At 72.1% G+C, this 114135-nt stretch carries 100 protein-coding genes, 1 tRNA gene, 1 pseudogene and 1 riboswitch (1 of these 103 only partly in view); of the genes and pseudogenes, 59 read left to right on the top strand and 43 right to left on the bottom strand.

Translation table 11 applies throughout. From position 1 onward, the window contains the following. A protein-coding gene (locus ACFYMP_RS20495; protein WP_388859331.1) for an NADPH-dependent FMN reductase crosses the window boundary here: on the top strand, positions 1 to 22 show its end. It extends 536 nt beyond the left edge of the window; the window shows 22 of its 558 coding nt (coding positions 537-558); its start codon lies off the left edge, out of view; its stop codon occupies positions 20 to 22. A 406-nt stretch (positions 23 to 428) separates the two neighbouring features. Here ACFYMP_RS20495 and ACFYMP_RS20490 read toward each other — a convergent pair whose 3' ends face one another. From ACFYMP_RS20490 to ACFYMP_RS20450, 9 genes are all read right to left on the bottom strand, one after another. Further along, positions 429 to 1643, bottom strand: coding sequence for an FAD-dependent oxidoreductase (locus ACFYMP_RS20490; protein WP_388859328.1), 1215 nt, complete (start codon positions 1641 to 1643; stop codon positions 429 to 431). Then, positions 1640 to 3052, bottom strand: coding sequence for an FAD-dependent oxidoreductase (locus ACFYMP_RS20485; protein ID WP_388859325.1), 1413 nt, complete (start codon positions 3050 to 3052; stop codon positions 1640 to 1642). The genes ACFYMP_RS20490 and ACFYMP_RS20485 overlap by 4 nt, the downstream gene beginning before the upstream one ends. Further along, complete coding sequence (locus ACFYMP_RS20480) at positions 3049 to 5163, bottom strand: molybdopterin oxidoreductase family protein (protein ID WP_388859322.1); 2115 nt, start codon at positions 5161 to 5163, stop codon at positions 3049 to 3051. Before ACFYMP_RS20480 ends, ACFYMP_RS20485 begins: the two co-directional genes overlap by 4 nt. Then, positions 5153 to 6532, bottom strand: a complete 1380-nt coding sequence (locus ACFYMP_RS20475) for an MFS transporter (protein WP_388859319.1) — start codon at positions 6530 to 6532, stop codon at positions 5153 to 5155. Before ACFYMP_RS20475 ends, ACFYMP_RS20480 begins: the two co-directional genes overlap by 11 nt. A 73-nt stretch (positions 6533 to 6605) precedes the next feature. After that, entirely contained in the window at positions 6606 to 8006 is a 1401-nt protein-coding gene (pcaB, locus tag ACFYMP_RS20470; protein WP_388859316.1) for a 3-carboxy-cis,cis-muconate cycloisomerase, read from the bottom strand. Next, on the bottom strand, positions 8003 to 9973 hold the full coding sequence (locus ACFYMP_RS20465) for an FAD/NAD(P)-binding protein (RefSeq protein ID WP_388859313.1): 1971 nt from the start codon (positions 9971 to 9973) through the stop codon (positions 8003 to 8005). Before ACFYMP_RS20465 ends, pcaB begins: the two co-directional genes overlap by 4 nt. A gap of 134 nt (positions 9974 to 10107) precedes the next feature. Continuing rightward, positions 10108 to 11676: a class I adenylate-forming enzyme family protein gene (locus tag ACFYMP_RS20460; RefSeq protein ID WP_388859310.1), complete on the bottom strand. Its 1569-nt coding sequence runs from the start codon at positions 11674 to 11676 to the stop codon at positions 10108 to 10110. Positions 11677 to 11788: 112 nt separating this feature from the next. Continuing rightward, complete coding sequence (locus ACFYMP_RS20455) at positions 11789 to 12343, bottom strand: SRPBCC family protein (RefSeq protein ID WP_388859307.1); 555 nt, start codon at positions 12341 to 12343, stop codon at positions 11789 to 11791. Positions 12344 to 12625: 282 nt separating this feature from the next. After that, entirely contained in the window at positions 12626 to 13603 is a 978-nt protein-coding gene (locus ACFYMP_RS20450) for an NADPH:quinone reductase (protein ID WP_388859304.1), read from the bottom strand. Positions 13604 to 13777: 174 nt separating this feature from the next. On the opposite strand from ACFYMP_RS20450, the gene ACFYMP_RS20445 reads away from it, so the two are divergent. From ACFYMP_RS20445 to ACFYMP_RS20435, 3 genes are all read left to right on the top strand, one after another. Continuing rightward, positions 13778 to 14374: a GNAT family N-acetyltransferase gene (locus ACFYMP_RS20445; protein ID WP_388859302.1), complete on the top strand. Its 597-nt coding sequence runs from the start codon at positions 13778 to 13780 to the stop codon at positions 14372 to 14374. A 138-nt stretch (positions 14375 to 14512) separates the two neighbouring features. Further along, positions 14513 to 14872, top strand: coding sequence for a hypothetical protein (locus ACFYMP_RS20440; RefSeq protein ID WP_388859299.1), 360 nt, complete (start codon positions 14513 to 14515; stop codon positions 14870 to 14872). Further along, complete coding sequence (locus ACFYMP_RS20435) at positions 14859 to 15491, top strand: disulfide bond formation protein DsbA (RefSeq protein WP_388859297.1); 633 nt, start codon at positions 14859 to 14861, stop codon at positions 15489 to 15491. Before ACFYMP_RS20440 ends, ACFYMP_RS20435 begins: the two co-directional genes overlap by 14 nt. A 137-nt stretch (positions 15492 to 15628) precedes the next feature. Here the strand turns inward: ACFYMP_RS20435 and ACFYMP_RS20430 are convergent, their stop codons facing one another. From ACFYMP_RS20430 to ACFYMP_RS20415, 4 genes are all read right to left on the bottom strand, one after another. Beyond that, complete coding sequence (locus ACFYMP_RS20430) at positions 15629 to 16885, bottom strand: MFS transporter (RefSeq protein ID WP_388859294.1); 1257 nt, start codon at positions 16883 to 16885, stop codon at positions 15629 to 15631. Continuing rightward, the gene (locus ACFYMP_RS20425) at positions 16878 to 18173 is read right to left on the bottom strand and encodes an acetyl-CoA carboxylase biotin carboxylase subunit family protein (RefSeq protein WP_388859291.1); all 1296 of its coding nucleotides are present in this window, start codon (positions 18171 to 18173) and stop codon (positions 16878 to 16880) included. The genes ACFYMP_RS20430 and ACFYMP_RS20425 overlap by 8 nt, the downstream gene beginning before the upstream one ends. Positions 18174 to 18287: 114 nt before the next feature. Then, positions 18288 to 18821, bottom strand: coding sequence for an NADPH-dependent FMN reductase (locus ACFYMP_RS20420; RefSeq protein WP_388859288.1), 534 nt, complete (start codon positions 18819 to 18821; stop codon positions 18288 to 18290). A 2-nt stretch (positions 18822 to 18823) separates the two neighbouring features. Continuing rightward, positions 18824 to 22204, bottom strand: coding sequence for an acetyl-CoA carboxylase biotin carboxylase subunit family protein (locus tag ACFYMP_RS20415; RefSeq protein WP_388859285.1), 3381 nt, complete (start codon positions 22202 to 22204; stop codon positions 18824 to 18826). Positions 22205 to 22581: 377 nt separating this feature from the next. Here ACFYMP_RS20415 and ACFYMP_RS20410 point away from each other — a divergent pair, with 377 nt between their 5' ends. Genes ACFYMP_RS20410 through trxB form a run of 9 tightly spaced genes read left to right on the top strand, consistent with a single transcriptional unit; the run spans position 22582 to position 32119 of the window. Then, a complete protein-coding gene (locus tag ACFYMP_RS20410; RefSeq protein WP_388859282.1) occupies positions 22582 to 24501 on the top strand; it encodes a repetative protein in 1920 nt (639 codons plus the stop codon). Continuing rightward, positions 24498 to 25130 carry a GTP cyclohydrolase II RibA gene (gene ribA, locus ACFYMP_RS20405; protein ID WP_388859279.1) on the top strand — a complete coding sequence of 211 codons (633 nt, stop codon included), beginning with the start codon at positions 24498 to 24500 and terminating at the stop codon, positions 25128 to 25130. Before ACFYMP_RS20410 ends, ribA begins: the two co-directional genes overlap by 4 nt. Further along, positions 25127 to 26092, top strand: a complete 966-nt coding sequence (locus ACFYMP_RS20400) for a formylglycine-generating enzyme family protein (protein WP_388859276.1) — start codon at positions 25127 to 25129, stop codon at positions 26090 to 26092. Before ribA ends, ACFYMP_RS20400 begins: the two co-directional genes overlap by 4 nt. Further along, entirely contained in the window at positions 26089 to 27183 is a 1095-nt protein-coding gene (locus ACFYMP_RS20395) for a pyridoxal-phosphate dependent enzyme (protein ID WP_388859273.1), read from the top strand. Before ACFYMP_RS20400 ends, ACFYMP_RS20395 begins: the two co-directional genes overlap by 4 nt. After that, entirely contained in the window at positions 27167 to 27913 is a 747-nt protein-coding gene (locus ACFYMP_RS20390; protein ID WP_388859270.1) for an SAM-dependent methyltransferase, read from the top strand. The genes ACFYMP_RS20395 and ACFYMP_RS20390 overlap by 17 nt, the downstream gene beginning before the upstream one ends. Before the next feature lie 28 nt (positions 27914 to 27941). Beyond that, positions 27942 to 28886, top strand: coding sequence for an isopenicillin N synthase family dioxygenase (locus ACFYMP_RS20385; RefSeq protein WP_388859267.1), 945 nt, complete (start codon positions 27942 to 27944; stop codon positions 28884 to 28886). Beyond that, on the top strand, positions 28883 to 29596 hold the full coding sequence (epsC, locus tag ACFYMP_RS20380) for a serine O-acetyltransferase EpsC (RefSeq protein ID WP_388859264.1): 714 nt from the start codon (positions 28883 to 28885) through the stop codon (positions 29594 to 29596). Before ACFYMP_RS20385 ends, epsC begins: the two co-directional genes overlap by 4 nt. Before the next feature lie 5 nt (positions 29597 to 29601). Next, a complete protein-coding gene (locus tag ACFYMP_RS20375; protein WP_388859261.1) occupies positions 29602 to 31125 on the top strand; it encodes an FAD-binding oxidoreductase in 1524 nt (507 codons plus the stop codon). A 31-nt stretch (positions 31126 to 31156) separates the two neighbouring features. Then, positions 31157 to 32119, top strand: coding sequence for a thioredoxin-disulfide reductase (trxB, locus tag ACFYMP_RS20370; protein ID WP_388859258.1), 963 nt, complete (start codon positions 31157 to 31159; stop codon positions 32117 to 32119). A 201-nt stretch (positions 32120 to 32320) separates the two neighbouring features. On the opposite strand, the gene ACFYMP_RS20365 is transcribed toward trxB, so the two are convergent. After that, complete coding sequence (locus ACFYMP_RS20365; protein WP_388859255.1) at positions 32321 to 32827, bottom strand: cupin domain-containing protein; 507 nt, start codon at positions 32825 to 32827, stop codon at positions 32321 to 32323. A 467-nt stretch (positions 32828 to 33294) separates the two neighbouring features. Here ACFYMP_RS20365 and ACFYMP_RS20360 point away from each other — a divergent pair, with 467 nt between their 5' ends. Beyond that, positions 33295 to 34635, top strand: a complete 1341-nt coding sequence (locus ACFYMP_RS20360; protein ID WP_388859252.1) for an LLM class flavin-dependent oxidoreductase — start codon at positions 33295 to 33297, stop codon at positions 34633 to 34635. Between the two features lie 296 nt (positions 34636 to 34931). Then, the gene (locus tag ACFYMP_RS20355) at positions 34932 to 35438 is read left to right on the top strand and encodes a DoxX family protein (RefSeq protein ID WP_388859250.1); all 507 of its coding nucleotides are present in this window, start codon (positions 34932 to 34934) and stop codon (positions 35436 to 35438) included. 205 nt (positions 35439 to 35643) lie between these two features. Here the strand turns inward: ACFYMP_RS20355 and ACFYMP_RS20350 are convergent, their stop codons facing one another. Beyond that, the gene (locus ACFYMP_RS20350; RefSeq protein WP_388859247.1) at positions 35644 to 36021 is read right to left on the bottom strand and encodes a MerR family transcriptional regulator; all 378 of its coding nucleotides are present in this window, start codon (positions 36019 to 36021) and stop codon (positions 35644 to 35646) included. A 170-nt stretch (positions 36022 to 36191) separates the two neighbouring features. On the opposite strand from ACFYMP_RS20350, the gene ACFYMP_RS20345 reads away from it, so the two are divergent. Then, positions 36192 to 37265 carry an alkene reductase gene (locus tag ACFYMP_RS20345; RefSeq protein WP_388859244.1) on the top strand — a complete coding sequence of 358 codons (1074 nt, stop codon included), beginning with the start codon at positions 36192 to 36194 and terminating at the stop codon, positions 37263 to 37265. 39 nt (positions 37266 to 37304) lie between these two features. Here the strand turns inward: ACFYMP_RS20345 and ACFYMP_RS20340 are convergent, their stop codons facing one another. The 4 genes from ACFYMP_RS20340 to ACFYMP_RS20325 all read right to left on the bottom strand — a co-directional run bounded on the left by ACFYMP_RS20340 (position 37305) and on the right by ACFYMP_RS20325 (position 40813). Further along, positions 37305 to 37715, bottom strand: a complete 411-nt coding sequence (locus ACFYMP_RS20340; protein ID WP_388859241.1) for a RidA family protein — start codon at positions 37713 to 37715, stop codon at positions 37305 to 37307. Positions 37716 to 37847: 132 nt separating this feature from the next. After that, a complete protein-coding gene (gene thiE / locus ACFYMP_RS20335; RefSeq protein ID WP_388859238.1) occupies positions 37848 to 38552 on the bottom strand; it encodes a thiamine phosphate synthase in 705 nt (234 codons plus the stop codon). Beyond that, entirely contained in the window at positions 38549 to 39361 is an 813-nt protein-coding gene (thiM, locus tag ACFYMP_RS20330; RefSeq protein ID WP_388859235.1) for a hydroxyethylthiazole kinase, read from the bottom strand. The genes thiE and thiM overlap by 4 nt, the downstream gene beginning before the upstream one ends. A 30-nt stretch (positions 39362 to 39391) precedes the next feature. Beyond that, complete coding sequence (locus ACFYMP_RS20325; RefSeq protein ID WP_388859232.1) at positions 39392 to 40813, bottom strand: purine-cytosine permease family protein; 1422 nt, start codon at positions 40811 to 40813, stop codon at positions 39392 to 39394. Then, positions 40805 to 40899: riboswitch (TPP riboswitch) on the bottom strand. (Overlaps the previous gene by 9 nt.) A gap of 497 nt (positions 40900 to 41396) precedes the next feature. Between ACFYMP_RS20325 and ACFYMP_RS20320 the strand changes: the two genes are divergently transcribed. Then, positions 41397 to 42497: a glutamate--cysteine ligase gene (locus ACFYMP_RS20320; protein ID WP_388859230.1), complete on the top strand. Its 1101-nt coding sequence runs from the start codon at positions 41397 to 41399 to the stop codon at positions 42495 to 42497. Positions 42498 to 42662: 165 nt separating this feature from the next. Here ACFYMP_RS20320 and ACFYMP_RS20315 read toward each other — a convergent pair whose 3' ends face one another. After that, on the bottom strand, positions 42663 to 44696 hold the full coding sequence (locus ACFYMP_RS20315) for a M4 family metallopeptidase (RefSeq protein WP_388859227.1): 2034 nt from the start codon (positions 44694 to 44696) through the stop codon (positions 42663 to 42665). Positions 44697 to 45746: 1050 nt separating this feature from the next. Beyond that, positions 45747 to 46058: a DEAD/DEAH box helicase gene (locus tag ACFYMP_RS20310; RefSeq protein WP_388859224.1), complete on the bottom strand. Its 312-nt coding sequence runs from the start codon at positions 46056 to 46058 to the stop codon at positions 45747 to 45749. Positions 46059 to 46360: 302 nt separating this feature from the next. Between ACFYMP_RS20310 and ACFYMP_RS20305 the strand changes: the two genes are divergently transcribed. From ACFYMP_RS20305 to ACFYMP_RS20285, 5 genes are all read left to right on the top strand, one after another. After that, complete coding sequence (locus ACFYMP_RS20305; protein WP_388859221.1) at positions 46361 to 46663, top strand: hypothetical protein; 303 nt, start codon at positions 46361 to 46363, stop codon at positions 46661 to 46663. 138 nt (positions 46664 to 46801) lie between these two features. Then, positions 46802 to 47527 carry a TetR family transcriptional regulator gene (locus ACFYMP_RS20300; RefSeq protein WP_388859218.1) on the top strand — a complete coding sequence of 242 codons (726 nt, stop codon included), beginning with the start codon at positions 46802 to 46804 and terminating at the stop codon, positions 47525 to 47527. Between the two features lie 311 nt (positions 47528 to 47838). Beyond that, positions 47839 to 49497 carry an MDR family MFS transporter gene (locus ACFYMP_RS20295; RefSeq protein ID WP_388859670.1) on the top strand — a complete coding sequence of 553 codons (1659 nt, stop codon included), beginning with the start codon at positions 47839 to 47841 and terminating at the stop codon, positions 49495 to 49497. Between the two features lie 156 nt (positions 49498 to 49653). Next, positions 49654 to 50055, top strand: coding sequence for a hypothetical protein (locus ACFYMP_RS20290; RefSeq protein ID WP_388859215.1), 402 nt, complete (start codon positions 49654 to 49656; stop codon positions 50053 to 50055). Positions 50056 to 50059: 4 nt separating this feature from the next. Then, complete coding sequence (locus ACFYMP_RS20285; protein WP_388859212.1) at positions 50060 to 50947, top strand: cobalt-precorrin-6A reductase; 888 nt, start codon at positions 50060 to 50062, stop codon at positions 50945 to 50947. 53 nt (positions 50948 to 51000) lie between these two features. On the opposite strand, the gene ACFYMP_RS20280 is transcribed toward ACFYMP_RS20285, so the two are convergent. From ACFYMP_RS20280 to ACFYMP_RS20270, 3 genes are all read right to left on the bottom strand, one after another. Continuing rightward, positions 51001 to 53103: an MDR family MFS transporter gene (locus ACFYMP_RS20280; RefSeq protein ID WP_388859667.1), complete on the bottom strand. Its 2103-nt coding sequence runs from the start codon at positions 53101 to 53103 to the stop codon at positions 51001 to 51003. A 110-nt stretch (positions 53104 to 53213) separates the two neighbouring features. Then, a complete protein-coding gene (gene cobF / locus ACFYMP_RS20275) occupies positions 53214 to 53990 on the bottom strand; it encodes a precorrin-6A synthase (deacetylating) (RefSeq protein ID WP_388859210.1) in 777 nt (258 codons plus the stop codon). 52 nt (positions 53991 to 54042) lie between these two features. Next, entirely contained in the window at positions 54043 to 54573 is a 531-nt protein-coding gene (locus ACFYMP_RS20270; protein WP_388859207.1) for a DUF309 domain-containing protein, read from the bottom strand. 99 nt (positions 54574 to 54672) lie between these two features. On the opposite strand from ACFYMP_RS20270, the gene ACFYMP_RS20265 reads away from it, so the two are divergent. Beyond that, positions 54673 to 54746 (top strand) — tRNA-Pro (locus ACFYMP_RS20265). Between the two features lie 251 nt (positions 54747 to 54997). Here the strand turns inward: ACFYMP_RS20265 and ACFYMP_RS20260 are convergent. Continuing rightward, complete coding sequence (locus ACFYMP_RS20260; protein ID WP_388859205.1) at positions 54998 to 55474, bottom strand: hypothetical protein; 477 nt, start codon at positions 55472 to 55474, stop codon at positions 54998 to 55000. Positions 55475 to 55668: 194 nt separating this feature from the next. On the opposite strand from ACFYMP_RS20260, the gene ACFYMP_RS20255 reads away from it, so the two are divergent. From ACFYMP_RS20255 to ACFYMP_RS20245, 3 genes are all read left to right on the top strand, one after another. Continuing rightward, the gene (locus ACFYMP_RS20255; protein WP_388859202.1) at positions 55669 to 56247 is read left to right on the top strand and encodes a CGNR zinc finger domain-containing protein; all 579 of its coding nucleotides are present in this window, start codon (positions 55669 to 55671) and stop codon (positions 56245 to 56247) included. Between the two features lie 453 nt (positions 56248 to 56700). Beyond that, positions 56701 to 56931: a helix-turn-helix domain-containing protein gene (locus ACFYMP_RS20250; protein ID WP_388859199.1), complete on the top strand. Its 231-nt coding sequence runs from the start codon at positions 56701 to 56703 to the stop codon at positions 56929 to 56931. Positions 56932 to 57218: 287 nt separating this feature from the next. Continuing rightward, complete coding sequence (locus ACFYMP_RS20245; protein ID WP_388859196.1) at positions 57219 to 57575, top strand: DUF1330 domain-containing protein; 357 nt, start codon at positions 57219 to 57221, stop codon at positions 57573 to 57575. Between the two features lie 838 nt (positions 57576 to 58413). Here the strand turns inward: ACFYMP_RS20245 and ACFYMP_RS20240 are convergent. Next, a complete protein-coding gene (locus ACFYMP_RS20240; RefSeq protein ID WP_388859193.1) occupies positions 58414 to 58995 on the bottom strand; it encodes a TetR/AcrR family transcriptional regulator in 582 nt (193 codons plus the stop codon). Between the two features lie 172 nt (positions 58996 to 59167). Between ACFYMP_RS20240 and ACFYMP_RS20235 the strand changes: the two genes are divergently transcribed. Further along, positions 59168 to 60004, top strand: coding sequence for an alpha/beta fold hydrolase (locus tag ACFYMP_RS20235; protein ID WP_388859190.1), 837 nt, complete (start codon positions 59168 to 59170; stop codon positions 60002 to 60004). A gap of 582 nt (positions 60005 to 60586) precedes the next feature. After that, positions 60587 to 61240 (top strand): HD domain-containing protein, encoded by a 654-nt coding sequence (locus ACFYMP_RS20230; protein WP_388859187.1) that lies wholly within the window; start codon positions 60587 to 60589, stop codon positions 61238 to 61240. 787 nt (positions 61241 to 62027) lie between these two features. Here the strand turns inward: ACFYMP_RS20230 and ACFYMP_RS20225 are convergent. Beyond that, a complete protein-coding gene (locus ACFYMP_RS20225) occupies positions 62028 to 62657 on the bottom strand; it encodes a TetR/AcrR family transcriptional regulator (protein WP_388859184.1) in 630 nt (209 codons plus the stop codon). A 269-nt stretch (positions 62658 to 62926) separates the two neighbouring features. Further along, entirely contained in the window at positions 62927 to 63769 is an 843-nt protein-coding gene (locus tag ACFYMP_RS20220; RefSeq protein WP_388859181.1) for an alpha/beta fold hydrolase, read from the bottom strand. Between the two features lie 1283 nt (positions 63770 to 65052). Here ACFYMP_RS20220 and ACFYMP_RS20215 point away from each other — a divergent pair. Next, positions 65053 to 65844, top strand: coding sequence for an SDR family NAD(P)-dependent oxidoreductase (locus ACFYMP_RS20215; RefSeq protein WP_388859178.1), 792 nt, complete (start codon positions 65053 to 65055; stop codon positions 65842 to 65844). A gap of 590 nt (positions 65845 to 66434) precedes the next feature. Here ACFYMP_RS20215 and ACFYMP_RS20210 read toward each other — a convergent pair. Continuing rightward, positions 66435 to 67325: a ScbA/BarX family gamma-butyrolactone biosynthesis protein gene (locus ACFYMP_RS20210; RefSeq protein ID WP_388859175.1), complete on the bottom strand. Its 891-nt coding sequence runs from the start codon at positions 67323 to 67325 to the stop codon at positions 66435 to 66437. Positions 67326 to 67647: 322 nt separating this feature from the next. On the opposite strand from ACFYMP_RS20210, the gene ACFYMP_RS20205 reads away from it, so the two are divergent. The 4 genes from ACFYMP_RS20205 to ACFYMP_RS20190 all read left to right on the top strand — a co-directional run bounded on the left by ACFYMP_RS20205 (position 67648) and on the right by ACFYMP_RS20190 (position 70997). Continuing rightward, entirely contained in the window at positions 67648 to 68301 is a 654-nt protein-coding gene (locus tag ACFYMP_RS20205) for a ScbR family autoregulator-binding transcription factor (RefSeq protein WP_388859172.1), read from the top strand. Positions 68302 to 68432: 131 nt separating this feature from the next. Then, on the top strand, positions 68433 to 69125 hold the full coding sequence (locus ACFYMP_RS20200; RefSeq protein WP_388859169.1) for an HAD family phosphatase: 693 nt from the start codon (positions 68433 to 68435) through the stop codon (positions 69123 to 69125). Positions 69126 to 69436: 311 nt separating this feature from the next. Continuing rightward, positions 69437 to 70021 (top strand): TetR family transcriptional regulator, encoded by a 585-nt coding sequence (locus tag ACFYMP_RS20195; protein WP_388859166.1) that lies wholly within the window; start codon positions 69437 to 69439, stop codon positions 70019 to 70021. Between the two features lie 109 nt (positions 70022 to 70130). Next, positions 70131 to 70997, top strand: coding sequence for a transketolase (locus tag ACFYMP_RS20190; protein WP_388859163.1), 867 nt, complete (start codon positions 70131 to 70133; stop codon positions 70995 to 70997). A gap of 53 nt (positions 70998 to 71050) precedes the next feature. Here ACFYMP_RS20190 and ACFYMP_RS20185 read toward each other — a convergent pair whose 3' ends face one another. After that, positions 71051 to 72016 carry a LuxR C-terminal-related transcriptional regulator gene (locus ACFYMP_RS20185; RefSeq protein WP_388859160.1) on the bottom strand — a complete coding sequence of 322 codons (966 nt, stop codon included), beginning with the start codon at positions 72014 to 72016 and terminating at the stop codon, positions 71051 to 71053. Between the two features lie 316 nt (positions 72017 to 72332). Between ACFYMP_RS20185 and ACFYMP_RS20180 the strand changes: the two genes are divergently transcribed. The 20 genes from ACFYMP_RS20180 to ACFYMP_RS20085 all read left to right on the top strand — a co-directional run bounded on the left by ACFYMP_RS20180 (position 72333) and on the right by ACFYMP_RS20085 (position 96738). Next, positions 72333 to 73673 carry a sugar phosphate nucleotidyltransferase gene (locus ACFYMP_RS20180; protein WP_388859157.1) on the top strand — a complete coding sequence of 447 codons (1341 nt, stop codon included), beginning with the start codon at positions 72333 to 72335 and terminating at the stop codon, positions 73671 to 73673. A 23-nt stretch (positions 73674 to 73696) separates the two neighbouring features. Then, on the top strand, positions 73697 to 74398 hold the full coding sequence (locus tag ACFYMP_RS20175; RefSeq protein ID WP_388859154.1) for an SDR family oxidoreductase: 702 nt from the start codon (positions 73697 to 73699) through the stop codon (positions 74396 to 74398). Between the two features lie 223 nt (positions 74399 to 74621). Then, entirely contained in the window at positions 74622 to 75974 is a 1353-nt protein-coding gene (locus ACFYMP_RS20170) for an IS701 family transposase (RefSeq protein WP_388859151.1), read from the top strand. Further along, positions 75971 to 77461 (top strand): phosphotransferase, encoded by a 1491-nt coding sequence (locus ACFYMP_RS20165; RefSeq protein ID WP_388859148.1) that lies wholly within the window; start codon positions 75971 to 75973, stop codon positions 77459 to 77461. The genes ACFYMP_RS20170 and ACFYMP_RS20165 overlap by 4 nt, the downstream gene beginning before the upstream one ends. An 826-nt stretch (positions 77462 to 78287) precedes the next feature. Further along, a complete protein-coding gene (locus tag ACFYMP_RS20160; RefSeq protein ID WP_388859146.1) occupies positions 78288 to 78992 on the top strand; it encodes an EthD domain-containing protein in 705 nt (234 codons plus the stop codon). Positions 78993 to 79078: 86 nt separating this feature from the next. After that, on the top strand, positions 79079 to 79915 hold the full coding sequence (locus tag ACFYMP_RS20155) for a type 1 glutamine amidotransferase domain-containing protein (protein ID WP_388859143.1): 837 nt from the start codon (positions 79079 to 79081) through the stop codon (positions 79913 to 79915). 37 nt (positions 79916 to 79952) lie between these two features. Further along, a complete protein-coding gene (locus tag ACFYMP_RS20150) occupies positions 79953 to 81599 on the top strand; it encodes a thiamine pyrophosphate-binding protein (RefSeq protein ID WP_388859141.1) in 1647 nt (548 codons plus the stop codon). Beyond that, positions 81592 to 82191 (top strand): DJ-1/PfpI family protein, encoded by a 600-nt coding sequence (locus ACFYMP_RS20145; RefSeq protein WP_388859138.1) that lies wholly within the window; start codon positions 81592 to 81594, stop codon positions 82189 to 82191. The genes ACFYMP_RS20150 and ACFYMP_RS20145 overlap by 8 nt, the downstream gene beginning before the upstream one ends. Positions 82192 to 82196: 5 nt before the next feature. Next, positions 82197 to 84053 (top strand): AGE family epimerase/isomerase, encoded by a 1857-nt coding sequence (locus tag ACFYMP_RS20140; RefSeq protein WP_388859135.1) that lies wholly within the window; start codon positions 82197 to 82199, stop codon positions 84051 to 84053. Beyond that, positions 84050 to 84391, top strand: a complete 342-nt coding sequence (locus tag ACFYMP_RS20135) for an STAS domain-containing protein (protein WP_388859132.1) — start codon at positions 84050 to 84052, stop codon at positions 84389 to 84391. Before ACFYMP_RS20140 ends, ACFYMP_RS20135 begins: the two co-directional genes overlap by 4 nt. Further along, the gene (glgX, locus tag ACFYMP_RS20130; protein WP_388859129.1) at positions 84388 to 86526 is read left to right on the top strand and encodes a glycogen debranching protein GlgX; all 2139 of its coding nucleotides are present in this window, start codon (positions 84388 to 84390) and stop codon (positions 86524 to 86526) included. Before ACFYMP_RS20135 ends, glgX begins: the two co-directional genes overlap by 4 nt. A gap of 17 nt (positions 86527 to 86543) precedes the next feature. Beyond that, positions 86544 to 86855: an anti-sigma factor antagonist gene (locus tag ACFYMP_RS20125; protein WP_388859126.1), complete on the top strand. Its 312-nt coding sequence runs from the start codon at positions 86544 to 86546 to the stop codon at positions 86853 to 86855. A 14-nt stretch (positions 86856 to 86869) separates the two neighbouring features. After that, the gene (locus ACFYMP_RS20120) at positions 86870 to 87358 is read left to right on the top strand and encodes an ATP-binding protein (RefSeq protein ID WP_388859123.1); all 489 of its coding nucleotides are present in this window, start codon (positions 86870 to 86872) and stop codon (positions 87356 to 87358) included. An 11-nt stretch (positions 87359 to 87369) separates the two neighbouring features. Continuing rightward, positions 87370 to 88620 (top strand): PP2C family protein-serine/threonine phosphatase, encoded by a 1251-nt coding sequence (locus tag ACFYMP_RS20115; RefSeq protein WP_388859119.1) that lies wholly within the window; start codon positions 87370 to 87372, stop codon positions 88618 to 88620. A gap of 48 nt (positions 88621 to 88668) precedes the next feature. Continuing rightward, entirely contained in the window at positions 88669 to 89436 is a 768-nt protein-coding gene (locus ACFYMP_RS20110; protein WP_388859116.1) for a MinD/ParA family protein, read from the top strand. Positions 89437 to 89490: 54 nt separating this feature from the next. After that, positions 89491 to 91554 (top strand): maltotransferase domain-containing protein, encoded by a 2064-nt coding sequence (locus tag ACFYMP_RS20105; RefSeq protein WP_388859113.1) that lies wholly within the window; start codon positions 89491 to 89493, stop codon positions 91552 to 91554. Next, positions 91551 to 93734 (top strand): 1,4-alpha-glucan branching protein GlgB, encoded by a 2184-nt coding sequence (gene glgB / locus ACFYMP_RS20100; protein ID WP_388859110.1) that lies wholly within the window; start codon positions 91551 to 91553, stop codon positions 93732 to 93734. The genes ACFYMP_RS20105 and glgB overlap by 4 nt, the downstream gene beginning before the upstream one ends. Positions 93735 to 93760: 26 nt before the next feature. Then, positions 93761 to 94246 carry a cation:proton antiporter regulatory subunit gene (locus tag ACFYMP_RS20095; RefSeq protein ID WP_388859107.1) on the top strand — a complete coding sequence of 162 codons (486 nt, stop codon included), beginning with the start codon at positions 93761 to 93763 and terminating at the stop codon, positions 94244 to 94246. Positions 94247 to 94250: 4 nt separating this feature from the next. Beyond that, a complete protein-coding gene (locus ACFYMP_RS20090) occupies positions 94251 to 95498 on the top strand; it encodes a cation:proton antiporter (protein ID WP_388859105.1) in 1248 nt (415 codons plus the stop codon). A 250-nt stretch (positions 95499 to 95748) separates the two neighbouring features. Further along, positions 95749 to 96738 carry a superoxide dismutase gene (locus ACFYMP_RS20085; protein ID WP_388859102.1) on the top strand — a complete coding sequence of 330 codons (990 nt, stop codon included), beginning with the start codon at positions 95749 to 95751 and terminating at the stop codon, positions 96736 to 96738. Positions 96739 to 96809: 71 nt separating this feature from the next. On the opposite strand, the gene ACFYMP_RS20080 is transcribed toward ACFYMP_RS20085, so the two are convergent. The 10 genes from ACFYMP_RS20080 to ACFYMP_RS20035 all read right to left on the bottom strand — a co-directional run bounded on the left by ACFYMP_RS20080 (position 96810) and on the right by ACFYMP_RS20035 (position 105171). Continuing rightward, positions 96810 to 98066: an MFS transporter gene (locus ACFYMP_RS20080; RefSeq protein WP_388859099.1), complete on the bottom strand. Its 1257-nt coding sequence runs from the start codon at positions 98064 to 98066 to the stop codon at positions 96810 to 96812. A 48-nt stretch (positions 98067 to 98114) separates the two neighbouring features. Then, positions 98115 to 98609, bottom strand: a complete 495-nt coding sequence (locus tag ACFYMP_RS20075) for a nuclear transport factor 2 family protein (protein ID WP_388859096.1) — start codon at positions 98607 to 98609, stop codon at positions 98115 to 98117. Between the two features lie 382 nt (positions 98610 to 98991). Continuing rightward, the gene (locus ACFYMP_RS20070) at positions 98992 to 99687 is read right to left on the bottom strand and encodes an SDR family NAD(P)-dependent oxidoreductase (RefSeq protein ID WP_388859093.1); all 696 of its coding nucleotides are present in this window, start codon (positions 99685 to 99687) and stop codon (positions 98992 to 98994) included. Between the two features lie 22 nt (positions 99688 to 99709). Next, the gene (locus ACFYMP_RS20065; RefSeq protein WP_388859090.1) at positions 99710 to 100018 is read right to left on the bottom strand and encodes a muconolactone Delta-isomerase; all 309 of its coding nucleotides are present in this window, start codon (positions 100016 to 100018) and stop codon (positions 99710 to 99712) included. A gap of 51 nt (positions 100019 to 100069) precedes the next feature. Next, positions 100070 to 101104 carry an ankyrin repeat domain-containing protein gene (locus tag ACFYMP_RS20060; protein WP_388859087.1) on the bottom strand — a complete coding sequence of 345 codons (1035 nt, stop codon included), beginning with the start codon at positions 101102 to 101104 and terminating at the stop codon, positions 100070 to 100072. Continuing rightward, positions 101104 to 101550 carry a nuclear transport factor 2 family protein gene (locus ACFYMP_RS20055; RefSeq protein WP_388859084.1) on the bottom strand — a complete coding sequence of 149 codons (447 nt, stop codon included), beginning with the start codon at positions 101548 to 101550 and terminating at the stop codon, positions 101104 to 101106. The genes ACFYMP_RS20060 and ACFYMP_RS20055 overlap by 1 nt, the downstream gene beginning before the upstream one ends. A 99-nt stretch (positions 101551 to 101649) precedes the next feature. Further along, positions 101650 to 102114, bottom strand: coding sequence for a nuclear transport factor 2 family protein (locus ACFYMP_RS20050; RefSeq protein WP_388859082.1), 465 nt, complete (start codon positions 102112 to 102114; stop codon positions 101650 to 101652). Positions 102115 to 102128: 14 nt separating this feature from the next. Further along, positions 102129 to 103376 carry a low temperature requirement protein A gene (locus tag ACFYMP_RS20045; protein ID WP_388859079.1) on the bottom strand — a complete coding sequence of 416 codons (1248 nt, stop codon included), beginning with the start codon at positions 103374 to 103376 and terminating at the stop codon, positions 102129 to 102131. A gap of 87 nt (positions 103377 to 103463) precedes the next feature. Further along, positions 103464 to 104648: a glycogen synthase gene (gene glgA, locus ACFYMP_RS20040; protein ID WP_388859664.1), complete on the bottom strand. Its 1185-nt coding sequence runs from the start codon at positions 104646 to 104648 to the stop codon at positions 103464 to 103466. A gap of 100 nt (positions 104649 to 104748) precedes the next feature. Then, complete coding sequence (locus tag ACFYMP_RS20035) at positions 104749 to 105171, bottom strand: hypothetical protein (RefSeq protein ID WP_388859076.1); 423 nt, start codon at positions 105169 to 105171, stop codon at positions 104749 to 104751. A 261-nt stretch (positions 105172 to 105432) separates the two neighbouring features. Here ACFYMP_RS20035 and ACFYMP_RS20030 point away from each other — a divergent pair, with 261 nt between their 5' ends. Continuing rightward, positions 105433 to 106776 carry a helix-turn-helix domain-containing protein gene (locus tag ACFYMP_RS20030; RefSeq protein ID WP_388859073.1) on the top strand — a complete coding sequence of 448 codons (1344 nt, stop codon included), beginning with the start codon at positions 105433 to 105435 and terminating at the stop codon, positions 106774 to 106776. A 199-nt stretch (positions 106777 to 106975) separates the two neighbouring features. Here the strand turns inward: ACFYMP_RS20030 and ACFYMP_RS20025 are convergent, their stop codons facing one another. From ACFYMP_RS20025 to ACFYMP_RS20015, 3 genes are read right to left on the bottom strand one after another with little or no spacing between them, the layout of a single operon-like run. Then, positions 106976 to 107524 carry a hypothetical protein gene (locus ACFYMP_RS20025; protein ID WP_388859070.1) on the bottom strand — a complete coding sequence of 183 codons (549 nt, stop codon included), beginning with the start codon at positions 107522 to 107524 and terminating at the stop codon, positions 106976 to 106978. Positions 107525 to 107552: 28 nt separating this feature from the next. Continuing rightward, positions 107553 to 108494, bottom strand: a complete 942-nt coding sequence (locus ACFYMP_RS20020; protein ID WP_388859067.1) for a TIGR03619 family F420-dependent LLM class oxidoreductase — start codon at positions 108492 to 108494, stop codon at positions 107553 to 107555. Between the two features lie 35 nt (positions 108495 to 108529). Then, positions 108530 to 108988 (bottom strand): nuclear transport factor 2 family protein, encoded by a 459-nt coding sequence (locus ACFYMP_RS20015; protein ID WP_388859064.1) that lies wholly within the window; start codon positions 108986 to 108988, stop codon positions 108530 to 108532. 168 nt (positions 108989 to 109156) lie between these two features. Here ACFYMP_RS20015 and ACFYMP_RS20010 point away from each other — a divergent pair, with 168 nt between their 5' ends. The 5 genes and pseudogenes from ACFYMP_RS20010 to ACFYMP_RS19990 form a co-directional block, all read left to right on the top strand. Further along, positions 109157 to 110065, top strand: a complete 909-nt coding sequence (locus ACFYMP_RS20010) for an alpha/beta hydrolase (RefSeq protein WP_388859061.1) — start codon at positions 109157 to 109159, stop codon at positions 110063 to 110065. Then, entirely contained in the window at positions 110062 to 111543 is a 1482-nt protein-coding gene (locus ACFYMP_RS20005; protein ID WP_388859058.1) for an MFS transporter, read from the top strand. The genes ACFYMP_RS20010 and ACFYMP_RS20005 overlap by 4 nt, the downstream gene beginning before the upstream one ends. Before the next feature lie 80 nt (positions 111544 to 111623). Next, entirely contained in the window at positions 111624 to 111911 is a 288-nt protein-coding gene (locus tag ACFYMP_RS20000; RefSeq protein WP_388859661.1) for a muconolactone Delta-isomerase family protein, read from the top strand. 84 nt (positions 111912 to 111995) lie between these two features. Beyond that, complete coding sequence (locus tag ACFYMP_RS19995) at positions 111996 to 113273, top strand: cation:proton antiporter (RefSeq protein WP_388859055.1); 1278 nt, start codon at positions 111996 to 111998, stop codon at positions 113271 to 113273. 269 nt (positions 113274 to 113542) lie between these two features. Further along, a pseudogene (locus ACFYMP_RS19990) lies at positions 113543 to 114046 on the top strand (zinc-binding dehydrogenase); the annotation flags it as partial. Positions 114047 to 114135 lie beyond the last annotated feature (89 nt).

The raw sequence follows: 114135 nt of genomic DNA, 5'->3' as shown, positions 1-114135 counted from the left end.
CCTGCGCCCGTACGACAACTGACCCACCCGCCCGTACCCGGGCCGCCCGCGCGCCGCACCCACCACCCCCCGGATGCCGGCCCGCCCGTGCCCACGACGCCCACCGTCCCGCGCCCCATCCCCGGCGCGGGCCGGCGGAAGACCCGACCACCCCGGACCGCGGACGCGCACACCCCCCGCGCGGCCCGCGAAGGACCTGACCGGCCCGCCCCTCACCTCCCCGGGCGCCCGGCAGGGGCCGGGGCGGCACCACCCGCGCCACGGGCACCGGCACACCGGACGAGGGCTCGTGCGCCGGAGTACGGCGGCGCGCGGCCCCGGCAGGACGGTGACGGTCCGCCGGGCCGCGAACGCCACACCCACGGCCGGACGGGCCACGCCAGAACGGCGAAGGCCCGCCCGGCCGCAGGCGTGTCACGGCTTCCCCGTCAGGACCTCCCTGTCAGCAGATCCTCGACCGAGGACGGGAGTTCCCGCCCGACCAGGGAGCGCAGCCCCGCGTAGGCGCCCGTGTCGCCGGCCAGGACGCCGCCGCGCACGGTACGCCCGTCCGCGGCGAACACCACCTTGGCGTACGTGCCGGTGCGCCGGTCCTCGCGCACGTACTCCACCGCCCCCGGCGTCCGCGCGTGCGCGTCGCCGAAGCCGGCCACCTCCACACCCAGCAGCTTGAGCTTCGCGGAGGCGTCCGCCCCGGCGAACGGGGCGTCCGCCGCGCCGAGCAACTGCCCGGCCACCGTCTCGGCCATCCGGAAACCGGGGGCCGCCAGCCCGTGACAGCGGCCCTCGACGGCCGCGCACTCCCCGACGGCCCACACCCGCTCGTCGGCGGTACGGCACCACGCGTCGACCAGGAAACCGCCGCGTTCGCCGCGCTCCAGGCCCATCGGTCCCGCCAGTTCGTCGCGCGGCCGCACCCCCGCGGCGAAGACGACGACGCCCGCCGCGAGGACCGTGCCCCCGGCCAGCTCGACCCGGTCCACCCGGCCGTCGGTCCCCGCGCCGACCGCGCGCAGCGCCGCGGCACAGTGGACCCGTACGCCGAGCCGGCCGAGCGCCCCGGCCAGGACCCGGCCGCCTCCCTCGTCGATCTGCTGCGCCATCAGCCACGGCGCCATCTCGACCACCTGCGGCCGCATCCCCAGCGACCGCAGACCGCCCGCCGCCTCCAGACCGAGCAGCCCGCCGCCGACCACCACCGCGTCCCGTCCGGGAACGGCCGCCGCGCGCAGGGCGGCGATGTCCTCGACCGTCCGGTACACGAAGCACCCGGGCAGGTCGTGCCCGGGTACCGGCGGCACGAACGGCCGCGAACCGGTCGCGAGCACCAGCGCGTCGTAGCCGATCTCGGTGCCGTCGTGACAGGTCACCGTCCGCGCCGCCCGGTCGACGCCCGTCACCGTCGTGGACAGCCGCAGCAGCAGCCGCCGGTCGGCCAGCACCTCCCGTCCGGTCAGGGCCAGATCGCCGGGTGCGGCGCCGTCGAGCAGCGAGGACAGCGCGACCCGGTCGTAGGCGGGCCGCGGCTCCTCACCGAGTACGACGACCCGCCACCGCTCCTCCCGGTCACGGCGCAGGACCTCCTCGACCAGCCGGCCCCCCACCATGCCGTGCCCCGCCACCACCAGTGTCCGTGCGTTCACCGTGTCCCTCCCTCGGCCGGGGCGGGGCCGGACACCGCCTCGCGGGCCAGGGCCGCGCACAGCTGTCGCACGACGGGGGCGCAGCTGCCGCACCCTGTCGTCGCCCGCGTCGCGCGGCCCAGCGCGCCCGTGTCTCGTGCCCCGGCCCGCCAGGCGTCCTTGAGCGCCTTCCTGGTGACGTTGTTGCAGTGGCAGACCACGGCGTCCTCCGGCGGCTCGCCCGCGCCCGCGTACGTCCCGTCCGCGCCCGTCAGCAGCGCCAGCAGATCGGACGGGACGGGGGCGTCACCGCCGTACAGCCGGCTCACGGCGGCCACCGCCCGCGCGGAGCCGATGACGAGGCCGTGCCGCAGACGCGCGCCGCGCAGGACCAGCCGGGCGTAACGGCCGCCCGCCGGGTCCCGCAGGGTGACCGTCTCGTCTCCGTCTTCGTCCCCGCCCGCGTCCGGTGGCAGGACCACGAGGTTCATGCCGGGCGTGCGCGGGCGCAGCACCTGGCGACCGTCGCGGTACAGCAGGTCCTTGCCGGTGAGGATCCGGGCCAGCGCGTCGGCCTGCTCCCAGGCCCCGAGCACGGTTGCCCCGGGCAGGTCCGCGCGCTGGGCGCAGTCGCCGAGGGCGTGCACGCGCGGATCGGCGCTTCGCAGCCGGGAGTCGACCACGACGCCCTCGCGCACCGGGAGACCGGCCGAGCGGGCCAGGCCGGTGTCCGGCACGCTGCCCGCGCACAGCAGTACCGTGCCGGCCGCCAGGACCCGGCCGTCGTCGAGAACCACCTTGCCCCGCGCGTACTCGGCTACCCGCACGCCCAGGTGCAGGGCGACGCCTCGGCTCCTCAGCCACTCGGCGAGGACCGCGCCACCGGCCGCGTCGAGGTGCCGGGACAGCGGACGGTCGCCGGGATGGACGAGCGCGACCTCGTGCCCGGCCCGCCGCAGCGCCGCCGCCGTCTCCACGCCGCGCAGACCGCCACCGAGCACGACGGCGGGCCCCTCGGACAGCGGACGGCAGTCGGCGGCGGTGCGCACCGTACGCACCCCCTCCGCGAGCCGGCCCGCGCCGTCGGTCAGCCCCGGCACCGGGGGTGTGCGGGGGCGTGCCCCGGTGGCCAGGACCAGGGTGTCGTAGCCGAACTCGCGGCCGTCGCCGGTGCGCACGGTGCGCGCCGCCCGGTCGACGCCGGTCACCCGTGTCCCGGTCAGTACCCGTACGTCGGACGGAAGTCCGGGAAGCGTCAGCCGCCCGGCGTCGAGGGTGCCGTCCAGTACCGAGCCGAGCAGGGCCCGGTTGTAGGGGGCGCGCGGCTCGGCGCCGACCACGGTCACCGCGCCTTCGTACCCGTACCGCCGAAGACGCTCGGCCAGCCGGTGCGCGGCCGGGCCGCCGCCCACGACGAGGACCCCGCTCACGGCCCCTCACCCACCGGTGTCACGCGCACCGCGCCGACCTTGAACTCGGGCATCCGGCTGCGCGGGTCGAGCGCGTCACCGGTGAACAGATTGGCGCGGGCGGCACCCGCGTAGTGGAACGGCACGAACACGGTGTCGGCCCGGATCGAGCGGGTCAGCCGCACCCGTACCCGGGCCGCCCCGTACGCCGAGGCGACCTCGGCGAGCGCGCCGTCGGTCAGCCCGTGGCGCCGGGCGGTCTCCGGGTGCACCTCGACGAACGCCTCCGGCGCGGCCTCGACCAGTTCGGCCACGCGCCGGGTCTGCGCGCCCGACTGGTACTGGGCCAGCACCCGGCCCGTCGTCCCGTACAGCGGGAACTCCTCGTCCGGCTCGCGGGCCGGCGGCCGGTGGTCGACCGCCGCGAACCGGGCCAGACCGTCCGGGTGCGCGAACCGGTCCAGGAACGGCCTCGGCGTCCCCGGGTGGTCGCCGCCGGCCCCGTCGCCCCCGGCCGGGCACGGCCAGTGCAGCGCCTCGCCGGCGTCCAGCCGCCCGTAGCTGATGCCCGAGTAGTCCGCGCGCCCGCCCGCGGAGGCGAGACGCAGTTCCTCGAAGACCTCCCGGGGCCGCACCGGGAACCCGGCCGCGGGCCGGCCGAGCCGCACGGCGAGATCCCCCAGTACCTCCAGGTCGGTACGCACCCCCGGCGGCGGACGCAGATGGGCGCGCCGCCGCAGCACCCTGCCCTCCAGGCTGGTGAGGGTGCCCTCCTCCTCGGCCCACTGGGCGACCGGCAGGACGACGTCCGCGAGCGCCGCCGTCTCCGAGGGCACGAAGTCCGCCACCACCAGCAGGTCCAGGGCGGCGAGCCGGTCACCGACCCGGTCGGCGCGGGGCGCCGAGACCACCGGGTTCGACCCGAACACCAGCAGCGCCCGCGGCCCCCGCGGCGTGCCCAGGGAGTCCAGCAGCTCGTACGCGCTGCGGCCGGGGCCGGGCAGCGTCCCGGGGTCCACGCCCCACACGGACGCCACATGCGCCCGCGCGGCCGGATCGGTCAGCGAACGGTAGCCGGGCAACTGGTCCGCCTTCTGGCCCATTTCGCGGCCACCCTGCCCGTTGCCCTGACCGGTCAGCGTCCCGAACCCGCTGCCCGCCCGGCCCGGCAGCCCCAGCGCCAGTGCCAGGTCGATGTAGGCGGCGACCGTGTCGGTGCCCTTGCTGTGCTGCTCCGCGCCCCGGCCGGTCAGGACGTGCGCGCGGCGCGCCCCGGCGAGCATGCGGACCGCCCGGCGCATGTCGTCCACCGGTACGCCCGTCACCTCCTCGACGCGCTCCGGCCACCAGGCGACACAACTCGCCCAGGCCGTCTCGAAGCCGGTGGTGCGCGTGTCGACGTACTCCTTGTCGACCAGCCCTTCGGTGACCGCCAGGTGCAACAGGCCCAGCGCCAGGGCGAGATCGGAGCCGGGGACGGGTTGCAGGTGCAGCGCGGCGCGCTCCGCGGTCCGGGTGCGGCGCGGGTCGACGACCACGAGCCGGGCGCCCTCCAGGTGCCGCATCAGCGGCGGCATCGTCTCCGCCGGGTTCGCCCCCGCCAGCAGCACCACACCGGAGTCGTCCAGATCGGTGACCGGGAAGGGCAGGCCCCGGTCGAGACCGAAGGCGGCCTGGGCCGCGACGGCGGCCGAGGACATGCAGAACCGGCCGTTGTAGTCGATCTGGCTCGTGCCCAGGGCCACCCGGGCGAACTTGCCGAGCGTGTACGCCTTCTCGTTGGTCAGCCCGCCCCCGCCGAACACCGCGACGGAGTCGGCGCCGTGGCTCTCCCGCAGCGCCCGCAGCCGTCCGGCCACCAGCCCGAGCGCGGCGTCCCAGGTGGCCGGCGCGAGCACGCCGTCCGCCCCGCGCACCAGCGGGGTGAGCAGCCGCCCCGGCGTGTCGAGCAGGGCGGGCGCGGTCCACCCCTTCTGGCACAGGCCGCCCCGGTTGACGGGGAAGTCCGGCGTGGGACGCACCTCCACCGCGCCCGGACCGCCCGACAGCCGCGTCGAGCACTGCAACGCGCAGTACGGGCAGTGGGTCGTCGTCCCCGCCCCGGCCGGCGGCCCCGCGTCGTCAGCCGACACGGGAGGACCTCACCCGGACCGGCTCGGGCACGACGGCGGCCGTGCGCTCACCGCGCAGGTACACCAGGCCGATGACCACCGCGCACAGCGCGTAGAACCCGAGGAACGCGTAGAACGCCGGCTCGCCGGAGCCCAGTTCGCCGTAGGAGGTGCGGAAGGCCAGGTTGATGGCGACCCCGCCGAGCGCGCCCGCCGCCCCGGCGATGCCGATGACCGCCCCCGACACCCGGCGGGCGCGGGCGAAGGCCGCCGAGGCGTCGTGGCCGGAGGTGACGGCGCTCTCCGCCTGCCGGGCGAAGACCGCGGGGATCATCTTGTACGTCGAGCCGTTGCCGGCGCCGCTCATCACGAACAGCACCGTGAACCCGGTCACGAACAGCGGGAACGACCCGCTCCGGGTGGCCGCGAGCAGGACGAGGATGCCCGCCGCCATCCCCGCGAAGGCCCACAGCGTCACCCGCGCACCTCCCCACCGGTCGGCGATCCTGCCGCCGAGCGGACGGGCCACGGAGCCGAGCAGGGGCCCGAGGAAGGTGAACGAGGCGGCCTCGAAGGGGGTAGAGGAGAACTGGCTCTGCAGCACCAGCCCGAACGCGAACCCGAAGCCGATGAAGGAGCCGAAGGTCCCGACGTACAGCAGCGAGATCCACCACGTGTGCGGTTCGGCCGCGGCCTGCCGCTGGGCGCCGCGCTCGGCGCGCACCACGGACACGTTGTCCATGCGCAGCGCGGCCAGCACCGACACCAGGGCGATCAACGGCAGATAGCAGGCGGCGACGTACGCGGGGTGGGTGTCCCCGAAGACGGAGATCACCAGCAGGCCGAGCAACTGCACGGCGGCGACGCCCAGGTTGCCCCCGCCCGCGTTCAGGCCCAGGGCCCAGCCCTGCTGGCGCTGCGGGTAGAAGGCGGTGATGTTCGTCATCGAGGAGGCGAAGTTGCCGCCGCCCGCCCCGGCCAGCGCGCCGATCACCAGGAACACCCACAGCGGGGTGCCGGGTCGCTGCACGAAGTACACCGTCAGCCCGGTCGGCACCAGCAGGACAAGCGAGGCGAACACGGTCCAGTTGCGGCCCCCGAACCGGGTCACCGCGCTGCTGTAGGGCAGCCGCAGCACCGCGCCGACCAGGGTGGGCACCACCACCAGCAGGAACTTGTCGTCCGGGGCGAAGTCCAGGCCGATGCCCGGCGACATGAACAGCACGAGCACCGACCACATGCTCCACACCGAGAAACCGATGTGCTCGGAGGCCACCGACAGGACCAGATTGCGACGGGCGACGCGCCGGCCGCCCCGCTCCCACTGCCGCTCGTCCTCGGGGTCCCAGTTCTCGATCCACCGCCCTCGGGCGGCTCCTGAACGGGTCATGTTCTCCTCGGCTTTCCAGTACGTCGAGCCGTGGCCCGCAGGACCGGGCCACGGCTGGGGGAGTCGTCGGGGGTCAGGACTTCAGGGCCTCGTCCACCAGGAGGGCCGCGGCGCCGGTGTAACCGGCCGGATCGCACAGGCTTGCCAGCTCGTCCGCGATCCGCGGCGGCAGCCCCGGCAGGGCGCCGAGCACCTCGGCCAGCGGACGGCCCGAGGCGTCGGCCTCCTGCGCGGCCTCGGTCAGCAGTGCGCGGGCAGGGGCCTTGCCGAGTACCGGGGCGAGCCGCGCGGCCACCCGTTCCGACACCACCTGACTGCCCGTCATGTCCAGGTTCGAGCGCATCCGTTCCGGCCTGACCTCGAGCCCTTCGGCGAGTTCCGCCGCCGCGTGGGCCGCGCCGCCCGACAGCCGCAGACACTCGCGCAGCAACTGCCACTCCGCGTGCCAGGCCCCGGCGGAACGCTCGTCCTCGCTCATCAGGCACTGGGTGAGGGCGCCGGCGAGCGCGGGCACCTGGAGGGCCGCGCTCCGTACCAGGGTGGCGAGCACCGGGTTGCGCTTGTGCGGCATGGCCGAGGAGCCGCCGCGGCCCGGCCCCCCGGGTTCGGCGACCTCGCCGACCTCGGTCCGGGCGAGCGACTGCACGTCGAGCGCGATCTTGCCGAGCGCCCCCGCCGTGAAGGCGAGCGCCGCCGCGAGGTCGGCGACGGGCGTGCGCAGCGCGTGCCAGGGCAGCACCGGGCGGGCCAGGCCCGTCTCGGCCGCGTAGGCGTCGGTCAGCCGGCCGGCGTACCCCTCGGGGCCGGGACCCTCCCCGACCCCCTCGACGGCCGCGTACTCCAGGTACCCGGCCAGCGTGCCGGCCGCTCCGCCCAGGGAGACGGGCAGTCCGCCCTCGTGGACCCGGGCCAGCCGCGCCTCGGCGTCCAGGACCAGCGCCCGCCAGCCCGCCGCCTTCAGCCCGAAGGTCGTCGGGACCGCGTGCAGGGACAGCGTGCGGGCGACGGCGAGCGTGTCCCGGTGCCGTACGGCGAGGACGGCCAGCGCCCGCGCCGTACGGAGGAGGTCGGCCCTCACAAGGGCGAGCGCCCGGCCGGCCACCAGCATGGCGCCCGTGTCCAGGACGTCCTGGCTCGTGGACCCCCGGTGCACGTACTCCGCGGCCCGCGGGTCCTCCTCGGCCACCACCGCGGTGAACGCCTTCACCAGCCCCACCACCGGGTTGGCGGTCTCCCGGGCGGCGAGCGCCAGGGCCCGCAGGTCGAGCCGGTCGGCCTCGGCCGCGCGGGAGATGACCGCCGCGGCCTCCTTCGGCACAGTCCCCAGGGACGCCTGCGCCCGCGCCAGGGCGGCCTCGGCGTCGAGCATGGCCTGTAGCCACGCCCGGTCGCCGGTGGCCGCCTCCACGGGCGTACCGGCCCGCACCGGTGACAGCAGTCCCGCGTCCGCGAAGGGGGCGTGGGACCAGATCACACGATCACCCCGGACAGATCGTTGTCCGCGTCCACCGGGCGGACCCCGTCGGGCACCTGGGCCACCGGGGGCAGCGCCAGCACGGTGCGCGCGATGGCGTCCGAGTCGCCGAGGGTCACCGAGTCCACCCCGGGCCGGATACCGGCCGCGGTCACCCAGTGCACCGACTCGGTGGGCACCCCGTAAGCGAACCGCCTCGGGTGCGCCCGGCCGCGGCCGTCGAGCAGCCGGTAGGGGCGTTCGGTGACGGCCAGTCCGCCCGTCTCGTACCCGGCGCCGCCCGCGCCCGCGATCCGGTACGGCGCCGCCTGGTCGGTGTCGAGCAGGTGCCGCAGCAGCGGGTCGTCGGTGCGGCGCAGGTCGGGCTCGGGCAGCCGGGCCTCGACGAGGGCGGTGGCCCGCACCGGCTCGCCGGGCACCGTCGCCGAGTGCGCCACGTACGTCTGCGCCGTGGTGTCGATCCTGACCTGCGTGCCCGGTCCGGTCACGGTCAGCACACCCGCCTCGATCAGGGCGACCATCTCCTCGATCCGGGAGGCCGGCGGGCCGATCGACAGGAACGCGTTGAGCGGCGTGTACCAGCCCTCCAGGTCGTCGCGGTGCGAGGCGCCCTCCAGACCGCCGTGGTCGACGGCGAGCCGGATCTCGTTGCGCAGATCGCGCAGCACGTCCAGCGCGGCCTTCAGCGGACCGCTGACATTGCCCCGGCGGGACTCGGCGACGTCCTGACGCAGGTAGTCGAGCAGCCAGGCCGTGAAGTCCGCGCGGTCGGTGAAGACCCGGTCGCCGTACGGGCGGGACAGGCGCTCCCAGTCCCAGCGCTCCTCGACCCGCACACCGTAGCCGTCGAGCAGCTCCGCCGCGTCGCCGTCCGCCGCCAGGAAGCGGCCGGCCAGCTCCTCGCCGCGCTCGCTCTCGCCCCGCGCGGTCAGCAGCGCCCGGTAGTAGACGCTCTCCACCTCACGGGAGATCAGCGGCCACAGGTCGGCGCCGAAGTTGACCGGTCGGCCGGCGGCGGAACGCTCCCGCAGGGTCGCGATGTACTCGGCCGTCAGCAGCCGCGGGAAGTAGCGGCCGGTGGAGCCCTTCTCGTTCTCGCCGCGCGCGTGGTAGGGGATGCCGCGCCGGGAGAAGGCGAACAGCTTCGGCTCGCTGCCCGAGCGCCGGTAGACGAGCCGGTCCTCGACCCGCTCGAACCGGCCGCCGCGACCCAGCGTGAACAGCGCCATGTGGTCGAAGAAGTTCAGGCCCAGGCCGCGCAGCAGCACGTTGTGGCCCGGCTCGATCGCGCTGAGGTCGAGGTCGGCCGGGTTGGCCGGGGCGACGTACGTGAGGTGGTGGATGCGCGAGAGGCTCGCGGTACGCGCCTCGCGCGCCGACAGCCGCGCCGGGACGTGTCCCTGCGCCATGATGATGGCGTCCAGGTCGTGGAGGCGCGTGCCGTTCTCCAGGCGGATACCCTGCGGGCCGCCGGGCACCCCGTGGGTGTCGGCCGCGGCGACCGCACGCGAGCGGTGCACCAGGACCTCGACGTGGTCGGGCGCCGACGCGGTGATGCGCTCGAAGCAGTCCTTCAGGTAGCGGCCGTAGAAGGCGCGCGTGGGGTAGGAGTCGGGGCCCAGCCGCTTCGCCTCGGTCAGCACGGCGGTGTCCAACTGCTCCGGGTCGCCCAGCAGGGCCAGGGACTGCGACCACTCGTACAGGCTCGGGCCCGGCTCGATCGGGCCCTCGATGGCGGCGCTGTCGTCGGTGAAGACGGTGATCTGCGAGGCCACGGTGTTCATCAGCAGGTGCTGCGACTGCTCGGGGCGCCACACGGTGCCCGCGCCCGGTGCCGAGGGGTCGATCACGTGCACCGTGACCTTGCTGTGGGCGGGGGCGCGGCGCTCGTTGGCCAGCAGCCGCTCCAGTACCGACAGCCCGCGGGGGCCGGCACCGATGATGCAGACCTCAAGGGTCCTGTTCATTGCGGAGACTCCGTTTCTGGGCAGGGGGGACCGGCGGCCGGGCCGGGAACCGGCCGCCGGACCCCCCTGAGGGGAGGGGAGACGTGCGGTGAGGTGAGGGACCGCGGCCGGCGCGAGGGGCGGGCCGCCGTGCGTCAGTCGGTGGGCGCGGCCGCGATCAGACGGGCCAGCTCCAGGCGCTTGATCTTCGTGGTGGCGGTCTGGGGCAGGTCCTGGAGCCGCCACTGGACGGGCGCGCCGAGGGCCGGCAGGTCCACCACGGCCGTCTTCCAGGCCATCTCGTCCAGCGGGGTGTCGTCCTGCGTGCACACCACCGGCACCGCGCGGCCGTCGGGGCCGGGGATGATGATGACCTCGACCAGTTCGGGCAGCCGGGTGAACAGCTTGTCCTCGATCGCCAGGGTGGACTGGACCCCGGGGATCTCGTCGACCTCGCGGTCCAGCAGGTGCAGGCAGCCGAACCGGGTCCGGTAGCCGAGGTCGCCCATGCGCCACCAGCCGTCGTTGACCTGCTTCTGCCAGCGCTGGTGCTCGTCCAGATAGGTGACGATGCGGCCGTCGCTGCGCACCTCGATGAAGCCCGGGTTCTCCTTGGAGACGGGGGAGCCGTTGCGGCTGACGACCCGTACCCCGGTCATGCCGGGGAAGGGCACGCCGACGCAGCGGCCGTTGAAGTCGGCGCCGTCCTTGAGCGAGTAGGTACGCGCCGCGATCGGGCCGACCTCGCTCTGGCCGTAGGCCTGGGCGAACCGCCGGCCCTTGCGGCGCGAGCCCTTGAGGAGGGTGTGGACGGTGCGCGGGTGGATGGCGTCGAAGGTGCTGGAGAAGTACTTCACGTTGGCCAGCGGCCCGCGCGGGTCGTCGGCCAGCACCTCCCAGCGCAGGAAGGTGTTGGGGTGGGCCTCGATGAAGCCCGGCGGCACCTGCGCGAACAGGTCGCCCACCGTCTGCGGGTCGTCGTCCCGCAGGATGATCAGCGGATGCCCCTGGAGGATCGAGATGGGCATCGCCGTGAACATCCGCGAGTGCACGAACGACACGTGCACCGCGATGGGTTCGCTGCGCCGCACCGCGCTCTTCACGACGGTGGCCTGCGGGCGGTAGCGGGCCTGGAAGCTCATGCCGGTGTGCACGGCCAGCTTCGGGGTGCCGGTGGTGCCGGAGGTGTGGGTGATGAGGGTGGGGTGGTCGATGGGCATCGCCACCGCGGGCACCCGCTCCACGCCGGCCAGCGAGGCGAAGGAGGTGGCCCCCTCGTGCTCGCCGGAGGCCAGGAGCACCTCGCGGGAGAGGTCGAAGACCTCGGCGGGCAGGTGGTGGTCGAGCTTGTCCTGATCGGTGACCAGGAACGGCCGGCCGACCCTGCGCAGCAGCTCGGCGACGGTCTCGCCGTCGAGCTTCGGGGAGAGCAGGACCGGGATGGCGCCGGTGCGGGCGATGGCACAGGCGAGGAGGGAGATGTCGAAGCCGTCGCTCTTGTGAACCACGACGTGGTCGCCGGGGCGGACCTTGACCGACCACAGCCTGGAGGCGAAGTCGTCCACGAGATCGGCCAGTTCGGTCAGGGTCGCGCGCCGGCCGAGGTCCGGGGCGATGTCGAGGTCGTGGTCGAGGATCACGAAGTTCGCCGGGTGCCTGGCGGCCGCCCGGTCGAAAAGCGTGCCGAGCCGAATTCCCTTGCTTCCTATTCGCTGGAGAAACATGTAACCGATCTCTCGTCCATGGCTGCGGAATCCTGGGGGAGGTGCCTGGGGGTGCGGTGGTGCGGGGACTTCACGGGCTGGCGCGGCGGGCGGGCGGCCCGCGGGCCCCGGCTCAGTCGTTCTCGACGACGTCCTTGATGCGGGCCAGCGTGTCGTCGAGATCCTGTCCGAGCTTGGTCGTCCAGTCCTGGACGAAGCGCTTGCGCGCGTCCTCGTCGAGGTCCTCGACGATCTTGTGGATACCGGCGGTGGCCTTGCCCATCCGGAAGTGGTGGATGAGCCAGGAGGTGCCGTCGCCCGCGTCCTCGATGTCGAAGCCCCAGATCGACTCCTGGTCCTCCTGGGCGTGCGTGAGCATCATCCAGCGGAAGGTGCTGCCGGGATCGGCCGCCACCACGCGGGCCTCGGTGTACCAGGTGCCGCGCACCAGCGGGGCCCAGCCGACGACGTCCTCGCTGCGCAGGTTCTCCCCCCGGAAGACCGAGCCGACGGCCGAGGGCTCGCCCGCGATCCACTCGCCGCCCATGCACTCCGGGCTCCACTCCTTGCTGCGGGCCAGGTCGCTGACCACGGAGTAGATCTTCGCCGGGGACGCCGAGACGCGAATGCGGGCATCGAGTTCGAAGAGCGGGGAATTGTCGATGATGGTTCCTGTGTTCGCTGTCATGGCGGCAATACTGCCGACGCGCCAGGAAGCCGGGCAATCAAGCCGTTCGGGGTACGTCAAGTTCAATTTCCGCCCCGCGTAAGGAAGTTGGCGGAGGTATTCCAGAGGGGAGCGCGACGGTCGCGGAAAGTCGTGAGGGCACCGCGATACGGCGATCGCGGTGCCCTCGGCGGTGGTGGACGGGGCCCGGGAGGTGGTGACCGGGAAGCGGCGGCGGCTTCGGCCGCGGCGACCGGCGAGGCGGAGTCCTCCGCCGCGGTGACCGGGGAGGCGGGCGCGCGCTCAGTCGCGCACGCGCAGCACGAGCTTGCCGCTCACCTTGCCCTCCTCCAGCCGGCGGTGCGCCTCGCCCGCCTCGCTCAGCGGCAGTACCTCGGTGGCGCGGGGACGCAGCCGACCCGATGCGAGCAGCCCGTTGATGCCCCGGGCCACGTCGGCGAGCTGCGCGGTGTCCGCGTGCGAGATCGCGAACCCGCGCACCGAGCGGTCCCGCAGGTACAGGGCGCCGACGGGCAGTACGGGACGGGTGCGCAGACCGGCCAGCACCACGAGCCGTCCCCGGCCGGCCAGCAGGTCCACCGCGGTCTCCAGGTCGTTGCGGCCCGCGGTGTCCACGTGGACGTCCACCCCCTGCGGGGCGGCCGCGCGGATCTGTCCGGCGACGTCCTTCGAGCGGTAGTCCACGACGTGGTCGGCGCCGAGGCCGCGGACGTACTCCGCGTCCCGGGCGGAGGCGACGGCGATCACCCGGGCACCGGCCCGGGAGGCCATGACCACCAGGGCGCTGCCCACGTTGCCGCCCGCGCCGAGCACGGCGACCGTCTCGCCCGCCCGCAGACAGCCGTGCGTGAACAGCGCGAGGTGCGCGGTCGCGGCGGGGTGGGCGAGCGCCACCGCCTCGGCCGGGGCGACACCCGCGGGCAGGTGGTAGAGCCGGTCCACGGGGACGACCGCCTGTTCGGCGGCGGCGCCCTGGCGGCCGTCGTGGCCGAGGCTGTTGCACCAGACCCGGTCGCCGACGCGGAAACCGGTGGCGGCGGCACCGGCCGCGGCCACCGTCCCGACCAGATCACGGCCGATGACGAAGGGGAACTCGACGGGGGTGCGCCAGGCGCCCGACCGCACGAAGGTGTCGACATGGTTGACGGCGCTCACCTCGATGTCGACCAGCACGTCGTGCGGGCCTGGCTCGGGTGGCGGCAGCTCCCCGTACCGGATGAGGTCGGGAGAGCCGAGCTGGGTGATGTAAGCGGCACGCATGGTCGTCGAGTCTGGCACCCGCCGGGCCGTACGGCCGGATCGGCGGCGAACGCGGGCCCCGATACGTCAGGTCGGCCCGCCCGTGTGTCAACTCGGGCCGCGCACCGGCGCCTCGGGCCACGAGTCCGTCACCTCCGGCCCGCGTACGGGCCGTGTCGGCATACGCTGCCGTCCATGTCCCACACGCCCACCGAGGCCGCCACCACGACCGGCACCGCGCGGACCGAGCCGACGCGCGCCGCCACCACCGAGCAGACCGGGACCGCGCACGCCGGTCCGGCCTCCGCCGGGAGCGGGCCGGCCGCGACCGCGTCCACCGGGAGCGAGCCGGTCGGCCTCACGACGACCGACGTACCGCCCGGCGACCGCCGCATGTCCGCCCACGTGCGCCCGCTGATACGCGCCCTGCGGCCCGCGCTCACCGACGCGGAGTTCGACCGGTTCGCCGCCGAGGCGCACGCGCAGGGCCTGGTGTTCACCGCCGTCCACGACGAGCACGGGCACTGCCTGGCCGTGGCCACCCACCGCGTCCTGGCCACCAGCCGCGGCCGGGTCCTCTTCGTCGACGATCTGGTCACCGACCCCGCTCGTCGCTCCGGCGGGGTCGGCGCCCGGCTGCTCGCCCACCTCACCGAACGGGCGCGGGCCGCGCACTGCCACCGGGTGGAACTCGACTCCGGCGTCACCAACCAGGCCGCGCACCGCTTCTACCACGCCCGCCGGATGGGCGTCACGGCCCTGCACTTCGCCCTGGACGTCACCGGCGACTGAACGTCGCCCGGCCCGCCTTGGCCGAGCCTTGACCAGTCCTCGACCAGCCGCGTCGATCTTGAGGAACGACCCACCGCGCGTCGGCCGTTCGCCGCGCCCGCGCGGTCCGGCACGACGAGGAAGCGGAAACGACCTCATATGACCGACACGCACACCGCCCCGCCCGCCGAGAGCCTCGCCGCGCTCACGGACAGCCTGGCCGGGGACCTCACCGACGGCACCTGGCGGCCCGTCCCCCTCGAACGCCGGCTCGCGCGGCTCCTGCTCGTCGGGGCGGCGGGGGACGGCGAACTGACCGCGGAGCGAATCCGCGCCGTGGCCTGGGAGGGACACGTCGCCCTGACCCAGGTCGGCGAGGGCCGTCTGGCGAGGCTGCTCACGCGGCTGCTCGCCGAGGCCCGGGAACCCGCGACCGGGGAGGCCCCGCCCGGGAACGCCGCCCGCGCCCTGCTCGAACGCCTCGCGGAGGAAGGACCCGACGACCGTGTCCGCAGCTGAGCGCATCCCCGTCGATCTCTGGTTCGACCCCGTCTGCCCGTGGGCGTGGATGACGTCCCGCTGGCTGCTGGAGGTCGCCGAGGTCCGTCGCCTCGACATCCGCTGGCACGTCATGAGCCTGGCGGTGCTGAACGAGGGCCGCGAGGACCTGCCCGAGCGCTACCGGCGCCTGCTCACCGAGGGGTGGGCACCGGTGCGCCTGGTCGTCGCCGCGCGGCACAAGTACGGCGAGGACGTCGTCGGACCGCTCTACACCGCGCTGGGCGAGCGCATCCACCGCCAGGGGCTCGGGCCGGGCCGCGAGGCCCTCGCCGGGGCGCTCGCGGAGGCCGGGCTGCCCGGGGACCTGCTCGACGAGACAGGTCAGGACACCTGGGACGACGCGGTGCGCGCCAGTCACCAGGAGGGCATCGACCTCGTCGGTGAGCAGGTCGGCACCCCGGTGCTCGCGCTGCCGGGGCCCGAGGGCGACCGCAGGGCCTTCTTCGGCCCCGTCGTCACCCCGGCGCCCAAGGGCGAAGCGGCCACGAGGCTGTGGGACGGCCTGTTGCTTCTGGCCGCCACGCCGGGCTTCCACGAGCTCAAGCGGACCCGCACACAGGGCCCGGTCTTCGACTGACCTCGATTCCTCCCGGCCCGCGCCGCCCCGACCCCGTACTGGACGGCGCGGGCCACCCCGACGCACCCCGGCCTCCACAACCGGGGCACGCGCTCAGGGCCGGCGGGGGTGCGCTCTCCCGCCGCCGGCCGCCCTGTTCAGCCCGCGACCGCCGCCGGGGCCGTCGCGGGCTCGTCTCCTGCCGGCTGCCGCGCGGGCGCCCGCGGGGCCGGGACGCGCAGGGCGATCAGGCCGAGCACGGCGAAGAACAGGGCCCAGCCCGTCCAGCCCGCCCAGGCCCAGTCCACCCCCGCGCCGATGAGCGAGGGGCCCACCACCGTCGTCACGGCGAACCCCATGTTGAAGGCCGCGAGATGGCCGGTCTCCTGCCCCTTCGGGATGTGCAGCAGCGCCGCCCCGGTGCAGCCGGCGACGATCAGCAGTTCGCCCAGCGACAGCAGGACCGCCGCCGCGACCACGACCGCGAGGTCCGGCCATCCGCCGCCCAGCGCCGTCAGCGGAACGGCCGCCGCGCCCAGAGCAGCCAGCAGCCCGCCCCGGAACATCAGCGTCCGCGCTCTGGGCATCAGCTCCGAGCCCCGGCTCAGGCGCACCTGGAGCGCCACCACCAGCACCGTGTTCAGCAACTGGACCACGGTCACGCTCCACGTGGGAGCCTGCGTGTGCTGCACGATCCACAGCGGCATCCCGATCCCGAGCAGCAGCGCCGACAGCGTGAACGCCCCGTACAGGGCGGTGACGGAGAGGAAGGCCCGGTTGCGCAGGATGCCGGCCCGCCGGGGGCCCGCCTTCCCCGCCGGGGCCACCGCGTCGGCGGGGAAACCGCGGCAGATCACCGCGCAGCACAGGAACAGCACCGCCGAGGCCAGCAGCACCGAGCGGTACGCCCACCCCTCCCCGCTCGCGATCGCGGCGCCCGCGGGCACCGCGCCGGCCGCCAACCCGGCGTTGCGCAGGGTCCGCATCCGGGCCAGGGCGCCCACGGCCCGTCCGTCCGGTACCCGGCTGATCAGTCCCGACTCGATCAGCGGGCCGATGCCCCGGCTGAGCAGCCCGGCGACCGCGGCGGCCAGCAGCGCCTGCCCGAAGGACCCGACGGCCGACAAGCCCAGGAAGGCGGCGCAGCGGACCGCGAACAGCACGGTCAGCACGGTGCGCACCCCGTACCGTTCGGCGGCCCGCGCGATGGGCATCGCACCCAGCAGCGAGGTCACCCCCGAGGTGCCGAGCACCACGCCGACCTGATGGTTGGAGAGCCCGGCCGCCTGGTCGAGGAAGAGCACCGACAGCGAGAGGTACATGCCGAGCCCGACCGCGTCGGAGAGCCCCACCGCGTAGAACCGGCGGCCCGGCCCGGTCACCGGTGCCGCGGGCGGGGCGGCGGCGTCAGTCACGGTCCGCTCCTGTCGGCGCGTCGAAGCCCGGCACCAGCCGGATGTCCAGGGCCTGTTCCACCCGCCGGGTGACCGCACGGGCCGTGCCGACGTCCGAGGCCCGCACCAGGAAGCTGGCCAGGTGCAGGGTGCCCTGCCTGCTCACCCGCTGCCCCGGCGCGAACCTCGGTGAGACGTAGACGAGTTCGGGGAAGGCGCGCAGCACCTGCTCGACGGGTGTCTGCCCGGCCACCCGCCACACCCCCTGCGGGATCGGCAGGAAACGCAGCAGGGCGACGCCGCTGAACTCCGGCAGCGCGGACGGCCGCAGCCCGAGTGCGGCACGGCCGATCTGGGCGGCGTAGTCGTAACCGGCGGCGGCCTTGAACATCACCGGCAGCGGACCGCCCGCCCGCGCGTTGACCTCGATGATCTTCGGCCCGTCCGCGGTCAGCGCCACCTCGGTGTGCACCGCGCCCGAGGTCAGCCCGATCGCCCGGATCGCCCGGTCGGCGGCCTCGGTCACGGCGGCCGCCGTCGCGGGGGCCAGCCGGCTGGGCAGGGCCACACCCTCCTCGGCGTAACCGTGCTCCAGGGGAAGCCGGTCGGAGAGCGCCAGGTGGTGTGCCGTCCCGGACACCAGCAGGGACTCCACGCTGCAGTAGGAGGCGTATCCGCTGTCGCCGTCCGCCTCCAGCTCCATCCGCTCCTCCAGCAGATACGCCTCGTCGTACTGGAGGAAGGGGGTCTTCTCGGCCCGCGCCGCCGTGAAGGCGCGGATCAGTTCGGCGTACGTCGACACCAGCCGGACGCTCTGGCTGCCCGCGCCCAGCGAGGGCTTGAACACTCCGGGCAGCCCCACCCGGGCCGCCGCCGCCGGCAGGTCCCGCTCGCTGGTGATCACCTCGAAGTCGGGGGAGGGGACGCCGTGTTCGGCGAAGACCAGACGCTGACGCGCCTTGGACTGGGCGACGGCCACCGCCTCGGGCGAGTTGCCCGGCAGGCCCAGCGCGGCGGCGATCTCCGCCTGCGGACGCAACAGCAGCTCGGAGTAGGTCACCACGCCGTCCAGCGGCAGCCGCTCGTGCAGGGCGGCCGCGACCTCGACGGCGGCCCCCAGGTCGGCGGCCTCCAGGAACTCACCGCGCAGACCGCGCTTCTGCCACGCGGCCCGCAGGAGGTCCGGAGGCCGCCAGGCGGAGACGTACACGACGCTGACCGTGTCGGTCAGCGTGGACAGCGAGGCGAGGGCCTCGTCGGGGGCGTGGCCGCCGATCCCGGCGAGAAGCAGCAGGTGGGAGGAGACCATGGGAGGACCTTTCCGGAAGGAGGACGACGGAAGGAGGACGACGGAAGCGGGACAGGGGCGCGGGGCCGGCGGACGCGGGTCGGGCGGAGCGGCGGCGGCCCGACGGGGCGCGGGTCACGGGGTGCCCCGGGAGCGGGTGGGGAAGGACATGAGTTCGGCGCTCAGATCGGCCAGCCGCCGGTCGAGGAAGTCCAGGGCCGGGCCGGGCACCAGATCCGCGGCGGTGGTGGCGACGTGGGTGGGCGCGGCCCATCCGCCCAGCGCCCGCACCACGGTGCGCAACTGGTCGCAGGCCGTGCCAGCGCCGCGCGGACCGCCGCCCGCGGCGATCAGCCCGACCGGGCGCCCGGCCAGCGCGTCCCCCTTGAGATGGTCCAGGGCGTTCTTCAGCAGCGCGCTGTAGGAACCGTGGTAGACGGGGGTGGCCAGGACCGCCGCGTCGGCGCGCGCGGCAAGGGACCGCAGCAGCGCCGTCTGACTGCCGGGCGGCGGGTCCTCGTACTCCTGGAGCCGGTGCGGCTCGGGGAACTCCACCGCCAGGTCGACCAGTTCGAAGCGCGCCCCGAGGGCGCCGAGTCGCTCCCCGGCCCGCAGCAGGATCTCCCGGGTCACCGAGTCCTTGCCCGCGCTGCCGAGAAAGCCGAGCACCCTCACCGCGCCTCCCCGTCCGCCGGGCCCGTCACGATCCGCACCTCGCGCTCGGCGCGGTCCACCAGCGCCGAGACCTCCCCGGGCGCCTCGTGGACGAAGACGTGCGTGCTGACCCCCGTACCGGAGAACGTCGAGGCGGGGACGAGGTCACCGACCCGGGCCCGCACCGTGCGGGTGTACGCGAGCGGCGCCACCGACGCGTCGTCGTACTCCAGCAGCCGCCCGCCCCCGCAGTAGTGGACGGTCCACCCCGCGTACGGGCCGACCGGTTCGCGGCGGCCCGTGAGGGGGTTCTCGCCCGCGTCGGCGAGGATCTTCGCGTGCCGCAGGTCCACGCCCTCCGTGGCCCGGAACGCGTCGACGACCCCGCCGCCGCCGGGCCGGGCCGCCACCTCGCAGAACGTCAGCTCCCCCTCGGTGAGGAAGGCCTCCAGGTGCAGCACCCCGGAACGCAGCCGCCAGGCGTCCACGACCCGCCCCAGCAGCCGCCCGGCCGCCGCGCGCACCACGGGGTCGGCCACGGTCGCCGAGGACAGCGGCCGGCCGCGCCGCAGCGCCATGGTGTCGCGGACGTAGGCCGAGACGTGCCACACCGGTTCGCCCCCGTGCACGACGGCGTCGATGTGGCACATCGGGGCGTCGACGAACTCCTCGCACAGGTACGCGCCGGGGACGAACTCCTCGCGCAGCCAGCGCTCCACGTCCTGCCGCGCGGACAGGACCGCCACCCCCTGGGAGCCGGACGCGGCCCGCGGCTTGACGACCACCCGGCCGTGCCGGCGGAAGGCGGCCGTCACGTCGTCGGCGCTCTGCGCGAGGAGCCCGGCGGCGTGGCGGATGCCCGCGCGGTGGGCGAGACGCTTCATCACGGCCTTGTCGACGAAACGCCGCACCTCCTGCGGGCCCTCACCGGGCGTGCCCAGCGCGCGCCGCAGCCGGGCCGCGGGCTCCAGCAGCCGCTCCGACAGGGCGGCCACCCGGTGCACGGGGTGCGCCGCGTGGACGGCTCGGGCCAGCCGCTCCACCGCGAAGTCGTCGTAGACGTCGGTGCGCACGGCGAGATCGGCGGGGCCGCGGGCGACCTCGCCCGAGGTCAGGACGCTCAGCCGGAAGCGGTCGGCGGGCAGCACGGGAGAGAGGCCGTCCGGGAGCGTCCAGACGTCGGCGCCGAGCCGGTCGAGCAGCAGGACGTGGGTGCGGTCCTGCGGCGTCGTGCGCAGCACGACCGAGTCCGCCAGCCGGCCGGCGGCGGCCCGCGCCCCCGCCCGGTCGGCGGCGACCGCCGTGCAGCGCAGCCACACCTCCGGCCCGAAGCCGTCGACGACGTCCCCGGCGCCCGCGAACACCTGCGCCCGGAACACCTCGGGCCGGGCGTTCAGTTCGGCGGCGTCGGTGGCCTCCACCACGCGCAGTGGTCCGCCGGGCAGCGGCAGCTCCCGCTGGACGGCGACCACGGGACGGGCCCTGCCGCGCGGCGCGCGACCGAGCGCCGCCTCGGCGGTCGCGGCGGCGAGGCCGCGGGTGTACACGGCGTCGTACAGGTCGACGGTCGCCGTGTCGAGACCGGGCAACAGCCGGGGGGCGGCGGCGCGCGGCGCGTCGGACGGGAAGAAGCAGCGCACCACTCCTTCGGCCCGCGCCGCGCGCACCGCCTCCACGGCCCGCTCGGCCAGACGCGCGACCCGCTCACCGTCCAGCGCCGAGGGGCACAGGCGGGTGCCGGCCTCCTCGTCGAGTACGGCGAGTGACCGCACCTCGCCGCGCCGGGCCGTCACCACGACCGTGTGCCCGGACACCGCGGGTACGGCCTGCGCCTCGGACAAGTCCTCACCTCCCGAGCGCAGTTGCCGGGCGAAGGAGGCCGGGGAGAAGGTCAGGACACCGCGCACCGGCTGGACGGCGTGCACGAGGCGGGCGGCGGCCCGGACGGCCGCCGCCCCGGTGGCGCGGTGCCACTGCCCGAGGCAGTGCCGCGCCCACAGCTCCCGCGCCCCGGCCTCACCGTCGGGCCCCGAGGTCCACACCACACTGACCCGCGAGGTCACCGCGCCCACGCCCGTCAGCAGCCGCTCCACCGGGTCCTGAGCGCCCAGCAGCAGGAGCAGGTGCTCGCCGCCGGGGGAGTCGTCCGGGGCCGCGGCGTCCCGCGTCGCGGTCTCGGGCTCCAGCTCCAGGGAGGCGAGGAGCCGTTCGGCCGCCGCCGCGGCGGTGCGCGCGGCGGCCGCGCCCGTGGCGCCACGCGCCAGTACGTAACCGAACCGGTCGTGGTTGGTGCGCAGCGCCCGCACCCGGTCGCCGGTGGCGACGGCGAGGCGGGACTCGATGACGTCCGGGCCGAGCACCTCGGCCGGTTTGACACCCCGCACCACCGCCGGCACGGGGCTGTGGAGCTGGTGCAGCGCGACGACCGTCTCGGGTGGCGCGGCCTCCTCCACCGCGCGGCCGACCGCGAGGTCCACGAGATCGCGGGTGAGGGAGCGCCCCAGGGCGAGCGACATCTGCTGGGTCACCACATGCCCGGCGACCCGCCCGTTCACCTCGATCAGCTCGGGCCCGGCCGGGGTCAGCAGCAGCTCGGCGTGGACGGCGCAGGCGCGCAGGCCGAGCGCGCGCACGGTGTCCAGCACGAAGGCGCGGGCCGCGCCCTCCTGGTCGAGGCGGGCCGGGAAGTGGCCGCCCAGCTCGGCGGCCTGGCCGGGCGGCGCCGCGAGGCGCTCCGCGAAACCCAGCAGCACCACGCGTTCGCCCTGCACCAGCAGCTCGGCGCTGACGTGCCGGCCCACCGCGTACTCCTCGACCAGCGCGCGCGGCGGCGCCGCGTCACGGCCGGCCGGACCGCTCAGCAACCGCGACAGCGCGTGCGCCGCCTGCTCCCGGGTCCAGGCGACGGTCACCCCGACCGACCAGCCGCCCGCGGTGGGCTTGACCACGACGGGCAGCCCGATCTCCTCGACCGCCGCGCGCCCCTCGGCCTCGGTGGTGGCCACCCGCCAGCGCAGCGAGCCGACCCCGTGTTCGGTCAGGCGGGCGCGTACGGCCCCCTTGTCGCTGAGGACGCGCGCCGCCGCCACCGACTCGTGGGGCAGACCCAGGTCGCGGGCGAGTTCGGCGACGGCGAAGGGGTACACCTCGTCGCGGCCGATCACCCCGTCGGGCCGGCGGGGGCCGAGCCTGCCGCGCAGCCGCTCGGCGAGACGCCCGGCGCCCGGGGAGTCCACCTCGACGATGCGCGCGGCGCGCGAGGACAGCTCGAATCCGGGCTTTCCCCGATAGGCGTCCAGGTTCCCGGTGACAAAGCTCACCTCGATACCCGAGTCCGCCATCTCCGCGACCATGTCGAATCCGCGGACGGACGTGGTCTCCACCAGAACTATGTGCACGTCGTTCACTCCCCGGCCGGGTCGGTCTGTCGTCCGCGTCAGCGTCCGCCCGGCGGCCGGACACCTCAAGGAGACCCGACGAAATGGGTCAAGTAGCCACCAGCGCAAGGCAGTCGGGGTTCCTATCCGGTCGGCGTCAAGCCCTTGGCCGGTAATTCCACGAGTTGCCAGATTGCTGCCTCGCGCTCGCCTCCCGGACCGCCGTCCGCCTAATTTCGGCGCACACCCAGCCGGTTGGCCCAAGACCGACTGAAGAGGAACGAAGACCGAGACCGAAGAACGGCGCCGAGGACCGAAGAGCGAAGAACGACGACCGAGCAGGAAACCGCAGGCAGAAGTCCGCGGACTTCGTCAGCACGAGAAAAGGACGAGACGGCGTGCGAACCATCGACCTCCCGGCCTGGGGCCCAGGCCACTCAGCTCCCCTCACCCACGTGGGCCTCAGGCCCGACGGACAGCGTCTGGCCAGCTGCTCGTACGACGGCACGGTGATCATCTGGGACACCGGCACACCGGCCCGTCCCGTGCCGCTCGCCCGGCTGCGCCACCGCCGCCTGGTCAACGCCTCCGCCTGGAACCCGGCCGACCCCGAGGTGCTGGCCACCGCGTCCGCGGACAAGACGGTGGCGATCTGGCGGGTGACCGAGAGGGGCCGCACCCACCTGCACACCGTGCTCGCCCGGCACACCGACGACATCAACTCGGTGGCCTGGCTGCCCGACGGCGAACGCCTGATCTGCGTGTCCGAGGACGGACGCGCCACCCTGTGGTCGGCCGTCGACGGCACCTTCCTCGCCGAGATCGGCGCGCACGAGGCGCACTGCATGATGGTGTCGGTCGGCGCCCACGGCCTGGTCGCCACCGTCGGCGAGGACGGACTGGTCGCCGTCACCGACCCCGACGGTTCGAGAGCGCCCGTCACCCGGCACTACGACTCCTCCATCGAGGGCTGTGCCTGGTCGCACTCCGGCCGGCTCCTCGCCGTCGCCCGGGACGACGGAGCCGTCGACCTGCTCACCGCCGGTCTCGAGGTCGTCCGCACCGTCCCCGTCTCCACCTCCGCGGCGCGCGCGGTGGCCTGGGCCGAGGACGACTCCTCCTTCGTCGTCGGCGCCTACGACGGCGGCCTGCACTGGTTCGACGTGCTCGGCACCCGCCTGCACCGCGTCGAGGACCGCCGCGTGTGGCCCCGTTCGGTCTCCGTCGCCCAGGGGCTCGTCGCCGCGGGCAGCTTCTGGAACGGCCCGCACCTGTACGACCTGACCACCGCCCGTCCCCTCGCCGCGCCCGAGCGGGCCACCCACGGACCCAACGCGCTGGTCGAGCACCGCGGCGAACTCCTCGTCGGCACCGACTCGGGCCTCGTCGTCACCGTCCCCGGCGGCGCGGACAGCTCCGGCCCCGCCCCCGTCCGTCCCCCGCTCCCCTTGACCGACGGACCGATCCTGTCCCTGGCGAGCGACGGGGACACCCTCTACGCCGGGACCTACTCCGGTCAGGTGCTGCGCCACGACGGCCGCACGCTGACCACCAGCGCGACCCTCGGCGCCCCCGTGCCCTCCCTCGCGGTCCACGACGGCGCCCTCGTCGCCGGCACGTACAACGGCGAGTTCCTCGTCCTCGACCCGCGCACCCTGAAGGAGCGGGAGCGGATCGCGGCCCACGACGGTTCGGTGAAGTCACTCTCCACCGTCACCGGGGGCTTCCTGTCGGCCGCCACCGACCGCACCGTACGGGCCGGCGGGACACACGCCCGGAACACGCTGTGGGAGCACGGCAACCTCGTCAACGCCGTCGCCGCGCTCGGCACCGGGGCCGCCGCCAGCGCCTCGCGCGACCACACCGTCAAGGCCGGGCGGCTCACCCGCCTGCCCGACGGCACCTGGCGCGCCGAGGACGTGCAGACCCTCCTCGGCCCCGACGAGTCCGTCAAGTGCGTGGCCCTGCTGGGCAGCGCCGAGGGCCCCGTCGTCCTGGCCGGTTCCTACGACTTCGGCCTCTACGCCTGGCAGGTCGACTGGGACGACTCCGCCGCCACCCTCGCCTCGGGCCGGCTGCTCGACGAGTTCGCCCAGGGCCTGTCCTGCATGATCGGCCTCGCCGACGGCACGGTCGCCGTCGCCGGCTGGGACGGCCGCCTCCTCCAGGTCGGCCTCGACGCCGCGGAACGGCCCGTCGTACGGCGCTCCTGGCACCTGGCCGACCTGACCGCGGCCCCCTCGGCGGACCCCTCGCCCGCCGCCCCCACGGCGACCGTCCCGGCCGCCGCCGCCACGACGGAAAGCAGGGCCGCATGACCACCATCGCCGCACCGCAGCGCACCGCCTCCGTCCGGGCCCGCGTCCCCGTCACCCTGGACCGGGCCGGCGGGCGCACCGCCGAACTCGTCACCTTCCACGACCTGCCCGACGCCCAGGAACACCTCGCCTGCGTCCTGCCGCACGCCCCGCAGATCGTGCCCCTGGTACGGCTGCACAGCGAGTGCATGACCGGCGACGTGTTCGGCTCCGCCCGCTGCGACTGCGGTCCGCAGCTCGACGAGGCGCTCACCACCATGGCCGAACAGGGCGGCGTCCTGCTCTACCTCCGTCAGGAGGGCCGTGGCATCGGCCTGTTCAACAAGCTCGACACCTACGTTCTCCAGGACCAGGACATCGACACCTTCCGCGCCAACCGGATCATCGGCCGCGGCGAGGACGAGCGCGACTACCGGGCCGCCGCCGCGATGCTGCGGGCCCTCGGCCTGACCCGCATCCGGCTGCTCACCAACAACCCCGACAAGGTCGCCCAGTTGCGCGGCCTCGGCATCCGGGTCGACACCGTCGTGCCCACCGCGGTCCACCTCACCGAGCACAACGCCCGCTACCTGGCCGCCAAGGCGGGCAGCGGCCACACCCTGACCCTGCAGAGGGAGACGACCGCATGAACCTCGAAGACGTCGCCCACTCCCCGCACTTCAGGGAACAGGCCGGCCTCACCGACCCCGTCCGGGTGCACCGGGCACCGGGACCGCAGCCCGTGACCGCCGACCGGCTCCGGCTGGCCGCCGTGGTCGAGGACCCGGCGCTGCCGCTGGCCGAACGGCTCGCCGCCGGCGGCATGCTGGCCCTGCTCGGCGACCCGCGCCTGACGACCGTGCCCGCCACCTGCTTCGTGCCCGGCGCCACGGTCCCCGTCGGCCTGCCCGCAGAAGAGGTCGCCCAGGTCACCCGCTACTGGGCCGACAAGGGCGTCGAGGAGTCCTGGATCGCCAAGGAGGCGCCCGAACACCCCGTGCGCGTCGAGGACTTCTGGATCGCCCGCTACCCGGTCACCAACGGCGAGTGGCGCGACTTCCTCGCCGACACCGGCCTTGAGGACCGGCCGACGACTTGGTACCTCGGGGCCTACCCCTGGGACCGCTCCAACCACCCCGTCGCCGGCGTCCGCGCCGAGCACGCCGACCACTACGCGCGCTGGCTCAGCGACCGCACCGGCCACCCCTGGCGGCTGCCCACCGAGGCGGAGTGGGAGTACGCCGCCAAGGGCCCGGAGGGCCGCCCCTACCCGTGGGCGGGCGGTTTCGACCCGGAGGCCGCCAACACCCGGGAGTCCGGCGTGCACACCACCACCCCGGTGGGCGCCTTCCCCGGCGGGCAGTCCCCGTTCGGCGTCCACGACATGGGAGGCAACGTGGAGGAGTTCACCGCCGACGACTACGCCCCCTACCCGGGCGGGATCGCCGTGGACGACCACCTCACCCAGACGATGGGCGGCTACCGCGTCGCCCGCGGTGGCAGCTTCGCCCGCTTCGGCGACCTCACCCGCACCCGCCGCCGCCACGGTCCCTTCCCCGGACCGCTCTACCCCGTGGGCCTGCGCCTGACCACCAGCGAGCGTCCGTCATGACGGCCGCGCCCGCCGTCCTCGCCCCGGCGCCGGCCGCCGACACCGCCGCGTCCGCCCACCCGCTGCCGCACATCGAACGGGCGATGGCGGCCCGCCGGCCCGGACGCGAGGCCATCGACGCGCCGTTCGCCCCGCTGGAACGGATCGCCCACACCCTGCTGCCCGGCCTCGCCACCCTGCGGCCTGCCCTCGGCGACACCCCGCTGGTGCCGGTGCCCAGCCGCGCCGGTCGCGGCACCGTATGGCTCAAGGCCGAGGCCGCCAACCTCACCGGCACCGTCAAGGCCCGTACCGCCTACGCCCTGATCTGCGCCGCGGTGGCGCGGGCCGGCACCGCGCGCGTCCGGCTCGTGGAGTACTCGGGCGGCTCGCTGGCCGTCGCACTCGCTCACCTGTGCGCGCACCTCGGACTCGACCTGCACCTCGCGGTCCCGCACGGCGCGCCCGAACGGCTCGTGACCGCCTTGCGCCGCGACGGGGCCCGCGTGTCCCGGGGACGCGAGGGCACCGGTTTCCTCGGCGCGATGGACGAGGCCGCCCGGATCGCCGAGGACGAGGACCGGTACCTGCTGCTCCAGCACTGCGCCCCCGAGGCCGTCTCCGTCCACCGCGAACGCACCGGCGTGGAGATCACCACCCGCCTCGCCCGCGAACACATACGGCCGCACGTCTTCGCCGCCTCGGTCGGCTCCGCCGGAACCCTCGTCGGCGTCGCCCAGACCCTGCGCCTGCGCCGGCCCGACTGCGCGGCCTTCGCCGTCTTCCCGGCCGAGGCCCCCTACGGCGACCCCGAGGCACCTACCGGCGCCCCCCGGATGAACGGCACCGGCGGACTCGGCCACGGCCTGCGGCAACCGCTGCTCGCCCCCTACGAGGCCGACTTCGCCTTCGCCGACGTGACCTACCCGCAGGCCCTGGACGCCATGCGGCTGCTGCGCCGCACCCAGCGGGTCGCGATCTCCAGCAGCGCCGCCGGCGCCTGGCTGACCGCCTCCCGCGCTCTCGACGAGGGCCCGCGCGGCCGCCACGCCGTGGCTGTCGCCGCGGGCCGCGGAACCACGGAGGAGTGGGCCGATGCCGCCAACCGCTGACACCACCACCGCCACCACCGCCGACACCGCCACCACCGCCGACACTGCCACCGGCGACTACACCGCCACCGGCGACTACACCGCCTACCGGAGCGTGGTCGCCGACTCCTTCCGCATCTGGTACGCCGGGGGACGCGACTCCTGGACCGGGGCCGGCACCAACGACCGCGTGAGCGCCTTCGTGTGCGCGCAGGCCCCGGCGGCGGTCCCCGGCGCACGCCGCCGCCTCCTGGACGTCGGCTGCGGAAGAGGACACCAGACCAGCGCCCTCGCCGAGCGGCTCGACGCCGAGGCCACCGGCCTCGATCTGGTCGACGTGTGGGACGCCCCGCCGCCCGCCCGGGGCAGCGCCCGGCTGCTGCGCACCGATTTCCTGGAGTACGGCACCCCCGGCTCCGGCGGCCCACCGGTGGACCTCCTGGTGGACAACGGCTGTCTGCACCACCAGCGCCGTGCCGACTGGCCCGCCTGGGCGGCCCACGGCGCGCGGCTGCTGCGCCCCGGCGGAGTCCTCGTCGTCAGCGTGTTCCTCAGCCCGGACGGCGCGATCACCGACATCCCCCTGGAGGACGGCCGGCTGAACTGGTGGCTCACCGAGCACGCCGTCACCGGCCTGTACACCGACGCGGGGCTCGTTTCGGGCGAGCGCCTGGTGATCGACCGGGACTTCGAGTACCGGGGACACCGGCTCTCCTATCTGGCGCTCTCCTTCCGCAAGACCGACGGATGAGTCGCCGTCACCCGTGAAGGGACCACTCATGTTCAAGGACATCGACCTGGACCGCCCCGGCAGCCACGCACACCTGCGGGCCGCACTGCACGACGGGTTCTTCCTCGTCCGCAACACCGTGCCCGAGAGCCTGCTCGACGAGGCGTACGGGTTCCTGCGCACCTTCTTCGCGCTGGACGACGAGGCCAAGCGGGCGTGCCGCGTGCCGGGCAGCAACGGGCAGTCCGGCTACACCCCGCCGCTGGTGGAGCACGCCGAGAAGGGTGCCGTCCCCGACTGGAAGGAACTCTTCCACTGGGGTGCCCCGCTGCCCGCCCACCATCCGCTGCGCCGGCGCTACCCCGCCCGCTACCCCGACCCCAGTTTCCCCGACCATCTGGTGCCCGGCATCGGATCGGCCCTGCGCGAACTGCACGCCCGCATGCTGCGCTTCCAGCACGACGTCGTGGGCACGCTCGCCGACGCCATCGGCGTCCACCCCGACTACTTCACCGACGTGCTGGAGGACGGCCCCGTCGTCAACCGGGCCACTTGGTACCCGCCGATGGACCAGGCCCCCTCCGAGCGCCACGTGTGGGCCGTGGAGCACCAGGACTTCGACCTCATCACCGCCCTGCCCCGCGCGACGGCCGGCGGTCTGGAGGTGCTGGTCGACGGGGAGTGGGTGGCCGTCGAGGCCCCGCCCGGACATGCCGTCGTCAACGTCGGCATGGTGCTGGACCGGCTCACCAACGGCCTGGCACGGGCGGCCGTGCACCGCGTGGTGGCCGGCCCCGACCAGCGCGAAGGGCGCCTGTCCATCGTCCAGTTCTGCCACCCGGCGCCCTGGACCACCCTCACGCCGCTCCGGGTGCCCGGGGCCGAGGAGGGCCCGCAGCGCTTCGCGACCCTGACCGCCGACGAACTGTTCCAGCGCACCATGTACCGCATCCGCCGCCTGGACGCCCCGCCGACCCCGGTCCCGGCGCGATGAACGGCTACGAGACGCGGCCCACGCCCGTCCGGGCGCCCCGGGCGGCCACCCGCACCAGCCGTCCCGGGCACGCGCCGCGTCCGGCGGCGCGCGCACAGGAGGCACCGCCGGCCCCCGCCGGGCCGGTCGCCCAGCCGCCCGTAGCGGGCACCGCCCCGTCGCTGCGGCGCCTGGTACGGGAGGACCTGCACGCCGTCCTCGACCGCGACCCCTCCTGCTCCGGCCGCGGGGAGGCGCTGCTGCACGCCGGCTGGCAGGGGCTGGCCCTGTACCGGTTCGCCCACCGCCACCACACGCGCGGACACCGGCTGTGGGCCGCCGTCCTCACCCGCGTGGCCCGTCTGCTGACCGGTATGGAGATCCACGCCGGCGCCCGCATCGGCCGGCGCGCCTTCATCGACCACGGTTTCGGCGTCGTCATCGGCGAGACCGCGGTGATCGGCGACGACGTGACGCTCTACCACGGGGTCACCCTCGGCTCCCGGGGCTGGCTGCGCGACGGCGCCGACGGCACGCGCAGACACCCCGTCCTCGGCGACCGGGTCCAGATCGGCACCGGCGCCTCCGTCCTCGGGCCGGTCACCGTCGGCGACGGCTGCCGCGTCCCCGCCCACTCCCTCGTCCTGCGCGATATGGCGGCCCCCCAGCCCGCCGCCGCGACGGACCTCACCCGCCACCTCCCCTCGATCCTTCCCACCACGGAGAGTTGACCGACATGCTCAGCAGACGCTCGCTGATACGCGCCACGGCCGCGACCGGTGCCGCGGCCGCCCTGACCGCCACAGCCGGCGGCCTCGTCGCCGCCGCGCCGGCCACCGTCCCCTGGGGCACCCTCGGCGACGGACTCACCGGCCGCCTCGTCCTGCCCACCGACCCGGGCTACGACACCGCCCGGCAGCTCCAGCTCGCCCAGTTCGACGCCGTCCACCCCCAGGCCGTCGCCTACTGCGCCACCGAGAGCGACGTCGCCGCCTGCGTCCGCTTCGCCCAGGACAACGGCCTGGCCACCGCGGTCCGCAGCGGCGGCCACAGCGCCGCCGGCTACTCCACCACCCCGGGCCTGGTCATCGACGTCTCCCGGCTGGCGGCCGTCCGCACCGACGGCGCCACCGTCCACCTCGGCCCCGGCACCCAGGGCGTCGACGCCGTGAACGCCCTGGCCGCGCAGGGGATTCAGATAGCCGGCGGTACCTGTCCCACCGTGGCCATGGGCGGCTGGGTCCAGGGCGGTGGCTTCGGCTACTCCGCCCGCAAGTACGGCATGGGCTCCGACCGCCTCGTCTCCGCCCGGGTCGTCCTCGCCGACGGCAGCACCGTCCGTGCGAGCGCCACCGAGCACCCCGACCTGTTCTGGGCGCTGCGCGGCGGGGGCGGCGGCAACTTCGGCGTCGTCACCGCCTACGAGGTCACCCCGGTGAGCATCCCGCGCCTGACCCTCTTCAACCTCAACTTCCGCTACGGCGACGCCCGGCAGCTGATCCTCGCCTGGCAGGACTGGATCGCCTCCGCACCGCGCGAACTCGGCTGCGAGCTGATGTTCCTGCACTCGACCGACGCCCCCGCCGGTACCGAGCCCACCGTCGTCCTCACCGGCGCCTACCAGGGGACGAAGGCCGACTGCGACCGGCTCCTGGACCGCCTCACCAGCGCCGTCGGCCACCCGGGCACCAGTCGCAGCAGCAGCGAACTCCCCTACGCCCAGGCCATGCAGCAGGTCTACGGCTGCGGCGACCTGACCGTCAGCGAGTGCCACCGCATCGGCTTCACCCCCGAGGCCCAGCTGCCGCGCGACGCCCACACCACCCAGCGCAACCTGTACTTCTCCCGGCCCTGGACGCCCGCCGCCGTCCAGAGCGCCCTGGACGCACTCACCGCCGATCCCCGCCCCGGCCAGTTCCGCTTTTTCGGGCTCTTCCCGTACGGCGGCCGGATCAACGAGGTGGCCCCCACCGACACCGCCTTCGTCCACCGTGACGCGGTGTTCAACGCGGGCTACTCCGTCACCCTGCCCACGGCCGACCCCGCCGCGCAGGACCGCGACCGCGCCCGCGCCTGGGTCGACGCCGCCCACACCACCATGGACGCCCACTCCAGCCACGAGTCGTACCAGAACTACATGGACCCGGCCCTGGCCGACTGGCGCCGGGCGTACTACGGCAGGAACCTCCGTCGCCTGCGGGCGGTCAAACGCGCCTACGACCCGTCCCGCTTCTTCCGTTTCGCCCAGTCCGTCGACTGACCCGCGCCCTCACCGACCCGAAGGACCCACAGTGACCCGCACCGGCGACCACGTGCACGACGTCATCGTCATCGGCTCCGGCCCGGCCGGCTACACCGCCGCCCTCTACACCGCCCGCGCCCAGCTCTCCCCGCTGGTCTTCGCCGGCTCCCTCCTGGTCGGCGGCGCCCTGACCACCACCACCGAGGTCGAGAACTTCCCCGGCTTCCCCGAAGGCGTACTCGGACCCGACCTGATGGACCGCATGCGGGAACAGGCCGAGCGGTTCGGTGCCGAGATCCTCGACGACGACGTCACCGCGGTCGACCTGACCGGCGACGTCAAGACCGTCACCGACACCACCGGCGCCGTCCACCGGGCCCGCGCCGTGATCGTCGCCACCGGCTCGCAGCACCGCAAGCTGCACCTGCCCGGCGAGGACGAACTCAGTGGCCGGGGCGTCTCCTCCTGCGCCACCTGTGACGGGTTCTTCTTCAAGGACCGGGACATCGCGGTCGTCGGCGGCGGCGACACCGCGATGGAGGAGGCCACCTTCCTCACGCGGTTCGCCCGCTCGGTCACGGTCGTCCACCGCCGGGGCGGTCTGCGCGCCTCCAAGGTCATGCAGGAACGCGCCGCGGGCAATCCCAAGATCTCCTTCGCCTGGCACAGCGAGGTCGCCGAGATCCACGGGGAGGACCGGCTGAGCGGCCTGACCCTCCGCGACACCCGAACCGGCCGACTGCGCCCGCTGGAGGTCACCGGCCTGTTCGTCGCGATCGGCCACGATCCGCGCACCGAGCTGGTCAAGGGCCAACTCGACCTGGACGACGCCGGTTACATCAAGGTCGCCGCCCCCACCACCCGTACCGGTGTGCCCGGGGTCTTCGCGGCCGGCGACGCCGTCGACCACACCTACCGCCAGGCCGTCACCGCCGCGGCCAGCGGCTGCGCGGCGGCCCTCGACGCCGAACGCCACCTGGCCGCACACCCCTTGGAGAGTGCCGGGCGCTGAGCCCCCGGGGGGGGGGGGGGGGGGCGGCGCGCGGGCCCCCCGGCCCCCCCCGCCCGCCCCCCGCGCGCCCCCCGCCCCCCGCCGCCCCGCCCGCCGGGGGGCGCGGGCGGCGGGGCCCCCCCGGGGGGGGCGCGGCGGGGGGGCGCCCCCCCCCCGGGCCCGGCCCCGCGCGGCCGGGGGCCCCCCCCCCCCGCCGGAGGGTCAGCCCTCGTCGGCCGGCAGGGCGTACAGCTCCGGCAGGTTGACCACGATCGCCTCCTGGGTGCTGCGGCCGATCACCACGACGGCCTCCTCGTCGGCGCGCGGGTTCTCCTCGCGGTGCGGTACGAAGGGCGGGACGAAGACGTAGTCACCGGGGGAGGTGCGCAGGCGGATCTCCTCGGGCGTCTCCCCGGAGTCGTCCAGGAAGACGAACTCGGGGTGCCCGCTCACCACGTAGATGGCGGTCTCGGACGCGCCGTGGTGGTGGTCCGAGGAGGAGGTCAGCGGGGCGACGTGGGTCTGGCCCATCCACAGTTTCCTGGAGCCCACCGTCCTGCCGCTGATCGCGGCGAACCGGCGCATGCCGCCGGTCTGCGCCGTGTCGCCGTCCAGCGCGCCGGAGCGGACGTGGTGCAGACGGTTGCGCAGCGGCACCTCCGTACCGGCCGCAGCGCCGTGGAGGTGGGGGTGGAAGCCCTCGCCGGGCGTCGTCGACTGCTCGCTCATGACGGCGACGCTAGGCCGGTCCCGGAAAAGGTGTCAAGAGGTGTCCTTTCTGGTTCACCTGCGGCAATGTTCCCGCAACGAAGGCCCCCGCACAGGCGCCCCCCACGGATAGGACACTGAAGGGTGTCCATTGACAGGTCTTCTTCCCGGCCCCAGGATGTGCCCATGCTCACGACGCCTCCCGCAGTGGTGTGCCCCCACGCCGGCCCGCGGCGCACCGCCGGCACCCGCTGTCGCTGACCCGGCTGACTCGCCGACCCGAACGGCGCTCCGCCGAGGTGGGGTGGTGAGCGCCGAGCCCGGTCGTGCCCCGGCCGCCCGTGCGACACCTGCCGTCCGGCGCGGACCCGCCGCCCGCCGCTCCTCCCCGTCCCCCCGCACTCCGGAACGCGCCGGTTCCCAGGGGTGCGGGAAGCCGAAGTGGTGGCGCCGCCCCTTGCTTTGAACCTGTCGCCGAGAGGACTCCCATGCCCCGTAAGCTCCACCTCGCCCTGCACCCGTACGGTGTCGGCGGCCCCGGCCAGCACGGACTCTGGAAGGACCCGCGGGTCGCGAAGAACGCCAGCGTCGACATCCACTACTACATCGGTCAGGCGCAGGCAGCCGAACAGGCCCTGTTCGACGCCTTCTTCATCGTCGACAGTCAGTTCATCAACGCCACCTACCCGGCCCACTACCTCAACCGCCTCGAACCCCTCACCCTGTTGTCCGCGGTCGCCACCCACACGCGCCGTATCGGCCTGGTGGGCACGGCCAGTTCGACCTACAACTCGCCCTTCAACCTCGCCCGCCGCCTCGCCTCCCTCGACCACATCAGCGCGGGCCGGGCCGGCTGGAACGTCGTCACCAGCTTCGACACCGGAACGGCCCGGAACTTCGGTCTGGACGAACACCTCGACTACGCCACCCGCTACGGCCGCGCCCTCGAATTCGTCGAGGTGGCGAAAGGGCTGTGGGACTCCTACGAGGACGACGCGTTCCCCGCCGACGTCGAGCGCGACGTCTTCCTCGACCCCGGCAAACTGCACACCCTCGACCACGCCGGCGAGCACTTCCGCGTGGCGGGCCCGCTCAACCTCGCGCGCTCCCCGCAGGGCCGGCCCGTGATCTTCCAGGCCGGGGTCTCCGAGGAGGGGCGCGACCTCGCCGCCCGGGTCGCCGAGGGTGTCTACGCCCCCGGAGGCTCCCTGGAGCAGGCGCGCGAGTACTACGCCGACGTCAAGCGCCGCACCGCGTCCCACGGCCGCGATCCCGAACACATCAAGATCTTCGTCCACGCCGACCCCGTCGTCCGGGCGACCGACGAGAAGGCGGGACGTCGCGAACAAGAGATCCGGGAGGAGGACCGGGACTTCGCGCGCAACCTCGCGCTCCTCGGCCGGTCCTTCGGTGCCTACGACTTCAGCGGGCACGATCTGGACGCCCCCTTCCCCGACATCGGGCACCTGGCCGAGAAGGGGGGCAGGACCGGAGCCGCCAGAATCATCCAACGGGCCCGTGCGGAGAATCTGACGCTCCGTCAAGTCGTCGAGTCGGTGGGCGAGTCCCGTCGATCGCCGTTCGTCGGGGCGCCGGAGACCGTGGCCGACGAGATCGGGCGCTGGTTCGTCGCCGGCGCCTTCGACGGCCTCAACCTCGCCTTCCGCAACGACGAGGACCTCGGCCGCTTCGTCGACGGTGTCGTGCCGCTCCTGCAAAAGCGTGGGCTCTTCCGTACCGAGTACGAGGCGGACACCCTGCGCGGCCACCTCGGCCTGCCCTTTCCCGTCAACAGGCACAGCGCGCGGGCCGGTACCCCGCGGGGCTGAGACCGCGAAGGGCGGCGGACGCCCGGAGGCCCGGGGCGGAGCGTTCACATGATCCGGCCGAAAAGGCTGGGTGACCCGGACGTTGCGCGCCGCGTCTCCCGCGTCCCTCCGCCGCCGGGCCCGGGAGGCGCGGGGCGGGGCGGTGGTCAGGAGGGTCCCGGCCCGCGCGCGGCGGGGAGACGCGGACGCGGGGGCCGGGGGGGTGTATCCAATGGCTGAATGTTGAACTTGCAAGCATTATTTAGGCGTGCCTAAGTTGTGATCTCCATTCGGTCCCCACCCGGAGGAGCACCCCCATGCCCCCGTATCTGCTGCACCGCGCCCAGCCCTACGTCCTCGGGCTGTTCAGGATCGTCGTCGGCCTCCTCTTCGCCTTCCACGGAAGCGCCTCGCTGTTCGGATTCCCCGGCGGCCGGGGCGGGACCGTCCCGGCGGGAGAATGGCCCGGCTGGTACGCGGCCGTGATCCAGCTCGTCGGCGGTCTGCTGGTGCTGGCCGGTCCGGGCACCCGGACCGCCGCGTTCATAGCCTCCGGCTCCATGGCCTTCGCTTACTTCCACGTGCACCAGCCGCAGGCCCTGCTGCCGCTCCAGAACGGGGGAGAGCCCTCGGTGCTGTTCTGCTGGGCGCTGCTCCTGCTGGTGTTCACCGGCCCCGGGGCGCTGTCCCTGGGACAGCTGTGGGCCCCTCGCGCCACGCGGGCCGGTGCGTCGCCCGTCGTCGAGGCTCCGGTCACCGCCGAAGGCGGCACCGCTTACGGCCGGCCCGGCGGTGTCACCTCGCCCGCCCCGCTCGGCAAATGACCTCGGGAGGCGGTGCCGGGCGTCCACCGGCGCCGCCTCCCGTGCGGGCCGCCCCGGCCGCACCCCTCTTCGCGGACGAGCGGGCCGGCCGTTCCCGGCCGGCCCCCCGGCCCCCTGCCCCGGGGGACCCGCCCGCGCACGAACTCCACGCGCGGGGCCGGGAGCTGGGCCCTCGCGCGGAATTGGCCACCGGGCGGCGGGGGCGTCAGCGGGGCGTGGACGGGAGCAGTCGCTCGCGGTGGGCGCGCGAGATCGCCACCACCTCGTCCAGGGCGTCCCGCGTACGGGTCAGCTCCTCGATGTGCCGCGAGAGCCGCTCACGCTCCTGGGCCATCCGCTCCAGCGCCGCGTCCGAGTTCGCCGCGCTCGGTGAGTCCACGCAGGGCAGCAGCTCCGTGATCGTACGGCTGGAGAGCCCGGCCGCGTACAGGCGCTGGATGAAGCGCACCCGCTCGACGTGGTCGAGCGTGTAGTGCCGCTGGCCGCCGGAACTGCGCGTGCTGGTGAGCAGCCCCTGCTCCTCGTAGTAGCGCAGCGAGCGCACGCTGACGTCCGCGCGCGCCGCGAGCTCCCCGATCCGCATGACGACCTCCTGTTGTGTGCGTGTGTGCGTGTGTGCGTGTGTGTGGGTCCCCGCCCCTGACCGAGCCGGTTGTGAAGCGCGCCACACGACTTGCCTCTGACGTCAATGTCAGGTTCTAGCGTAAGGGCGTGTCCCGGAACCAGGGCACGGCGTTAACGAGGAGAACCGACATGACCACCCTTTTCGACCGTTATCAGCTGGGCCGCCTGACCCTGCCCAACCGTGTGGTGATGGCCCCGATGAGCCGTGTCCGGGCCGCCGCGGGCGGGCTCGCGACCTCGTCCATGGCCACCTACTACGCCCAGCGCGCCACGGCGGGACTGATCGTGACCGAGGGCGTCCAGCCCAGCGTGGTGGGCCAGTCGAATCCCGGGACGCCCGGACTGCACACCGACGAGCAGACCGCCTCGTGGCGCACGGTCACCGACGCCGTGCACATCAACGGCGGCCGGATATTCGCCCAGATCATGCACGGCGGACGCGTCTCGCACCCGGACACCACCGGTCACGTGCCCGTCGGCCCGTCCGCCGTCCCCGCGGCCGGCAACGTCTTCACGCCGAGCGGCCCGCAGCCCGCGCCCGTCCCTCGTGCCCTGGAGACCGCCGAGGTGCCCGAGCACGCCGAGTCCTACGCCTCGGCGGCCCGCCGCGCGGTGGAGGCCGGCTTCGACGGGGTGGAGCTGCACGGCGCCAACGGCTACCTGATCTCACAGTTCCTGTCCTCGAACGCGAACCTGCGCACCGACCGCTACGGCGGCTCCGTGGCCGGCCGCATCCGGTTCGCGGTCGAGGCGGTGACCGCGACCGTCGAGGCCGTCGGCGCGGACCGCACCGGTGTCCGGCTCTCGCCGGGCGGCGGCTTCTGGGGCGTCGAGGAGACCGAGGTCACCGAGGTGTACACCGCGCTCCTCACGGAGCTGGCGCGCCTCGGCCTGGCCTACGTCCACCTGGAGGCGACCGCGGACGAGGCGGTGCTGTCGCGGCTGCGCCACGTGTGGCCGGGCACGCTCGTCATGAACCCGGTGCTGCCGATGGGGCCGAAGCAGACGGGTCGCGAGGACGCCGACCGCTGGCTCGGTCTCGGCGCGGACCTCATCAGCTTCGGTCGCGGCTTCATCGCCAACCCCGACCTCGTCGAGCGACTGCGCGCCGGTCTGCCGCTCGCGCCCGTCGACGAGGCCACCTACTACCAGGGCGGGGACGCCGGGTACCTGACGTATCCGGCGTACCCGTACGGCGCCTGAGGGCGGGGCGCTGGTACGGGGCGGCCCGCCCTCCTCGTCTCAGTCCGGCAGCGCGACCGTCAGGTCCACCTCGACGAGCTGGCCGGTGAAGCCGAGCTGGGCGACGCCGAGGAGCGTACTGGCACTGGTGAACGCCGGCCCCAGCGCCGAACCGGTGAGCCGGCGCCACGCGGTGCCCAGCACCCCGCTGCTGTCGCTCCGGACGTAGACGACCGAGCGCACCACCTGATCCGGCCGCGCGCTCACCGCCGCGAGGGCGGTGAGCGCGTTCGCCACCACCTGATCGATCTGGAGGTCCAGCGCTCCGGGGCCGACCAGGCGGCCGTCCAGGTCCAGAGGGCACTGGCCCGCCAGATGGGCCGTGCGCCCGCTCTCCACCACGGTGACGTGGTGATAACCGGGGGTGGCGTGCGACTGCTCAGGATTGATGCGGCTGATCCTTGGTGTCATACCGGTCAGCCTGGCCCCACGCGGGCCGGCCTGTCACTCGCTTTACGTGAGACCGCGCAGACAAGCGGGTTCCCGGAGCCTTCCCCCGGAGACCCGGGCCCCGCGGGTGCGCCGGGCCGGGCCCCGGTGCAGTCACCGGACCGGGGCCGCCCCGCGCGCCCAGGCCCGCGCGTACTGTTCGGCGGCGGCGCGCGGGTCGGCGGCCGCGCAGATCCCCGAGACCACCGCCGCGCCCGCCGCTCCGGCCGCCCGCAGCGGCGGCAGATCGGCCGGGAGGACGCCGCCGATGGCCACGGCGGGCGGTACGCCGAGTGCCACGAGCCGGGCGAAGCCCTCGTGTCCGAGGGCGGGCGGGGCGTCCGCCTTCGTGGCGGTCACGCGCAGTGCCCCGATGCCCACATGGCCGACGCCGGCCGGACTCGCGGCGGCGGACCGCAGCTGCGCCGGGGTCGCCGCGCTCAGTCCGAGCACGGCGTCCTCACCCACCAGCGCCCGTACCGACTCCGGCGGCAGGTCCGACTGGCCGACGTGCACGCCGGTGACCCGGGCGCCCGCCGCGCGCGCCGCGAGGAACACGTCGACGCGGTCGTTGACGATCAGCGCGACCCGCTCCGGCAGGACGGCCGCGACCTCCAGCACCGTGTCGAGGAACGCGCGCCCCGACGCGTCCTTCTCGCGGACCTGCACCGCCGTCACCCCGCCCGCCACGGCGAGCGCCACGGTCGCGGCGACGCTCCGGCCTCGCGCCGCGCACTGCGCAGCGTCCGTCACGAGGTACACCGAGAGGTCCACCGGCGGCCGCCCCACCGCGCCCGCGCTCTCCTCGGGCCCGGTCACGACAGCCGCGCCCGCCGGTCGAGGTCCGCCCCGGTCAGCCCCGCGAGGGCGTCGAGGAAGGACACCGCGAAGGAGCCCGGCCCCGCCGACCGGGGCACCGCGAGCTCGGCGGCCACCGTGTACGCGGCGACCGCCGCGACCGTCGTGGCGAAACGGTCCCCGTCCACCGACGCGTACGCGGCCAGCACCGCGCCGAGCGCGCAGCCGCCCCCGGTCACCCGGGTCAGCAGCGGGTCGCCGTTGGCCACCCGGGCGGTGCGCTCCCCGTCGGTGACGAGGTCCACCGGCCCGGACACCGCGACGACGGCGCCCGAGGAAAGGGCCAGTTCACGGGCCGCTTCCGCCGCCGCCTCGACGTCCTGCGCCGCGTCCACGCCGCGCCCGCCGCCGCCCGCGCCGGCCAGCGCCATGATCTCCGAGGCGTTGCCCCGCACCACGGCCGGCCCCAGGGCCAGCAACTCGTGCGCGAGCGCCGTACGCACCGGCAGGGCGCCGATCGCGACCGGGTCCAGGACCCACGGCGTCCCCGCCTCGCCCGCCGCCCGTGCCGCCTCGGTCATCGCGGTGCGCTGCTCCGCGTGCACCGTGCCGAGATTGACGAGGACCCCGGAGGCGACCCGCGCGAAGGCCCCCGCCTCCACCGGGATGTCCACCATCGCGGGCGCCGCGCCGAGCGCCAGCAGCGCGTTGGCGGTGAAGTTGGTGACGACCGTGTTGGTCAGGCACTGCACGAGCGGTTCCCGGGCGCGTACCCGGTCGAGGGCCGCGCGGCTGAAGGGGAGCAGGTCGGAGCGGTTCGCGGAAGGCATGGGGTCTCTCCGGTCGTTCGGTGGTCCGGGCTACGCACCACCGCGGCGGCGCGAACGCAGCCGTAGCGGTACGTAGGCGAGCAGGGCGACGAGGAAGGCCACGTAGTACGCGAGGTCCGCGCCGTGCAGCGCCTCGGCGACGGGGCCGACGTACAGCGAGGTGTTCATGAAGGGGACGGCGGCGGCGAAGGCCACGAGGAAGGCCAGCGGGGCGGGCCACCAGGGTTGCGGACGCGCCGCCTCGGCCGACAGGTCCACCGGGGCGCCGCCGCGCTCCCGCGCCCGCACGAGCCAGTCGACGGCCACGACGGCGACGAAGCCGGGAATCCAGTACCCGACGAACAGCAGGACGTTCTGGAAGCGGGCCGCCGTGTCCGCCGCGTGCATCCACAGCACCAGCGGGAAACCGAGCGCCGCCGCGAGGACCGCCGCGAACGGGCGGGGCACACGCACCCCCACCGTCTGGAGCGCGAGCGAACCGCTGTAGTCGTTCATCGCGTTGCTGCACAGCGCGGCGAGCGCCACCGCGAGCAGCCCGAAAGCGCTCAGCGCGCCGCCGCCGAGCAGTTCGTCCACGCCCTTCGCGGTCTGGTCGGTGAACACCGAGGCACCCCACAGCCCGAGCGACTGCACCGCGACGAAGGACAGCCCGATTCCGAGCAGCGTGTACCAGAACATGCGCGGCCGGGAGGTCTCGCGCGGAAGGTAGCGGCTGAAGTCGCTCGCGTACGGCGCCCAGGACAGGGACAGGCTCAGCGCGACCGTCGAGGTGAGCACGATCGCGCCGAAGCGGTCCAGCCCGTGCACGCCGCTCGTGGTGACCGGTTCGGCCCCGTCGAGCAGCTTCACCGCGAGCACCGCGAAAGCCACCGCCAGCGCGAAGGACATGACCTTCTGGAGGCGGTGGATCGCCTCGTACCCGAGCGCGCCGACCAGCCCCTGGCCCGCCATCATGACGAGCACCCCGATCCAGAACGGCCAGCCCAGCAGCCGCGCCAGCGCGTCACCGCCGAACAGCCCGATCAGGGCGTCCCAGGCCACCGAGGACAGCCACTGGAGTATCCCGGGCAGGGCGACCGCCTTGCCGAAGGCCAGTGTCGACAAGGGGAGTTGACCGGCTCCGGTCCGGCTGCCCCAGGTCCCGAGCCAGGCCGCCGGCACCGCGCCGAGCAGGGTGCCGAACACGACGGCGGCCAGCGCCGTGGCGAAGTCCAGTCCGAGCACCGCGCCCAGCGTGCCGGTGAACACCCCGGTCATCGTCAGATTGGGCGCGAACCACACGGTGAACAGCCGGCCGGGACCGCCGTAGCGGTGCGACTCGGGGACGGGAGTGATCCCGCGCGCCTCCATCCGCAGATCGCCCGGCGCCGAGGGCATCCGGCCGTCGAAGACGGAGCGTTCCGTGGTGGTGTGCTGTTGCGAGGAGCCGTCGAAGACGTGCGGCAACGACATGAGAGACATCCCTCCGCCAGTACGAGCTGGTTCAGGTTCGACGGGTGTGATCTCAGCCCCCGAGTGGGGCACCCCGTGTCCGGTACGCCGGCAAGGGTAACGCCTGACCCGCCACCGCCGGTGGGACGGGTGGGGCGGCCGGGGCGTCGCGACCACCCGGAACCGGGCTCCCGACCCGCACCGCTACGCGGTTTCCGGTCGTGCGCCCGGTGTCCGGAGGCGAGCGTTCCGTGCGCCGGGGCGCCCGGAATGCGCTCTCGACCACGCGCACGGCGCGCAGGACAGTGGAAGGCACCGTCCGCGCCCTTTGGGCCCCCACCCCTCAAGCCCTGAGGCCCCGGCGGTACGGGGACCCGCCCCAGGCACCGGCACGAGACCGCCGCCCCGCACCGTTCCCGTGTACGCCCGCCCGCACCGTTCCCGTGTACGCCCGCCCGCACCGCCGTCCCGTTCAGCGACCGCAGCACCGCCCGCCGCCCCGGCGCCCGCACGTCCGGGGCCCGTCCACCCGCTCCCCACCCGGAGGACCACGCATGATCAGTGACGAAGTGTTCATGCTCCACCGCGACCCGGGCGGCCCGCGATGAGCGCCCCGGCCGACGCGCCGCCCACCCTGGGGGCCGAGGAGGAGTTCCTCCTCGTGGACCCGGACAGCCTCGTCCCGGTCGAAGGCGCCGCCGACCTCCTCACCGCCCACCGCAGGCTGCACCCCGACGAGGCGGCCACCGCCCCGCAGCGCGAACTGCTCACCAGCATGATCGAGACGACCACCCCGGTCTGCGCGGATCTCGCCTCGCTGGGCGCCGAGACCGCCGCGGCCCGTGCGCGCCTCGTGGAGGCCGCCGAGAAGGCCGGGGCCCGCGTGCTGGCCAACGGCACCTCCCCGCGCCCCGCCCCGCCGCGCCCGGAGAGCGAGGCGCCGCACTACCGCAACGTCGCCGACCTGTACCGGTTGCTGGCCCGGGGGACCGAGACCTGCGGTTGCCACGTCCACGTCGGCGTCGCGGACCGCTCCGCCGCCGTCACCGCGCTCAACCACCTGCGCCCCTGGCTGCCCGTCCTGCTCGCGCTGTCCGCCAACTCGCCGTACGAACACGGCGTCGACACGGGCTTCGCGAGCTGGCGCACGATGGTCCTCTCGCGCTGGCCGACCACCCAGATCCCGCCCTACTTCGAGTCCGCGCAGCACTACGACGTGACGTACGCGACGCTCTACGGCACCGGGGTGCTGCCCGTCCGCGCGACCAACGCCTACTGGCTGGCCCGGCCCTCCTCGCACGTGCCGACCCTGGAGATCCGGGTCGCCGACGTCATGCCGACCGTCGAGGAGGTCGTCCTCCAGGCGGGCCTCAGCCGCGCCCTGGTGACGACCGCCCTGCGGGCCGACGCCGCCGGGGCGCGGGCGCCCCGGGTCCCCGACCACGAGGTGGCGGCCTCCCTGTGGACCGCCGCCCGCTACGGCCTGGGCGGACCGCTGGTCCACCCGGTGAGCGGCACCCCCGTCCCCGCCGCCGAAGCGGTGCGCGCCCTGCTCGACCACGTGGGCGCCGCCCTGGAGTCGGCGGGCGACCGGGAGCGGGTCACGGCGACGGCCGAGGACCTGCTCACCCGGGGCAGCCCCGCCGAACGGCAGCGCGCGGTCACCAAGGAACCGGGCGAGATCGGGGAACTCGGCCTGCTGTGAGCCGGGCACGCGCGCCGGCTCCCGCCGCCGGCTGCGCTACGAGGGCTCCCGCCGCCGCCTCCCGCGCGGCGGTCCGCGCCCCGGCGGGCGCACGGCGAGGCCGCCCCCGCCCGCGGCACTCGCCGCGGGCGGGGGCGGCCTCGTGGGGCTCGCCGCGCTGAGGGTTTACGGGAAGGTCAGTGACCAGCCGTTGATCGTGCCCTTGTCGCCCGAGTAGACGTCCTGGACCTTGAGCTTCCAGGTGCCGTTCGCCGCGACCGCCGAGGCGTTCACGGTGTACGTGTCGGTGACGTTGTCGGCCGAGTCCGAGGAACTGGAGTTCTTCAGCCGGTAGCTCGTGCCGCTCGGCGCGACCAGATCGACCACGAGGTCACCCCGGTAGGTGTGCGAGATGTCCACCGCCACCTTGAGGTTCGAGGGAGCGTTGCCGGTGCGTCCGGTGACCGCTATCGAGGAGGTGACCGCCGCGCCCGCGTCCGGCACCGCGACCTTCGTGGTGCTGGAGAACACCGTGCCGGTGCCGCCGCCGCCACCGCCGGAGCGGGCCCCGACGTTGATGCCCGCCCAGGCGTCCTGGACGGCCTTGTACTCGGCCGAGGTCGCCCCGTAGAGCGAGGAGGCCGCCGCGAGCGTCCCGGTGCGCGCCGAGGCGTAGTTGGTGGTCGAGGTGAACTGCGTGGTCAGCGCCTTGTACCAGATCTGGAGCGCCTTGTCGCGGCCGATCCCGGTGACCGGGAGCCCGTCGGAGGTCGGCGAGTTGTAGCTGACCCCGTTGACCACCTTCGCGCCGCTGCCCTCGGACAGCAGGTAGAAGAAGTGGTTGGCCGGACCGGAGGAGTAGTGCACGTCCAGCCCGCCGAGGGAGGAGGACCAGTAGTCCTTGGACGCGCCGTCCTTGCTCGGCTTGTCCTGGTAGCGCAGCGGCGTACCGTCGCCGTTGATGTTGATCTTCTCACCGATCAGGTAGTCACCCGGGTCGGTGGCGGTGTTGGAGTAGAACTCCACGCCGGTGCCGAAGATGTCGGACGTGGCCTCGTTCAGGCCCCCGGACTCCCCGCTGTAGTTGAGCCCGGCGGTCTCGGAGGTGACGCCGTGGCTCATCTCGTGCCCGGCCACGTCCAGGGCCGTCAGCGGCGCGGCGTTGCCCGCGCCGTCGCCGTACGTCATGCAGAAGCAGCTGTCGTCCCAGAACGCGTTGACGTAGTTGTTGCCGTAGTGCACCCGCGAGTACGCGGCCACCCCGTCGCCGCGGATACCGCTGCGCCCGAAGGTGTTCTTGTAGAAGTCCCAGGTCTCCTGGGCGCCGTAGGCCGCGTCGGCGGCCGCGGTCTCCACGTTGGTGCCGACGCCGTTGCCCCAGACGTCGTCCGGCCCCGAGAACAGGGTCCCGGTGCCCGAGGTCTTGTTGGCCAGGTTGTACGTCTTGTGGTTGCCGCGCGAGGCGTCCGTCAGGTTGTACGTCGAGCCCGACTTCGTCGTCGTGAGCGTCACCGTGCCGCTGTACTGCGTGTTGCCGGTGCCGTTCTCGATGGCCTGGTACTCCCAGAGCTTCTTGCCGGTCGCGGCGTCCGTCACGACGTGCAGCTCGTTGGGGGTGCCGTCCTCCTGGAGGCCGCCGACGACCGTCTCGTAGGCCAGGGTCGGGGTGCCCCCGGCCAGCCAGACGACCTTGCGCGGGGCCTGGTCGGTGACCGCCTTCTCGGCGCCCTTCGACGCGGCGGCGCTCAGCGCCTGCTTCTGCGCGGTGGCCGGCTTCACCTCGGCCTTGGTGTTCACCCCGGTCAGCCGGGCACGCGAGGCGCGGCTGACGGCCTCCGTCTTCCCGGCCGGGGAGGTGGCCACCACGAGGTCGCCGCCGAGCACCGGCAGACCGTCGTAGGTGCGCTCGTAGCGGGTGTGCAGCGTCCCGTCGCGGTCCTTGACCACGTCACGGACGACGAGTTTCTCCTTGGCGCCGAGGCCCAGTCCGTCGGCGGCCTGTGCCGTCTTCGCACTTGCCTCACGCAGCAGTTGGGCCCGCTGGGCGGGCGTCAGCTGCGCGGGAAGCGCGCCGGGGTGGACCTTGCCCGCCACCGGCTGCGCGGCAGGCGCGGGGGCCGCCGAGGCGACCCCCGTCTGCACGGCGGCGGTGAGCAGGGCGGAGACGGCGAGCAGGGCGCCACCGGTGGCGGCGGCGCGTCTCGGGGAGGTTCGTCTCAAGGGAAGGACTCCTTCTACGGGCCGCGGGCAAGCGGCCGGCGGGGGATGACCAGACCGCGAACGGGGGCGGTGGGACGAAGGCCCTCGTCGTGGCCGAGGGAAGAGTGGCAGTCCGCCGGGGTACTTGTCAGGGGCGCTTCAGGAGGTTGGCGGATTCCGTTCGTCTCCCGGACTCCGGCCACCGCTATACGGACCCGTGCCGGGAAAAGACTTGGGAAAGAGTCCACGCCACCCGGCGCCCGAAGTGCCCGGCTTGGGAGGTCATGACATGAACCTGCAATGCGGCCGCGACAAAAAAGGCCCCCACTTGCCCCGCTGTTCCGCTTCGTCCGTGTGGGGCAGCGCGCTACGCGCATAGACCGGAGGTTTGAGCCCCGCCCGGCCGGATATCGACCTCTCCGCCCGCAGGGGGAGAACCGGCCCGGATGCGCGTCCGGAGGACACGCCGGGAATCCAGGGCGTGCCCTCCGCGATCGGGCGCCTCACCTGCGTGTGGCGAGTGAGGCGCCGTATGCGGCACGCGATCCGGGAGGCGCGAGTGACCTCGCTCGCCCGGCTCATCGGTACGCCTGAGTCCGGAGCGGCGCAAGGGAGAGGTGAGGTGCTGGAACGAGAGGCGCGCACCGCGTCGGTGCGGCGAGGGACGGGCGAGGGAGCGCGGTGGACGGGCCGTGGCCCCGCCGGGTGGAGGTGGAGCGGGTGTGCGGGCGCGGGAGAGCGGCGCCTCGACGCGGGACCTGTCGGCAGGGGAGGGGCCCGGTGTCCGCGGCCGGCCGCGCTCCGCCCGCCCGGGACCGTTGCCGGGCTACCGCGACACCCCACCGGGCCCGGCGCCGACAGCCCTCGCGCATCGCTGTACTGGCGCCCCCGGGAGTCACCCTCACGTGCCTTCCGGGGTCGCCCTCAAGGGAAGGCGCCGCCTGGCGAAGCCGCCGTCAGGCTCACCCTCGGCCGGAGGGCGGCGGCATCGACGGCGCGACCCGGCGGCCCGGGACACGACGGAGCCGTGCGGTGCGCTTCGTGCGCCGCACGGCTCCCGGGCCCGCCCGTCTACTCGTCGTAGTGCGTGGGCGGGTAGGGCGAACGGTCCTTGCGGGCCTGGAGCTGGTCGGGCGTCAGCTCGCCCTGCCTGACCTCCTTGTCCACCTCCGTCTTCTCCTCGCGGTACTGCTCGCTGTCGGTCAGCCGCGTACGGGGGCGCGTGTCCGTGGCCGGTGGCACCTGCGCGGGGTTGTAGGCATCGATCCCCTCGGCGACCCGCTCGTCCTCGGTGCGCTCGGCGAGGCGGTCGTCGTCGGGCCTGCGTGGCATCCCGCGCGTGCCCTCGTTGGTGTGGGGCTGCTCGCGACGGTGCTTGGACATCGGTGGCCTCCTGGGGTTCGCGCGGCGGGCGTGCAGGCTGCTCGCGCCTCGTTCAAGCCTCCCACCGGTGGAAAACCTGTCAAACGCTGAGGAAAGCCGTGCGCCATGTCCGGGCCGGGCCGGCGTGACACCCCACCGGGACGCGTTCGGCACGCGCTCGGGACGCGCTCGGGATGCGCTCGCGGGCGCGTCGGCGGAGCCTGGGCAGTGCAGGCCGGGCGGCCGGCCCCGTACGCCTTCGCGCGGCGGGTGAGGATCAGGGTGTACGCCGCGCGCGCACGCCCAGGGGAGCGTGCAGGTCCATGCGTCAGTACGAAGGTCCCGCCCTGCTCGTGGCGGAGGGAGCCGGTCCGGCCGCGACGGAGATCGACGTCGTCGTGGCGGTCACCGTGCGGGAGCCCGTGGACGGTGCGGAGGGCGAGGGGGAGCCCTGGAGCGCCACCCTGGAGTCCGCGACGGGCAGTGGCGCCCTGTCAGGGCTGGCCGGCCGCGCCCTGATCCTGCGGTTGCCCGACGGCGGAGAAGGCGAGGTGCTCGTCGACTGGGTCGGCGGCGACACCGGCGACTCGGCCCGCGCCACGGGGAACGGTGCCGCCCCGTTGTGAGGCCGGCGGTGGGACTCGGCCCGCGCGCCACGGGGAACGGTGCCGCCCGGTCGTGAAGCCGGCGGGTCGCGGCCGTGTCACGGTGCCTCCGTGGTGGCGTGACCGGCGAAGTTTGCGCATCCTGCATCTTTGCCTACCATGCAACATGTGACGAACACCGAGACGCGGCCGGGGCTGCGGGAGCGCAAGAAGCAGGCCACCCGCAACGCCATCGCCGAGGCCGCCGTGCGGCTCGCCGCCGAGCACGGGGCGGAGAACGTCACGGTCGAGGCCATCAGTGAGGCCGCGGGCGTCTCCCCGCGCACCTTCTTCAACTACTTCAGCGGCCACGACGACGCGTTCGTCATGATCGACGACGAGGTCGGCGCCCGGATCAGGCAGTACGTGCGCTCGGCCCCCGCCGACCGCGCCCCGCTCGACATCGTCCACGCGGCCCTCAGCGCCGAACTCGGCGCCTTCGAGGACCGGCAGGAGCTGTGGGCTTTGCAGGCGAAGGTGCTCCAGCGTTCCCCGCACCTCGTCCTGCGCGGCATCAACGCGCACATGGCCGACGAACAGGCCCTGGCCAGGGCCCTCATGGACTGGCTCACGGGCGCCCCCGCCAGCGGTACGGCCGCGCGGGAACCGGCCGGTCCCGGGGGCGGCGGACCGCAGGGGCCGCCGGGACAGGGCGGCCACGACCTCGACCTCTACCCCCGGCTGCTGGCGGCGGTCGCGCACACGGCGGTACGCGTCGCCGTCGAGCACTGGTGCGCGCACCCCGAGGAACACGCGCTGGTGGCCACCTTCCACGAGGTCTTCGCCCAGTTGGCCGAAGGGCTGCCGGAGCCGCCGGAGAACGGCCGGGCCCAGCGGGGCTCCTGAGCCCCGCCGGGCCGCCGCCGCTCCGCCCGCCGGGGCGACGGAGGCCGGCCCGGCGCCGCCACCCCCGCGAACACCACGACCGGGCACCGGACCGGCCCCGGGAGCCGGGCTCGACGGCTCGCGCACACGGCCCGGCCCACCAGCCGGCCCCCGCACGTCCAGCGCCGCGCCGAACCGCTTCCGCACGGGTCCGGCCGCCGCCCCACCGGGCCCGTCGCACGGCCCGGCACCATCCACCCCCGCGTACTGCTCAGTACCTGAAGAAGGACACCGTGACCGCAACGCAGGCGCCCGAGAAGGCGCCGACCTCCATGGACAACCGGCAGATACTCCAGGCGATGTCCGGCCTGATGGCGGGCATGTTCGTCGCCATCCTCGCGAGCACCATCGTCGCCAACGCCCTGCCGCGCATCATCGCCGACCTCGGGGCCAGCCAGTCCTCGTACACCTGGGTCGTCACCTCCGAGCTGCTCGCGATGACGGCCACCGTCCCGCTCTGGGGCAAGCTCGCCGACCTCTTCAACCAGAAGCTCCTGCTCCAGCTCTCGCTGAGCCTGTTCGTGGTCGGCTCCCTCGTCGCGGGCTTCTCGCAGGGCGTCGTCACCCTCATCCTCAGCCGCGTCATCCAGGGCGTCGGCGCGGGCGGTCTCACCGCGCTGGCCCAGATCGTCATGGCCGCCGTGATCCCGCCGCGCCGGCTCGGCAAGTACGCCGGTATCTTCGGCGCCGTCTTCGCGATCGGCACCGTCGCCGGGCCCCTGGTCGGCGGTGTCCTCGTCGACACCTCGTGGCTCGGCTGGCGCTGGTGCTTCTTCATCGGTGTGCCCTTCGCCCTGGCCGGCATCGTGCTGCTCCAGCGCACCCTGAAGCTGCCGACCGTGCGCCGCGAGGTCAGGATCGACTGGCTCGGGGCCTTCCTCATCGTGGCCGGCATCTGCTCCCTGCTGATCTGGACCTCCCTGGCGGGCAACGACTTCGACTGGGCCTCTTGGCAGACCGCCGCGCTCGTCACCCTCGGCGTGGTGCTGCTGCTCGCCGCGGTCCTCGTGGAGTCCCGGGCCGCCGAGCCGGTCATCCCGCTCGGCATCTTCCGCAACCGCACCGTGACGCTCACGACCGTCGCGAGCTTCTTCGTCGGCATCGCGATGTTCGCCGGGTCCGTCTTCCTCTCCCAGTACTTCCAGGTCTCGCTCGGCAAGAGCCCGACCGTCGCGGGCCTCATGAGCCTGCCGCTCATCGGCGGTCTGCTGGTGTCCTCCACCGTCGCCGGGCAGATCATCAGCGCGACCGGCAAGTGGAAGGCCTACCTGATCGCCGGCGGTGTCGTCATGACGGCCGGTCTCGGCCTGCTCGGCACCATCGGCGCCGACACCTCCTTCGGCACCCTCAGCATCTACATGGCCGTCATGGGGATCGGCGTCGGCATGCTGATGCAGAACCTCGTGCTCGCCGCGCAGAACGACGTCGACGCCCACGAGCTGGGCGCCGCGACCTCCGTCCTGTCCTTCTTCCGCAGCCTCGGCGGCACCATCGGCACCAGCGTCCTCGGCGCGATCCTCGCCAACCGGGTCGCGAGCGAGATGACCAAGGGGCTCAAGGACGCCGGGGTCCCCGCGCAGGGCGGAGGTGACGGCGGGGGCGCCGTGCCCGACATGACGAAGCTGCCCGCACCGCTCAAGGAGATCGTCGAGCACGCCTACGGAGTCGCGACCGGCGACCTGTTCATGGTCGCCACGCCCTTCGCCTTCCTCGCCCTGGTCGCGGTCCTCTTCATCAAGGAGAAGCCGCTCAAGACGACGAGCGGCATGCAGCGACTGGCCGCCGAGGAGGAGGCCGCGGCACGGGACACGGACGAGGCGGCGCGGACCGCCCCCGAGGACGCCGCCCCCGTCGACGCGGCCCCGGTCCCCGCGCCGCGCGAGCCGGCCGACCTCGGGAAGCGCTCCACCTCCTCCCCGACCACCGACTGACCCCGTCCGTCCGCTCGTGGGGCCCGCACCGTCACCCGGCCGTGCGGGCCCCACAGGCGTACCGCAACCCGGCGGACGCGACGGCGCACGGAGCGAGAAGGGCGGGCGCCGCGATCCCGGCGCGGACCGCGCGGCGGGAGGCTCTAGCCTCGTGCCATGGACTACGACGAGCAACAGCGCGACATCATCCTGCGCATCATCGGCCTGCTCACCGCCTCCGCCGAGTGGATGCGGGAGGCGGGCACCGAAGCGGAGGACGAGGACGACCTGAGCCGCCTGGGACTCGTCGGTGACCTCATCAAGGAGGTCCTGCCCGCCGTGGAGATCCCGGAGCAGACCCCGGTCTCCGAACTCGGCACCGTCATCGGCGAACAGATGAGCGTCGCCCTCACCCGGCTCGCCGCCGGATTCGTCTTCACTTGGTCCGAACTCGCCGAGGTCCACGACAGCGGCCGCACCGATCTCGGCTCCGCCGACGTCCTGCGCGAGATGGCCCTCCAGATCGAGAGCCACCGCGGCGAGGGCCCGCGGCCGGGCCCCGGCGACGAGGACGCCTGAGCCGATGCGCCCTCCGCGGCCCGAGGCCGGACAGCACACACCCGCCCGGGAGGCGCCGGGCCGGGACGCGGGCCGGGACGCGCCCGCCCAACGGGCGTCGGGCCGGGGTCTCCACGTTCTCGTCCTCGGCGGCACCACCGAGGCCCGCGCCCTGGCCGCCGCCCTCGATCCGCGGCCCGGGACGCGGGTCACCACCTCGCTCGCCGGCCGGGTCACCGCGCCCGCCGCCCTGCCCGGTGCCGTCCGCGTCGGCGGCTTCGGCGGCCCCGGGGGCCTCGCCGAGTGGCTGCGCGCGCACGAGGTGGACGCCCTGGTCGACGCGACCCACCCCTTCGCCGGCACCATGAGCGGCCACGCGGCGAGCGCCGCCGCGCGCACCGGCACCCCGCTGCTGGTCCTGCGCCGCCCCGGCTGGCGGGAGCAGCCCGGTGACCGCTGGGAATGGGTCGACTCCGCCGAGGAGGCGGCCCGCCGCCTGAGCGCGTACGGCCCCAGGGCGCTGCTCACGACCGGCCGCGGCAGCCTCGCCGCGTTCGCCGCGATCGACACCCACCACTTCCTCGTCCGGGCCGTGGAGGAGCCGCGACCGCCCACCCCCCGCCACCTGGAGGTCCTGCTCGACCGGGGGCCCTACACGCTGGAGGCGGAACGCGCGCTGCTGCGCGAACACCGGGTCGACGTCCTCGTCACCAAGGACAGCGGCGGCACCGCGACCGCCGCCAAACTCACCGCCGCCCGCGAACGCGGACTCCCCGTGCTGATCGTCCGCCGCCCCGCCCCGCCCGCCGGTGTCCCCGTCACCCACGACGTGCCGCAGACCCTGGAACAGCTGGCGCGGATCATCCGGCCGACCAGGCCCGCGGCGGGGGAGTGGACCGCCGGGAGCACCTGAGCCACGGGTCCACCCACCACTCCCACGCACGTGATCCCACTCGCCGTCCGCCGTCAGTCGCCCCCGCCACCGGCTGCTCTCACCAGCGACCGGGGCGGGCTGCCGCGTCCCTCCGCCGTCCCGTCGCCGAGGTCCTCGGCCACCAGGCGCTTCGCGATCGAGTCCACGGCCGCCCGCAGATCCGCACCGCTCGGCCGGCCCTGATCCCGCTCCAACTGCCCGCGCAGCCAGTCGGCCCACGCCCGGGTGATGGTGTCCGCCTCCCGCTTCCCCGCGGCGGTGTGCGACAGCAGTGAGCCCTCCCGGGTCAGATAGCCCTCCTCGACCATGCGGTCGAACACGGGGAAGAGCACCTCCGGCGGGATTCTGCGGCGCGAGGCGATCACCCCGATGCTCGCGAAACCCACGAGCCGTGTGAACAGCTCGACCTGCATGACCGCCCAGGCCCCCGCCCTGTCCAGCCGTGTTTCGGAGCCGTCCACCAGTTTGCGCGCCGTGTCCGGGCGGGCCGCGAGCAGCAGCTTCGCCACGGCCAGTTCGAGCAGCGGCCGCGAGTCCGCGCCCGAGGGGGAGGCGAAACCCTCACCCATGTCGGAGGACCCCAGGCGGGAGCTGTCGCGCAGCTTGACCTCCTTGAGGAACAGCGCGACCAGGAACCCGAACACGGCGACCGGCACCGTGCACAGGAACACGGTCTGGAGGGACTCCGCGTAGGCGTGCACGAGCGGACCGCGCGCGGCTCCGGGCAGCGCGTGCAGGCCCTCCGGGCTCCGCGCCGCCCGCGACAGCGTCACCGGGTCCAGCCGTCCCGCCCCGGCCGCCTCCCGCACCCCGTCCCGCAGGTGCGGGGTGAGGGAGTTCGCGTAGATCGTGCCGAACACGGCGGTGCCGAAGGAACTGCCGAGCGTCCGGAAGAAGGTCACGCCCGAGGTCGCCGTACCGAGGTCGGAGTAGTCCACGGTGTTCTGCACCGCGATCGTCAGCACCTGCATGGACAGACCGATCCCGGTGCCCAGCACGAACATGTACAGCGACTCCAGGAACACCCCCGAGTCGTTGTCCATGGTCGACATCAGGAACAGCCCGAGCCCCATCACGAGCGTCCCCACGACCGGGAACCACCGGTAGTGACCGGTCTTGCTGACGACGTTGCCGCTGAACACCGAGGCGATGAGCAGCCCGATCACCATGGGCAGCGTCCGCACCCCGGAGATCGTCGCCGAGTCCCCGTCCACGTACTGCAGGTACGTCGGCAGGAAGGTGAGCGCGCCGAGCATCGCGAAACCCACCACGAAGCTGAGGATCGCGCACACCGTGAACACCGGGTTGGCGAACAGCCGCATCGGCAGCATCGGCTGGGCGGCGCGCGTCTCCACCCAGCAGAACAGCGCGAGCGCCAGGACGCCGCCCGCGAACAGCCCGATGACGGTCGCCGACCCCCACGCGTACTGGTTGCCGCCCCAGCTCGTCGCGAGGATCAGCGCGCTCGCCCCGATCGCGATCAGCGCGATCCCGAGGTAGTCGATGGCCGGTTTGACCGCCGACTTCACCGCCGGGATGTTCCGCGCCGCCGCGATGACCACCACGATCGCGATGGGCACGTTGACGTAGAAGGCCCAGCGCCAGGTCAGGTGGTCGGTGAACACCCCGCCCAGCAGCGGCCCGACGACCGTCGCCACCCCGAAGACCGCCCCGATCGCGCCCTGGTACTTCCCGCGTTCCCGTAGCGGGATGACGTCGGCGATCAGCGCCATCGCCGTCACCATGAGGCCGCCCGCACCGATGCCCTGAACGGCCCGCCACAGGATCAGCAGCAGCATGTTCGAGGCGAGACCGCACAGGAAGGAACCGGTGATGAAGATGATCGCGGAGATCTGGAAGACGACCTTGCGGCCGAAGAGATCGCCGAACTTGCCGACCAGGACCGTCGCCACCGTCTCCGCCAGCAGGTACGAGGTCACCACCCACGACATGTGCTCGGCGCCGCCGAGGTCCGAGACGATCGTCGGCAAGGCGGTGCCGACGATCGTCTGGTCGAGGGCGGCCAGCAGAATGCCCAGCACGATGGTGGCGAAGACGATGTTGCGCCGGCGCCGCTCCAGGACGGGCGGCTGCGGCGGCGCCGGACTCGGGACACTCTCGCGCGCGGTGGTCACATCGGCCAGCCTCACACCGCGTCACCTGGCCCGCACGGCGGAACGGTCCGCATGGCGGAGGCGCCCCGGAGTGCGCGCCGGACGGCCGGGGCCCGTGTCCGGGCCGGGTCTCAGCCCTCCCGGCGGCGCCGCAGCAGGTACGTGTCCATGATCCAGCCCTTGCGCTCGCGCTCCCGGGCGCGCAGCTCCACGATCCGCGGCGCGACCTCCCGCAGCGCCCCGGAGACGAGCACCTCGTCCGGGGTGCCCAGGTAGGCGCCCCAGAAGATGTCGAGGTCCTCCCGGTCCGCGTACGCGAGGAACCGCTGGTGCGCGTCGAGCATGACGACGACGTCCTCGGCCTCCTCGGGAAGGCCCTCCGCGAGCCGGCGTCCCGTGGTGACCTGCACCGCGCCACCCACCCGGTTCAGGCCCGTGCGGTGCCGCGCGGCCAGCGTGGACACCGAGCTGATCCCCGGCACCACCGTGCACTCGAAGGCGACCCCACCGCGCTCGCCCACCTCGGCGAGCATCCCGAGCGTGCTGTCGTACAGCGCGGGATCGCCCCACACGAGGAAGGCGCCCGTACCGTCCTCGTCCAGCTCCTCACGGATCAGCCGCTCGAAGATGTCGGCCCGCCGCGCCCGCCACGCGTCCACCGCCGGGGAGTAGGCGCTGCCCTGCGCCCGCCGGTCCCGCTCCGGGTCCCGCGAGCGCACCACCCGCCAGGAACCGTCCTGCGGCAGATGCGCGGAGAGCATCCCGAGCCGCAGATCACTCAGGTCCGCCTTCTCCTCGCCCTTGTCCAGCAGGAAGAAGACCTGGGTCTCACGCATGACGCGCACGGCCTGGAGAGTCAGCTGTTCGGGATCGCCCGCGCCGATCCCGATCACATGAATGGTTCGCACGCCCCCGAGTGTGCCGTACGCCCCGCGCCCCGCTCCCAGGGGTCCGCGCGCCTCAGCCCTCCGCTCGCAGGCGGGGAGCCTCCGCCGCCGCGTCGACCGCCTGGGGCAAGACGCCCCCACCCTGTCCCTCGACCCGCCCCGCAAGCGCTCGCGCCCACCCGCCGAGCCCGGCGAGATCCAGACCGTACGGGGACGGCGTCCCGGTCCCGGCGCTCCACTCCCCGAGCCCGGCGGCCCCGCGCAGCAACAGCCGGGCGCCCCCCTTGTCGTTGCCACGAGCCACGTGGGTGAGACCGACGGCGAGCTGGGCGAGCGCGCGCCACAACCCGCGTTCCCGGGGTGGACCGCTCTTCCACGCGTCCTCGAACACCTCGTGGGCGTGGAACGGCTTCCCCGCGTCGAGCAGCGCCTGCGCCTCGACGACCGTACGCTCGGGGGTCCGCACCACCCCCTCCGGCTGCCGCTCCACCCCGCCCGGCGCCCCGTGCTCCAGGGGCCGGCCGAGCCCGTCCCTGGGCCGCGCGTTCCGCGCCCGCCCCTCCTCGTCCCGGTCCCGGCCCTCAGGTGTCCGCGCAGTACTCATCCGGCCATTGTCCGCCCGCCCTCCCGTGTCACAAAGCCCCTCGGACGTGCGGTAATGTTCTTCCTGCACGACACGCGGGACACCCCGCGCGACGGGCATCGGGACGTGGCGCAGCTTGGTAGCGCACTTGACTGGGGGTCAAGGGGTCGCAGGTTCAAATCCTGTCGTCCCGACTGGAGACAGTCGCAGGTCAGGGCCGGTTTCGGAGGTATCCGAAACCGGCCCTCGGTCATTCTCGGGGACCAGTTGGGGACCGGCGCCCTTGACCGGGTTCGGCGGGGCACGACGAGCGGGCTCGCCGGCGAGCGAGGTGCGCGTAGCACGCTGAGGTGTGCGGAGAGCGCCGCCCCGGCGGCCGTGGTCTGGTGTACGCCGGGCGGACGGGGCCGGCTTCAGACACGCGGCCGGGGTCCTTGACGGAGGGTCAGCCGTTGATGACGGGCCACACCTCGGCGAGGCTCCGCGCGTCTGTCGCGTGGGTCTCGAACGTGACGACGCGGATGCCGTCCGCGCGGCGCGCCAAGGCGAAATGGACAGCCGTCCGCTCGATCTCCGAGCCGTCGGCCCGACGCCGGGACCAGAGCGAGTCGATGGCCGCGCCGTCCTTGTTGAAGATCACGGCGCGACGGTCCAGCACGACACTGTCGGCGTACCCGGCGGCGTGGAGCCGCGCCGTCATGGCCGTGAAGGCGCGGACGACGTCCTCGTCCGTCTCTGCCAGGGTGACGGGGCCGAGGTCGTTGCCGACCCAGAGCGGCGAGCCCCAGAAGCCGGAGATGAAGGCTGGGTCGCTGCCGCCACCGACCGCCTCGATGAAGGCCGGCATGTACTCATCGCTGAACCAGTGCATGAACTCTTCGTACGCGCCGTCGAGGCCGGCGCTCGTGAGGGTCTCGGACATGATGCGTTCCCCTTCTTCCCTGGACGGGCCCGGATCGCCGTCTTGGCGACCGGTCCTGCCGTTCAGCATGACATAGGCGTCAGCGTAACGCTTACGTCGCAGCTCCCGGCCGTCGGGCGGCGCCGTTCGCGGGGGCGAGACGCCGGAGTGGAGCGACTCTGGCACGGCCTGACAGAACCGAGTATGTTTTACGTATGTCTTTGTTGGGAGCGGCGCGGTACGGGGTCGATCAGGCGCCGGGAGGCATCTCGGTGGTCCAGGAGCTCCTGAACACGACCTCGAAGGGCAAGCCTCGCCTGCCTGACCTGTTGGGCGAGGGGGCCCTCGCGTCGGAATGGCTACAGGAAGTCCGGGGGGCGGCGATGGGCGGTGCTTCGCAGTCGTCCCTCGCTCCTCTGCGCGAGACCGATCTCCGGAGGCTGCGGGCTCTCCGGGAGGCTGTCGTCGCGTCCGTCACGGGTTCCCCGGCTGCGGGCATCCGGACCGACGTCGAGCTGTCCATGGACGCCGCGGGTCTGGTGGACGTGGTCCACCCCGAGCGCCCTGTCGCGTGGATCTTGTCGACCGTCATGGTGGAGGCGCTCCTCGCTCAGCGCTCCGGCGACTGGCGGCGGCTGAAAATCTGCGCCAACCCGGACTGCGACCTGAGCTTCTTCGACCGTTCCCGCAACAGGAGCGGCGTATGGCACGACGTCCACGTGTGCGGCAACGCCATCAACCTGCGGGCGTCCCGCTCTCGACGCCGCGCCGGGACCTCCGCCGCCAACTCCTGAAGGAAGGCGGAACCGTGTACCCACGTGACGGAACCGGGCCGAGTTCGCGGCCTTCGCCCATCCGGAGCGGCTGGTCGGCGCGTTCCGGCTGACGAGAGCGAAGGGCGCCGGACGGCCCACCGCTTGGAGGGGGGCGGGAGCGAGTCAGGTCGGCGGGGCGAAGGGCGGGCCAGGTGTACTGATCACGAGCGTTGTCACCACCGGCCGGGCTTGGTCATGGCGAAGACCTCCGGTGTGGTGGAGCTTTCCTGGCATCCGGGCACGCACCAGACCGGAGGGCTTCGTGTCCCACCACCGTGACGCCTGGCTTGCCGTTCACGGCGGGCGAACCCTGGTCCGACGTGTCCGCGTGGCCCGGTCGCCCGGTCGCCCGGTCGCCCGGTCGCCCGGTCGCCCGGTCGCCCGGTCGCCCGGTCGCCCGGTCGCCCGGTCGCCCGGTCGCCCGCGCGTGCCGTGGCCGAGACGGGCGTATCCCGGCCGACCGCCCGCAACTGGGTCCGGCGGTGGCGGGCGGAGGGCGACAGCGGGCCGCACGACCGCTCCAGCCGGCCGCGAACCACCCCGTACGCGCCCCACCGCAGATCGAGTCCCCAGGTCTGCCGTCCGCGAACCGGCCGTGAATGCGGCCCGGCACGCATCGGCCAGAATCCTCGGGCCGCTCCGCCGACAGGTTGCCTTCGATGAGCTTCTTTATGGACGAGAAAGGCTCGCGGAAGCCGCCGTGCGTGCGTCCCGCCTCGCTGATGACCTTCCGTACCCTGACAGAGATCTGTCCAAGCTGTCGCCGTCATCGCGACGCGCGGTCGGTGATGCGCAGCCGGTGTTTATCGGGCTCGACTGGCGATGGTGCGTCCATGCCGTCCGCTCTTCCGTCCTTCCGTCCTTCCGCTGGGCATCGCACCGTCATCAAGCTTGCAGACGCTCCGAAGCCGGTTTATATTATGGTCATCATCAAAAGTAAGGGCGGCGCCATGTCGGCATACCTCATCACCCACCTCCGCATTCCGGGTGGAATTCCCAACGAGGAAGGGCTGTCCTACCTCGAACAGGTGGAGGACACGCTCGCCCCGTTCGGTGGCGCCTACCTGGCACAGGGCGCCCCGGCCGTGATCAAGGAGGGCGCGTGGGAGGGTTCCGTCGTCCTGATCGAGTTCCCCGACCGCGAGGCCGTCGAGAGGTGGTACGAGTCCGAGGCCTACCAGCGCATCCTGCCGCTGCGCACCCGCAGTTCGATCGCGGACACCGTCATCGTGGACCAACTGCCGAAGGACTTCACGGTAAAAGGGTTCGTCGCCTCAGTTCGGGCCAAGATCGCGGCTTCCGCATAGTTCTGGGAAATGTCCGTCCAGCGGCGGAGGTGGGCACGTTCCGGCCTGGCCGGATTTGCGGTCGAAGGTGAAGGAAAGAGTGCTGAGAGCGCACCTGGCCCCCGTCTTTTCCTCTGTCGGTGACAGTTCGGCGACAGGTTGAATCGAGGGCCAGTCAGCCGCCCTCGCGGCTGACCGTATTCGGCGCGGGGTTCACTCGTATCCGACACCGCTCCTCGGATATGACGACGCATGAGGGCCGCCCCGCGCGGCGGCCCGTGCTCCCGCCGTATTCGCGGGAGTCGCCAGTGCGCGGACACGAAAACGAAACGCGCTTGGCGTCCCTCTTGCGGTAGGCCGAGGGGTGCTCGCTGCCCACTCCGCAGCGGCGCAGCCGTCCCTCGCTGTCGTGCGGTGCACCGGACGGCGCGATGACGTGGCCGGGGCCCCGAAACGTGAATCGTGGGGCATGCCCCCGTCCCGCCGTCAGACTTCTGCGGGTAGGGTGCGGCATTCCGCCTCCGGTTGCTGCCGGAGAGCGTACGCGGACACGACCGGGCTGACCTTCGTGGCGCTCTCCAGTGTCCTCTTCTCCACGTTCTCTTCTCCACCGGCGGGCCCCGTCAGGCGAGTCCTCGCCTGCGGAACGGGTGTCCGTCTCGTCGACGGCGCCGGAGTCATCGCCCCACGCGGCATGGTGCGAGAACTCGCCGAGTCCTGAGGGGTGGACGACGGCGAACTCCGTGTTCCTCACGGGAGACCCTCCGGTCGCGCGCCGCACCGGTATCCCCGCCGGGTCCTACGGGTGGCGGCGCTGCACGGGGTCGCCGCGAGTGGCACCGTAATGGTCCGCATGTGGTTACTTCGGGCTCGGGTTGAGCAGGTTGAGCGCCTCCGCGGCAGCGCGTCGCAGGACCTCATCCGCCAGGACGGGATCGGCCAGTGCCCGGGAGATCTGAACGGCGCCGGCCATCATGGCGAACGCGGTGAGCACGAGGGGTCTGGCGGCCGTGGGGTCCGTGGGGGACAGCCGTGCTCCGAGCGCGTCCAGGAGTGTGGTCAGGCCGTCGGTGTAGGACCGCTTGGCGTCCGTGGAGCAGCGGCCGATCTCGTCGAGCAGCGCGGCCGAGGGGCAGCCGTGCGCGCGGTCGTCCCGCTGTTCCGTGGACAGGTAGTAGCGGACGAACTCCTCGATGCCGCTCCGCCCGGGTGGGAGCGTGTCGACCGCCTGCTGCTGGCTGTCGAGCTGGGCGGCGAGGGCGTGGGCCACCAGATCGCCCTTCGAGGAGAAGTGCTTGTAGAACGCACCGTTGGTCAGGCCCGCGTCCGTCATGATCGCGGCGATGCCGGTGCCGTCGATGCCGCTCTCTTTGAACAGCCGGCCGGCTGACTCAAGGATGCGCTGCCTGGTCGCGTCCTTGTGCTCCCTGGTGTGCCGCACGGTGGCCTCCTTCGTGGACCTGTGGACTGTCGCCTGCTTGCCGCCGCCAGTCTATTGGATTACAGTCATAATCTAAATGGGAGTGCGCCCCTCGTCTCGCTGTCGAGTAGCAGGTGGCGTCCCGTGTCCCGGGGCGGTCCGTTCCTCGCGGCGCCCCGCAAGGAGAACAGCGATGACCACTTACGCCACCGTCAAGACGCAGACCGTCGAGGCCGCGAACGGTGTCACCTACGCCTACCGCGGTGTCGGGAACCCGGCGGACGACCGGCCGTTGGTGCTGCTACAGCACTTCCGCGGCAATCTGGACAACTGGGACCCCGCTCTGGTGGACGCGCTGGCACGGGGCCGGCGGATCCTCACCTTCGACAACCGGGGTGTCGGCGCGACCAGCGGCAGTACCCCGCACACCGTTGCCGCGATGGCCGAGGACGCCGTCGAGTTCATCACCGCGCTCGGGCTGACGCGGGTCGACCTGCTGGGCTTCTCCCTCGGCAGCTTCGTCGCCCAGGAGATCGCCCTGATCCGCCCCGAACTGGTCAACCGGGTCGTCATGGCCGCCTCCGCCCCGCAGGGCGCGGCAGGGATGCACGGCTGGGCGCCGGAAGTCATCAAGGCCGTCGGCGCGGAGGCCCCCTCCGCGGAGGACTATCTGAGCGTCTTCTTCACCTCGGCCGAAACCGGGGCGCCAGTCGCCGGGCGTGTCTTCACGAGCCGTACCGAGGGCCACGACGCCCCGACCACGTGGGCGACCCGGCTGGCGCAGTATGACGCCGTCACGCACTGGGGCATCCCCAACCACGCCCAGTTGCAGCGTCTGCAGGGCATCACCCAACCGGTGTTCGTCGCCAACGGAGACAGCGATCCGATGATCCTGCCCCGTTACTCGCACCTGCTCGCCGGCCTGCTGCCCAACGCCGAGATCAAGATCTACCCCGATGCGGCGCACGGTTTCCTCTTCCAGTACCACGAGGAGTTCGCCGCCGACGTCGCCGCCTTCCTGGACAAGTGACCGCGCTCGCCGGGAAGGAGAGCGCGGCACCCTTCCGCGCCGCTGCCGACGCGGAGCCCGCAGGGGACCTTGACAAGGCTCCCGTCGGCCGGTCCGCGCCTGTCCGGGACCGGATCACCCCGCGAGCCCTCCCCGTCGGCGGCACCGGGAGCCGTCGGCGCCGTCGCCGCCCATCTTCACGGCCTCAAGGCGCTGTACGACCGGATGAGGCGGCGAACGCTGATCGCCGGTCGACATACCAGTGGGACGCCCGCAGCGGCCCGCCCGCAGGAAACCCTCGTAGTGGTCGGCGTCCTTCGGCGTCAGCCGGCGCACTTCCTGGGTCCCGCCGCCGGACCCACCGACGACCACGACACCGTCCGTACCGGTCGTGAGGCCCTTCCGTACCGGTCGTGACCCTTCCGTCGGATGCGTCCCGCCCACCGGGCCGCACACGGCCCAGACGGCCCAGACGGCAAAAGCGTTCCGCGCCGGGGGAGTTTGGTCCCGGCCCCGGTGCCGCGAAGAGCCCCCAGAACAAGTCTTGAGAAGTCCGGAAGCCCGGACGAGAACCTGATGACCCCAACCAGCTGGAGAGTGCGCATGTCCGAGAGCATCGCCGGAATCGAGATCCCCGACAGTGAACTGGTCCGCGCCGCGACCGAGGTGACTCGGGAGGCGGCCGACGACCCCGTGACCGGGGACACGTTGTTCCACCACTCCCGGCGCGTGTTCCTGTGGGGGATGCTGAAGTCCAGGGCGCGGGGCATCGACGTCGACCCCGAACTCGCCTACGTCGGAGGTATGTTCCACGATCTGGGTCTGACCCGGGCGTACCGCACCACCGCGCAGCGCTTCGAGATCGATGGCGCGGACGCCGCTGCTGCCTTCCTGCGCGAGCACGGCCGCACCGAGGCGGAGGTCCGCGACGTCTGGCTCGCCATCGCCCTCCACACCACCCCCGAGGTACCGGTGCGCCTGGCGCCGGAGACCGGGGTGGTGACCCTCGGGGTCGAGACCGATGTACTCGGCCTCGACCTGGACCAGATCAGCGACGCCGACAAGCAGGCCGTGCTGCTGGCCCACCCGCGCCCCGATTTCAAGCGCCGGATTCTCCACGCCTTCCACGAGGGAATGGCCGATCGCCCCCACACCACCTTCGGCACCATGAACGACGACGTCCTCGCCTACTTCGCCCCGTCCTTCAGGCGCGAGAACTTCGTCGACATCATCCAGCGCAACGCCTGGCCCGAATAAGGGCCGCCGCGTCCCCGGGCCCGTGTCCCCGGGCCCGGGGGCCCGGACGTCTCCACAGCGTCCCCTGGCACCCCACCGCCGAACACCGGAGCGTCCGGTACCGGACGCTCCGGTGTTCGGCGGTGACCACCTCCACCGTCACAAGGGGAAGTACGTGAGTCTCCAGGGCGTGCGGGGCTCGTGCAGGGCTTTCGAGAGGCCGCGCACGGCGGCGCCGCACGGGCGGAGGACCTGTCCGAGAAGGAGTGGACCGCGCCCCGCGCAGCCAAGGGTGGGCCGGCCAGGCCGTGTTCACCCACACCGCCGAGCTGATGGCCACGCCCGTCGCCGCGGTGGACGGCGAACAGCCCGAGCCCATGGAACCGGTCGGTGCGGAGAAGCTCAACCAGCCTCGCGGCCGCGGCCCGTTCGGACCGGACGCCGGGCCCGGAGCGCTTGGCCGTAGGCGGTGGGGAGCGAGCTGGCCACCCTCTTGCCTCGGGCCGGACGGATCTCCATGGGCAGTACAGTCCCGTCCAGCGTCGCGTGCCGCAGGGCATGGAAGGCGAAGAGCGCAGGCGTCGCGTCAGCCGCTCTGCGAAATCCAGCGCGGCCTGTCAGGGCTCGGTACCGGCGGACGGGTGCGGGCAGCGGGCTCCCGGGACGGGGTCAGTCCCGGCCGGGCCGGGAGCGGCTCGGCAGCCGCCGCCCGCACCGACGCGGGGCCGCTGGCCGCGGTGGTGCCGAGCGGGACGGTCGAGGCCATAGCTCGGGCGCCTTCGGTACGCCGGGCGGTTCCGAGGTCACGTCACGATGCGGGAGGCGCGGCGAGCAGACTGTCGCGAACGGCTGTCAGGATCTCGTCGGAGAGGCCGTCGGGAGCGGTCGCGCGCGCCAGGACGATCGCCCCCACCATGGTGGCCAGGTCGACAAGCACGCGCTGTCGGGCCTTCTCGGCCTCCTCGTCGTCCGCGACGCAGCTCACCAGGCCCTCCACCATGCCGCGGAGACCGTCGAGGTAGGCCTCCCGGAGGTCGGACGTGCCCTGTTCCACGTGGGCCGCGTCGAAGGCGAGAGCTGCCACCGCACAACCCGTGCCGGGATTGTCGCGGTGGGACTCCGAGACATAGCCTTCCAGATACGCCCGGTAGGCCTCTTGGCGCCGCGTCTCGCCGTCAGCCCCGGGTTCGGGGCCGCGACTGTCCACGAGCGCCCGGTACTCCTCCTCACGCTGCGCGAACGCCACGCCGGTGGCACGGGCGACCAGATCGTCCTTCGAGGCGAAGTGGCGGTAGAAACCACCGTGGGTCAGCCCAGCCGCCGCCATCACCTCGGGAACGCTGACCTTGTCGACGCCGACCTCGCGGATTCTGGCAGCCGTGACCTCAAGGATGCGCCGGTGGTTCAGTTCGGTCTGCGCCTTGGAAACGCGCGGCATCGGCGATCACCTCCGTTCGGACGTACCGGCTGGGTACGGTGTGGCCGATCCGCCGGAAGAGACCCCAGATTACAGCAATCATCTATATGGCGGAGCAGGCGCGGCCAGGGCGCAGCGGGCGGGGGAACGGCGCCGCAGGCACTCCGCGACGCGTCCCGGCGCGCCTCGGAGCACCCGGTCCGGGTGGGGCAGGGCGTTCCTGCCCCGCCCGTTGTCGCCCGGACCTGTTCAGCGGTTGACCTCACCACGAGGCTCGGCTTGTCGCCGTCTCACTCGTTCAGGAACTGGACGGCGTGCTTCAGGAACCGCTCCGGGTACTGAAAGTGGGCGCCGTGGCCGGCGTCCGGGTAGAGGATCACCTGTGCGTCGGGGATGTTCTGCCCCAGGTGGAACGAGTTGACCGTCGCGATCATGATGTCCCTGATCCCGTTGACAACCAGGGTCGGAATCGTGATGGCCTTCAGGTGCTCCAGCGGCTCGCCCTCCGCCGGAGGCTCCATGTAGGCCAGGTACGCCTCCCACTGAGCCTCGGCCACCTCGGGGGAGCTGAGCGGGTCCACGTCGACGGTCCGTTCGTGGCGGCGCTGCCAGAACTCCCGCCCGGCCTTCTTCGCCGCTTCGGACCGGCCGAAGAAGAGGAACACGAAGTCGTCCTGGTCGTGCACCGGCTTCGTGGCCACCGGCACCATCTCGGGGTCGATCGTCGTGTCGCCGCTGCGTGGGCCGGTGCCCAGCAGAAGCAGCTTGCGGACGAGCTGAGGGTGGCGCAACACCACTTCCTGCGCCTGGAAGCCCCCGATCGAGAAGCCCAGCAGGTCCACCACGGGGAGGCCGAGTGCCCTGATGACAGCGGCGATGTCGTCCGCCATGTCCTCGAAGCGGCGTCGCGGGGTACCCGACGAGCCGCCCACGCCGCGGCCGTTGAAGAGGATCACCTCACGCCCTTCGGCAAGGCCGTCCGTCATCAGCGGGTCCCAGTGGTCCAGGCCGCCGCGGAAGTGCTGGACGAAGAACAGCGGTGTCCCTTCCTTGTTGCCCCAGCGCCGGTAGGCGTAGCTGACGCCGTCGACCTCTATGTACTGGGTCGGCGCGGTGACGTGCGACACGTGCATGACGTTTCCTCTTCGACGCGGATCTCACGGGACTGCTCCCGATCGGCTTCGCTCGCCGGCCGGGCCCCTGGAGCGGCTGCCCCCGATTAATGATTATGACCATCATCTATAAAGTCAAGCGAGGGTGCCGGTCGACGGATCACTCGTCTCCGCCTGGAGTGGGGACCGGTGGTGTCCTGACGCCCGCCGGTGGTCCCCGTGTCATTCATGGGCTGGGAGAGGATCTTCCGGGGCGCGCGAGACGGTCGCGACGAGGCTGGGTGGACGCTGACCGGGGTTCCCCGTCGGTGCCGCGTCCTCCGGGGTGAGCGGCGGCGAACCCCCGGCCCAGCCCGCCGGCCACTGACCTGTGGCGGGGAAGCTGTGGACCGGAGACTCCGGCCTCCGCCGAACAGACGAGTCCGGTAAGGCGGGCCGGTGAACGACGAGTCCGGTACGGCGGGCCGGCGAACAGAGACACGCTGGGGGGCGGGCCGATCGCGCGGGGCAAAGGCGGGACGAGCCGCGGGAGAGCGAAGCCGTCCTCCGGAACACGTGCGGTGCGCTGGGGGAGGGAAGGAGTGCGTGCCGTACCCGAAGAGTGCTCCGGCACAGACGCGAACAGGGCAGTGACACACGCGTTGTTGTGCGTCCCGGGGTCGGTTCGGTGGTGCCGCCGGCGGCCGTTGCGGTCCTGCCGTCGTGGGGCTCACCACCCCCCGGACCGGTGTAGACGACCACCGTGTCGTCAGGGGGCGCGCTTTCGGGCTGGTCCGCCTACGTCCATTCCGGTGACCTTGCCGATGAGGTAGTCGTAGAAGGGCAGGTGACCCGGTGAGGCGGAGGTCAGCAAAGGGACGTAGTACGTGCCCTTGAGATCTTGGGTGTGAAGTAGCCGTTGACGGCGCGGGGGTGAGGCGAAGGCCCGGGACTCGCTCCACGGGCGTGGAGTCGTGCGAGGCGTTCCCGTTCCAGCGCGCTTCGGTTGTGCCCGCGGCGGCCGCCGGGTGTGGCGCGCGAACGCGGCCGTCGGGGGCGCGCGGGACGCAGGGGCCGCGCTCACGCTCGCATCTGTGGGGGTGACGGCGCCCAGTCCCGGCGCGGTGGGCGCTGAGGGACAAAAGCCCTTCGGCCTCAGCGAGTTACTGCGCTCCGCAGGGCCCGGACCGCCCAGAGGACACAGGGGGACCGCACCCGTCCTGGCCGTACGCGTACGACCGCGGAGCAATCTGCGTACAAGTGGTGAGCGGCGGGATTACGGCATTGGGGACGGAGCCGCTGCCTCGGGTGTTTTACTCGGTTCCATGAATGAACAGATACGACTGGCGCGCGGCGCCGGGCAGTTGGCCGGTCGGACTGTGATGGTCGCTGGGGCGTCGAGCGGGATCGGTGCGGCCGCCGCGCGTCTGTTCGCCGCCGAGGGCGCGGCCGTCGTCGTGATGGCTCGTCGTGGGGACCGTCTGGCCCGGCTTGTCGAGGAGATCGAGGCATCCGGTGGCCGGGCGGCGGCCAGCGCCGGCGACGTGGTGCGGGCCGAGGACGTGGAGCGGGGCGTCGCCGTGGCTCTGGAGCGGTTCGGCGGACTCGACGGGGCCTTCAACAACGCCGGCTACGTCGGGTCCGTCTTCGGTCCGCTGCACGAGCAGCCGCAAGAGGACTTCGAGGAGATCATCGACGTCAACGTGCGAGGCACCTGGAACTGCCTGCGCCACCAGATACCCGTCATGCTGGCCGCCGGCCGGGGGGCGATCGTGAACACGGCGAGTCCGGCCGGGATGATCGCCACAGGGGCGCCGGCCCCCTACGTCGCGGCGAAGCACGCCGTGCTGGGGCTGACGAAGGCGACGGCCGCCGAGTACGGGGAGCACGGCATTCGCGTCAACTCCCTCGTGGTGGGCACCACGCGGACGGAGATGCTCAGTTCGGTGATCGAGGCGAAACCGGAGCTCGAAAGCGCCTTTGTCGCACGGCAGGTCCAGAAGCGGATGGCCGAGCCGCAGGAAGTGGCAGAGGCCGCGTTGTGGCTGCTGAGCGACCGGTCCTCCTTTGTCACCGGCAGCCATGTCGCGGTGGACGGCGGCATTCTGGCCATCTGAGGCGGTGGGGACTCGCGCGCCGGGGCTTCGCGTGTGATGCGGTACGCCGCACCCCACACGAGCCTGTCACTTCGCGTGGGGTGCGGCGTGCCGGACCCCACACGAAGCCCTGTCACCTCGTTGTGCGGCGCGCCGCCTGACGGGGCGTTCTCCTGCATCGTCAGACAGACCCTCGGTGGCTCGGCAGGCAATGTCCGCCCCGTCGCGACGCCCGGCAAGCTCACCAAGCTCTTCGAGCGGGGAGACGCCCCCCACTCGCCGCCTCGGCCGAAAACCGAGTACGTCCCGTACGGGACCGGGAGCCGCTCCTCGACGGGTGAACACCACTCGTCGAGGAGCCGGCCCGGCCCCGGACGGCTCATGCCGTCCGCGGCCGCGGGGCGCCGTGGTTCTGGTCGCGTCACCGGAGGGCCGGAGTCCGCGCGGGGTGACCGCGGAGCCTCATTGACCCGTCGGCCCAGGGCGGCAGAGCCGGGCTCAGGGGACCTTCGCCCCGTCGCGCGGCCAACTCAGGCCCCCGCACAGTCGGTTGAATGATCAGGGTGGCGGCCGCGGCGCGTGTGACCGACCGCCGGGCACGCGGATCCGGCTCAGCGCAAGGGGCGCAACGTAGTGATGGCGGAGAAGACGCAGACGTCGCGTTGGACCGCGGTGACCAGTAACCGGTGGGAGTCCGCCCGGTCCGCCGGCAGCAGGTCGGTGTGGATCCAGCACGGCGCGTCCAGCTCCGTGTAGCGAGCGAACACGACGTCCATGGCGACGGCGCACACCGCCGCGGGACGGACCGCGGCCTGCGCCGCCTGGCGTACCGCCTCAAGGAGGAGCATGCCCGGAGCGTGGTCCACCGGGTGGTCGAAGAGCACCGGATGGCCGAGGTCCACGCGCAGTTGGCTGCGCCGGGCGGAGTTCGTCGGGGACAGGACGACATCGGCGGGGGTGGTGCGGCCCACCCGGGCCGGTGGGGACGGAGGGGGGGTCGGCAGAGCGCGTTCGACGGCGGAGGCCAGATCCGCGTACGGTCCGCGCAGCCGGTTGTAGGGGGCCGGGGCGTGGTTGACGAAGCGGGTCTGAGCGCTGCCGATACGCAGGCCCTCGCGCACGACCTCGACCTCCATGTTCATGGAGGCGAGCCTGCCCATGCGGTGGACGACGTCCCTGCACGCGACACGGAGTTCGATGTCCGTGGCCATCGCGGCCCCGGTCTCGAGCGCCTCAGGTTCCAGGGAGTAGCTGAAGTGGCTCCAGGACTGGCGGTGACCAAAGGGCACGGCGTAGGCGACGTGGCTGAGCAGCGGCACGCACTGGCGAACCGACTCGGCCAGTAAAAGCGGGTCGAACAGGTTGTGCTGGGACGCGTAGAAGGTGTGGTCGCGCGGCCAACGGGCGCCTATGACGTACTCGGCGTCACCGTCCTGGTGCCACGTAGTCAGCAGTCTCTCGTCGGCGGCGTCCTTGTGCACCTGTTCGTTGGTGACAGGCACCCCCCGGGCACATGATGCCGGGATCGTGGAAGCGGTGGTGTACATGTGGCTTTTCCCCCTAGAAGGTACGGACCTCCTGGCATGCCCCGCAGCGCGCTCCGACCCCCTTGAGCTCGGCTGGTGGCGTTAGCGCGCCGGAGAGCAGGACAAACTTTAAAGAGTGCTCTCTTTGTTCTGCGCCAAGACCTGGCAAAGAATCGCGTGCAGGGTGCATGGAAGAGGGCAGTCTCCGGACGAGGAGCCGCGATCTTTCAAGGTGCGCAGCCGACGGCGTACTGTTGCGGGTAAGTTAGAGATCGTTCTATTTGTTTTTGGAGGGGTGATGCGGGAGCCGAAGCAGCAACGGGCTGTGGAGACGCGCGAAGGGATCTTGCAGGCTGCGGCTGAGGTCTTCGACGAGATGGGATATGCCGGAGCGGGCATCAACCGGATCCTCAAGCGTGCCGGTGCCACGGCCGGCTCTCTCTACTTCCACTTCGAGTCCAAGGAGGGGCTCGCGCGCGCCGTGATGAGCAGGCAGTCCGAGAGCATCCTGCCCTTCCTGGAATCCGAGGGTCTGCAGCGGCTGGTGGACATCACCAGGGTGTGGGCGCACCAGCTGCAGAGTGACGCCATGCTGCGGGCCGGTGTGCGGCTGACCACCGAGGCGGGGATCTTGGGCCTGGGCGGCGCGGAGGAGCCGTACACCGCCTGGGCCCACGTGATGGAGGACTGCCTGCTGACCGCCCGTGACCGGGGTGAGCTGCAGGCGGGGGTCGATCCCCTGCAACTGGCCGAGCACATCGTCGCCACCTGTACCGGCATGCAGTTGTTCTCCGAAGCCGCCAGCACCGATCGCACAGACCTGCCGCACCGCACGCGGCGGATGTGGCAACTGCTGCTTCCGGGGATCGCCGTCCCGGCCACCGCGGTACGCATCGATCTTGATCCACTCGGTGCGGAGAAGCTGGGCAGGGGCGGGGCGGTCCCCGGCTGAAGCCCGCCGGCCGGACCGGGTGAGGCTTCTCGGCAAGGAACGCGTGCGTCACACGTACGCGTCGTCCACCAGCGCGTCATACGCACGGGGCCCTGGGTCGTGTGCCGGGGCGCACGATCCAGGGGGAGTGCATGAGTCAACCATTCGAGCGGCTGCGCCTTGCTCTGCTCAACATCGACGGCGTCCTGCTCAACGACACCTTCAGTCCTGTCATCTACGACTTCGTGACCAAACGCGGGGGGCGGTACACGGCGCAGACCGAGCGGGACATCTTCTCGCAGCCGCAGCACGTGGCGGGCATACGCATGGCACAGGCGGTCGCCGAACCCCTCACCGGGCCCGAGGCTCTGGAGGCGTACTTCGCCGAGCGGGAGCGCTACCTCCAGCAGCGGCCCGTCGCCGTGTCGCGGGGGGCCGTGGACCTGCTGCACCGTTTGCGAGGGCTCGGGCTGAAGCTGGTGTCCTACGGCGGTCTCCCCAAGACGCACTTCGACACCTACCTGGGTGCGTACGAGGACCTGTTCGACGGTCCTGGCTACGTCTGCACGAACGACTTCCGCCCCGGCATCCACGAGATCGCCACGCAGACCTTCGGCCTGAAGCACGACGAGGTGATCGTCGTCGACGATGTCGCCCGCGTGGCCGAAGAAGCGCGGGCGCTGAACGCCTCCTTCATCGGTCACCCCAGCGCGTTCGAGCACAGCTTCCAGCGGGACCTCATGGCCGAGGCCGGAGTGCGCCACCTCGTGAGCCGACTCGACGAGATCGACGCCGGGTTGCTCCGCCGGATCGACGCCGACGCGGCCGCGGGGAAGAGCTGGTAGACGAGAACCCGCGGACGTCCGCGCTGCTCTGGCGGGCGGTCGCGACCGTTTCGACCACCAGGACGTCTCTCCCCGTGCGTTCCTGGCGCCGCACGCCATGTGCGCGGGCGTCGTCGGTCCCCGGGCCCGGCCGACGCGCCCGCCGACGAGCTCGCGCCCTGGTCCCGCGCCTGGCGGACGAGCTGCCCGGCGTCCTGCGGTGCCGGACTCCAACTCCGTAATAATTAGAACGATCGCTTTACTTTGGTGTCCGAGTCGCACTACTGTCTTAGCTGGCGGATGGATGGCCGTCGCTGGTCAGGGGAGAGCAGATGGTGACTCAGGACAGAGCTGCACGCACGCGCCAGGCGCTGATCGCGGCCGCAGCCGCCGATATCGACGCGAACGGCTACGACGGCGCCACCCTCTCCGTCATCAGTACGACGGCGTCCGTGTCCATGGGCGCCCTGACCTTCCATTTCTCCAGCAAGCGCGCGCTGGCCGAGGCGGTGGTCGAGGAGGCGTGCGCGTTGACGCGCGAACGGGCCGGCGCCGCTGTGCGCATCGATTCCTCTCCGCTGCACGTCGCGGGCGCGTTGCTCCGCTGCCTGGCCGATCTGCTCGACGAGAGCGCGCTCGTGCGCGCGGCGGCGCTGCTGGCCAGGGAGCGGCCGCACGCCGTGCCGGGCTGGCATCAGGCGTGGGTGCCGCTCCTGCGTGAGCTGCTGCTGGAGGCGGACAGAATGGGCCAGTTGCACCGTGAGGCCCGGCCCGCCGCGGTGACGGATCTGGTCGTGCACCTCCTGACCGCGGTCGAGGTGAACCGGTCCGCGCGCGGAGAAGAGGAGCGGGGCGCGGAGGACGCCTTGAAGCGTCTGCTGCCCTTCGTGAGACGGGCCGTCGTGTCCGGCGGCTGACCCGCCCGACGCGGCTTCGGGGAAGGGGGCGGCGACGGGGCCGCTTCTGTGCTAAAAACAAAAAGAGCGTTCTAAATTGTTTATGATCGTCTCTGAGAGGGGTTTCACCATGGGGGCTCCAGCGGTCCTGGCGGAGGACGTCTACCGGGAGGAACTGGCGAGGATCGGCGCGGAGGACGGTCGAGTGGTGTGCGTGGAGGCCCTGCCGGGCGGGGCCCGGCACCCCTTCGAGACGGCGCATCCGGATCGGTTCTTCCAGCTGGGCAGTGTGGAGAGCGCCATGGTGGCCATGGTCCAGGGGCTGGTCACCGCCGGCTTCCGGGTGTTCGTGTGCGGACTGGGGACGGGCGTCGGCGCGGCCCGACTGCCCCGGCTGGCTCTGGCATACCTTCGCTCGGGTGCCTCGGTCGTGGTGCCCGACTCCCAGACCACCGAGCGCGAGTTGCTGCGCACCGAGCGCGTGCAGTTCGCGGCTCCCAGTGGTGTGCGGGAGATCCGGGCGGTGGTGCGCGCGGCGGCACGCTCGGGACGGCCGTACCACATCCGTATCGGCCGGGGAGTGCCTGCCGACGTGGTCGCCGACTGGAGCGGGGGCGGGGAAGGGGAGACGGAGACGCGCCCCGTCGTCTGGGACGTCTCGCCCGGCGCCGGGGCGCACCTGGATGAGGGGACCTGCCTGGTCTCGGTGGGGGAGCACGGCACTCGTCTCGCGCTGGCGGCCCGCGAACGCGGCGCGGGACTCGCGCACGCGCATCTGGTGTACGTCGACGACAGCCACTTAGTGGCAGCAGCGGGTGAACTGGCCCGCCGCTACGGGCGGTTCGTAGTGCTCGGCGGCTATCGCGGGCCGGAGGGTGAAGGGCAGCGGCTGAGCCGGCTGATGCCCGGCTGCCGTGTGCTGGCGGCGGAGTTGTGCGGTGACGTCGCGGCCGACACCGAGCGCGTGCTCGCCCTCGTGAAGGAAGCGCGGCGATGAGGCGGCGCCGGAGCGGCCGGGGCCGGCCGCTCCGGGCGGGGGGTGCGGAAGCGTCAGCCGCCGGGTCCGGGGTGCAGGAGTTCGGACCGGGCCAGCAGGTAGGCCAGGTGGGCCCGGCTACGGCTGCCGAGCAGGTCGGAGGTCTTCTTGATGTGGTGGGAGACGGTCCTGCTGCTGATGCCGAGCCGCTTGCCTATCCCCGCGTCCGTGTGGCCTTCGACCATGAGCTTCAGCACGGCCCGGCGGGTTTCGTCCGTCAGCAGCGGGCGCCGGTGGTCCTGGCCCATGGTGACCGGCTCCGCGCGCTGCCAAGCGTGGTCGAAGACCTTCACGAGGTAGTGGATGACGGCCGGATGTTCCACGGCGAGCGCGGTCGTCTGCTGGTCGTAGCGGGGATCGGGGATGAAGGCGATGGACCGGTCGTAGATGATGACCCGGTCGATGACTTCGTCGAGGGTGCGGACCTGCGCTCCGGCGCTGGTCACCTGCTCGATGTAGGCGAGCGTCGGACCGTGGGCGCGCACCGCGTGCTGGTAGAGCGTGCGCTGCCGCACCCCGCGCCGGTTCAGACGCAGCGTGCGGGGCAGGGTCTTGCCCAGGGCGTCGGGGTCGCGGGCCCCGCCGGGGTGCGCCGTCAGCAGTTCTTCGCGGCAGGCCTCGGAAGCTCGCTCCAGCGCCGCGTAGATGACGTCGGCGCCGTGCAGCAGACGCGCGGACGAGGCCGAGGCGCGCTGCTGCGCGCGGTACACGTCCTCAGCCGCCGACAGCGCGTCGTAGATGCCCGCCACGGTGTGCTGCTGGGCCAGAATGGCGCGTTCCAGCGGGCGGGTGAGGCCGTGGGTGGCGATGTCCGGTGGCACCGCTACCCAGCGGTCCCCGGTCTCGTCCTGTCGTCGCATCAGGCCCAACTCGGTCAGGCAGTCCGGAACATCGTTGTCCGTGTGGCCCTCCGCGAGCGCGCGGCGGTAGCAATCCAGCCCGCGTTCGCACAGAGGTACGACGTTCGGTTGTGGGCTCATGTCCGGATCTCTGCACATTTTTCCCCCTTGCTGCTTCCTGCAATGCGCGATCCAGACCCTACCTGCACATGGAATCCTGCCTTTTTCGCGCGATGCTGTTTGAGGCGGAAGAGCACGGGGCTAATTCCGTCGGCCAGAAGGGACGGAAATGAATCAGGAAACGGGTTCGGTGGCCGTGTGCCCCTATACGGCGTACGTGATCCCTGCGGAATCCGACGACGAAAACTGGAGCGCTGTCCCGGCCTAGGGCAACGGTGGCCCAGGCGGGCTTGTCATCGAAGAAGCGGAAGTCAGTCACATTGGCGGGGGAGCGGACGTGAACCGTGACGAGGAAACAGTAGGCATCATTCTGGCCGGCGGCCGGGGAGAACGGGCCAAGCCGATCACTCTGAAGTCCCCGGACTACATCCGGAGCAAGGCGCTCATCCCGTTCGTCGGCCGGCGTCTGGTCGAGTGGATGACGGACGCCTGCCGGGCCCAGGGGATACGCCGGTTCTACGTGGTGACCCACGGCCTGGAGAACCGCACCCAGATCAAGCTCGTGCTGGGCCACGGGGAGCGGTTCGGCGTCGACATCACGTACTCGCGCTCCCGCTTCGACCGCTACAACGTGGGCTCGGCCGGTGCCACCCTGCACAATCTCGAACAGTGGGACCTGCAGGGCCGTGCGCTCGTCCTGCCGGTGGACTCGCTCTTCGACTTCGACTTGAGGGCCATGGAGGCCGTCCACGGCGCCCGCGGTGCGGCCGTCACCGTCGCCTCGGTGGCCCGCACCGCGTCGGAGATCGCCGGCAAGTACGGCGTCATGCGGACCGACGAACACGGCCTGGTCCAGGGTTTCGTGGAGAAACCCGGCACGGGGGAGCTGGGCAGGCTCTTCCCGCGGACGGTGGCCGATCCGGCCGCCACCTTGGCGACCAACGCCGGGATGTATCTGGTGGACTGCGGCCGGCTGCGGATGCTCGCCCGGGAGCCGGAACTGTTCCGGCGCTCCCACCAGCGCCTGGACTGGGGCGGTGACCTGCTGCCCTACCTCGTCGGGCGGGACGTCCCCGTGGCGACCCACACCATCGGGCGGCTGGGCGACATGGGCAATGTGCCCGACTATCTGCAGACGGTCCAGCTCGTGCTCAACGGGGAGTACGAGCAGATGAACCAGTTGATGCCGGCCCCCGACCGCGCGCCGCGGCGCCGCTGGATCCACGAGAGCAGTCTGCAGACCAAGGACGACATCGCGGGCACCACGCTGGCCCAGAAGATCGAGGACGGCTCGGTGGTCATCGGTCCGGGCGTCCGCATCGGCCGTGACGTCGAGATCGGCCCCGGGGTGCGTCTGGAACACGCCGACGTCGGCGACGGAGCCGATGTGCGCGAGGGCGCCACGGTCCTGCGGTCGGTGGTCGGCGAGTCGGCGGTCATCGGTGGCTGGGCCGACATCAGCGACACGTACGTGGGCCCCATGGCACAAGTGCTCTCCGAACGCGTCACCCCCACGCGACTGGAGCAGTTCTCGGCGATCGGCGACGGCGCCGTGCTCTGGCCGGGATCACGATTCTGCGGGGTCACGGTGTACCCGCGACTGCGGGTTCCGGCGCTGGCCGGGGTTCCCGCACAGACCGAGCTCAGGCGCGCTGACGACATCCTGCGCTGGGTGTGACGGCGCTCATCCCTGGAGGGACCATGCACAGCCCCATTGCAGTCATCGGCGGGGCCGGCCGGACCGGCGTGCTCATCACTGGGCGCCTGCACGAGCAAGGCCGTCCCGTCCGCGTCGTCAGCCGCACACCGCAGCGCGCGGTGCTGCCCCCCGGAGTGGAGCGGCGCAGCGCCGACGTGCGGTACACGGAATCGCTCGGTCCCGCCCTGCGCGACTGCTCCGCCATCGTCTTCGCGGTCGAGCCGGGCACCGCCGACTCCGGCCCGCACAGCCCGGAGACCACGGTCTACGACGGGGTGCGCAACGTGCTGGCCGCCGCGGCCGAGGGTGGCCGGCGTCCGCACATCGTGCTGGTCAGCCAGATCTACGTGACGCGGCGCGAACACCCCATGAACGCCTACGGACGGTTGCTGGACTGGAGGCTGCGCGGAGAGGACGAGGTACGTGCCTCGGGCCTGCCGTACACCGTCGTACGCCCCAGCTGGCTGACCGACGGCGAGGTCGCCGGCGCCCGGGTACGCCTGGAGCAGCACGACCGCGGCTCCGGCTGGGTCTCCAGGAAGTCCGTGGCGGAAGCGTGCGTGCAGTCCCTGCTGCTGCCCGTCGCGAGTGGCAGGACCTTCGAGCTCTACAACGAACCGGGGCAGGAACCCACCGACTGGGCCCCGCTGTTCGCCCAACTGATCCCCGACCGGATCCCGGCCTACACGGCTCCGGTGTACTGACAGGCGCCCAGCGCCTCCCGCGCGGCGGGGGCCGGCTTCCCGGCCGGCTCCCCGCCCAAGACCTGCCGGGCAACCCCCCGTCACCGGCAGGCGGGGACGCGGGACCGCGACAGGTGCTCCGCACCGCCTTGCGGCCCCGCGTCCACCCCCACGCTTTCCCACCCGAGACCGCCACGTCTCCCGGGCCCGGCGCGTGCTTTTCCTCGGCACACGACTTTCCGACATGCCCGCACGCGTGAGCGATTCCCGGACTTCACGCGACCCCATGGCACACCGGATGCGATACGTAATGGATGGAGAGGGGAGAACAGTGTCCGCAGAAGAACGGCAGCCGCTTCCCGAAAATGTTTCTCCGAAGGAATTCTCTGAGGCGCTCTCTGCGCTGCGCTCCATTCCGCGAAGCGACCAGCGGCGCTGGGGCGAGGTGTATGTCCGGGGGCTGCTCGCGGTCCGCGGGAAGAAAACCATGCGCGCTCTCGCCAACGGGGCAGGCAGCGGAGCCGAGCAAAGTCTTTACCAATTCATTAGTAAATCGCCGTGGGACGCCGAGCAAGTGCGCGGCGACCTGGCGCGTCTGCTCGTCGAGCGGGTCCAGCCCCGGGCCTGGGTGGTGCAGCCCCTGGTGATCACGAAGGTCGGCCAGCACTCGGTCGGTGTGGAGCGCCAGTGGGTCGCGCAGATCGGACGCGCCGTCAACTGCCAGCAGGCCACGAGCGTCTGGCTGGCCGGAGACCGCGGCAGCTGCCCGGTGGACTGGCAACTGGCGCTGCCCGAGTGCTGGACGGACCAGGAGAACATGCGCCGCCGCGCGTCCATCCCCGCCCATGTCGCGTCGTGCCCGCCCGAGCAGTGCGCCGTCGACTCGGTGACCAAGATGACGCGCGAGTGGGGGCTGCGTGGCCGGCCGGTGGTGATGGACCTGCGAGGGACCTCACCCCAGTCGGTGTGCGCCGAACTGCTGGCCCAGCAGATTCCGTTCGTCGTCCGCGTCGACGCCTCCTCCATCACACCGGTGCCGCCCGCCCCGGACCCGGCTCCGGGCGGGGCCGGGGACCACGACGCCGGATGGGTGGGCCCGGCCGGACTGCTCGCAGTGCTGCACAAGCAGCGGATGCCGGTGGAATGGTTCGATCACACCCGCCAGAACATGCGGGCCACCTCGGTCGGGGCCGCCCGGATCGTACTGCGCGGGAACCCGGTGGGCTCGGGCCGGCCCGAGCGCCTCGACCTCACCCTGCTGGCCGCCTGGGCGGACCCCGCGCGACGCACCCCGAGCGAGTTCTGGCTCTCGAACCTCGCGCAGTCGCAGCTGGGCACCGTGTACCGGACGGCCATGCTCTCGCGGCGCGTCCAGCGAGACCTGCAGGAGGTGAGCGACGGTCTGGGGATTCGTGACTTCGAGGGCCGCTCCTACCGGGGCTGGCACCACCACATGACGATGGTGTCCCTCGCCCACGCCGCCACCGTGTTGTCGGCCTCGCCCGCCAAGGCCCCGACCGCGCCCGCCGGTTCGGGTCTGCTGACACCTCTCCGGGCGAAGAAGCCGGTCCGGGGCGTGAAGGTGAGCGCCCTGTGAGCGCGAGTGGCCTGCCGACCAGGACGAGCCGGTCGCCGGAGACGTTGACGGCCGGGGACCTGAGCGGGGTCGTCGAGGACCTGTGCCGCCTTCTGCCCCGCTGGCTGCCCGCCAGGCGCTGGTACGCGGGCAAGAACCACGGCGTGCCCCAGGTGCGGCCCGAACTCGTACAGATCGTCCGGTCCGGGACGCCGACCCTGATGCAGAGCGTGTTCCGCGCCGATGACGACGCGTGTTACCAGCTGCTCGTCGCCGTCGTGCCCGATGACCCGGCAGTCGCAGCCGAGGTGCCCGCCGACGCCGTGATCGGCCGCAGCCGCACCGCGGAAGGGCGGGAGCTGCTCCTGTACGAGGCCGGCGGCGACGCGCGACTGCTCTCGGAGCTGCTGACCCGGTTCGCCGAGGCCACGCCGTGCGGAGCCCTTGAGTTCCACCGCCTGCCCGGGGCCGGCATCCCCACCGGACTGCGGGCGCGGCCGCTCACCGCGGAGCAGTCCAACACATCGGTGGCCTACGGCGATCGGCTGATGCTCAAGGTGCTGCGCCGCATCCTGCCCGGAGCAAACTCGGAGCTGGAGGTGCTGACCGCACTCACCAGAGCCGGTGACGTACCCAGTGCGGCGCCGGTGGCGTGGTCCCAGGTGGCCGGCGCAGACGGCGCGCCACCCACGACCCTGTGCATCCTCCAGGAGTTCGTGCCCTCGCACGGGGACGGCTGGAAGATTGCCACGGCGCGGGCGCAGGGCTACATCCAAGGTGACGGCGCCGCCCTGGGCGGCTTCTTCGACGACGCCTTCGCGCTCGGGCAGGCCACGGCCCGGGTCCACCTGGCGCTCGCCGAGCAACTGCCCACCCGCACCCTCGACGTGGCCGGGGCACAGGAGCTGACCGACAGCCTCACAGCCCGGCTCCACGAGGCGTGCGTCGAGGTCCCCGATCTGGCCCCCTACGCACGCCGCTTGCAGAGGGCGTACCAGGACCTGAGCGAAGAGGTCAGGCGCGGCAACCCGCTGCCGGTCCAGCGCGTCCACGGGGATCTCCATCTCGGGCAGGTGCTGCGCACCGACGAGGGATGGGTCCTGATCGACTTCGAGGGCGAGCCCGGACACCCCTTCGAGGAGCGCAGGCGCCCGCGGCCCGCGTTCCGGGACGTCGCCGCCATGCTGCGCTCCTTCGACTACGCGGCCCGTCAGGCCCTCGACGACCTCCTGTCCACCTCCTTGTACCGCCAGTCCAGCGACTACCGCGCGGCACTCCTGTCCCGCCGGGCCTCCGCCTGGGCCGCCGAAGGCCGGCACGCCTTCTGCGCCGGGTACACCGAGGGGGGCGGCCAGAACCCCGGCGCGCGCCCCGCGCTGCTTCGCGCGCTGGAAGCCGACAAGGCGGTGTACGAAGCCCTCTACGAAGCGCGCAACCGGCCCTCGTGGCTGCCCATCCCGCTCGCCGCGGTACGTCGGCTCGCGCAGGGCAGCGGGCTCGCGGACTGACGCGAGGGCCATGGGCACCGAAGGCCGTCCCGGCACGGAGGTCGCGACGGGAGACGGCCCGGCCGGCCGGTCCGTCGCACCTCAACTGGTGCGCACCGGGGGCTTGCCCGTCCCGGGCCTCGGACGCGGACGATCGCCGCGACACCAGATCGACCGCGGCCCCCTCTGATCCCCGGAAGACATCTCACTACCGCGCGGCGGCGCGAGCCCCGCGGACGCCGGCTCGCTTCCACCCGCACGGCGCCGCACCACCCACCGGCCGCCCGGTGTGCCGGGTGCCGCACCCGTCAGGTGCCGCCCCACACGTCCCGGCGCGGAGCCACGAGCGAAGTGCCGGCTCGGCGGTGCCCGCCACCGGTGTGCTCGACCCTGGCCCCACGGTGACCACCCGCGGCAGCGGGTGTGCCGTTCGACGCCTGGACCGGGCGGCCCGGCTGACGGTGGTCGCCGAGACTCCGGCCGCCGACTGAGGCCGCGGGCCCTCTTCCGCTCGGGGCGCCACCGCGGACACGTCCCTCCTCGTCCGCGCCGGGGCCCTCCGCACGGCACTCGGCCGTGTGGCGGCCGGTCCCGGTCAGCGCACCCGCGTCCCCGGCGCGCGCGGCCCGAGCGTCACCACCCCGCATTCCCGGCAGGTACCGGCGGCAGGACGGCCGGCTGCGCGCACCGCCTCCGGTGCCGGCTGCCTCCTCCATTCGCCGGCCATAAATCGGAATGACAGCCTTCCGGTGCCCGGCGGTCGACAGGTCAGGAAGTCGATTTCGCTTCCTTGGCTTATCCGTCGGCCTCTGGACATGATGAATGTGCCCCTCCAAAGGAGAATTCGATGATCCACCAGTTCATTCTGGCGGCGCCCAAGCCGGGCATGTCCGCGCAGGAATTCCAGGACTACTGGGTAAATGTCCACGCGGTGCAGTACGCATCCAAGATTCCACAGATCCGCAAGTATCTGGTCGACACGGTCGTGGCCGTCGAGGGGAACCTCGGGGAGCCGGCCCTGCCGCACCAGGGCATCGCCGAGATCTTCCTGGCCAACGGCGAGGAGCAGCTGGCCTCGCTGCAGACCGAGGAGTTCCTGCAGGGCGCCCGTCTCGACGAGCCCAACTGGGCGGCGTTCTGGCAGACCATCGTGATCGACACCACCGCGCACGAGATCGTTCCCGGCCCGCCGCAGGTCCGCGGCCAGGAGTGGGTCAAGCTCACCGTGCTGCAGAAGCGGCGACCGGGTCTCGCCCTCGACGACTACCGCAAGCAGACCCTCGACTCCTACGCCTCGGTCGTCAAGGGCACCCCCGGGCTGCGCCGCTACCTGCACGCACACACCGTGGACGGTGCCTACGTCTTCGGCGAGGCCGCCTTCGACAGCGTCGAGCAGTTGTGGTTCGACGACGTGAACGCCCTTGAGGAAGCCTTGCGTTCGCCTTACTTCACCGAGCAGGTGAAGGCCGCGCGCGAGGAGATCGCCGACGAGAAGTACGTGTTCTCCGTGGCGGCCAAGGAGAACTGGATCATCGGCCCCCAGGCCCGCTGATCCCCCTGGCCCGGTGGCTCGGGCGCCGCCTCCGTGCGGCGCGGCGCCCCGCCGCCCATCCCGAACCGATAACTGAAGGAGCCGGCGTGTCCAGGAAGAACGCCAAGAAGATCCTCGTGATCCTGTCGGAGTACGGCTACTGGGGCGAGGAGCTCGTGGGGCCCCTGCACCACTTCGACCAGCGCGGCTACGAGGTGCAGTTCGCCACCCCCACCGGCAAGCGGGCCCACGCGCTGCCGCCGTCGATGGACCCCGACTACATCGACCCGCCGCTCGGACGCTCGGTCACCTCCGAGGAGGTGGCGAAGCTGACCCAGGAGATCGACGCGTCCTCCCGTCTGGACGACCCGATCGACATCTCCAGCTGGCTGCCCGAGCGTCCCTACACCGCGGACGACGACTACCTGCGCAAGCTGGAGGCCTACCACCGGGCGGTCGACGTGGTGGCCCAGGAACTGGACGACTACGACGCGCTGCTCGTCGTCGGCGGCTCGGGCCCGGTCGTGGACCTGGCCAACAACGAGCGCGTGCACCAGATCATCCTGTCCTTCCTGCGGGCCGACAAGCCGATCGCGGCCGAGTGCTACGGCGTCGCGCCGCTGGCCTTCGCCCGGGACTGGGAGGACCGCAAGTCGATCATCTGGGGCAAGCACGTCACGGGCCACTGCAAGGAGTACGACTACAAGGACGGCACCGGCTTCCTCGGCACCGACTTCGTGATCGGTCCGCCGCCGTACCCGCTGGAGTACATCCTGCGTGACGCCACGGGCCCCGAGGGTGCCTACATCGGGAACTTCGGAAAGGAGACCTCGGTGATCGTGGACTATCCGTTCATCACCGGGCGTTCCACACCGGACTCCTACCTGACCGGAGAAAAGGTCGTCGAGGTGCTTGAGGACGGCCTGCGCCGCTTCGGCTGGTAATTCGCCGCGACGGTCGCGAAATCGAGAGAAGGCAGACATGGCCAGGCAGGGTAATGCGGCGATCATCGAGCAGTTCATCGCCGACGGAATTCCATTCATGTTCGGCAACCCCGGAACCGTCGAGCAAGGATTCCTGGACGCGCTGGAGGACTACGACGACCTCCAGTACATCCTGACCCTGCAGGAGACTGTCGCAGTCGGCATCGCGGACGGCTACGCCCGTGCCACAGGCCGGCCCGCGCTCCTGCAGTTGCACAGCGGGGTCGGCCTGGGCAATGCCATCGGCATGCTCTACCAGGCCAAGCGAGGTCACTCGCCCATCCTGACGATCGCCGGCGAGGCGGGCGTCCAGTACGAGTCCATGGACGCCCAGATGGCAGCCGATCTGGTGGCCATGGCCACACCGGTGACCAAGTACGCCACGCGCGTCACCGATCCGCGCTCCGTGCTGCGGGTGCTGCGGCGGGCGATGAAGATCGCCATGACTCCGCCCATGGGCCCGGTCTTCGTGGCGCTTCCGCTGGACGTGCTCGACGCACTCAACACCGAACAGGTCGTACCGACGGCCGCACCCAGCACGCGCAGTGCCCCCTCCGACGCGCTCCTGGGCCAGGCGGCACGGCTGCTGTCGGGCGCCAGAAGGCCCGTCGTTCTGGTGGGCGACGGCGTCGCGGCGTCCCAGGCGCAGCGCGAACTGGTCCAGGTGGCCGAACGGCTGGGCGCCGACATCTACGGGGTCAACTACTCCGAGGTGAACCTGGACGTCACACACCCGCTCTACCGCGGGGACCTCGGCCACATGTTCGGCGCCGTCAGCACGGCCGCCGTCAGTGACGCCGACGTGGTCCTGATCGTCGGCACGTACACCTTCCCCGAAGTCTTCCCCGACACGGGGGACCCCTTCAGCGCCGACGCGCGCATCGTCCACATCGACCTCGACGACTACGAGATCGCCAAGAACCACCCCGTCACCCTGGGCCTGGTGGCCGATCCCAAGGAGACGTTGAGCGCACTGGACGAGCACCTGCGGCGCGCCCTGTCCGACCACGACCGATCGGCGGCGGCGGACCGTCTCGGGGCGCGCCGCGACGAGCGGCCGGCCGAGGTGAGCGACGACGGGTCACTCCTGCACGCCTTCATGAGGGAGCTGGCGCGGCAGGCCCCGGACGACGTCATGATCTTCGACGAGGCGCTGACGGCGTCCGGCGCCCTCAACGCGTACCTGCCGGGTCGCCTGCCGGGTCACTGGTTCGCCACCCGCGGCGGCTCGCTCGGCGTCGGCATCCCCGGAGCGATGGGGATCAAGCTGGCGCACCCGGACAAGACCGTGATCGGCTTCACCGGCGACGGCGGCTCCATGTACACCTTCCAGGCGCTGTACACCGCCGTGCGGCACCGCATCGGCGCCAAGTTCGTCGTCTGCAACAACCAGAGCTACAAGCTGCTCGACAACAACATCGAGCAGTACTGGCGGGAGCGCGACGTGGCCCCCCACGCGTACCCGACCCCGTTCGACCTCTCCCACCCCCGGCTGGGATTCACGCAGATCGCCGAGGGCTTCGGAGTCCAGGCCCTGCGCGTGGAGGACCACCATCAGGTCGCTGACGCGGTCAAGCAGATGCTCGCCAACGACCAACCCTTCCTGATCGACCTGCACACCACCCAAGGAGCTGAACGTGGCTGACGTACCGTCCCGTGACGGCGTGCTCAGCGGGCGCAAGGTAGCGATCCTGGCGGAGAGCGACTTCTACGAGCCCGAGATCGCCTACTACCAGCGCCGCTTCGCCGAGGAAGGCGCGCGAGTCGACTTCGTCACCCGGCTGTGGGGCAACAAGTCCATCACCTTCACCGGGCACGAGCACCGCGCGCCCCTGACCGTCACCCGCAGCCTGGAAGACCTCGACGACCGCCGGCTGCGCGAGTACAGCGCGCTGATCGTGCCCTCCGGCATGGTGGCCGACCGGCTGCGCTACACCGAGGACCTTGAGCAGCTCGCCCCCGCGACGGACCTGCTGCGCCGGGCCTTCGCCCGGTCCGGCGTCGTCAAGGGGATCATCTGCCACGGCATGTGGCTCGCCTCGTCGATCCCGTACGTCGTGCGCGGACGCAAGGTGGTCTGCCACAACAACCTGCTCGGTGACGTGCGCAACATGGGCGCCAACTACGTGGACCAGGACGTCGTCGTCGACGGGGATCTGGTGACCGCACGCACCGGCGACCACTGCCATCTCTTCGCCAGGACCATCATCGACGAACTAGTACTGCGAGGGGCGTGACTGTCATGTCCACTACACAAGACACCGCCAGGAAAGTCGACTTCACCTTCTCCGACACCATCGCGGGGCGGGTGGCCGGTTTCGACCGCGCCACCCGGGTCTTCACCCTGATCACCGCCGACGGCCGGTCCTTCGACGTCAGCCTCGACGGCGGCCCCTCCGCGGAGCTGTTGCACAACCTCGGCGAGCCCTACCAGGACGCCTCGGGGCATGTCGACGAACTGCTCACCCAGGACGCGTTCGTCCTCGCGTACGGCGTGTTCTACCCGCACGGCACGACACTGCGGTTCGAGGCCAAGCGGCTGATATTCGTCGGGCGCGACCCGCAGGACTTCCGCTTCGAGGAGACCGGCTGGTGGGTCCGGCAGATCAGGGAGATCGCCGGCTTCTACCGCAAGGCCCAGTTCGGGGACGGACCCGTCGACTTCACCGACTACCGTACCGAGATCCGCCTCGGCGGCGACAAGACGGCCAGCCATGTCCAGGAGACGGACACCATCTCGCGGCTCGTCTACGGCATGGCCTCCGCCTTCCTGCTCACCGGCGACGACGAGTACCTGGAGGTCGCCGAGCGCGGCACCGAGTACCTGCGGGAGCACATGCGGTTCGTGGACACCGACGAGAACGTCGTGTACTGGTACCACGGCCTCAAGGTCGACGGGGACGTCGAGACGAAGCTGTTCACCTCCGAGTTCTCCGACGACTACGACGCGCTGCCCGCCTACGAGCAGATCTACGCGCTCGCCGGGCCCGTGCAGACCTACCGGATCACCGGCGACCCCCGGATCAAGGCCGACGCCGACGCGACCATCCGGCTCTTCGACCGCTTCTACCTGGATGCCCAGGAGGGTGGCTACTTCTCGCACATCGACCCGATCCTGCTCAGCCCGGACCACGCCTCCCTCGGTCCCAACCAGGCGCGCAAGAACTGGAACTCGGTCGGTGACCACGCGCCCGCCTACCTGATCAACCTGTACCTGGCCACCGGCGAGCAGCGCTACGCCGACATGCTGGAGTACACCTTCGACACGATCGTCGAGCGCTTTCCCGACCTGAAGAACAGCCCGTTCGTGCAGGAACGGTTCCACCGGGACTGGACGCCCGACACCACCCACGGCTGGCAGCAGAACCGGGCGGTGGTCGGCCACAACCTGAAGATCGCCTGGAACCTGATGCGCATGAACTCCCTGCGCCCCAAGGACGTCTACCTGCAAACGGCCGTGGCGCTCGGCGAGACCATGCCCGAGGTCGGCAGCGACCGTCAGCGAGGCGGCTGGTACGACGTGGTCGAGCGCGTCAAGGTGGACGGCGAGGAGCGCTTCCGCTTCACCTGGCACGACCGCAAGGCGTGGTGGCAGCAGGAGCAGGCCATCCTCGCCTATCTGATCCTGCACGGGGTCACCGGCCGGCTGGACTTCCGTACGGAGGCGCGCGACGCCCAGTCGTTCTACAACGCGTTCTTCCTCGACCACGACGAGGGCGCCGTCTACTTCAACACGCTGGCCAGCGGCCTGCCCTACCTCCTGGGCGTGGAGCGGCTCAAGGGCAGCCACTCGATGTCGATGTACCACTCGGCCGAGCTGTGCTACCTGGCGGCGGTGTACAACAACCTGTTGGTGGACGGCAGTTCCATGGACTTCTGGTTCAAGCCCGACCCCGCGCAGCTTCCCGGCCGCGTCCTGCGGGTCGCCCCCGATCTGCTGCCCGCCGGCTCCGTGCGCATCGCGGCCGTGGAGATCGACGGCGTCGAGCACACCGATTTCAGCGCCCAGGCCCTGACCGTGCGCCTGCCCGAGACCTCCGGCCGCGTCAAGGTCAAGGTCCGGCTTGAGGGCGAATCCCGCGTGGGGGTGAAGGGATGACGGTCAAGGTCAGCTCACACGTACGTTCCGGTCTCACGGTCGTCGCGCTGGAGGGTGAGATCAACTCCACCACTTCCGGCGGGCTGCAGGCCGAGCTGCTGCCCCTCATCGCCGAGGGCGCGGCGGTACTGATCGACCTCACGGGCATCTCCTACATCTCCAGTGCCGGACTGCGCACCCTGCTCATCGTGCACCGCCACGCCCAGCAGCTGGCTGCCGAGATCACCCTGGTCGGTCTCTCCGAGGAGGTCTCCTTCGTCATGTCCGCCACGGGCTTTCTGGACTTCTTCCGGGTGGCCGAGGACCTGGACGCCGAACTGGAGCGTGCGACCCGATGAGCACCCAGGACATCCGAGAGCGCGTCGACGCCTTTCCCACACACCGGATCGGCCCCTACCGCGTCAGGGCAGGCCGGCCCTTCCCCTACGGCGCGACCCCGGTGGCCGGCGGTGTCAACTTCTCCGTCTACTCGGACGGCGCCACCTCGATGAGCCTGGTGCTCTTCGAGCGTGGCGCCACCCACCCCAGTGCGGAGCTGGAGTTCCCGCCCGAGTTCCGCATCGGCAGCGTGTACGCCATGACGGTCTTCGGGCTCGACACGGAGAACCTGGAGTACGGATTCCGTGCCCAGGGCCCCTTCGACGCCGCCCGCGGCGACCGCTTCGACGGCACCAAGGTCCTCAGCGACCCCTACGCGCGGCTGATCTCGGGGCGCGAGGTGTGGGGGCAGGAGCCCGACTGGGACAACGTCTACCACTACCGCGCCCAGGTGCTCAACGACGACTTCGACTGGGGCGGCGACCGGCCCCTGGGCATCGCCGCCGAGGACCTCGTCATCTACGAGACGCACCTGCGCGGGTTCACCCGCCACCCCTCCTCCGGGGTATCGGCGCCGGGCACGTACGCCGGACTGCGCGAAAAGATCCCGTACCTCAAGGAGCTGGGCGTCAACTGCCTCGAACTCCTGCCCGTGTTCGAGTTCGACGAGCTGGACAACCCCCGCGTCAATCCGGTGACCGGCGAGCGGCTGTACAACTACTGGGGCTACAACACCGTCTCCTTCTTCGCCCCCAAAGCGGGTTACGCCGCCACCGGCCCCTTCGGTATGCAGGCCGACGAGTTCAAGTCGCTCATCAAGGAGTTGCACAAAGCCGGCATCGAGGTGGTCCTCGACGTCGTCTTCAACCACACGGCCGAGGGCAATGAGCAGGGCCCGACCATCTCCTTCCGCGGGCTCGACAACGCCACGTACTACATGCTCACGCCGCACGGCGAGTACTACAACTTCAGCGGCACCGGCAACACCGTCAACTGCAACCATCCGGTCGTACGGGACTTCGTCCTCTCCTGCCTGCGCCACTGGGTTGCCGAGTACCACATCGACGGGTTCCGCTTCGACCTCGCCGCCATCCTCGACCGCGCCCCGGACGGCACGCCGCTGCCCAACCCGCCGCTGCTCGAACAGCTCGCGCACGACCCGGTCTTGCGGCACACGAAGCTGATCGCCGAGGCATGGGACGCGGCCGGCCTCTATCAGGTGGGCCATTTCCCCAACTACGGCCGCTGGTCCGAGTGGAACGGCAAGTACCGCGACACCGTGCGGCGCTTCGTCAAGGGGGAGCCGGGCCTCGTCGGTGAGCTGGCCACCCGCATGGCCGGCTCGCCCGACCTCTACCAGGGCCGTACCTCCAGCGCCTCGGTCAACTTCGTCACCGCGCACGACGGATTCACCCTCCTCGATCTGGTCTCCTACAACGGCAAGCACAACGAGGCCAACGGCGAGAACAACAACGACGGAGCCAACGACAACGACAGCTGGAACTGCGGCGAGGAAGGGCCCAGCACGCTCGCCCACGTCCGCGATCTGCGCATGCGGCAGATGAAGAACCTGCTGACGATCCTGCTCATGAGCCAGGGCATCCCGATGATCCTCGCCGGTGACGAGGTCGGCCGCACCCAGCTCGGCAACAACAACACCTACTGCCAGGACAACGAACTGTCCTGGTTCGACTGGGACCTGCTGAAGACCAACGCGGAACTGCTGGACTTCACCCGGAAGCTGATCGCGTTCCGGCACGCCCACCCGGTACTGCGCACCAGCGAACACCCCACGGGTACCGACCGGGTCGGCAGCGGCCTTCCCGACGTCAGCTGGCACGGCGTGCGGGCCTGGACCCCGGACTGGGCCGAGCACGGCAGGGTCCTGGCCCTGATGCGCTGCGGCCGGCACGCCAAGGGCGGCAGCGTGCGGGACGAGCACGTGTACGTGGCCGTGAACGCCCACTGGGAAGCCCACGAACTGGAGCTTCCCGACCTGCCCGGCGATCAGGTCTGGCACCTGTTCGCCGACACCGGGGCCGGCGCCCACCGCGTGGGCGAGGAACCGAGGCTTCAGTACCCCGGGCGCTACCACCTGGGACCCCACTCCGCGGTCGTCCTCGTAGGACGCGCCGTCCACTCGCCGACCGGCTGATGCGAAGGAGCACCATCGTGACTTTCGACGTGCAGATGATGATCAACGACAACGTCGCCACCATCCAGGTGACAGGCGACCTGGACGCCGCGACCGCGGGCTGGTTCCACGACACCATCAACAGGGCCGCCGACGCCGGCGCCGTGGAACTGGTCATCCGGGCCGAGAGGCTCAGCTACCTCTCCAGTGCCGGCCTGCGCTCCCTGGTCTTCGCCCGCCAGAAGATGGGCGAGGACGTCCGTGTCGCCGTCGTGGGCGCTTCCGACCTCGTGGCCCGCACCATCAGGCTCGCCGGATTCGACCGCAGCATCGATCTTGTGGACGCCTGAAGGGACGTACCGAGATGACGTTCGACTTCGAGGCCGCGGGCGACACCAAGGCCGCGGACGCCGCTCAGACGTCGCGGAGCGGCCGAGCGAACGCGCTCCGGGTTCCCGCGGTGATCGAGGCGCTGGAGCAGGTCTCCGACTTCGTGGTGGATCTGGGCAGGCGGGCCCGCCTTTCGGAGAGCTCCCTCTACCGACTGCGCCTCGCCGCCGACGAACTGGCCACCAACATCGTCCTGCACGGATACGGCGGCGAGACGGGCGAGATCACCGTCGACGGCGGCATCGACCCGGGCGATGTGTGGGTCCGCTTCCAGGACGACGCCCCCGCCTTCGACCCGCGCCAGGGCCTGCACGAGCCGGCGCTCGACGTGCCCCTGGCCCAACGGGAGATCGGTGGCCTGGGTGTCTTCTTGGCGTTCACAGCAGTGGACGTCTTCGAGTACGAGCTGGTCGCGGGGCGCAACGTGAGCACCCTCGTGATGCGCCGGCCGGCAGGGGAGTAGGCGAGGCGGAGATGGCGCAGACGAACGTTCTGATACTGGACGAACACCGGAGGCCACCGGCGGGGCTGGCCAAGGCGCTGGCCGCGGTGGGGGCCGAGGCCCACACCCGCACCCCCGGCGAGGTCCTGTCCGACTCGCGCGGCCGGATGCCGGCAGTGACCGCACTGCTCGCCAACGCCGCCCTCTCGCCCCACACCGTCAGGTCGGTGACCCGGCGACTGGCCGACGAGGGCCAGCAGCCCACCGTGGTGGCCTACGCGGAACGCGACCTGCACCTCCTGGACGACCACGTGCGCGCGGGCTCGGACTACCTGCTCCCACCCTTCCACCCCGTCCTGGTCGAGGCCCGGCTGCGCGACTGCCACCAGCACGCCGAGCTGAACCGCAATATCGAAGAGGTTGCCGCGCACGCCGAACTGCTCAGCTACGAACGCGAGTTGGAAATAGGCCGGGAGATCCAGCTGGGATTTCTCCCCGAGTTCCTGCCGAGCCCCGCCGACTGGGACATCCGCGTGAGGTTCCGGCCCGCGCGCACGGTGGCCGGCGACTTCTACGACGTCTTCGAGCTGGTCAACCGGCGCCGCCTGGGGCTCGTCGTGGCCGACGTGTGCGACAAGGGGGTCGGCGCCGCCCTCTTCATGGCGCTCATCCGCTCCTTGCTGCGGCACACCGCGGAACAGAGCGGCCTGCAGAGCCTCATCGCGGCGGACCTGATGGGGGAGGACCCGGGCGGAGCCGAACACACCCGGGCCATCCCCGTCGTCGGGGCCACGCCGCTGCTGAACGCGGTGGTGGGCACCAACAGCTATCTGACCCGCAACCACATGAAGCAGGGCTACTTCGCCACCATGTTCTTCGGCGTCCTGGACCCCGTCACCGGCAACCTCGTGTACATCAACGGCGGCCACAACCCGCCCGTCCTGATGAGCGGCAGTGGCGGTGAACCGCAACTGCTCGAACCGACGGGACCCGCGATCGGGGTCATGCCCGACGTGACCTTCTCCCTGGGCTACGCCCACATGAGCCCGGGGGACACGCTGTTCATCTACACCGACGGAGTCACCGAGGCCCGCTCCGGGACCGGAAGCTTCTTCGGTGAGGACCTCCTCGTCGAGCAGCTGACCGAAGCCACCCTGCACAGCGAGGAACTGCTCGACCACATGGACGGCGCGCTGAGTGACTTCGTGGGCACGGCGGAACAGTCCGACGACATCACCATGCTGGCCGTGCACTGGAAGACACCGGCCGCGACCGCCGACTGACCACTCAGCGGCGAGGCTGCCGACCCCCCAATCCGTCAGGTGGAGAACATGTCGCAGATCATCACGGTGCACTCCTACCGAGGAGGCACCGGCAAATCCAGCATGGCCGCCAACCTCGGCCTGCTGCTGGCCGCCTCGGGCCTGCGCGTCGCCCTGGTGGACACCGACATCCAGACTCCGGCACTGAACGTACTCTTCGGCGACCTCACGATTCCCGCCCGACGGTCACTGACCGACTACCTCATCGGCCGCTGCGAGATCGAGGACGCCGCCTACGCGGTCGACCAGAGCGCCGGACACGACGGGTTCTTCCTGGTCCCGGCCAGGAGTCAGAGCACCGCAGTCAACGAGATCATGGGCCGCGGCTACGACGTCGGGCTGCTGCGCGAGGGCTTCGACCGGCTCATCGACACCCTGGCCCTCGACGTTCTCCTGCTCGACACGCACGCCGGCTTCAACAACGAGACGGTCACGGCGATGGCGAGTTCCGACGCCCTCGTCGTCGTCACCCGGGCCGACCGACTGGACCTCGCGGGCGCCCGGGAGACCCTGGCCCTGGCCGGCCGTCTCGGATTCGGTGCCCTGAGCATCGCCGTGAACATGGCCCCCGGGGGCGCCGTGAGCGAACGGATGATCGGCGAAGTCGAGAGCGCCTATCAGACCCGCATCACCACCGTCCTGCCCTACGCACCCGAAATGGCGCAGATGGCGGGCGAACGGGTCTTCGCCACGGCCTACCCGCACCATCCGCTGGTCTCGGGGTTCCGCCGCATCATCTCCGACGTCAGCAACGGCACCACCGCGATCCGCCGCTGACGCACGCCCCCGCGCCGACCCATCCGCCGCGACCTCCCAGGAGGCACGATCCCTATGAAGGGCAAGCCCATGCAGCGCGACGCGACGCGCCCGGCCGCCGAAGCACGTGTGGGCCGTATCCCCATCGTGGACGTGGCGCCACAGATCAACGACGCGGCCGGCGGCCGCGTCCCCGCCCGCGCCGTACCCGGCGAGGAGTTCGCCGTCAGCGCCACGGTCTTCCGGGAAGGCCACGAAGCCGTCGGCGCCGGTGTCGTCCTCACCGACCCCGACGGCAACCCGGGCCGGCGAGTCCCCATGCGGCTGGTCGCTCCCGGCACGGACCGCTACACCGCCTGGGTCACCGCCGGACGGCAAGGCGAGTGGACCTACCGAGTGGAGGCGTGGAGCGACCCGTGGGCGACCTGGCGACACACCGCGGAGATCAAGGTTCCCCGCGGAATCGACACCGGCCTCGTCCTTGAGGAAGGCGCCCGGCTCCTTGAGGAGATGGCCGCCACGCTCCCGGCCGACGAGGCGGCCGGCCTGGGGGACGTCGCCCAGTCACTGCGCGACGAGCGTCTGGACGCCCAGGAGCGCCTCGCCGCCGCCACCGCGGCTCCCGTCACCGCCCGGATCGCCGCCCACCCCTTGCGCAGGCTGCTGACCCGCTCACCGGAACTCCCGCTGCGTGTGGACCGCCCCCGCGCCCTGTACGGCGCCTGGTACGAGTTCTTCCCCCGCTCCGAGGGAGCCGAGGTGCCCGCCCCCGTCGACGGGGTGCCCCAGCCGCCCCGGCCGGGCACGCTGCGCACGGCCGCCAAGCGTCTCGAAGGTGTGGCCGACATGGGCTTCGACGTGGTGTACCTGCCGCCGATCCACCCCATCGGCACCACGCACCGCAAAGGCGCCGGCAACACGCTGGAGGCGGGACCGCACGATCCCGGCTCCCCCTGGGCGATCGGCTCGGCCCAGGGCGGGCACGACGCCATCCATCCCGACCTGGGCACTCTTGAGGACTTCGACCACTTCGTGGCGCGCGCCGGTGAACTGGGCCTTGAGATCGCCCTGGACTTCGCCCTCCAGTGCTCACCCGACCACCCCTGGGTCGGCGAGCACCCCGAGTGGTTCTCCCGGCGGGCCGACGGCTCGATCGCCTTCGCGGAGAATCCGCCGAAGAAGTACCAGGACATCTACCCCCTCGACTTCGACGCCGACCCTCTGGGACTGCACACCGAGTGCCTGCGCGTCCTGCGGCACTGGATGGACCACGGCGTGCGCATCTTCCGCGTCGACAACCCGCACACCAAGCCCGTCGCCTTCTGGGACCGGCTGATCGCCGCGGTGCACGCCACCGACCCCGACGTCCTCTTCCTGGCCGAGGCGTTCACCCGGCCCGCCATGCTCCACGCCCTGGCCCGCGTCGGCTTCCACCAGTCCTACACCTACTTCACCTGGCGCAACTCCAAGGAGGAGGTGGAGAGCTACCTGCGCGAACTGGCCGGTCTCGACGGCGAGGAGAGCGCCGCCTACCTACGCCCCAACCTCTTCGTGAACACCCCCGACATCCTCAACGCCTACCTCCAGTACGGCGGCCGCGCGGCTTTCGCGGCCCGCGCGGTACTCGCCGCGACAGCCGGACCCACCTGGGGTGTCTACGCCGGGTTCGAACTGTACGAGAACGTGCCCCTGGGACCCGGCAGCGAGGAGTACCTGGACTCCGAGAAGTACCAGCTACGCCCCCGCGACTGGGCCGGCGCCGAGACCGCGGGCGACTCCCTGGCCCCGCTGATCCGGATGCTCAACGACATCCGGCGCGCCCACCCGGCCCTGCACCAGCTGCGCAACCTGCGCCTGCACCGCACCGACAACGACGCGGTGATCTGCTTCTCCAAACGCGTCACCGGCGGCGAGAGCGACGACTGGGTGGTCGTGGTGATCAACCTCGACCCGCACGAGACACGCGAGGCCACCGTCACGCTGGACCTGCCCGCCCTCGGCATGGAGCGCTCCGAGGACTTCACGGCGCGCGACGCCCTGTCGGGCGAGACCTACCACTGGGGCCGTGACAACTACGTACGTCTCGACCCCCGCCACCGAGTGGCCCACATCCTCACGGACGGGACTTCGCAGTCGTGACCACCGCACAGCGCCCCGGCGCCCTGGCCGCCACCCACCTCAAGCGGCTCACCACGGGAGAGATCAGTGATCCGCACGCTCTGCTCGGACCGCACCCCACCCCGGAGGGCGTCACGATCAGGGTGCTCCGCCCGCTCGCCGATCAGGTGTGGCTGACGCTGCCGTCCGGCGAGCCGCTGGCCGAACTCGCCCACCAGGGCGGGGGAGTGTTCGCCGCCGTACTGCCCCACCCCGAGGCCCCCGACTACCGGGTGCGCGCCCACTACGGCAGCCAGGTGCACGCGTACGACGACCCCTATCGCTTCGCACCCACGCTCGGCGAACTCGACCTGCACCTGATCCGGGAGGGCCGGCACGAACAGCTCTGGAAGGTGCTCGGAGCCCACGTGGGCGAGCGGGAGACCCGCTGGGGGGCCTGTGCGGGGACCGCCTTCGCGGTGTGGGCTCCCAACGCCCGTGCCGTGCGCCTGATGGGCGACTTCAACCACTGGGACGCACGGGCCCACCCGATGCGCTCGCTGGGCGCCAGTGGAGTATGGGAGCTCTTCGTCCCCGGCGTCGGCGAGGGCTGCCGGTACAAGTACGAGATCCTCACCCCGGACGGTCGCTGGATTCAGAAGGCGGACCCCCTCGCCACCTCGGCCGAGGCCGCGCCCGGCACGGCCTCCGTCGTCTTCCACTCCCGTCACACCTGGAACGACGACGCCTGGATGGCCCGGCGCGCCGGGAGCCGGGCCGAGCACGCCCCCATGAGCGTCTACGAAGTGCACCTGGCCTCCTGGCGGCCCGGCCTGGGCTACCGCGAGCTGGCCACCGAACTGCCCGCCTACGCCAAGGCGCTGGGCTTCACCCATGTCGAGTTCATGCCCGTGGCCGAACACCCCTTCGGCGGCTCGTGGGGCTATCAGGTGTCCTCCTACTACGCCCCCTCGGCGAAGCTCGGCAGCCCCGACGACTTCCGCGCCCTCGTGGACGCGCTCCACCGGGCCGGCATCGGCGTCATCATCGACTGGGTACCCGCCCACTTCCCCAAGGACGACTGGGCCCTGGCCCGCTTCGACGGCACCGCGCTGTACGAGCACCCCGATCCGCGCCGCGGCGAGCACCCCGACTGGGGGACCCTCGTCTTCGACCACGGCCGATACGAGGTACGCAACTTCCTGGTGGCCAACGCCGTGTACTGGTGCGAGGAGTTCCACATCGACGGCCTGCGCGTCGACGCCGTCGCCTCCATGCTCTACCTCGACTACTCCCGCCCCGACGGCGCGTGGCTGCCCAACGCCTACGGCGGCCGCGAGAACCTCGAAGCGGTCGAGTTCCTGCAGGAGATGAACGCCACCGTGACCCGGTGCTGCCCGGGGGTGGTGACGATCGCCGAGGAGTCCACCGCCTGGGACGGCGTGACGCGCCCCACCGATGACGGTGGGCTCGGCTTCACCCAGAAGTGGAACATGGGCTGGATGCACGACTCGCTGTCGTACATGGCCCAGGACCCGATCCACCGGCAGTACCACCACCACGCCATGACCTTCCCGATGGTGTACGCGTACACGGAGAACTACACCCTGCCCATCAGCCATGACGAGGTGGTGCACGGCAAGGGGTCGCTGCTGACGAAGATGCCGGGCGACCGCTGGCAGCAACTGGCCAACCTGCGCGCCTTCCTCGCCTTCATGTGGGCTTTCCCGGGCAAGCAACTCCTCTTCATGGGGCAGGAGTTCGCCCAGGATACCGAGTGGTCCCACGAGCGCGGCCCGGACTGGTCACTTCTGCGCCACGCCCCGCACCGCGCCGTACGCGATCTGGTGCGCGACCTCAACCGCCTCTATCTCGACGACCCCGCGCTGTGGAGCCAGGACACCAGGCCGGAGGGCTTCCGCTGGATCGACGCGGACGCCGCCGAGGACAACGTCTACTCCTTCGTGCGCTACGCACCCCGGGGCACACCCCTGGTGTGCGTGTTCAACTTCCAGCCCACCGTGCGCCACGACTGGACTCTGGCCCTGCCCGAGGCGGGTCACTGGAGCGAAGTGCTCAACACCGACGCGGCGCGGTACGCGGGCTCCGGGGTCACCAACGGCGAGCCGGTCCACGCCCTCGACCAGCCCCTCCAGGGCCTGCGGGCCAGCGCGAGGGTGACGCTGCCCCCACTGGGCGGCGTGTGGCTACGCAAGCAGTGACCTACCCGCGACCTGAAGGAGGCACCATGCCCGCTCCCCGCCTCAGGACCACCCCTCTGCCCGGAATCGGCGTGCAGTACGAGCTCACCACACGGCGCCACGACACCCTGTCGGTGATCGCGCACCACGACCGCCGGCGCACCTTGAACGTGCACCATGACGACGACCCGGACTCCTGCGGTCTCTCGCTGGCGCTGACCGCCGCGGAAGCCCTGTCCCTCGTCGACGCGCTGTTACCCAGCCACAACAACCCGAACCTGCTGCACACCAGCGACTTCGGGCTGATCGCCGAGCGGATCACCATCACCGGCACCTCGCACTGGAACGGCCGCACTCTCGGGGAGACGCGCATGCGTACCCGGACCGGCGCCTCCGTCGTCGCCGTCATGCGGCGCTCCCACGCGATCCCCTCGCCCACCCCCTCCTTCCGCATGCACGGCGGGGACATCGTGATCGTCGTCGGCACCCGGGAGGGCGTCGACGGCGCCCACGAGATCATGGAGCGGAGCTGATCACATGCACTCCGCGGTCTTCCTGATCGAGTTCGGCGCGGTCGTCCTCGTCCTCGGACTGCTCGGCCGCTTCGCCGTGCGACTCAAATTCTCACCCATCCCGCTCTACCTGCTGGCCGGGCTCCTCTTCGGCGCGGGGGGCGTCGTTCCGCTGGCCGGCAGCGAGGAGTTCATCGAGGTCGGCGCCGAGATCGGCGTCGTGCTCCTGCTGTTGATGCTCGGTCTGGAATACACGGCCGGGGATCTCGTCGCGCACCTCAAGACGCACGCCCCCGCGGGCGGCGTCGACTTCCTCCTCAACGCGCTGCCCGGCGCCGCCGCGGCACTCCTGCTGGGCTGGGGACCGGTGGCCGCCGTGGTGCTGGCCGGCGTCACCTGGGTCTCCTCGTCCGGCGTCATCGCCAAGGTGCTCGGCGATCTGGGGCGGCTGGGCAACCGGGAGAGCCCCGTCATCCTCAGCGTCCTCGTCCTGGAAGACCTCGCGATGGCGGTCTACCTGCCGATCCTGACGGCGGTGCTCGCCGGTTCTGGCTGGCTGGCCGGCGGCCTCACCCTCGCCATCGCGCTCGCCGCGGTCGGCACCGTCCTGTTCGTCGCCGTGCGCTACGGGCGTGTCATCTCCCGCTTCATCTCCAGTGACGACCCCGAGAAGCTCCTGCTCGTGGTGCTCGGCACGACACTGCTGGTGGCCGGTATCGCGCAGCGTCTGCAAGTCTCCGCCGCCGTGGGCGCGTTCCTCGTGGGAATCGCCCTGTCCGGAGAGGTGGCCGAGAACACGCATCACCTGCTGATGCCGCTGCGGGACCTGTTCGCCGCGGTCTTCTTCGTGTTCTTCGGCCTGAGCACCGACCCCAGTACCATCCCCTCGGTGCTGCCGCCCGCCCTCGTGCTCGCGGTGCTCACCCTGCTGACCAAGGTCGCCACCGGCCACTGGGCCGCGAAACGCTCCGGCATCGCCCAGCGGGGCAGATGGCGGGCCGGGGGCGCACTGGTCGCGCGCGGTGAGTTCTCCATCGTGATCGCCGGGCTGGCCGTCTCGGCCGGAGCGGTCGACCCCTCCCTCGGCCCGATGGCCACCGCCTACGTCCTGCTGCTGGTCACCCTGGGCCCGCTGGCGGCCCGCTTCACCGAGCCGATCGCCGGGCGGATCATGGTGTGGCGGGGCAAGGAGTATCCCGTGGCGACCTCCCGGCGGCTCGTGGTGCTGGCCCGGCCGGTGGAGCCGAAGCCGTCCACCGCGGCCACCGACTGACGGAGGGACCGAAACGGAACGTGGCCCACCATGCGGAACGCGGTGCGCCACGTACGAAAGTCGCTCCTTTCCAGCCAGCGGCTCCCGGCCCCCGCCGCCTGCCCTGAACACCCTCTGAGCTGGCTCTTCACCTCCTCCGCCCGTGCAGTGAGGCCCCTCAGGCCTCCGCTGTACGGGCGGAATCGGCCTATGGTCCTTCTCGCCCGCCCGGACACCTGCGGCGGGAACACCTTCATCGAGAAGAGGACCCATGCCGCTCTCCCGTACCCGCCGCTGGATCAGTGCCCGCGCCCTGGCTTGCGCCTGCGCGCTCATCGGCGTCGTCCTGTCGCCGGCCACCGAGGCCGACGCCCGTACCGAAGCTCTCACCGTGGCGCGGGCCATCTCGCTGCCCGGGAACCAGGCCTACCCGGAGAGCATGGCCGTGGACCCGGGAACCGGGGATGTGTACGTCACCTCGTTCACCACCGGTGCGGTCTACCGTGCCCGTGCCGGACAGACGCGGGCGGAGGTCTTCCTGCCCGCGGGCACCGACGGCCGGACCCAGGCCATGGGGACCGAGGTGGACCGCCACGGCCGGCTGTGGGTCGACGACGCGAGCGGGGTGACGGTGTACGACACGGTCCACGGCACGCGCCTGGCCCGCTTCGTCAGCCCCACGCCGGGCGCCTCGCTGCTCGACGATATCGACATGACGCCGGACGGCACCGCCTACCTCACCGACTCGCTGCTCCAGCTCGTCTACCGGCTGCCCGCCGCCACCATCGAGGACACGATCGCCGTCGCGGGGACCACCACCCTGAGCGTCGGCTTCGATCTGAACGGGTTCGTCGCCGCGCACCCCCAGGGGGCCATCACCCTCAACGGCATCGAGTCGGACGCGGACGGCACCTACCTCATCACCGCCGACATGGCCTCCGGCGAACTCTTCAGACTCGAGCCCGCCACCGGCGGCATACGCAAGATCACCGTGAGCGGCGGCACCCTCCTCTCCGCCGACGGCCTGCTGTGGGAGAAGAACCAGTTGTGGGCCGTCCAGTTCGCCTCGGACGCGATCATCCGGCTCACGCTGTCGGCCGACCGTACGACCGCGACCGTCACCAGCCGTCTGGGCGACGCGGCGCTGCAGCATCCCACGGCGCTGGTGCGCCTGGGCGGGTCCCTGCACGTCCTGCGCTCACAGTTCGGTTCCGCCACCCTCGACCTGCCGTTCTCCGTGGCCAGGGTGAGCGGTATCTGACACGGCGGAAGCCCGCTGCCGGGGTGTAGTCGGACACCCGGCAGCGGGCTGTGGCGGAGCGAGGGCGGGGTTCAGCCGCCCGTGGTGACCGGGGTGCCGTCGTCGGCGGCAGAGTTCCGCGCGAGTGCGACACTGACCGGGGCGGCGGGGGAGGGCACCTTCAGGAACCGGGTCGCCCACACCGCGGGCAGGGAGATCACCGCGAAGACCAGAGCGGTCAGCGGGACGTCCTCGATGCCGAAGGAGGCCAGAGCCCAGCCGCCGATCGCGGCCCCCGAGGCGACGCCCACGTTCGCAGCCGAGGCGCCGAGCGTGGCGGCCAGGTCGCCGCCCTGACCGGCCAGCGAGATGACGCGCAACTGGAGCGCCGGGGTGACACCGAAACCGACCACACCCCACAGGGCCAGGGCCACCCCGACCATCGGCTTGCTCTCGCCGAAGACGTAGAGGCCCGCCAGGCCCACGATGAGGACGGTGTTGCCCACGAGCAGCGTCCGCGAGGCGTTGACATCGGCGAACCGTCCGCCGGCGAACGTGCCGATCGCACTGAACACACCGAAGATCATCAGGAAGACGCTCACCATGGCGCCGTCGATGCCGGTGACGTCCTCCAGGTACGCCGCCAGATAGGTGAAGGCGACGAACTGCGACCCCATGAGCAGTACTTGGGCCCCCAGCATGGCAAGGACCCGGGGATGGAAGGCGTGCCGAGCCTGCGAGGTGAGATCACCCGAACCGCTGCCCCTGACCGCGGGCACCCCGAACACGATCACGGCGAGGGCGATACCGCCGAGGACGGCCACACCGGCGAACGTGGCCTGCCAGCCGAGGCTCTGGCCCAGCAAGGTGCCCAGCGGCACGCCGAAGACCGTGGAGACGGAGATACCGCCGAAGACGAGACCGACCGCCTGGCCGCGGTGTTCCGGGGCGACCAGGCCGGTGGCGACGGCGGAGGCCGCACCGAGGAACAGGCCGTGCAGGGCACCGCACAGCACGCGCGCGGCCACCAGCAGACCGAAGACACCGGCGAAAAGGGCGGCCACGTTCCCCAGGACGAAGACGGCCAGGGCAGCGCACAACAGCGTGTGACGCGACATCCTGATGGTCGCCGCGGTGACGATCGGGCCGCCGATCGAGATGCCGAGCGCGTAGGCGGTGACCAGCAGGCCGGCCGTGCTCAGGGAGACGTCCAGATCGTCGGCGATGAGGTTGAGGACGCCGACGATGACCAGTTCGGCGGTCCCGATGGCGAAGGCGCCCAGACCGAGGGCGCCCAGGGCGAGGTTGTTGCGGGGCTTACCGGCCCCCGGTGCGGTGGCGGTGCTCATGGGAGGGCCACTCCTTGGAAGAGAACGGAAGAGGGGGCGACGGCGCGATCAGGCGTACTGCAGGTTCAGCCGGGCTATGCGCCCGTCGCGGACGTCGAAGGCGTAGTGGGCTTTGAACCCGCCGCGTCCCCCGGGGGCGAACCGCACCAGCAGCGTCGTCCCGTCGCGGGTGGGCGTGTTCTTCAAGACGGTGAGACGGCCGCCGATGACCTCGTCGCGGGCCCAGTCGCGGATCTCGTCCCGGCCGTTGAACGTGCGATCGACGTCGATGAGCCGGGCGTCAGGACGGAACGCGCGCACGAGCGCGTCCAGGTCCTCGCGGGCCACCGCGTCGACGTAGGCCTGGGCGGCGGGGTCCACCGCCGCGTTCTTTCCGCGGCTTCCCGAGGTGGCCTCAGGGGTCGCGCCGGCCGTGCTCTCGGTGCGCGTGGTGGGTGACGCCGTCGGCCGCGCGCCGTGCGGGGAAGCGTCCCCCTGCGCGGAGCAGCCGGTCAGCAGCGCGGCGGCCAGCGCCACGGCGGATATCGAAGGACGGTGGCGCATGGCAGTCTCCTCAGGGGGACGGCGGTCGGACGTGGCGCGAGGGATCACACGTGCTCGGCGTCGCACGCGTACCGGGCCCGGAACAGGGCCGTGAACCCCGCCGGGCCGAAGGGCGGGGGGAGGTGGGGCCGGCGTCGAGGCGGTCGCCGATGACCGCGTCGCGACGCCGGCCCTCGATCGCGGCGCGGCCGTGGAGCCGGGACGGGCCGGGCCCGGCGTCGGCCCAGGCACGCACGGCAGGAGCCGGCGTCGCCGGATCATGCCTCGCGGGAGGGCCGCGCGGAGTGTCCTGCGACGCGTCCCGCACGCGCACCGGCGCCGAGAGGCGCGAAGAACAGGTGGGGAGCCACCTCCACCACTCCGGCGAAGGACCGCGACCCACTCACCAGTCGATCCTTGTGCGGTCGCGGAAGAAGCCGCCGCTGGGACCGGAATCGGGCAGCCGCGCCAGCCAGGCCACCGTGTCGGCACCCTGCTCGACACTCGTCGGCGCCGCTCGGCCCCCCATGTCGGTACGGACCCAGCCCGGACAGACCGCGTTGACCTTGACGCTGGACGGAACGGCCGCGGACACCACCAGCGTCAGCGCGTTGAGCGCCGCTTTGGAGATGCCGTAGGCGGCGGGGGAGGGCACGTTCCCGTTCAGCGCTCCGAGACCGGAGGACACGTGGACCACGCGACCGTAGCCGCGCTCCGCCATGCCGGGGCAGAACGCCTGGCAGGTGCGGAACGCTCCCAGGAGGTTGACGTCCAGGGCGTGGCGCAGAGTGTCCTCGCCGAGGGAGAAGAACGCGTCGGTGGGATAGATCCCGGCGTTGTTGACGAGTACGTCGACGGCGACGCCGTCATCGGCCAGCCGCCGGGCGCACGCCGCGACACTCCCGGCATCGGTGACGTCCAGTTCCTCGATCCGGATGTGCGCGCTGCCGAGGGTACGGGCGGCGGCCTGGCCGCGCGCGCGGTCACGCGCGGCCAGTACGACGTTGAGCCCGGCCCGGTCCAGCTGACGGACGGTTTCGAGACCGATCCCGCGGTTGGCGCCGGTGACGAGGGCGGTGCGTGTACGTTCCCGGCTCATGAGCTCGGACTCCCCGCCGCGTTCAGACCTTGTAGCGCTGCTTGACGTCCTCGGCGAAACCGAGGTAGTCGCGCAGCGGCCAGACCGTCTCGAACTCCAGGTACTCGCGCATGGGCAGCCTGCCCAGAGCGGTGCGGTCCAGTTCCTCGGCGTCCGGCGATTCGATGATGGCGATGACCCGCTTCTGCGCGGCCACCTTCCAGATCCCGACGCAGAAGCCCGAGTCCACTGTCTCCTGGGCGTGCGCCGCTTCTTCCTGTTCGAGCTCCCACAGCTCGTCGAGGCTGATGCGCCCCTCGTGCTTCCACTTCATCTGTACGTAGAACAGCATGGGGTGACTCCAAGTCTGTGCGGAGGCGGTCGGCGGGAGTGATCCGGGGAATCAGCGGGCGCCGCGGGTGCGGATCAGCTCGGTGAGCGCATGGCCGGCGCCGAAGACCTCGACGGCCAGGTCGAGCGGCGTCTTGCCGTCGTGGCCGCGCAGATCGAGCCGGGCACCGGCTTCGACGAGGGTGCGGGCGCAGTCCTCGTAACCGTGCCAGAGCGCGTCGTGCAGCGGGCTGTAGCCGTTGGTCGCGCCCTGGAAGTCGAGGTCGACACCCGCCTGCCGGACCAGGATCTCGGTGATGCCCGCGTGTCCGTTGTAGACGGCCTTGTGCAGCGGGACCGCGCCGAAGGTGGGCTCCACGGCGTTCACGTCCGCGCCGGCCGCGAGCAGCAGCTCGACGATCTCGTCGTGCCCGTCACGGCAGGCGACGAGCAGCGGGGTGTGACTGTCGTTGAAGCCGCTCAGGTTGGGGGAGCGCTCGTCGACGGCGGCACCGGCCGTCAGCAGCTTGCGCACCTGCTCGGTCTCGCCCTGCGCGGTCGCCGCCATCAGCTCCTGGCCGGCCACCGCACGCTCGTCCGCGGCCCGCCGGGCCTTGAGGTGTTCCTCGGCGCGGAGCAGCTGGTCCTTGCCGAAGGTGTTGACGTTCAGCTCGTAGGCGAAGTGCTGCTCCAGCGAGAAGCCGTAGTGCGTGTAGACCTGCAGCACGGTGCCCTGGTCCAGGAGGTACGCGACGATGTCCGGGTACTTGTACCAAAGGGCGTCCATCAGCGCGGTGTGACCGGTGGTGGGCGCCACCGCGTCGACGAAGGACCCGGCCTCGACCAGAGCCCGCACCACCTCGAGACTGCCGCCCTGGCAGGCCTTGTGCAGCGCGGTGGCACCGGCCCTGCGGTCGGTGGTGAGTACGTCGGCGCCGGCCCCGATCAGGGTGCGGACCGTGGGGGCGTCCGCCTGGCCGGCCGCGATCATCAGCGCGGTCAGGCCCGTGTCCGCCTCACGGTGGCTCGCGTCGGCGCCTGCCGCGAGCAGCTCGGTGACCTTGGCGGTGTCCCGGGCACGTACGGCCAGGATCAGTTCGGCACTCATCAGGCGGCCTCCTGCCCCGACACGTCACCGCGCAGGGCGCGGATGATCTGCGAGGGGTCCGTGTAGGACTTCCAGCGGATGATCTTGCCGTCCCGCACCGTCAGCCACTGGATGAACTCGATCTCGAACTCGACGCCGGTGCCCCGCACGGTGGACATCTCGTGGATGACCCCCGCGGCCTGGTCGTCGTCGACGACCAGATTCACCAACTTCTCGAAGCGGACGTCCACGGCGCCGGTGAAGACCTTCAGGGTCTCCAGGACGGCCTCCCGGCCGCGGTAGCTGCCGATCCACTTCATGTCGTCGTTGTAGCCGGGCACCGGCGTGTAGTTGATCCACTCGACATTCTCGTCGAGTGTGTCGAGGGCGGTCTCGAAGTCGCCCGAGGTCAGTGCGTCGAACCACCGCCGGACGACTTTCCTGGTTTCTTCCGTGACGTTGCTCATGGACTCTCCTAGAAGGGGAAGGAATTCCAGGAAAATCCTCGGTGAGAAACCTGGAAAGCGGCAAGGAAATGGTGGCCGACTTTCTGATATCGCTTTCTGCTAATCGGCGGACTGGGCCTGGGCGGCGCGGGCGAACAGATGCTGGTTTCCGTCGGCCCACGTGGCCGTCATCACCACGCCGTTGATCCGCCAGCCCTGTGCCGTCCGCTCGAGGTCGATGCGGTAGGTGCCGGCGAGCGTCCACAGCGGGCCGCCGTGCTCGTTGGGCATGCGGTGCGTCGCCTGGAACATGGCTGTGGCGACCGCGCTGTCGCCCCGCACGTCCACCAGGAAGTTGCTCAGCAGGTGCTGGGTGGCCGCGAACTGGCCGAGCAGCCCCGACCAGGCGCCGATCAGGTCCTTCCTGGACACCGGGCCCGGTTCGCCGCCGTTGAGACTGGTGTAGTCGAGCATGATCTCCTCGCTGAAGACGTCCTCCAGCGCCTGCCACTCACGCTGGTCGATGTACCAGCCCATGCGCGTGCAGGTCTCGATGACGTCCAGCCGGTCGGCCACAGAACTCATGGATCCTTCTTTCTTCAGTGATAGAGGTGTGCCATTTTCTTGGTCCAGCGATGATCGCTGAGCAGGGCGGCGCCGATGAGGACGCCGAGCAGGATGACTTCAGCCACCGCCGACCCGGAATGGCCCATGGGGATGGCCAGGACGGCGAGCAACGCGGCGGTGAAGTGGAACCTTTGGGGGCCGATCTTCAGGATCCTGTGGAACCACGCGATGCCGCCGAGGTACAGCGCGACACCACCGGCCAGTGCGACGGAGGGGGCCGTGGCCAAGGGCTCGTAGGGGTGCACGATGGTCTTCTTGACGGCCGCGGCGATCAGGATCAGCCCCAGCAGCATGGGAACGTGCGCGTAGAAGAAGGCGGCGAGCGCGAGTCGTGAGCGGCTCACCGCGTCCTGGCGCTCCAGGGCCAGTTCGGCGCGCCACGCCTTCTCGGACTCGTCGAAGTACACCCACCACAGACCTGCCGGGATGACGAAGATGAGCACGGCGGTGGTCACCACCGACGGCCCCGCCTGGCCACCGTCGGTGCCGATGCCGAGGGCGAGGAACGAGTCGCCGAGCGCGATGATCATGAGCAGTCCGTGGCGCTCGACGAAATGCCCCGGCTTCAGTTCGAAGCCCGACACCCCCGTCACCACGGGTGCGACGATCTCCAGGGCGACGGCCGAGGCCCACAGCGCGTAGACGACCCAGCCGTCCAGGAAGCCGGCGCAGATGATCAGCGCCGCGCCCACCGTGTGGAATGGGGCGATCCGCAGCATGGTGTGGGCCGCCCCGGTGCCGCCCGAGGCGAAGAGAGTCGCGTGTACGGAGACGATCACCAGATAACCGATGCCGAATGCGACACCGTCCCCGTCGAAGGCGTTGGGTGTGGCCAGACCGATGATCAGGAAGGAGGCCATGCCGAGCAGCAGCAGGATCCGGTGGTGCCTGCGGTGCGGGGGGAGATGGTTGGTGAGCCACGCGTACCCGCCGTACATCCACCACAGGAGCCAGAAGACCAGCAGGACCTGGCCGACTCCGCGCAGCGTCATGTCACGGCTGAGGACTCGGGCGAGTTGGGTGAAGTTGAAGACGAACGCGAGGTCGAAGAACAGCTCCAGGGTCGTGACCCGTGCCCCACTTTTCGGAGGGGGCTCAGGGATAGCCGCCGCGGGCCCCCCGGATCTGTATTCCCGACCCTCGAAGGGGGAATTCCCCTGCGTGGGTCTCGAATGCTCTGGGACGTCTTCTACTTGGTGCGCGGAAGTCGTTTGAGGCATGTCCGTAAATCTATCGGTGCACAGGGTGACGGAGGCAAAGAAAACAAACGCACATCATGAGGTCCGGCCCGACAGCTCCGGCCGCCTTCAATTCAGTACGGACCGGTAGACGGCGTGCGCCCGCCGGGCGGCCACGTCCCATCCGAACTCCTTCCGTGCCCGCGCCAGTCCGGCCGCGCCGAGGCGGGCGGCGTGGTCCGGATCGGCCAGGAGCCGGTTGACGGCGGCCGCGAGGTCGGCCGCGAAGCGCTGGGGGTCCAGAGGGGTGCCGCTTCCGTCCTGCTCCTGCTCGACGGGCACCAGCAGACCGGTCTCCTCATGGGCGACGACCTCCGGGATACCGCCCGTCGCGGTGGCCACGACGGCTGTGCCACAGGCCATGGCCTCCAGGTTCACGATGCCCATCGGCTCGTACAGGGACGGGCACACGAACACGGACGCGTGCGTGAGGAACTGCAGGAGGCCGGCCCGGTCCAGCATGCCGTCGATGCGCACGATCCCGTCCCGGACCCGCCGCAGTTCGTCGACCAGCGCCGCGGTCTCGGCCGCGATCTCGGGAGTGTCCGGCTGCCCGCAGCACAGCACGAGCTGGGCCCTGGGGTCCATGGCGAAGGCGGCACGCAGCAGTTGGGGCAGTCCCTTCTGCCGGGTGACGCGACCGACGAACAAGACGATGGGCCGCTCGGGGTCCACCCCGTGCTGTTCGAGCGCCTCCGTGCGCTCGTCGGGACGGTAGGCCCCGGTGTCGATACCGTTGTGCACCACGTGCACCCGGTCGGGGTCCACGCCGGGATACACCCGCAGGATGTCCTGACGCATACCGTCCGAGACGGCGATCAACGCGTCCGCGGTCTCCAGTGCCGCGCCCTCCACCAGCGAGGACAACGCGTAGCCGCCGCCCAGCTGTTCGGCCTTCCAGGGGCGCAGCGGTTCGAGGCTGTGGGTGGTGACGACGTGCGGAACGCCGTACAGCACCTGCGCGAGCCGGCCCGCCCCGTTCGTGTACCACGTGTGGCTGTGGACCAGATCCGCCCCCGCGCAGCCCGCGGCCATCTCCACGTTCACCCCGAGGGTGCGCAGGGCCGGGTTCGGCGCGGCGGACAGCGCCGGTTCCGCGTAGGCCGTCACGTGCGGTGCGTCGCGCGGCGCACCAAAGCAGCGCACCTCCAGGTCGACCAGTGCGCGCAGCTCGGTGGCGAGTTCCGCGACGTGGACGCCGGCACCGCCGTAGATCTCCGGGGGGAACTCCTTGGTGAGCAGATCGACGCGTATCCGGGACGAAGGGGCGGGCGACGGCACAGGCATGGGGGACTTCCTGGAATCCGGGGGTGAGAGGTCGGGGCTTCGGCGGGCGGGACGATCGTCGGCACCTCTACACGGCGGACGCCGACATGACGACGGGCCAGCCGCGCTTCTGGGCGAGTTCGAGGCTGTCCGCCGGACAGCCACCGCAAGTGAGGACACGTGGATTGCCCACGACGCTCAGCAGCCCCGTGCCGGCGCACCAGTCCCCGTAGCCGAAGCAGCTGGCCGGGTCGATGCACAGGCGGGCCATGGCGTCGATGACCGCCGCGCACTTCTCCAGTTCGCCGGTGGCGTACGGGGAGAGCCGCACCAGGAGCTCCTCGGCCGCCAAAGGCCGGGGCGGGCGCTGGTGGGCCTCCATGACGAGCACCACCAGATCCCCTTCTGCCCGGTGCCTGGCCAGCGCCTGCTCCAGGGCCGGCTCCTCGTCCGCCGGACGCGCGAGATGGGTGAGGTCGAAGAAGGCAGCGCGTCGCATCGGTCCCAACATGCCCGTCTCCTGTTCTCGTGCCCCGCACGCGTCCGCGAGCAGCCCGGATCGCCGACGCGGTGCCCGCTGTCACTCGCAGTGACTTTAACGGCGTCCCGGGCTCTGCCGCGAAAAGCGACGTTGTACAACCTGAAGTCGCGCCCCGTGCGCGGGGACCGGGGCGGGGGCGATTTCTTCACCAGCGATGGCGCTAGTTGTCAAACTTCCTGTAAAATTCGTGCGGCCATGTTGATGACTCACCACTAAGCCCGGAGGACGACTGTGGACAGCACCGCCGAAGACGGTGAAGGCACCGGCCGACGGCTTCGTGACCTCCGCCGTGCCCGGGGCCTCAAACAGCAGGACCTCGCCAGCGGCGACGTCTCGGTGAGCTACATCTCGCTGATCGAGTCCGGCAAGCGCACACCGTCGAGCGCCGTCGTCGCCCTCCTCGCCGAACGCCTGGGCTGCACCACCAACTACCTGCTCACCGGCCAGGACGAGACCCACACCCGGGAACTGGAGCTCAAGGCGGCGTTCGCCGACCTCTCCCTGCACGACGGGCGCGCCGGGCAGGCCCTGCAGGCGTTCAGTGAGGTCCTCGCCTCGACGCCCGTCCTTCCCGAGGACACCGTGCGGCGCGCTCGCCTGGGCCAGGCGCTGGCGCTGGAGCAGCTCGGCCGTCTGGAGGCCGCCGTCCAAGCCCTCACCGTGCTGTACGAGGACCCGCGCTGCGTCGCGGGCTCGGCCCAGTGGAGCCAGGTGGCCACGGCGCTGGTCCGCTGCCACCAGTCGCTCGGCGACAACGTCCTGAGCGTCGAGATCGGCGAACGGGCCCTGCGCCGGCTCGACCAGCTCGGTTTGCAGGCCACCGACGACCACATCCAGCTGGGTGCCGTCCTGGTCGGCTGCTACCGCTCACGCGGTGATCTGGCCAAGGCCCGCCTCGTTTCCGACCGTCTCATCAGGGTGGCCGACGAGTGGGGCGGCCGGATCGCGCGGCGAGAGACCTACTGGAACGCGGCCCTGGTGGCGCAGTCCCAGGGGGACGTCGACCAAGCCCTCGCACTGACCGAGCGGGCCCGCGCACTGCTGGCCGAGAGCGACCACGTGCGTCACCGCGCCCTGCTCGCCGCCGCCTACGGGACACTGCTGCTGGACTGCGACCCGGCCGACCCCGAGCGGGCACACCAGCTCCTCGAACAGGCGCACACCCAGCTCGCGGACGTCGGAACACCGGCCGAACGGGCGCATGCGCAGACCCACCTGGCGCTCGCCTGTCTGCAGTTGAAGCGGACCGACGAGGCCCGGCAGCACGTGTCCCGGGCGCTGGAGTCGCTGCGCGACGAACCGCGCCCGGAGACGGTCCAGGCCCGCACCGTGCTGGCCCGCGCCCAGTTCGACGCCGGGGACGGCGCACAGGCCACCGACACGCTGGCGGCCGCGCAACAGCAGCTGCGCCAGCTGCGCCCCGGGCGGTCGACGGCAGGGGTGTGGCGCCAGATCGCGGATTTGTGGCAGCACCACGGATACGTCACCGAGGCGACGGCGGCCTATCAGCAGGCCCTCGCCGACGCCGGGCTGCCCGGCCAGGGCGTCGCCCCCGGCCGGGTGGGCGCCCTCTGAGCGCGGCGCCCGGTCGCGTCACCGGCTTGCCCCGGTGCCGGCGGGCCCCGTCGACATCGCCGAGCGGGCACCGCGGGTCGGCGTACGAAGCGCACCGAGGGGCGCCGCCCGTCTGCCCGCACGTCCCGTACGGATGACGATGTGGCGCCCCTCGGAAAGAAGCCGCCGGCCGGTGGGAACCCCCGGACGCGGCGGCCGGTCAAGCGGCCTGCCGGGCCAGTTCGTTCGCGCCGACGAAGACACTGGCCATGAGAGCGGGCTCACCGCTGCGGTTCGACCAGGCGTGCCGGTTGCCGCGCAGGACGACGCAGCTCCCCGGGGTCAGGCGGGTCTCGGAGCCGTCCTCCAGCTGGAGCCACAGCTCGCCCTCAAGGAGCACCGACATGTCCACGGTGCTGGTGGCGTGGTGGCCCTTCTCATCCGGTGTCAGGCACCGCAGCAGCCCGGGAAAGACCTCTTCGACCTCGGCCGCGAGTGCGCCGGGATCGCCCTCCGGCCCCCGGCCGGTCTCCGGCGGCCAGCGCAGGATCACGAAGCGCATCCCGCCGACCTCGGGGAAGTAGGGGGCGAAGGCGGCCTCGGAGCCGCCGTCGCCCAGGAGAGCGGCCTCGTTGCGCCCCCAGATCTGGTAGAACTCGACGCCGGGCAGCGCGCCCACGGTCAGCGGGGCCAGTGGTCCGCTCGCCTCGACCACCGAGGTGCCATCAGGCCGGCAGCCCGTGATCAGCCGCGAAATCGCATCGATCATGATGTCTCCAAGTCGTGTGGCGTGGCTCTTACCGCGCTGCGGGTACGGGGCGGCGCGTGGGCGCGAGTGCGCTCAGCGCTTCCTCGACGCGGCCGAGGGAACCGGCCGGGTCCGCGCCGGGACCGACGACGCGCGGGTCGAAGTTGAAGTCGAGGAAGACCTCGGTGGCACCCACGTCGTGCATCTGCTCGATGTCCGAGCGGATCTGGTTGATCGAACCGTTGAAGGGCGGGCGACCGGAACCGAGTTGCTCGCCGAGGAAAACGGTCGCCCGCACGACGACGCGCATGTCGTCGGCGCTCCGGCCGGCGCGTTCAGCCGCCTGGCGGACACCCGACGCGGCGTCGGCGACCTCCGCCACGGTGACGAAACCGGGGCTCACCCACCCCTGGGCCAGGCGGCCGGCCCGCGCCCAGGCCTTCTCGGTGGAGCCGCCGAGCAGCAGAGGGAAGGCCGGCTGGACCGGACGCGGGCGCACCAGGGTGCGGGGCAGTTCGGTGAACTCCCCGTGGAACTCCGCCTGGTCCTGCTCCCACATCCGGCGCAGCACCTCCACGTACTCCAGAGTGCGGGCCACCCGTCGCTCCATGGGAAGGCCGACGGCCCGGAACTCCTCCTCGGACCAGCCCTGCGCCAGGCCCGCGTCGAGCCTTCCGCCCGAGACCCGGTCGAGCTGGATGAGCTGCTTGGCCAGGACCGCGGGAGCGAAGAAGGGCGCATTGAGCACGGACACCCCCAGACGAATCCGCTCGGTGTGTCCGGCCAGGAAGCCGAGGGTGATGAGCGGTTCCGCCACTCCGTAGTGGAAGGCGGGCTGGAAGTCGGACGACCACTCGGCATCGTTGCTCTGCAAGGGGAAGAGCAGCCGGGTGAAGGTCCACAGCGACTGATAGCCGAGGGCCTCGGCCTGCTGGGCGACGCGCACCTGGGTGCCGGGGGTCGCCCAGGCGCCGGACAGGGGGACTCCCACGCCAAGAGAGCGGGCGGTGTCTCGGGGCACGGCCCTCACCCCTCGTCGGTGGTCGGGAACATGGCCCGACGGGCTTCAAGGGGTACCTGCTCGGCGAACCGGTAGGTGTCGTACAGCTCCCGGAAGAGCTTTATCCTGCCGTCCACCACACGGAAGAGTCCGTGGTAGACGTTGGTGTACTCCTGCCCGCCGGGCTGCACGATCCGCCCCGTGTACTCCACCAGCGCCCACTCGGGGTCGGCGAACGGCCAGGTGGCACTGACGGGCAGTTCGATGGACTGGGCGGCGCCGGCCACCCCCGTGTACAGACTGCGCAGTGCCTCGGCCCCCTCCAGCCGGGTGGGGCTGCCCGGCGGGGCGAACGGCATCTCCATCACGACGTCGTCGGCCAGGCAGGCGAACGCCGCTTCGAGCCGCCCACCGCCGATCTGGTCGAGGAAGTAGCGCCCCACTGACTGGGCGTCGCGCGGCGGGGCGAGCTGATCCTGCGTCATCTTCGTCTCCTTGTTCGCTGATCGGTCGAGAGTGACCGCGCCATCGTTTCCTTGTCAACAAGGAAGTCATATTCGATGACTGGTAGCTTGACAAACAGTCAAGCGACTTGGTTAGCATGGTGGTGCGGAGCGCGCCCAGCGCTGGCGCTACCTCGGAAGGGAGACCTCATGAACCCCAACGGTGACGTGCGCGTCGAGGGGGTGGTGTTCCCCAGTGAGGGCGCCGACCTGCGCGGCGACCTGTACCAGCCGGCTTCGCGGCCGGCGGGGGACGCCGCCCCCGTGGTGCTCGTCGTCGGCTCCTGGCTCACCGTCAAGGAGCAGATGGCGGGCCACTACGCGGCCGGACTGGCCGAACGAGGTCTGACCGCTCTCGCCTTCGATTTCCGCGGCTACGGAGCGTCCAAGGGCGACCCGCGTAACTTCGAGTCACCGGAGCGCAAGGTCACGGACATCCTCAACGCCGTCGACTATCTGAAGTCCCGGCCCGATGTCGACGCCTCCCGCGTCGGCGCCCTCGGGATCTGCGCCGGCGCCGGATACGTCGCCGTTGCCGGTGCGCGTGGCCCGCAGATCCGCTCCGTCGCCATGGTGGCTCCCTGGCTGCACGACGCGGCGCTCGTGGAGGACATCTACGGCGGTCCGGACGGCGTCCGTGAGCGGATGACTCTGGGCGAGGCGGCACGCGAGAAGTTCGAGGCGTCCGGCGAAGTCGACTACATCCCGGCGGCCAGCGACACCGACGAACGAGCCGCCATGTACGGTCCGTTCGACTACTACCTGCAGGCGGACCGGGGTGCCATCCCGCAGTGGGGCAACCGGTTCGCGGTCATGAGCTGGCCGCAGTGGCTGACCTTCGACCCCATCGCGGTCGCCCCCGACTGCACGGCCCCCACTTTCCTGCTGCACAGCCCGGACGCCGCTGTACCCGACGGCGCCCGTCGTTTCCACAAGGCCCTGACCGTGCCCAAGGAACTGCGGTGGACGACAGGCTCCCAGTTCGATTTCTACGACCAGGAATCGACAGTGGGCCCCGCCCTGGACTCCGTGCGTGACCACTTCGAAAGGACGCTGTGAGCAGGCGAGCTGCCGCCGGCTCTCCCTCCAGGGCGTCGGCGGCCGACCTCCGGCCGAGGCTGAGCCCCAACGCCACCGTCCTCGTCGCCTGCCTCGCGTTCTTCGTGATCACGCTCGACACGACGGTGGTGAACGTCGCCCTGCCGAGCATCGGCGCGCAGTGGGACGGTCAGGTCTCGGCGCTCCAGTGGGTGGTGACGGCCTACACCCTCCTCTTCGCCGCGCTGCTGCTGTCGGCGGGCGCGATCTCGGACCGCATCGGCGCCAGCAGGGCGTTCACGATCGGCCTGTCGGTGTTCACCCTGATGTCCGCGCTGTGCGGGCTGGCCCCCAGCCTGGACGTACTGATCATCGCGCGGGCCATGCAGGGAGCCGGAGCAGCGGTGATGATGCCGGCCTCGCTCGCCCTGGTGCGCCAGGCCTACGACGACCCCTCGCTGCGAGCCCGCGGAATCGCCTGGTGGACCGCGGGCGGCGGGGCCGCCGTCGCCGCGGGACCCGTCGTCGGCGGGGCCCTGACCACGGGGCTCGGCTGGCGGTGGATCTTCTTCATCAACCTTCCCGTGGGTGTCGTCGCGCTGGTCGGCATGTTGCGTGCCCCGCGATCCGCACGCGGCCAGGCGCCGATGGACCCGGTCGGCCAGGTCACGGCCGTCCTCGCCCTCGCGGCCCTGGTCTTCGCGGTGATCAACGGAGGCTCCAGCGGCTGGACGGACGCGGCCACCGTCGCCGGCTTCGTGGTGGCGGTCATCGCCGCCGCCGTGTTCCTGGCGGCCGAATCCCGCCAGAGCAACCCAGCCGTGCCGCTGTCGTTGTTCCGCAATCCCGCCGTGGCCGTGTGCACCAGTACCGGTCTGGCTCTCAACCTGGGGTACTACGGCCTGGTCTTCGTCTTCACGATCTTCTTCCAGGAGCACCGCGGAGCCTCGGCCCTGATGGCCGGCGTCATGTTCATTCCGATGACGGCCTTCACCACCTTGGTCAATCTGCTGGCGGGCAAGCTCACCAACCGCCACGGGCCCCGCCTGCCGCTCGTCATCGGACAGATCATCCAGACGCTGGGCATCCTCGGCCTGCTCTTCGTCACCGAGGACACTCCCACGCCCCTTCTGCTGGCTCTGCTTGTCCCCCTGGGCATCGGTGGGGGACTGGCGATCCCGCCGCTGACCACCGCCATGCTGGAATCAGTGCCGCACGAGCGGGCCGGGCTGGCGTCCGGAGTGCTCAGCGCGGCGCGGCAGTTCGGCGGAGCGATCGGTGTCGCCCTGCTGGGCGCACTGATCGCCGACTCGGCCCACTTCATGACCGGCATGCGCATCAGCCTCATCATCGGGGCCGCACTGCTGATCGTCACGACGCTGGGCGTCGTCCGCTTCCTGCCAGCCGGCCATCAGCACGTCAGCGCACCACAGCCGGGGCCCGCGGTGGCCACGGCCGACATCGTCCCGGCTTCCGCCGACGAACCCCGAACGAGCTGAGGGGCTGGACCACCCCCGGCCGCACGATCACCCCCGGAGCTCATCGACCGACCAACCCAAGGAGCACTGCTGTGGACTTCATGATCCATCTCGACGGTTCCCGCGTCTACGACCTGCCCGCCCAGGAGCGCGACGAGGTCGTCAAGCGCGAGCACGCGCACGCGCACGAACTCATCGCCGCAGGCGTCCTCAAGCACATCTGGCGCGTGCCCGGCCAGCGCGGCAACGTCGGCATCTGGTCGGCTGCCGACGCGGACGCGCTGGAGAGTGTGCTGGCGTCCCTGCCCATCCGTCCCTACGCGGATCTCAAGGTGACCCCGCTGGCCACCCACCCCCTCACCCTGGAAGCCGCGGAGAACCACGGCTAGCCGACCGCGAGCCCCCCGACGCCCCTCGCCCCCCGGCCAGGGGCGTCGGTCCGTGCCAGACGAGGTGTCCGTCATGGAGGAGCGATGAGCAACCCCTTTACGTTGTCCACCGAGGCGATCGTTCTGGCCGACATCGCGATCGTCCTGCTCGCCGGCGCGGCACTCGTGCCCCTCGCGCGCCGACTGGGGCAGCCCCCGGTCATCGCCGAGGTCACCGCCGGGATCATCCTGGGGCCCAGCCTTCTCGGCCTGCTTCCTGGCGATCTGCCCGGTCACCTCTTCCCCCCGGAGGCCCGGCCCGTGCTGTCCGCGGTCGCCCAGATCGGCCTGGTCCTCTTCATGTTCCTGGCCGGGTGGGACATGGACCCGCGTCACCTGCGCGGCCGGGGACCCGCGCTGACCTCCCTGGCGGCCGCCGCCGTGCTGACGCCGTTCGCGCTGGGTGCCGGGGCCGCGATGACCCTGCACGGGAACTTCGGCCCCCAGCACACCGACCGGACCGCCTTTGTCCTCTACCTGGCCACGGCGTTCTCCATCACGGCCTTCCCCGTCCTGGCGCGCATCCTCACAGACCAGGGGCTCGCGGACACGAGGGTCGGTCACCTGGCCATGGCCTGCGCCGCCCTCGGCGACGTCGCCGCCTGGTGCGTGCTGGCCCTGCCCGTGGCCATGGCGGGCACGGGCGAGAGCACGCACGCTGTCACCGTCCTCGCGCTGACCGGGGTCTTCGTCGCGGTCGTGGCCCTTCTGGTCCGTCCGCTGCTGGCCCGCTGCATACGTGACACCTCCGGCCCCGCCCTGCCGGCGGCGATCTCCGCCGCAGTGCTCCTGACCTCCGTCGCCACGACAGCGATCGGCGTCCACGCCATCTTCGGAGCGTTCGCCCTGGGCCTGGCCATGCCCCGCGACAGCCGGCCCGCCTTGCGCGCGAGGGTGGCAGTTCCCCTGGAGCACGCCGCGAGAATCCTTCTGCCCGTCTACTTCGTGACCACCGGCCTGTCCGTGGACATCAACAGCCTCCGTGCGAACGGCTACATGGTCCTTCTGCTGGTCGTATCGGTCGCCGTCATCGGCAAGTTCGCCGGCGCGGCGCTCGGTGCCCGCCTGTGGGCCATGCCGTGGAGGGAAGCGGGGGCCTTCGGCGTCCTCATGAACGCTCGCGGCCTCACCGAACTCATGGTCCTGGGAATCGGCCGTGACCTGGGCCTCATCAGCCCCCAGCTGTTCACGGTCATGGTGCTCATGGCGCTCATCACCACGGCCATGACCGGCCCACTGCTGCACCGGGTGTTCGCGGCCCCCTCCCCGCACAGTCCTCCCGCGCCGGCTGAGGCCACGCGCCCCGCCCCCGTCCGCGACTAGGCCGTGTTCTGTGAGAGGGCTCCGCTTCCTGGTCCTGTGGCCGGACGACCCAGGTCTTCGACGCGGGTCCGCCACCGTACGCCCGGGGAAAGTGCCACCGCCCGGCCCCCGCGCCAACGGTGCCCCCGCCCACCGAGGCCCGAGCCCCACGAGCCCGTCTGTTCCTGAACACCGGTGGGAAGCGGGCGAGCCCTTATCCCGTGAGGACGCTCGACGCCGCTACGCCGCTACGACGGTGCTCGTCAACTGAGGACGCTCGACGCCGCTACGCCGCTACGACGGTGCTCGTCAACGGAGCCGCAGGCGGCGTGGGGCACTTCGCCCTGCGACTGGCGAAGTGGAAGGGCGCTCGGGTCATCGCGGTGGCCTCAGGCGCACACGAATCGTTCTTGCGCGAGCTGGGCGCCGACCGGTTCGTCGACTACACCAAGAGCCGCCCCGAGGAACTCGTGCGCGACGTGGACCTCGTGCTCGACACCGTCGGCGGTCCGGACGGCAGGCGCCTCCTGCGGACGCTCAAGCGCGGCGGCGCCCAGTTCCCCGTACTCCCCGGGGACTTCGACGAGGAGGGGACCGCGGAGCTGGGCGTCACGGTCTCCAGCGCCCAGGTCCGCTCCAGCGGCGCGCAGCCGGCCGGACTGGGACGCCTGCTCGACGAGGGCGCGGTCCGGGTCGCGATCGACAGCACGTCCACACTCGCGAACGCCCGAGCCGCGCACGAACGCGCCGCCCGGGGACACATGCGCGGCAAGATCGTGCTCGTGGTCGCCTAAGGGCTGTCCCGTAACCCCTGGCGGGCGCGCGACGACAGCTGCGGCACCTCGCCGCGTTGCCGAAACGCCCGAATCGCTCCGCGATGAGG

It is taken from the genome of Streptomyces sp. NPDC007088 (assembly GCF_042869355.1).
GTDB lineage: Bacteria > Actinomycetota > Actinomycetes > Streptomycetales > Streptomycetaceae > Streptomyces.
The sequence above is the reverse complement of the archived record's forward strand: the minus strand, read 5'-3'. Positions and strand labels throughout refer to the sequence as shown.

What these genes read in the sequence shown, in the direction of transcription:
- ACFYMP_RS20475 (WP_388859319.1), bottom strand. Translation starts at nt 6,532, where the DNA reads ATGACCCGTTCAGGAGCCGCCCGAGGGCGGTGGATCGAGAACTGGGAC.
- ACFYMP_RS20465 (WP_388859313.1), bottom strand. Translation starts at nt 9,973, where the DNA reads ATGAACAGGACCCTTGAGGTCTGCATCATCGGTGCCGGCCCCCGCGGG.
- ACFYMP_RS20460 (WP_388859310.1), bottom strand. Translation starts at nt 11,676, where the DNA reads ATGTTTCTCCAGCGAATAGGAAGCAAGGGAATTCGGCTCGGCACGCTT.
- ACFYMP_RS20455 (WP_388859307.1), bottom strand. Translation starts at nt 12,343, where the DNA reads ATGACAGCGAACACAGGAACCATCATCGACAATTCCCCGCTCTTCGAA.
- ACFYMP_RS20450 (WP_388859304.1), bottom strand. Translation starts at nt 13,603, where the DNA reads ATGCGTGCCGCTTACATCACCCAGCTCGGCTCTCCCGACCTCATCCGG.
- ACFYMP_RS20445 (WP_388859302.1), top strand. Translation starts at nt 13,778, where the DNA reads ATGTCCCACACGCCCACCGAGGCCGCCACCACGACCGGCACCGCGCGG.
- ACFYMP_RS20440 (WP_388859299.1), top strand. Translation starts at nt 14,513, where the DNA reads ATGACCGACACGCACACCGCCCCGCCCGCCGAGAGCCTCGCCGCGCTC.
- ACFYMP_RS20425 (WP_388859291.1), bottom strand. Translation starts at nt 18,173, where the DNA reads ATGGTCTCCTCCCACCTGCTGCTTCTCGCCGGGATCGGCGGCCACGCC.
- ribA (WP_388859279.1), top strand. Translation starts at nt 24,498, where the DNA reads ATGACCACCATCGCCGCACCGCAGCGCACCGCCTCCGTCCGGGCCCGC.
- ACFYMP_RS20400 (WP_388859276.1), top strand. Translation starts at nt 25,127, where the DNA reads ATGAACCTCGAAGACGTCGCCCACTCCCCGCACTTCAGGGAACAGGCC.
- ACFYMP_RS20395 (WP_388859273.1), top strand. Translation starts at nt 26,089, where the DNA reads ATGACGGCCGCGCCCGCCGTCCTCGCCCCGGCGCCGGCCGCCGACACC.
- ACFYMP_RS20390 (WP_388859270.1), top strand. Translation starts at nt 27,167, where the DNA reads ATGCCGCCAACCGCTGACACCACCACCGCCACCACCGCCGACACCGCC.
- ACFYMP_RS20385 (WP_388859267.1), top strand. Translation starts at nt 27,942, where the DNA reads ATGTTCAAGGACATCGACCTGGACCGCCCCGGCAGCCACGCACACCTG.
- epsC (WP_388859264.1), top strand. Translation starts at nt 28,883, where the DNA reads ATGAACGGCTACGAGACGCGGCCCACGCCCGTCCGGGCGCCCCGGGCG.
- ACFYMP_RS20375 (WP_388859261.1), top strand. Translation starts at nt 29,602, where the DNA reads ATGCTCAGCAGACGCTCGCTGATACGCGCCACGGCCGCGACCGGTGCC.
- ACFYMP_RS20365 (WP_388859255.1), bottom strand. Translation starts at nt 32,827, where the DNA reads ATGAGCGAGCAGTCGACGACGCCCGGCGAGGGCTTCCACCCCCACCTC.
- ACFYMP_RS20360 (WP_388859252.1), top strand. Translation starts at nt 33,295, where the DNA reads ATGCCCCGTAAGCTCCACCTCGCCCTGCACCCGTACGGTGTCGGCGGC.
- ACFYMP_RS20355 (WP_388859250.1), top strand. Translation starts at nt 34,932, where the DNA reads ATGCCCCCGTATCTGCTGCACCGCGCCCAGCCCTACGTCCTCGGGCTG.
- ACFYMP_RS20350 (WP_388859247.1), bottom strand. Translation starts at nt 36,021, where the DNA reads ATGCGGATCGGGGAGCTCGCGGCGCGCGCGGACGTCAGCGTGCGCTCG.
- ACFYMP_RS20345 (WP_388859244.1), top strand. Translation starts at nt 36,192, where the DNA reads ATGACCACCCTTTTCGACCGTTATCAGCTGGGCCGCCTGACCCTGCCC.
- ACFYMP_RS20340 (WP_388859241.1), bottom strand. Translation starts at nt 37,715, where the DNA reads ATGACACCAAGGATCAGCCGCATCAATCCTGAGCAGTCGCACGCCACC.
- thiM (WP_388859235.1), bottom strand. Translation starts at nt 39,361, where the DNA reads ATGCCTTCCGCGAACCGCTCCGACCTGCTCCCCTTCAGCCGCGCGGCC.
- ACFYMP_RS20325 (WP_388859232.1), bottom strand. Translation starts at nt 40,813, where the DNA reads ATGTCGTTGCCGCACGTCTTCGACGGCTCCTCGCAACAGCACACCACC.
- ACFYMP_RS20320 (WP_388859230.1), top strand. Translation starts at nt 41,397, where the DNA reads ATGAGCGCCCCGGCCGACGCGCCGCCCACCCTGGGGGCCGAGGAGGAG.
- ACFYMP_RS20310 (WP_388859224.1), bottom strand. Translation starts at nt 46,058, where the DNA reads ATGTCCAAGCACCGTCGCGAGCAGCCCCACACCAACGAGGGCACGCGC.
- ACFYMP_RS20305 (WP_388859221.1), top strand. Translation starts at nt 46,361, where the DNA reads ATGCGTCAGTACGAAGGTCCCGCCCTGCTCGTGGCGGAGGGAGCCGGT.
- ACFYMP_RS20300 (WP_388859218.1), top strand. Translation starts at nt 46,802, where the DNA reads ATGCAACATGTGACGAACACCGAGACGCGGCCGGGGCTGCGGGAGCGC.
- ACFYMP_RS20295 (WP_388859670.1), top strand. Translation starts at nt 47,839, where the DNA reads ATGGACAACCGGCAGATACTCCAGGCGATGTCCGGCCTGATGGCGGGC.
- ACFYMP_RS20290 (WP_388859215.1), top strand. Translation starts at nt 49,654, where the DNA reads ATGGACTACGACGAGCAACAGCGCGACATCATCCTGCGCATCATCGGC.
- ACFYMP_RS20285 (WP_388859212.1), top strand. Translation starts at nt 50,060, where the DNA reads ATGCGCCCTCCGCGGCCCGAGGCCGGACAGCACACACCCGCCCGGGAG.
- ACFYMP_RS20270 (WP_388859207.1), bottom strand. Translation starts at nt 54,573, where the DNA reads ATGAGTACTGCGCGGACACCTGAGGGCCGGGACCGGGACGAGGAGGGG.
- ACFYMP_RS20260 (WP_388859205.1), bottom strand. Translation starts at nt 55,474, where the DNA reads ATGTCCGAGACCCTCACGAGCGCCGGCCTCGACGGCGCGTACGAAGAG.
- ACFYMP_RS20255 (WP_388859202.1), top strand. Translation starts at nt 55,669, where the DNA reads ATGTCTTTGTTGGGAGCGGCGCGGTACGGGGTCGATCAGGCGCCGGGA.
- ACFYMP_RS20245 (WP_388859196.1), top strand. Translation starts at nt 57,219, where the DNA reads ATGTCGGCATACCTCATCACCCACCTCCGCATTCCGGGTGGAATTCCC.
- ACFYMP_RS20235 (WP_388859190.1), top strand. Translation starts at nt 59,168, where the DNA reads ATGACCACTTACGCCACCGTCAAGACGCAGACCGTCGAGGCCGCGAAC.
- ACFYMP_RS20230 (WP_388859187.1), top strand. Translation starts at nt 60,587, where the DNA reads ATGTCCGAGAGCATCGCCGGAATCGAGATCCCCGACAGTGAACTGGTC.
- ACFYMP_RS20225 (WP_388859184.1), bottom strand. Translation starts at nt 62,657, where the DNA reads ATGCCGCGCGTTTCCAAGGCGCAGACCGAACTGAACCACCGGCGCATC.
- ACFYMP_RS20220 (WP_388859181.1), bottom strand. Translation starts at nt 63,769, where the DNA reads ATGCACGTGTCGCACGTCACCGCGCCGACCCAGTACATAGAGGTCGAC.
- ACFYMP_RS20215 (WP_388859178.1), top strand. Translation starts at nt 65,053, where the DNA reads ATGAATGAACAGATACGACTGGCGCGCGGCGCCGGGCAGTTGGCCGGT.
- ACFYMP_RS20205 (WP_388859172.1), top strand. Translation starts at nt 67,648, where the DNA reads ATGCGGGAGCCGAAGCAGCAACGGGCTGTGGAGACGCGCGAAGGGATC.
- ACFYMP_RS20200 (WP_388859169.1), top strand. Translation starts at nt 68,433, where the DNA reads ATGAGTCAACCATTCGAGCGGCTGCGCCTTGCTCTGCTCAACATCGAC.
- ACFYMP_RS20195 (WP_388859166.1), top strand. Translation starts at nt 69,437, where the DNA reads ATGGTGACTCAGGACAGAGCTGCACGCACGCGCCAGGCGCTGATCGCG.
- ACFYMP_RS20190 (WP_388859163.1), top strand. Translation starts at nt 70,131, where the DNA reads ATGGGGGCTCCAGCGGTCCTGGCGGAGGACGTCTACCGGGAGGAACTG.
- ACFYMP_RS20185 (WP_388859160.1), bottom strand. Translation starts at nt 72,016, where the DNA reads ATGAGCCCACAACCGAACGTCGTACCTCTGTGCGAACGCGGGCTGGAT.
- ACFYMP_RS20175 (WP_388859154.1), top strand. Translation starts at nt 73,697, where the DNA reads ATGCACAGCCCCATTGCAGTCATCGGCGGGGCCGGCCGGACCGGCGTG.
- ACFYMP_RS20170 (WP_388859151.1), top strand. Translation starts at nt 74,622, where the DNA reads ATGCCCGCACGCGTGAGCGATTCCCGGACTTCACGCGACCCCATGGCA.
- ACFYMP_RS20160 (WP_388859146.1), top strand. Translation starts at nt 78,288, where the DNA reads ATGATCCACCAGTTCATTCTGGCGGCGCCCAAGCCGGGCATGTCCGCG.
- ACFYMP_RS20150 (WP_388859141.1), top strand. Translation starts at nt 79,953, where the DNA reads ATGGCCAGGCAGGGTAATGCGGCGATCATCGAGCAGTTCATCGCCGAC.
- ACFYMP_RS20140 (WP_388859135.1), top strand. Translation starts at nt 82,197, where the DNA reads ATGTCCACTACACAAGACACCGCCAGGAAAGTCGACTTCACCTTCTCC.
- ACFYMP_RS20135 (WP_388859132.1), top strand. Translation starts at nt 84,050, where the DNA reads ATGACGGTCAAGGTCAGCTCACACGTACGTTCCGGTCTCACGGTCGTC.
- glgX (WP_388859129.1), top strand. Translation starts at nt 84,388, where the DNA reads ATGAGCACCCAGGACATCCGAGAGCGCGTCGACGCCTTTCCCACACAC.
- ACFYMP_RS20120 (WP_388859123.1), top strand. Translation starts at nt 86,870, where the DNA reads ATGACGTTCGACTTCGAGGCCGCGGGCGACACCAAGGCCGCGGACGCC.
- ACFYMP_RS20115 (WP_388859119.1), top strand. Translation starts at nt 87,370, where the DNA reads ATGGCGCAGACGAACGTTCTGATACTGGACGAACACCGGAGGCCACCG.
- ACFYMP_RS20110 (WP_388859116.1), top strand. Translation starts at nt 88,669, where the DNA reads ATGTCGCAGATCATCACGGTGCACTCCTACCGAGGAGGCACCGGCAAA.
- ACFYMP_RS20105 (WP_388859113.1), top strand. Translation starts at nt 89,491, where the DNA reads ATGAAGGGCAAGCCCATGCAGCGCGACGCGACGCGCCCGGCCGCCGAA.
- ACFYMP_RS20095 (WP_388859107.1), top strand. Translation starts at nt 93,761, where the DNA reads ATGCCCGCTCCCCGCCTCAGGACCACCCCTCTGCCCGGAATCGGCGTG.
- ACFYMP_RS20090 (WP_388859105.1), top strand. Translation starts at nt 94,251, where the DNA reads ATGCACTCCGCGGTCTTCCTGATCGAGTTCGGCGCGGTCGTCCTCGTC.
- ACFYMP_RS20085 (WP_388859102.1), top strand. Translation starts at nt 95,749, where the DNA reads ATGCCGCTCTCCCGTACCCGCCGCTGGATCAGTGCCCGCGCCCTGGCT.
- ACFYMP_RS20080 (WP_388859099.1), bottom strand. Translation starts at nt 98,066, where the DNA reads ATGAGCACCGCCACCGCACCGGGGGCCGGTAAGCCCCGCAACAACCTC.
- ACFYMP_RS20075 (WP_388859096.1), bottom strand. Translation starts at nt 98,609, where the DNA reads ATGCGCCACCGTCCTTCGATATCCGCCGTGGCGCTGGCCGCCGCGCTG.
- ACFYMP_RS20070 (WP_388859093.1), bottom strand. Translation starts at nt 99,687, where the DNA reads ATGAGCCGGGAACGTACACGCACCGCCCTCGTCACCGGCGCCAACCGC.
- ACFYMP_RS20065 (WP_388859090.1), bottom strand. Translation starts at nt 100,018, where the DNA reads ATGCTGTTCTACGTACAGATGAAGTGGAAGCACGAGGGGCGCATCAGC.
- ACFYMP_RS20060 (WP_388859087.1), bottom strand. Translation starts at nt 101,104, where the DNA reads ATGAGTGCCGAACTGATCCTGGCCGTACGTGCCCGGGACACCGCCAAG.
- ACFYMP_RS20055 (WP_388859084.1), bottom strand. Translation starts at nt 101,550, where the DNA reads ATGAGCAACGTCACGGAAGAAACCAGGAAAGTCGTCCGGCGGTGGTTC.
- ACFYMP_RS20050 (WP_388859082.1), bottom strand. Translation starts at nt 102,114, where the DNA reads ATGAGTTCTGTGGCCGACCGGCTGGACGTCATCGAGACCTGCACGCGC.
- ACFYMP_RS20045 (WP_388859079.1), bottom strand. Translation starts at nt 103,376, where the DNA reads ATGCCTCAAACGACTTCCGCGCACCAAGTAGAAGACGTCCCAGAGCAT.
- ACFYMP_RS20035 (WP_388859076.1), bottom strand. Translation starts at nt 105,171, where the DNA reads ATGTTGGGACCGATGCGACGCGCTGCCTTCTTCGACCTCACCCATCTC.
- ACFYMP_RS20025 (WP_388859070.1), bottom strand. Translation starts at nt 107,524, where the DNA reads ATGATCGATGCGATTTCGCGGCTGATCACGGGCTGCCGGCCTGATGGC.
- ACFYMP_RS20015 (WP_388859064.1), bottom strand. Translation starts at nt 108,988, where the DNA reads ATGACGCAGGATCAGCTCGCCCCGCCGCGCGACGCCCAGTCAGTGGGG.
- ACFYMP_RS20010 (WP_388859061.1), top strand. Translation starts at nt 109,157, where the DNA reads ATGAACCCCAACGGTGACGTGCGCGTCGAGGGGGTGGTGTTCCCCAGT.
- ACFYMP_RS20000 (WP_388859661.1), top strand. Translation starts at nt 111,624, where the DNA reads ATGATCCATCTCGACGGTTCCCGCGTCTACGACCTGCCCGCCCAGGAG.
- ACFYMP_RS19995 (WP_388859055.1), top strand. Translation starts at nt 111,996, where the DNA reads ATGAGCAACCCCTTTACGTTGTCCACCGAGGCGATCGTTCTGGCCGAC.